General features: G+C 43.8%; 124 protein-coding genes and 4 tRNA genes (2 of these 128 running past the window's edge). 49 read left to right on the top strand and 79 right to left on the bottom strand.

The annotated features are described in order from the left end of the window. From RMO68_RS04805 to nadA, 18 genes are all read right to left on the bottom strand, one after another. Positions 1–411, bottom strand: the 5' portion of a protein-coding gene (locus tag RMO68_RS04805; RefSeq protein ID WP_310439573.1) for a DUF302 domain-containing protein. It extends 489 nt beyond the left edge of the window; 411 of the gene's 900 nt are visible here — the first part of the coding sequence; the start codon lies at positions 409–411; its stop codon lies beyond the left edge, outside the window. A gap of 9 nt (positions 412–420) precedes the next feature. Next, positions 421–855, bottom strand: coding sequence for a DsrE family protein (locus RMO68_RS04800; RefSeq protein ID WP_310439572.1), 435 nt, complete (start codon positions 853–855; stop codon positions 421–423). Between the two features lie 2 nt (positions 856–857). After that, complete coding sequence (locus RMO68_RS04795; protein WP_310439571.1) at positions 858–1,763, bottom strand: MBL fold metallo-hydrolase; 906 nt, start codon at positions 1,761–1,763, stop codon at positions 858–860. Between the two features lie 10 nt (positions 1,764–1,773). Beyond that, positions 1,774–3,267 (bottom strand): OprD family outer membrane porin, encoded by a 1,494-nt coding sequence (locus RMO68_RS04790; protein WP_310439570.1) that lies wholly within the window; start codon positions 3,265–3,267, stop codon positions 1,774–1,776. Positions 3,268–3,305: 38 nt separating this feature from the next. Then, the gene (soxB, locus tag RMO68_RS04785) at positions 3,306–5,072 is read right to left on the bottom strand and encodes a thiosulfohydrolase SoxB (protein WP_310439569.1); all 1,767 of its coding nucleotides are present in this window, start codon (positions 5,070–5,072) and stop codon (positions 3,306–3,308) included. 10 nt (positions 5,073–5,082) lie between these two features. Further along, positions 5,083–5,856, bottom strand: a complete 774-nt coding sequence (gene soxA, locus RMO68_RS04780; protein WP_310439568.1) for a sulfur oxidation c-type cytochrome SoxA — start codon at positions 5,854–5,856, stop codon at positions 5,083–5,085. 3 nt (positions 5,857–5,859) lie between these two features. Next, a complete protein-coding gene (gene soxZ / locus RMO68_RS04775) occupies positions 5,860–6,195 on the bottom strand; it encodes a thiosulfate oxidation carrier complex protein SoxZ (RefSeq protein ID WP_310439567.1) in 336 nt (111 codons plus the stop codon). A 52-nt stretch (positions 6,196–6,247) separates the two neighbouring features. Continuing rightward, entirely contained in the window at positions 6,248–6,718 is a 471-nt protein-coding gene (soxY, locus tag RMO68_RS04770; protein WP_310439566.1) for a thiosulfate oxidation carrier protein SoxY, read from the bottom strand. A 16-nt stretch (positions 6,719–6,734) separates the two neighbouring features. Further along, positions 6,735–7,256: a sulfur oxidation c-type cytochrome SoxX gene (gene soxX, locus RMO68_RS04765; protein WP_310439565.1), complete on the bottom strand. Its 522-nt coding sequence runs from the start codon at positions 7,254–7,256 to the stop codon at positions 6,735–6,737. A 74-nt stretch (positions 7,257–7,330) separates the two neighbouring features. After that, on the bottom strand, positions 7,331–8,497 hold the full coding sequence (locus RMO68_RS04760; RefSeq protein WP_310439564.1) for a HAMP domain-containing sensor histidine kinase: 1,167 nt from the start codon (positions 8,495–8,497) through the stop codon (positions 7,331–7,333). Further along, positions 8,487–9,140, bottom strand: a complete 654-nt coding sequence (locus RMO68_RS04755; RefSeq protein WP_310439563.1) for a response regulator transcription factor — start codon at positions 9,138–9,140, stop codon at positions 8,487–8,489. The genes RMO68_RS04760 and RMO68_RS04755 overlap by 11 nt, the downstream gene beginning before the upstream one ends. Further along, positions 9,137–10,264, bottom strand: coding sequence for a cache domain-containing protein (locus tag RMO68_RS04750; protein ID WP_310439562.1), 1,128 nt, complete (start codon positions 10,262–10,264; stop codon positions 9,137–9,139). The genes RMO68_RS04755 and RMO68_RS04750 overlap by 4 nt, the downstream gene beginning before the upstream one ends. Then, positions 10,264–11,331: a flagellar biosynthesis protein FlhB gene (gene flhB / locus RMO68_RS04745; RefSeq protein ID WP_310439561.1), complete on the bottom strand. Its 1,068-nt coding sequence runs from the start codon at positions 11,329–11,331 to the stop codon at positions 10,264–10,266. The genes RMO68_RS04750 and flhB overlap by 1 nt, the downstream gene beginning before the upstream one ends. Before the next feature lie 3 nt (positions 11,332–11,334). Next, positions 11,335–12,150, bottom strand: coding sequence for a carboxylating nicotinate-nucleotide diphosphorylase (nadC, locus tag RMO68_RS04740; RefSeq protein WP_310439560.1), 816 nt, complete (start codon positions 12,148–12,150; stop codon positions 11,335–11,337). A gap of 39 nt (positions 12,151–12,189) precedes the next feature. Next, positions 12,190–12,603, bottom strand: a complete 414-nt coding sequence (locus RMO68_RS04735; protein ID WP_310439559.1) for a PIN domain-containing protein — start codon at positions 12,601–12,603, stop codon at positions 12,190–12,192. After that, positions 12,593–12,784 (bottom strand): hypothetical protein, encoded by a 192-nt coding sequence (locus RMO68_RS04730; RefSeq protein WP_310439558.1) that lies wholly within the window; start codon positions 12,782–12,784, stop codon positions 12,593–12,595. The genes RMO68_RS04735 and RMO68_RS04730 overlap by 11 nt, the downstream gene beginning before the upstream one ends. 130 nt (positions 12,785–12,914) lie before the next feature. Continuing rightward, entirely contained in the window at positions 12,915–13,526 is a 612-nt protein-coding gene (locus RMO68_RS04725; protein WP_310439557.1) for a hypothetical protein, read from the bottom strand. Positions 13,527–13,554: 28 nt separating this feature from the next. Beyond that, complete coding sequence (gene nadA, locus RMO68_RS04720) at positions 13,555–14,553, bottom strand: quinolinate synthase NadA (protein ID WP_409574820.1); 999 nt, start codon at positions 14,551–14,553, stop codon at positions 13,555–13,557. 85 nt (positions 14,554–14,638) lie between these two features. Between nadA and plsY the strand changes: the two genes are divergently transcribed. The 6 genes from plsY to RMO68_RS04690 all read left to right on the top strand — a co-directional run bounded on the left by plsY (position 14,639) and on the right by RMO68_RS04690 (position 19,407). Then, positions 14,639–15,253, top strand: a complete 615-nt coding sequence (gene plsY / locus RMO68_RS04715; RefSeq protein WP_310439555.1) for a glycerol-3-phosphate 1-O-acyltransferase PlsY — start codon at positions 14,639–14,641, stop codon at positions 15,251–15,253. Then, entirely contained in the window at positions 15,250–15,576 is a 327-nt protein-coding gene (locus tag RMO68_RS04710; protein WP_310439554.1) for a dihydroneopterin aldolase, read from the top strand. The genes plsY and RMO68_RS04710 overlap by 4 nt, the downstream gene beginning before the upstream one ends. 79 nt (positions 15,577–15,655) lie before the next feature. After that, on the top strand, positions 15,656–16,327 hold the full coding sequence (hsrA, locus tag RMO68_RS04705; RefSeq protein WP_294895609.1) for a homeostatic response regulator transcription factor HsrA: 672 nt from the start codon (positions 15,656–15,658) through the stop codon (positions 16,325–16,327). Then, a complete protein-coding gene (locus RMO68_RS04700; protein WP_310439553.1) occupies positions 16,306–17,607 on the top strand; it encodes a HAMP domain-containing sensor histidine kinase in 1,302 nt (433 codons plus the stop codon). Before hsrA ends, RMO68_RS04700 begins: the two co-directional genes overlap by 22 nt. A gap of 81 nt (positions 17,608–17,688) precedes the next feature. Continuing rightward, positions 17,689–17,943: a YfhL family 4Fe-4S dicluster ferredoxin gene (locus RMO68_RS04695; RefSeq protein WP_295055483.1), complete on the top strand. Its 255-nt coding sequence runs from the start codon at positions 17,689–17,691 to the stop codon at positions 17,941–17,943. Continuing rightward, positions 17,944–19,407 (top strand): Ppx/GppA phosphatase family protein, encoded by a 1,464-nt coding sequence (locus RMO68_RS04690; RefSeq protein ID WP_310439552.1) that lies wholly within the window; start codon positions 17,944–17,946, stop codon positions 19,405–19,407. A gap of 56 nt (positions 19,408–19,463) precedes the next feature. On the opposite strand, the gene bamA is transcribed toward RMO68_RS04690, so the two are convergent. Continuing rightward, positions 19,464–21,704: an outer membrane protein assembly factor BamA gene (gene bamA, locus RMO68_RS04685; protein WP_310439551.1), complete on the bottom strand. Its 2,241-nt coding sequence runs from the start codon at positions 21,702–21,704 to the stop codon at positions 19,464–19,466. Positions 21,705–21,819: 115 nt separating this feature from the next. On the opposite strand from bamA, the gene RMO68_RS04680 reads away from it, so the two are divergent. After that, positions 21,820–22,656: a prephenate dehydrogenase gene (locus tag RMO68_RS04680; RefSeq protein ID WP_310439550.1), complete on the top strand. Its 837-nt coding sequence runs from the start codon at positions 21,820–21,822 to the stop codon at positions 22,654–22,656. On the opposite strand, the gene RMO68_RS04675 is transcribed toward RMO68_RS04680, so the two are convergent. The 11 genes from RMO68_RS04675 to RMO68_RS04625 form a co-directional block, all read right to left on the bottom strand. After that, on the bottom strand, positions 22,657–23,805 hold the full coding sequence (locus tag RMO68_RS04675; protein WP_310439549.1) for a tetratricopeptide repeat protein: 1,149 nt from the start codon (positions 23,803–23,805) through the stop codon (positions 22,657–22,659). After that, complete coding sequence (locus RMO68_RS04670; RefSeq protein WP_310439548.1) at positions 23,802–24,536, bottom strand: hypothetical protein; 735 nt, start codon at positions 24,534–24,536, stop codon at positions 23,802–23,804. Before RMO68_RS04670 ends, RMO68_RS04675 begins: the two co-directional genes overlap by 4 nt. Next, a complete protein-coding gene (locus RMO68_RS04665; protein ID WP_310439547.1) occupies positions 24,529–24,924 on the bottom strand; it encodes a hypothetical protein in 396 nt (131 codons plus the stop codon). Before RMO68_RS04665 ends, RMO68_RS04670 begins: the two co-directional genes overlap by 8 nt. Further along, entirely contained in the window at positions 24,921–25,754 is an 834-nt protein-coding gene (locus RMO68_RS04660) for a DUF58 domain-containing protein (protein ID WP_310439545.1), read from the bottom strand. The genes RMO68_RS04665 and RMO68_RS04660 overlap by 4 nt, the downstream gene beginning before the upstream one ends. Beyond that, complete coding sequence (locus tag RMO68_RS04655) at positions 25,754–26,701, bottom strand: MoxR family ATPase (protein ID WP_310439544.1); 948 nt, start codon at positions 26,699–26,701, stop codon at positions 25,754–25,756. The genes RMO68_RS04660 and RMO68_RS04655 overlap by 1 nt, the downstream gene beginning before the upstream one ends. Continuing rightward, positions 26,701–27,813, bottom strand: coding sequence for a hypothetical protein (locus RMO68_RS04650; protein ID WP_310439542.1), 1,113 nt, complete (start codon positions 27,811–27,813; stop codon positions 26,701–26,703). Before RMO68_RS04650 ends, RMO68_RS04655 begins: the two co-directional genes overlap by 1 nt. Then, on the bottom strand, positions 27,794–29,320 hold the full coding sequence (locus tag RMO68_RS04645) for a VWA domain-containing protein (protein ID WP_310439541.1): 1,527 nt from the start codon (positions 29,318–29,320) through the stop codon (positions 27,794–27,796). Before RMO68_RS04645 ends, RMO68_RS04650 begins: the two co-directional genes overlap by 20 nt. Beyond that, complete coding sequence (locus tag RMO68_RS04640) at positions 29,317–30,228, bottom strand: VWA domain-containing protein (protein WP_310439540.1); 912 nt, start codon at positions 30,226–30,228, stop codon at positions 29,317–29,319. Before RMO68_RS04640 ends, RMO68_RS04645 begins: the two co-directional genes overlap by 4 nt. 52 nt (positions 30,229–30,280) lie before the next feature. Continuing rightward, positions 30,281–31,345: an SO_0444 family Cu/Zn efflux transporter gene (locus tag RMO68_RS04635; protein WP_310439539.1), complete on the bottom strand. Its 1,065-nt coding sequence runs from the start codon at positions 31,343–31,345 to the stop codon at positions 30,281–30,283. A gap of 85 nt (positions 31,346–31,430) precedes the next feature. Next, positions 31,431–32,027, bottom strand: coding sequence for a pentapeptide repeat-containing protein (locus tag RMO68_RS04630; protein ID WP_310439538.1), 597 nt, complete (start codon positions 32,025–32,027; stop codon positions 31,431–31,433). Further along, positions 32,024–32,416, bottom strand: a complete 393-nt coding sequence (locus RMO68_RS04625) for a thioredoxin family protein (RefSeq protein WP_310439537.1) — start codon at positions 32,414–32,416, stop codon at positions 32,024–32,026. The genes RMO68_RS04630 and RMO68_RS04625 overlap by 4 nt, the downstream gene beginning before the upstream one ends. Positions 32,417–32,605: 189 nt before the next feature. Here RMO68_RS04625 and RMO68_RS04620 point away from each other — a divergent pair. The 3 genes from RMO68_RS04620 to RMO68_RS04610 all read left to right on the top strand — a co-directional run bounded on the left by RMO68_RS04620 (position 32,606) and on the right by RMO68_RS04610 (position 34,287). Continuing rightward, a tRNA-Lys gene (locus RMO68_RS04620) sits at positions 32,606–32,681 on the top strand. A 20-nt stretch (positions 32,682–32,701) separates the two neighbouring features. After that, positions 32,702–32,776 (top strand) — tRNA-Glu (locus RMO68_RS04615). Between the two features lie 62 nt (positions 32,777–32,838). Further along, the gene (locus tag RMO68_RS04610) at positions 32,839–34,287 is read left to right on the top strand and encodes a sensor domain-containing diguanylate cyclase (protein ID WP_310439536.1); all 1,449 of its coding nucleotides are present in this window, start codon (positions 32,839–32,841) and stop codon (positions 34,285–34,287) included. 98 nt (positions 34,288–34,385) lie between these two features. Here RMO68_RS04610 and RMO68_RS04605 read toward each other — a convergent pair whose 3' ends face one another. Beyond that, a complete protein-coding gene (locus tag RMO68_RS04605; RefSeq protein ID WP_310439535.1) occupies positions 34,386–36,353 on the bottom strand; it encodes an EAL domain-containing protein in 1,968 nt (655 codons plus the stop codon). A 158-nt stretch (positions 36,354–36,511) separates the two neighbouring features. Here RMO68_RS04605 and RMO68_RS04600 point away from each other — a divergent pair, with 158 nt between their 5' ends. The 7 genes from RMO68_RS04600 to RMO68_RS04570 all read left to right on the top strand — a co-directional run bounded on the left by RMO68_RS04600 (position 36,512) and on the right by RMO68_RS04570 (position 40,115). Beyond that, positions 36,512–36,694: a hypothetical protein gene (locus RMO68_RS04600; RefSeq protein ID WP_310439534.1), complete on the top strand. Its 183-nt coding sequence runs from the start codon at positions 36,512–36,514 to the stop codon at positions 36,692–36,694. Positions 36,695–36,737: 43 nt separating this feature from the next. Beyond that, positions 36,738–37,481 carry a polysaccharide deacetylase family protein gene (locus RMO68_RS04595; protein ID WP_310439533.1) on the top strand — a complete coding sequence of 248 codons (744 nt, stop codon included), beginning with the start codon at positions 36,738–36,740 and terminating at the stop codon, positions 37,479–37,481. Between the two features lie 52 nt (positions 37,482–37,533). Next, a complete protein-coding gene (locus tag RMO68_RS04590; RefSeq protein WP_310439532.1) occupies positions 37,534–38,178 on the top strand; it encodes a phosphatase PAP2 family protein in 645 nt (214 codons plus the stop codon). Next, entirely contained in the window at positions 38,175–38,564 is a 390-nt protein-coding gene (locus RMO68_RS04585) for a diacylglycerol kinase (protein ID WP_310439531.1), read from the top strand. The genes RMO68_RS04590 and RMO68_RS04585 overlap by 4 nt, the downstream gene beginning before the upstream one ends. Before the next feature lie 93 nt (positions 38,565–38,657). Then, positions 38,658–38,852 (top strand): DUF2892 domain-containing protein, encoded by a 195-nt coding sequence (locus RMO68_RS04580; protein ID WP_310439530.1) that lies wholly within the window; start codon positions 38,658–38,660, stop codon positions 38,850–38,852. A 46-nt stretch (positions 38,853–38,898) separates the two neighbouring features. Beyond that, a complete protein-coding gene (locus RMO68_RS04575) occupies positions 38,899–39,510 on the top strand; it encodes a Crp/Fnr family transcriptional regulator (RefSeq protein ID WP_310439529.1) in 612 nt (203 codons plus the stop codon). A gap of 47 nt (positions 39,511–39,557) precedes the next feature. Beyond that, the gene (locus tag RMO68_RS04570) at positions 39,558–40,115 is read left to right on the top strand and encodes a manganese efflux pump MntP family protein (RefSeq protein ID WP_310439528.1); all 558 of its coding nucleotides are present in this window, start codon (positions 39,558–39,560) and stop codon (positions 40,113–40,115) included. 3 nt (positions 40,116–40,118) lie between these two features. On the opposite strand, the gene RMO68_RS04565 is transcribed toward RMO68_RS04570, so the two are convergent. Beyond that, complete coding sequence (locus RMO68_RS04565) at positions 40,119–40,481, bottom strand: hypothetical protein (RefSeq protein ID WP_310439527.1); 363 nt, start codon at positions 40,479–40,481, stop codon at positions 40,119–40,121. A gap of 60 nt (positions 40,482–40,541) precedes the next feature. On the opposite strand from RMO68_RS04565, the gene RMO68_RS04560 reads away from it, so the two are divergent. Further along, positions 40,542–40,943: a rhodanese-like domain-containing protein gene (locus RMO68_RS04560; RefSeq protein WP_310439526.1), complete on the top strand. Its 402-nt coding sequence runs from the start codon at positions 40,542–40,544 to the stop codon at positions 40,941–40,943. Here the strand turns inward: RMO68_RS04560 and RMO68_RS04555 are convergent. After that, entirely contained in the window at positions 40,940–41,254 is a 315-nt protein-coding gene (locus RMO68_RS04555; protein WP_310439525.1) for a hypothetical protein, read from the bottom strand. The genes RMO68_RS04560 and RMO68_RS04555 overlap by 4 nt on opposite strands. A 73-nt stretch (positions 41,255–41,327) precedes the next feature. On the opposite strand from RMO68_RS04555, the gene RMO68_RS04550 reads away from it, so the two are divergent. Next, positions 41,328–42,557 (top strand): diguanylate cyclase domain-containing protein, encoded by a 1,230-nt coding sequence (locus RMO68_RS04550; protein ID WP_310439524.1) that lies wholly within the window; start codon positions 41,328–41,330, stop codon positions 42,555–42,557. Between the two features lies 1 nt (position 42,558). Here the strand turns inward: RMO68_RS04550 and RMO68_RS04545 are convergent, their stop codons facing one another. The 4 genes from RMO68_RS04545 to RMO68_RS04530 are packed head-to-tail and all read right to left on the bottom strand — an operon-like array spanning position 42,559 to position 45,517. Beyond that, a complete protein-coding gene (locus RMO68_RS04545; protein WP_310439523.1) occupies positions 42,559–42,897 on the bottom strand; it encodes a translation initiation factor in 339 nt (112 codons plus the stop codon). Further along, complete coding sequence (locus RMO68_RS04540) at positions 42,894–43,100, bottom strand: DUF1653 domain-containing protein (RefSeq protein ID WP_310439522.1); 207 nt, start codon at positions 43,098–43,100, stop codon at positions 42,894–42,896. The genes RMO68_RS04545 and RMO68_RS04540 overlap by 4 nt, the downstream gene beginning before the upstream one ends. Continuing rightward, the gene (locus RMO68_RS04535; protein WP_310439521.1) at positions 43,093–43,926 is read right to left on the bottom strand and encodes a DUF5718 family protein; all 834 of its coding nucleotides are present in this window, start codon (positions 43,924–43,926) and stop codon (positions 43,093–43,095) included. Before RMO68_RS04535 ends, RMO68_RS04540 begins: the two co-directional genes overlap by 8 nt. Then, a complete protein-coding gene (locus RMO68_RS04530; RefSeq protein WP_310439520.1) occupies positions 43,913–45,517 on the bottom strand; it encodes an ATP-binding cassette domain-containing protein in 1,605 nt (534 codons plus the stop codon). The genes RMO68_RS04535 and RMO68_RS04530 overlap by 14 nt, the downstream gene beginning before the upstream one ends. 138 nt (positions 45,518–45,655) lie before the next feature. Between RMO68_RS04530 and RMO68_RS04525 the strand changes: the two genes are divergently transcribed. The 11 genes from RMO68_RS04525 (at position 45,656) to crcB (ending at position 55,652) form a co-directional block, all read left to right on the top strand. Next, positions 45,656–47,770 carry an EAL domain-containing protein gene (locus RMO68_RS04525; RefSeq protein WP_310439519.1) on the top strand — a complete coding sequence of 705 codons (2,115 nt, stop codon included), beginning with the start codon at positions 45,656–45,658 and terminating at the stop codon, positions 47,768–47,770. Positions 47,771–47,819: 49 nt separating this feature from the next. Beyond that, the gene (locus RMO68_RS04520) at positions 47,820–49,745 is read left to right on the top strand and encodes an acetate--CoA ligase family protein (RefSeq protein ID WP_310439518.1); all 1,926 of its coding nucleotides are present in this window, start codon (positions 47,820–47,822) and stop codon (positions 49,743–49,745) included. Positions 49,746–49,872: 127 nt separating this feature from the next. Beyond that, positions 49,873–50,145, top strand: a complete 273-nt coding sequence (locus tag RMO68_RS04515) for an RNA recognition motif domain-containing protein (protein ID WP_015652803.1) — start codon at positions 49,873–49,875, stop codon at positions 50,143–50,145. A 91-nt stretch (positions 50,146–50,236) separates the two neighbouring features. Next, complete coding sequence (locus tag RMO68_RS04510; RefSeq protein ID WP_310439516.1) at positions 50,237–50,440, top strand: RNA-binding S4 domain-containing protein; 204 nt, start codon at positions 50,237–50,239, stop codon at positions 50,438–50,440. Positions 50,441–50,517: 77 nt separating this feature from the next. Next, positions 50,518–51,843: a S41 family peptidase gene (locus RMO68_RS04505; protein WP_310439515.1), complete on the top strand. Its 1,326-nt coding sequence runs from the start codon at positions 50,518–50,520 to the stop codon at positions 51,841–51,843. A 2-nt stretch (positions 51,844–51,845) separates the two neighbouring features. After that, positions 51,846–52,556, top strand: a complete 711-nt coding sequence (gene purC / locus RMO68_RS04500) for a phosphoribosylaminoimidazolesuccinocarboxamide synthase (protein WP_310439514.1) — start codon at positions 51,846–51,848, stop codon at positions 52,554–52,556. A 3-nt stretch (positions 52,557–52,559) separates the two neighbouring features. After that, positions 52,560–52,802 (top strand): phosphoribosylformylglycinamidine synthase subunit PurS, encoded by a 243-nt coding sequence (gene purS, locus RMO68_RS04495; protein ID WP_310439513.1) that lies wholly within the window; start codon positions 52,560–52,562, stop codon positions 52,800–52,802. Beyond that, the gene (gene purQ, locus RMO68_RS04490; RefSeq protein ID WP_310439512.1) at positions 52,799–53,473 is read left to right on the top strand and encodes a phosphoribosylformylglycinamidine synthase subunit PurQ; all 675 of its coding nucleotides are present in this window, start codon (positions 52,799–52,801) and stop codon (positions 53,471–53,473) included. Before purS ends, purQ begins: the two co-directional genes overlap by 4 nt. Continuing rightward, positions 53,470–54,621: a hypothetical protein gene (locus tag RMO68_RS04485; RefSeq protein WP_310439511.1), complete on the top strand. Its 1,152-nt coding sequence runs from the start codon at positions 53,470–53,472 to the stop codon at positions 54,619–54,621. Before purQ ends, RMO68_RS04485 begins: the two co-directional genes overlap by 4 nt. Next, complete coding sequence (locus RMO68_RS04480; protein WP_310439510.1) at positions 54,602–55,297, top strand: lysophospholipid acyltransferase family protein; 696 nt, start codon at positions 54,602–54,604, stop codon at positions 55,295–55,297. The genes RMO68_RS04485 and RMO68_RS04480 overlap by 20 nt, the downstream gene beginning before the upstream one ends. After that, on the top strand, positions 55,266–55,652 hold the full coding sequence (crcB, locus tag RMO68_RS04475; protein WP_310439667.1) for a fluoride efflux transporter CrcB: 387 nt from the start codon (positions 55,266–55,268) through the stop codon (positions 55,650–55,652). Before RMO68_RS04480 ends, crcB begins: the two co-directional genes overlap by 32 nt. On the opposite strand, the gene RMO68_RS04470 is transcribed toward crcB, so the two are convergent. The 6 genes from RMO68_RS04470 to grpE all read right to left on the bottom strand — a co-directional run bounded on the left by RMO68_RS04470 (position 55,644) and on the right by grpE (position 60,655). Further along, on the bottom strand, positions 55,644–56,216 hold the full coding sequence (locus RMO68_RS04470) for an ATP-binding cassette domain-containing protein (RefSeq protein WP_310439509.1): 573 nt from the start codon (positions 56,214–56,216) through the stop codon (positions 55,644–55,646). The genes crcB and RMO68_RS04470 overlap by 9 nt on opposite strands. Further along, positions 56,213–57,445 (bottom strand): glutamate-5-semialdehyde dehydrogenase, encoded by a 1,233-nt coding sequence (locus RMO68_RS04465; protein ID WP_310439508.1) that lies wholly within the window; start codon positions 57,443–57,445, stop codon positions 56,213–56,215. The genes RMO68_RS04470 and RMO68_RS04465 overlap by 4 nt, the downstream gene beginning before the upstream one ends. 10 nt (positions 57,446–57,455) lie before the next feature. After that, a complete protein-coding gene (locus tag RMO68_RS04460; RefSeq protein ID WP_310439507.1) occupies positions 57,456–57,755 on the bottom strand; it encodes a HigA family addiction module antitoxin in 300 nt (99 codons plus the stop codon). Positions 57,756–57,765: 10 nt separating this feature from the next. Beyond that, on the bottom strand, positions 57,766–58,062 hold the full coding sequence (locus RMO68_RS04455) for a type II toxin-antitoxin system RelE/ParE family toxin (protein ID WP_310439506.1): 297 nt from the start codon (positions 58,060–58,062) through the stop codon (positions 57,766–57,768). A 147-nt stretch (positions 58,063–58,209) separates the two neighbouring features. Beyond that, the gene (gene dnaK, locus RMO68_RS04450) at positions 58,210–60,090 is read right to left on the bottom strand and encodes a molecular chaperone DnaK (RefSeq protein WP_310439505.1); all 1,881 of its coding nucleotides are present in this window, start codon (positions 60,088–60,090) and stop codon (positions 58,210–58,212) included. 25 nt (positions 60,091–60,115) lie between these two features. Then, the gene (grpE, locus tag RMO68_RS04445; protein ID WP_310439504.1) at positions 60,116–60,655 is read right to left on the bottom strand and encodes a nucleotide exchange factor GrpE; all 540 of its coding nucleotides are present in this window, start codon (positions 60,653–60,655) and stop codon (positions 60,116–60,118) included. A gap of 169 nt (positions 60,656–60,824) precedes the next feature. On the opposite strand from grpE, the gene RMO68_RS04440 reads away from it, so the two are divergent. From RMO68_RS04440 to RMO68_RS04430, 3 genes are read left to right on the top strand one after another with little or no spacing between them, the layout of a single operon-like run. Next, positions 60,825–62,222: a DASS family sodium-coupled anion symporter gene (locus RMO68_RS04440; RefSeq protein ID WP_310439503.1), complete on the top strand. Its 1,398-nt coding sequence runs from the start codon at positions 60,825–60,827 to the stop codon at positions 62,220–62,222. Next, positions 62,219–63,466, top strand: coding sequence for a hypothetical protein (locus RMO68_RS04435; RefSeq protein WP_310439502.1), 1,248 nt, complete (start codon positions 62,219–62,221; stop codon positions 63,464–63,466). The genes RMO68_RS04440 and RMO68_RS04435 overlap by 4 nt, the downstream gene beginning before the upstream one ends. A 46-nt stretch (positions 63,467–63,512) precedes the next feature. Next, on the top strand, positions 63,513–65,003 hold the full coding sequence (locus RMO68_RS04430) for a SagB/ThcOx family dehydrogenase (RefSeq protein ID WP_310439501.1): 1,491 nt from the start codon (positions 63,513–63,515) through the stop codon (positions 65,001–65,003). On the opposite strand, the gene RMO68_RS04425 is transcribed toward RMO68_RS04430, so the two are convergent. The 6 genes from RMO68_RS04425 to rpmB form a co-directional block, all read right to left on the bottom strand. Further along, the gene (locus RMO68_RS04425; RefSeq protein WP_310439500.1) at positions 65,004–65,579 is read right to left on the bottom strand and encodes a ComF family protein; all 576 of its coding nucleotides are present in this window, start codon (positions 65,577–65,579) and stop codon (positions 65,004–65,006) included. 2 nt (positions 65,580–65,581) lie between these two features. Then, positions 65,582–67,372 (bottom strand): translation elongation factor 4, encoded by a 1,791-nt coding sequence (gene lepA, locus RMO68_RS04420; protein WP_310439499.1) that lies wholly within the window; start codon positions 67,370–67,372, stop codon positions 65,582–65,584. Beyond that, positions 67,372–68,301 (bottom strand): ribose-phosphate pyrophosphokinase, encoded by a 930-nt coding sequence (locus tag RMO68_RS04415; RefSeq protein WP_310439498.1) that lies wholly within the window; start codon positions 68,299–68,301, stop codon positions 67,372–67,374. Before RMO68_RS04415 ends, lepA begins: the two co-directional genes overlap by 1 nt. A gap of 66 nt (positions 68,302–68,367) precedes the next feature. Then, on the bottom strand, positions 68,368–69,555 hold the full coding sequence (gene argJ, locus RMO68_RS04410; RefSeq protein ID WP_310439497.1) for a bifunctional glutamate N-acetyltransferase/amino-acid acetyltransferase ArgJ: 1,188 nt from the start codon (positions 69,553–69,555) through the stop codon (positions 68,368–68,370). Beyond that, positions 69,548–70,684, bottom strand: a complete 1,137-nt coding sequence (locus RMO68_RS04405; protein ID WP_310439496.1) for an NAD-binding protein — start codon at positions 70,682–70,684, stop codon at positions 69,548–69,550. The genes argJ and RMO68_RS04405 overlap by 8 nt, the downstream gene beginning before the upstream one ends. Positions 70,685–70,705: 21 nt before the next feature. After that, positions 70,706–70,894, bottom strand: a complete 189-nt coding sequence (rpmB, locus tag RMO68_RS04400) for a 50S ribosomal protein L28 (RefSeq protein WP_013459236.1) — start codon at positions 70,892–70,894, stop codon at positions 70,706–70,708. A 157-nt stretch (positions 70,895–71,051) separates the two neighbouring features. Between rpmB and RMO68_RS04395 the strand changes: the two genes are divergently transcribed. The 5 genes from RMO68_RS04395 to RMO68_RS04375 all read left to right on the top strand — a co-directional run bounded on the left by RMO68_RS04395 (position 71,052) and on the right by RMO68_RS04375 (position 75,319). Next, positions 71,052–71,861 (top strand): HDOD domain-containing protein, encoded by an 810-nt coding sequence (locus RMO68_RS04395; RefSeq protein WP_310439495.1) that lies wholly within the window; start codon positions 71,052–71,054, stop codon positions 71,859–71,861. Continuing rightward, complete coding sequence (locus RMO68_RS04390; protein ID WP_310439494.1) at positions 71,845–73,239, top strand: chemotaxis protein CheX; 1,395 nt, start codon at positions 71,845–71,847, stop codon at positions 73,237–73,239. Before RMO68_RS04395 ends, RMO68_RS04390 begins: the two co-directional genes overlap by 17 nt. A gap of 66 nt (positions 73,240–73,305) precedes the next feature. Continuing rightward, the gene (rpe, locus tag RMO68_RS04385; protein WP_310439493.1) at positions 73,306–73,947 is read left to right on the top strand and encodes a ribulose-phosphate 3-epimerase; all 642 of its coding nucleotides are present in this window, start codon (positions 73,306–73,308) and stop codon (positions 73,945–73,947) included. After that, positions 73,944–74,531 carry a phosphoribosylanthranilate isomerase gene (locus tag RMO68_RS04380; protein WP_310439492.1) on the top strand — a complete coding sequence of 196 codons (588 nt, stop codon included), beginning with the start codon at positions 73,944–73,946 and terminating at the stop codon, positions 74,529–74,531. Before rpe ends, RMO68_RS04380 begins: the two co-directional genes overlap by 4 nt. Continuing rightward, a complete protein-coding gene (locus tag RMO68_RS04375) occupies positions 74,528–75,319 on the top strand; it encodes a 3'-5' exonuclease (RefSeq protein WP_310439491.1) in 792 nt (263 codons plus the stop codon). The genes RMO68_RS04380 and RMO68_RS04375 overlap by 4 nt, the downstream gene beginning before the upstream one ends. A 10-nt stretch (positions 75,320–75,329) precedes the next feature. Here the strand turns inward: RMO68_RS04375 and accA are convergent, their stop codons facing one another. The 5 genes from accA to gpmI form a co-directional block, all read right to left on the bottom strand. After that, positions 75,330–76,265 (bottom strand): acetyl-CoA carboxylase carboxyl transferase subunit alpha, encoded by a 936-nt coding sequence (gene accA / locus RMO68_RS04370; protein ID WP_310439490.1) that lies wholly within the window; start codon positions 76,263–76,265, stop codon positions 75,330–75,332. Positions 76,266–76,277: 12 nt separating this feature from the next. Continuing rightward, positions 76,278–77,495 carry a beta-ketoacyl-ACP synthase II gene (locus RMO68_RS04365; RefSeq protein ID WP_310439489.1) on the bottom strand — a complete coding sequence of 406 codons (1,218 nt, stop codon included), beginning with the start codon at positions 77,493–77,495 and terminating at the stop codon, positions 76,278–76,280. A gap of 106 nt (positions 77,496–77,601) precedes the next feature. Then, positions 77,602–77,832 carry an acyl carrier protein gene (gene acpP, locus RMO68_RS04360; protein ID WP_013459228.1) on the bottom strand — a complete coding sequence of 77 codons (231 nt, stop codon included), beginning with the start codon at positions 77,830–77,832 and terminating at the stop codon, positions 77,602–77,604. A 71-nt stretch (positions 77,833–77,903) separates the two neighbouring features. Next, the gene (gene fabG, locus RMO68_RS04355; RefSeq protein WP_310439488.1) at positions 77,904–78,647 is read right to left on the bottom strand and encodes a 3-oxoacyl-ACP reductase FabG; all 744 of its coding nucleotides are present in this window, start codon (positions 78,645–78,647) and stop codon (positions 77,904–77,906) included. Between the two features lie 9 nt (positions 78,648–78,656). Continuing rightward, positions 78,657–80,132, bottom strand: a complete 1,476-nt coding sequence (gene gpmI, locus RMO68_RS04350; RefSeq protein ID WP_310439487.1) for a 2,3-bisphosphoglycerate-independent phosphoglycerate mutase — start codon at positions 80,130–80,132, stop codon at positions 78,657–78,659. Between the two features lie 93 nt (positions 80,133–80,225). Here gpmI and mraY point away from each other — a divergent pair, with 93 nt between their 5' ends. The 3 genes from mraY to RMO68_RS04335 all read left to right on the top strand — a co-directional run bounded on the left by mraY (position 80,226) and on the right by RMO68_RS04335 (position 82,632). Then, the gene (gene mraY, locus RMO68_RS04345) at positions 80,226–81,284 is read left to right on the top strand and encodes a phospho-N-acetylmuramoyl-pentapeptide-transferase (protein ID WP_310439486.1); all 1,059 of its coding nucleotides are present in this window, start codon (positions 80,226–80,228) and stop codon (positions 81,282–81,284) included. After that, a complete protein-coding gene (gene murD, locus RMO68_RS04340; protein WP_310439485.1) occupies positions 81,284–82,492 on the top strand; it encodes a UDP-N-acetylmuramoyl-L-alanine--D-glutamate ligase in 1,209 nt (402 codons plus the stop codon). The genes mraY and murD overlap by 1 nt, the downstream gene beginning before the upstream one ends. Before the next feature lie 64 nt (positions 82,493–82,556). After that, a tRNA-Phe gene (locus RMO68_RS04335) sits at positions 82,557–82,632 on the top strand. Between the two features lie 317 nt (positions 82,633–82,949). On the opposite strand, the gene RMO68_RS04330 is transcribed toward RMO68_RS04335, so the two are convergent. Beyond that, positions 82,950–84,104 (bottom strand): sensor domain-containing diguanylate cyclase, encoded by a 1,155-nt coding sequence (locus RMO68_RS04330; protein WP_310439484.1) that lies wholly within the window; start codon positions 84,102–84,104, stop codon positions 82,950–82,952. 308 nt (positions 84,105–84,412) lie between these two features. On the opposite strand from RMO68_RS04330, the gene RMO68_RS04325 reads away from it, so the two are divergent. Next, positions 84,413–84,670 (top strand): hypothetical protein, encoded by a 258-nt coding sequence (locus tag RMO68_RS04325; RefSeq protein WP_310439483.1) that lies wholly within the window; start codon positions 84,413–84,415, stop codon positions 84,668–84,670. A gap of 11 nt (positions 84,671–84,681) precedes the next feature. Here the strand turns inward: RMO68_RS04325 and RMO68_RS04320 are convergent, their stop codons facing one another. Next, positions 84,682–84,903 (bottom strand): hypothetical protein, encoded by a 222-nt coding sequence (locus RMO68_RS04320; RefSeq protein WP_310439482.1) that lies wholly within the window; start codon positions 84,901–84,903, stop codon positions 84,682–84,684. Between the two features lie 29 nt (positions 84,904–84,932). After that, positions 84,933–85,577, bottom strand: a complete 645-nt coding sequence (locus RMO68_RS04315; RefSeq protein WP_310439481.1) for a ParA family protein — start codon at positions 85,575–85,577, stop codon at positions 84,933–84,935. 154 nt (positions 85,578–85,731) lie between these two features. Here RMO68_RS04315 and RMO68_RS04310 point away from each other — a divergent pair, with 154 nt between their 5' ends. Further along, complete coding sequence (locus RMO68_RS04310) at positions 85,732–86,505, top strand: hypothetical protein (protein WP_310439480.1); 774 nt, start codon at positions 85,732–85,734, stop codon at positions 86,503–86,505. On the opposite strand, the gene zupT is transcribed toward RMO68_RS04310, so the two are convergent. Next, a complete protein-coding gene (gene zupT, locus RMO68_RS04305; RefSeq protein WP_310439479.1) occupies positions 86,492–87,325 on the bottom strand; it encodes a zinc transporter ZupT in 834 nt (277 codons plus the stop codon). The genes RMO68_RS04310 and zupT overlap by 14 nt on opposite strands. Before the next feature lie 95 nt (positions 87,326–87,420). Here zupT and RMO68_RS04300 point away from each other — a divergent pair, with 95 nt between their 5' ends. Further along, a complete protein-coding gene (locus RMO68_RS04300) occupies positions 87,421–87,825 on the top strand; it encodes a hypothetical protein (RefSeq protein ID WP_310439478.1) in 405 nt (134 codons plus the stop codon). Positions 87,826–87,834: 9 nt separating this feature from the next. Further along, positions 87,835–88,143 carry a hypothetical protein gene (locus RMO68_RS04295; protein ID WP_310439477.1) on the top strand — a complete coding sequence of 103 codons (309 nt, stop codon included), beginning with the start codon at positions 87,835–87,837 and terminating at the stop codon, positions 88,141–88,143. Between the two features lie 25 nt (positions 88,144–88,168). Here the strand turns inward: RMO68_RS04295 and RMO68_RS04290 are convergent, their stop codons facing one another. Together RMO68_RS04290 and RMO68_RS04285 are read right to left on the bottom strand one after the other, a co-directional pair. Further along, the gene (locus tag RMO68_RS04290) at positions 88,169–89,236 is read right to left on the bottom strand and encodes an AI-2E family transporter (protein ID WP_310439476.1); all 1,068 of its coding nucleotides are present in this window, start codon (positions 89,234–89,236) and stop codon (positions 88,169–88,171) included. A gap of 12 nt (positions 89,237–89,248) precedes the next feature. Next, the gene (locus RMO68_RS04285; protein WP_310439475.1) at positions 89,249–91,012 is read right to left on the bottom strand and encodes an ABC transporter ATP-binding protein; all 1,764 of its coding nucleotides are present in this window, start codon (positions 91,010–91,012) and stop codon (positions 89,249–89,251) included. A gap of 163 nt (positions 91,013–91,175) precedes the next feature. Here RMO68_RS04285 and RMO68_RS04280 point away from each other — a divergent pair, with 163 nt between their 5' ends. Further along, positions 91,176–91,772: a peroxiredoxin gene (locus RMO68_RS04280; RefSeq protein ID WP_310439474.1), complete on the top strand. Its 597-nt coding sequence runs from the start codon at positions 91,176–91,178 to the stop codon at positions 91,770–91,772. A gap of 60 nt (positions 91,773–91,832) precedes the next feature. After that, positions 91,833–92,579, top strand: a complete 747-nt coding sequence (locus tag RMO68_RS04275; RefSeq protein ID WP_310439473.1) for an ABC transporter permease — start codon at positions 91,833–91,835, stop codon at positions 92,577–92,579. 73 nt (positions 92,580–92,652) lie between these two features. Here RMO68_RS04275 and RMO68_RS04270 read toward each other — a convergent pair whose 3' ends face one another. From RMO68_RS04270 to RMO68_RS04255, 4 genes are read right to left on the bottom strand one after another with little or no spacing between them, the layout of a single operon-like run. Next, on the bottom strand, positions 92,653–93,897 hold the full coding sequence (locus RMO68_RS04270) for an ATP-dependent RecD-like DNA helicase (protein WP_310439472.1): 1,245 nt from the start codon (positions 93,895–93,897) through the stop codon (positions 92,653–92,655). Then, positions 93,890–94,966, bottom strand: a complete 1,077-nt coding sequence (locus tag RMO68_RS04265; protein WP_310439471.1) for a VWA-like domain-containing protein — start codon at positions 94,964–94,966, stop codon at positions 93,890–93,892. Before RMO68_RS04265 ends, RMO68_RS04270 begins: the two co-directional genes overlap by 8 nt. Continuing rightward, positions 94,963–95,955 carry an AAA family ATPase gene (locus tag RMO68_RS04260; RefSeq protein WP_310439470.1) on the bottom strand — a complete coding sequence of 331 codons (993 nt, stop codon included), beginning with the start codon at positions 95,953–95,955 and terminating at the stop codon, positions 94,963–94,965. Before RMO68_RS04260 ends, RMO68_RS04265 begins: the two co-directional genes overlap by 4 nt. Continuing rightward, positions 95,955–97,202 (bottom strand): hypothetical protein, encoded by a 1,248-nt coding sequence (locus RMO68_RS04255; RefSeq protein WP_310439469.1) that lies wholly within the window; start codon positions 97,200–97,202, stop codon positions 95,955–95,957. Before RMO68_RS04255 ends, RMO68_RS04260 begins: the two co-directional genes overlap by 1 nt. A gap of 78 nt (positions 97,203–97,280) precedes the next feature. Between RMO68_RS04255 and RMO68_RS04250 the strand changes: the two genes are divergently transcribed. Continuing rightward, positions 97,281–97,541 carry a hypothetical protein gene (locus tag RMO68_RS04250; RefSeq protein WP_310439468.1) on the top strand — a complete coding sequence of 87 codons (261 nt, stop codon included), beginning with the start codon at positions 97,281–97,283 and terminating at the stop codon, positions 97,539–97,541. Here the strand turns inward: RMO68_RS04250 and RMO68_RS04245 are convergent. The 15 genes from RMO68_RS04245 to RMO68_RS04175 all read right to left on the bottom strand — a co-directional run bounded on the left by RMO68_RS04245 (position 97,538) and on the right by RMO68_RS04175 (position 113,027). Continuing rightward, positions 97,538–98,284: an exonuclease domain-containing protein gene (locus tag RMO68_RS04245; protein WP_310439467.1), complete on the bottom strand. Its 747-nt coding sequence runs from the start codon at positions 98,282–98,284 to the stop codon at positions 97,538–97,540. The two genes, RMO68_RS04250 and RMO68_RS04245, sit on opposite strands and share 4 nt — an antisense overlap. Continuing rightward, complete coding sequence (locus tag RMO68_RS04240) at positions 98,284–98,628, bottom strand: hypothetical protein (RefSeq protein WP_310439466.1); 345 nt, start codon at positions 98,626–98,628, stop codon at positions 98,284–98,286. Before RMO68_RS04240 ends, RMO68_RS04245 begins: the two co-directional genes overlap by 1 nt. A 127-nt stretch (positions 98,629–98,755) precedes the next feature. Continuing rightward, positions 98,756–98,840 (bottom strand) — tRNA-Leu (locus RMO68_RS04235). A gap of 52 nt (positions 98,841–98,892) precedes the next feature. After that, positions 98,893–99,270 carry a F0F1 ATP synthase subunit C gene (locus RMO68_RS04230; RefSeq protein WP_015652746.1) on the bottom strand — a complete coding sequence of 126 codons (378 nt, stop codon included), beginning with the start codon at positions 99,268–99,270 and terminating at the stop codon, positions 98,893–98,895. Positions 99,271–99,363: 93 nt separating this feature from the next. Beyond that, on the bottom strand, positions 99,364–101,541 hold the full coding sequence (locus RMO68_RS04225; protein WP_310439465.1) for a polyribonucleotide nucleotidyltransferase: 2,178 nt from the start codon (positions 101,539–101,541) through the stop codon (positions 99,364–99,366). Next, the gene (locus RMO68_RS04220; protein WP_310439464.1) at positions 101,525–102,193 is read right to left on the bottom strand and encodes a phosphoribosyltransferase family protein; all 669 of its coding nucleotides are present in this window, start codon (positions 102,191–102,193) and stop codon (positions 101,525–101,527) included. Before RMO68_RS04220 ends, RMO68_RS04225 begins: the two co-directional genes overlap by 17 nt. A gap of 8 nt (positions 102,194–102,201) precedes the next feature. Further along, positions 102,202–103,602 carry an MlaD family protein gene (locus RMO68_RS04215; RefSeq protein WP_310439463.1) on the bottom strand — a complete coding sequence of 467 codons (1,401 nt, stop codon included), beginning with the start codon at positions 103,600–103,602 and terminating at the stop codon, positions 102,202–102,204. Positions 103,603–103,614: 12 nt separating this feature from the next. Next, positions 103,615–105,750 (bottom strand): LPS assembly protein LptD, encoded by a 2,136-nt coding sequence (locus RMO68_RS04210; RefSeq protein ID WP_310439462.1) that lies wholly within the window; start codon positions 105,748–105,750, stop codon positions 103,615–103,617. After that, complete coding sequence (locus RMO68_RS04205; RefSeq protein ID WP_310439461.1) at positions 105,743–106,192, bottom strand: RDD family protein; 450 nt, start codon at positions 106,190–106,192, stop codon at positions 105,743–105,745. Before RMO68_RS04205 ends, RMO68_RS04210 begins: the two co-directional genes overlap by 8 nt. Beyond that, positions 106,192–107,460, bottom strand: a complete 1,269-nt coding sequence (purD, locus tag RMO68_RS04200) for a phosphoribosylamine--glycine ligase (RefSeq protein WP_310439460.1) — start codon at positions 107,458–107,460, stop codon at positions 106,192–106,194. Before purD ends, RMO68_RS04205 begins: the two co-directional genes overlap by 1 nt. Before the next feature lie 384 nt (positions 107,461–107,844). After that, positions 107,845–108,486, bottom strand: coding sequence for a uroporphyrinogen-III synthase (locus RMO68_RS04195; RefSeq protein ID WP_310439459.1), 642 nt, complete (start codon positions 108,484–108,486; stop codon positions 107,845–107,847). 10 nt (positions 108,487–108,496) lie between these two features. Next, positions 108,497–110,041: a glutamine-hydrolyzing GMP synthase gene (gene guaA / locus RMO68_RS04190; protein ID WP_310439458.1), complete on the bottom strand. Its 1,545-nt coding sequence runs from the start codon at positions 110,039–110,041 to the stop codon at positions 108,497–108,499. Positions 110,042–110,135: 94 nt separating this feature from the next. Beyond that, positions 110,136–111,464 carry a sodium:proton antiporter NhaD gene (gene nhaD, locus RMO68_RS04185; RefSeq protein WP_310439457.1) on the bottom strand — a complete coding sequence of 443 codons (1,329 nt, stop codon included), beginning with the start codon at positions 111,462–111,464 and terminating at the stop codon, positions 110,136–110,138. Then, positions 111,461–112,912, bottom strand: a complete 1,452-nt coding sequence (gene nadB / locus RMO68_RS04180; RefSeq protein WP_310439456.1) for an L-aspartate oxidase — start codon at positions 112,910–112,912, stop codon at positions 111,461–111,463. Before nadB ends, nhaD begins: the two co-directional genes overlap by 4 nt. After that, positions 112,902–113,027, bottom strand: a complete 126-nt coding sequence (locus RMO68_RS04175) for a hypothetical protein (protein WP_310439455.1) — start codon at positions 113,025–113,027, stop codon at positions 112,902–112,904. Before RMO68_RS04175 ends, nadB begins: the two co-directional genes overlap by 11 nt. Before the next feature lie 69 nt (positions 113,028–113,096). Between RMO68_RS04175 and uvrC the strand changes: the two genes are divergently transcribed. After that, positions 113,097–114,256: the 5' portion of an excinuclease ABC subunit UvrC gene (uvrC, locus tag RMO68_RS04170; RefSeq protein WP_310439454.1), read on the top strand. Its footprint extends 649 nt past the window's final position; the window shows 1,160 of its 1,809 coding nt (coding positions 1–1,160); it begins with the start codon at positions 113,097–113,099; its stop codon lies beyond the right edge, outside the window.

The raw sequence follows: 114,256 nt of genomic DNA, 5'->3' as shown, positions 1-114,256 counted from the left end.
TTCTTTTTCAATTAATGCAAATTCAGGGGCCTTAAAACCGGCAATTTTTGCCATAGCTTCTGCACTCAAGATAGAGACATGAAACTCTTTTTCCCCGCTTCGTTGGTAAATACCAAACCCCATCGGAACAAATATTCCTCCGTCGGGATGAGTTTTAACTAAACTTTCTGAGAGATTTTTATGGAATGCCGTCAAAAGATTAAATTGTGCAAAGTCACTTTGTCCGAACTGAATTTTAAACGGACCGTTCATTTCGCTGTTCGCCGAGATAACAAATCCATTAGCCTCAAGCGCTTTTTCGATGACAGCGGCATTTATTTTGCCATCTGCATTGGGAACGCTAAATAGGTGAAGATCACCGCCGAAAAGGGATAAAAATCCCGCTAACATAGTAATAAAAAGAATTTTCATCATGAACTCCTAAGGTTGTATGTAAAATGCGCCCTCGGTGGCGCGTTCGATCACTTCGGCAATCCCGGCCGAAACAATCTCGACATCTTCAATCAGCTGATCGGGAGAAATCTTTTTTGTCTCCATGGTATTGCCGCAGGCGACAAATTCGACACCGTATTGTTGCAGTGCACGTACTCGCACCGCAATCTCTTTTTCACTTTTAAGCAATGTACGGATGCCGTGATAATACGCAACAATCCGCAAATGGATCTTTTCAGGTCCATAAAATTTGAGGACATTATTAGCCGTACTGAGACCGTGATGGATTGATTCATTATCACCCAAACTAATCCCCATTACCACTTCACGCGGTTTATCGATTGAAGGGATCGGTTCAGCAAAACGGACATCAGCAAAAAGTAGCGTAGAGAACAAAGCCCCTACTATAATGAGGTATTTCATGATTATTCCCACTCCAATACTCGATAAGATGACTCAACATTATGACGATGAGTACCTTCATAAAGTTTATACTTTTTAAACTTATCCATACTCACTTTTTTAATCGTTTCATCAATACCCAATCCGTCTGCAATTGCGGCACGGATTTCGTTACGCATCTGCGTAAAATATTCTCTCGTCATTTGTGCCGCATCTTTATCGGTACGATTACCATGACCGCCGACAACATGAGCCGCTCCCAATTTATCCAAATCCTCTAGTGCTGAAAGCCATCCGTTAATATCCCCTCCTCTGACGGAAGGGAGTCGATCGTTAAAAACCAGATCGGCCGCTATTAGCACTTTAGATTTCGGAAGATAAACAACCATATCTTTTGCCGTATGGGCTTTATGCTTAGCAATTTTAAGCTCTAGTTTTTGATTACCGACGGTAAGTATCGTATCGCTACTAATCATCTCGGTAGGAAGTGTCGGTACCGTTTTAGCGTACGCTTCGGGAGAAATATAAGTTTGCATTCGGGTAGGTATGCTCATATCGGCATTAACCTTGAAATCATCCGTTGCCAATACTTTAATTCCCTGCTCGGTAAAATAGTTATTCCCCAACCAATGATCATCATGAATATGGGTATTTATAACAAGTTTAACGGGGAGAGATTTAATCTTTTTCATCGCGTTATAAGCAGATTCGGCATATGCATACGAGGGACCGGTGTCAACGACCACGTACCCCTCCTCTGCATCGATGTAACAGCTGTTAACGATGTTGCCGTTGTTGGTTTTATCCATGATCTCGGGTTTTCCAAAAAAACAGTGAACGTCCGAGGTGACACGCACCGGTTTAAGGGCGTAATCGTACGCACTCAAACTCGTGATCGTAAAGAATAAAGTTCCCAACAACAGTTTCATCGCTCACACCTTAGAAGAGGTAGTTAATTTCGAAACGGTATTCGTTGTATGAGTTGTTATCAACTGTTCCTTGAACTGTTGCACTCGTATAAGCTGGATCAGCATCAACCGTTGCGAAACGGAATTTAAACTCTGTATTTGGCAATGCTTTAAACGTTTGCCAAACATCTACGTGGAAAATATCACGATCGGTAAATGTTGATGTAAATGCTTTTGAATCATCAAAATTCATATTTTCATAATCAGCTGCTACTTTTAGCCCCGAAATCATACCCGCTTTTCCAAAATCATAAACCGCTTTTACTGCCCAGTTTTTGGTGTTCGCGATCCAGTCGACTTGCGCCATTGAACGGGTATATCCACCTGTCGGGAATCCGCGCCATGGAGCGATAATATCGGCATCATCAGAAATCTTCGAGTATCCGGCTGAGAGTTCTAATGGTCCATTAGCCGCAACCAAACGTGCCATAATAATACTACCGTCTACATTATCACCAGCCGTATACCCTCTTGAAGCAGCATTTGCAGCTGTTACAGTACCTGCCAAAGATGCACCACCGATTTTACCGGCACCGTCATCCATTTGACGAAGATAGCGGATACCCGGAGTCAATGTCCATGCATCACCGAGTTTAATTTTATAGTTGGCTTCCGCAATCGCTGTATTGAAAAAGCCGTTTAATCCTACATACTCTCCATTGAGTTTCAAATTAGGTACCGAGGTATTTTGAACGGTCAGTAAAATCATCTCTGGATCAACATCTCCGGCTCCGCGTGAACGAATATTTGCAGCAGTTAGTCCTTTATGAGCACCTGAATCATCATTGGCTGAATATTTTGCAAATTCAATGAGACTGTGAAATGTTTGGTGGTCACGCAGTTTTTGAGACATAATATAACCGGCACGAATAGAAGTATTTGGAATATCTTTATTTTCGATAACGGCCGCTTCAAACGTATTAGGAATCATTTTCGTGTCATTCGTTGCAAGCATCATACTGTCGATGCCCTGTCGCCCTACTTTAATATTTGATTTGCCGTTTTTATATTCCAAATAGGCTTCGGCAAAATTACCCATAGCCCCTTCAGTACCATCGGAACGTGTATGATAAGTATCTTTACCCGCTTTACCGTAGTTGGTTATCCCCGTTCCCAAGGTATTATCGTTATGCATTGGAACCGTTCCATAAAACCCTGCCGTTGCACCAAAACCATGGAAATAACCGGTTTTATACACTAAACTACCACCGACACCCCACATGTTATTGTCTTGAACAGCAGAACTTTCATTGTCCCAGTCCCACCAGAACATATTCGAGCGGAGACGTCCGTAAACTTCACCCTCGGTAAACATTTCACCGATAGAGTTTACTGCACCCGGTACTTTGGTATATTCTACTTGATAATTACCTTTAACCGTACGATCTTCTGATTTAAGCGCATGCGCTGACGTAGCTAACAAACATGTAGCCGCAGCTACAATACTGAGATTGACTAATTTCATTCCTAACTCCTTAAGTTTAATCGATTTACACGAGGGGCTTAGCACCCGCGTGCACCTTTTTTCGGGCATCCGCAATCATAATCCATCAGTTTAACATTGCTGTTTCCGCTGATATTGACATTTTTCTGACGACGAATATACGCCGCAGTCACATCGTATACTGGACGTGTCAAAGAATCTTTTAGATTGCTCCCCGCATTTTGCAGATTGCCGCCCCATGAAGAGACTTTGTATACCTTGGTATCGTTTAGAGGTTTCCCCCCGATCATAATATTCGTAATCCGTTTTCCACTCACAGCACCGACACGGATTTCGTATGTTACTCCGCCCAAGCGGCTCATATCGCCCCCTTGTTGATAAAGCGGGTTAGCGTTAAAGACGTTATCCGCAATATCTTCAAGCAACGTACGGATATGAAGACCCGTCAGTTCAAACGTATACACATTCGGATAGGTGATCGCCGTCATATCGTAGACATCGTCCATCGTGATTTTGTCACCACCGAGAACCGTAGTTCCCCAGCGGTATCCCGGAGTAAACGAGATGTCCGAATCCATCGCATCGATAATCGAATCGTTGATCAGCTGATCGAACGTCGAATGGAACGTGTCCCGTTTAAACAACGTCGATTTGGTAATCCCCAATACTTCGGAGAGTTCCGAATCGTACGGTGAATACAACTCTTTGACCAACGCTTCACCTTCAGGATCAGCCGGAATCAAGTTGGACGCAACCGGAATTAGTTTGTACTCATACCCTTTGACCTTATGGTTTTGGATGTCGATATCCAAACGTCCTACGTATTTGCCGTGGCTTCCCGCGATTACGATGACCGTACCGTTAATAACGGTCGGCTGCGGAGAAGGATCATGCGTATGACCGCTTAGGATAAAGTCAATACCTTTAACCTGACGGGCAACCTCTTGGTCAACACTGAAACCGTCATGCGATAGCACGACAACACAGTCCACTTTTTCCTCTTTACGCAGTTTATCAACATACGTTTGGAGAGTATCGAGACGTAATCCGAAACTCCACCCTTGAGTAAACTCTTTCGGATTTGCGGTAGAGGTAAACGGAAACGATTGGCCGATAATACCGATCTTCGCACCGCCGCGTTCCATAATGGTATACGGTTCAAAAATAAGCTCTTCGAAATCATCGGCGAATGAATCATCACCGATAATATTTTGTGAGACAAATTTTGCGTTAAGCATTTCGATCAGCTCTTTGACCCGTTTTTTACCGTAAGTAAATTCCCAGTGACCGACCATAACGTCAACACCGAGATAATTTTGCGCTTTGACAATCGCTTCACCGCCGGTTTTGAGCGCAACACCCGTCCCTTGCCATGTATCTCCTGAGTCGAGGAGCATCACATTATCCGCCCCGCGCTCTTTTTTGATATGGTTGATGAGGGTTTTCATGTGTGAAATTCCCCCCATTTTTCCAAATTTGTGCGCTAAGGCATCAAAATTCATGAACGTATCGAAATAAGCATCGAGCGTTTTGCCCTTCATTCCATAATGTTTTAAAAACGATTCACCGCATAAAAATCCCGGAGTCCCGGTGAGATTCGGCGCTGAGATCAGTGTCGACGGCTCTCGCCAGTAAAGCGGTTTGATATGAGCATGCATGTCACAAATATGCAATAGTGTCACATTTCCGCGAGCTTTAAAAGAATAGATATCTTTTAATCCCACTTCATCGATCCGTTTAGGAGTCGATGCGGCAGAGGCTACCGAGGGTAATCCGATCCCAAGTGCAGCCGCGATATGGAAAAAATCTCTTCGTGATAAATCCATAATTCAGTCCTTAACGTTTCACGCTAGGGACACTGATCGCATTCCCTTTGGTTTTATTCGTCACATATACTTCCAATGCAACGATCTCTTTCGAGCCGAGTGGAATCTCTGCAAGTAACGCATTTTTCATACATTGTTGCATACGCTTATCCAACGTTACCATTTGACTTTGGGTCATACGGTATGCCGGCCATGTTCCCGCCGCCGCTGTCTCTTTAGCCCCTAAATCAGGAAGCGGTTGCATACGTAGACGTTGACCGACGATATCCATACTGTGACAATTGTTACAGGATAGTCCGCGACCGCCGCGACGCTCTTCAAATACCTCTTGTCCGAGTTTCATCATCTCTGCCATGTGTTTGTTTGCTTTGACATCAATATTGGTTTTTTGTCCGTTTGCGATTGATTTGACGTACGCAGACATCTTAACCATCTCTTTGCTCTCAAGCTTTGGAACCGGTTTTTCACTAGCTGCCGCCGCCATTTGAATGGTTTGCGCCAAAGTAACTACTTTTTTCGCCGGTTCTACGTAGCGAGGAAAACCTGCAATGTATTTTGGAAGATCTTTCTCTTTAACCCCTAGCATTTTGGCATACCCCGCGGTTCCGATAAGCGCACCGAAGAGTTGTTCCCCTTCAGAGACTTCCATCTCTGCCGGATTGTTATCAAGAAGCTCAGCATACATTGCTTTATCCGCATCCGACATACTGAGTTTTTCTTCTGCAAAAGCTGAATTCAAAAGTGCCAAACACACCAATGCAGCCGTAATTGATAATGATCGCATGGTTTATCCTTTTGGAGTAATTTGTGTCGTACTCTCGACGCTTTGCCCTTTGTTATCTTTGGCAATTACTTTTAGGGTTCCAGCACCCGGTACTTTAAAGCTAATACTCATAAGAGGATTAACGGAAAGTGATTCCCAAATGACCATTTTTGTCACCAATGTGTCGTTGAACATAAATTTGACTTCATCGATATATTCTGCCGGAATCAATGCTCCGGTATCTTTGTTTTTACGCATCCCTGTTTCCATCGGGTGCATCGCCATAAAATCGATTTTAACGATATCGCCTGCTGCGTATGTTTTCGGTTTAATTTTAATCAGTGTTTTCATCTCTGCCATGGGTTATCCTTTATCTTTTTCTTTCAATACGTTTTGTGATGATGATTTAAAATCAACCACATCCGCCGATGGTTACTTTAACGTTCTGTTTAGCGCTAAGGAATGATCCGTCACTCATTTCAGCAATCGCAACCACATCCTGAGTTCCGCCGAGTTTTACACGGGTACCGAAAAATGCCTCACCGTTAGCCGGTGTCAAATAGATATTGGCACAACGTACGTTTCCGTTTTTAGACGCAAGAATATGGATCGCTTTTACGTAATCTTTACTGTTCATCGGGCTATCTACCGTTACTTTAACCGGTACAACCGCACCGTTTTCAGCGATTTCAGGAGCTTCCATTTTTACTTTTGCGGATGGTGTCAATGCTTTACCGCCCGTAATCGCCGCTACTGCCGTCTCATAATTCATCTCATTCGGGCCGCCTGCTTTTTTCTCTTCCGCGGCACTGGCAACATGTGGCAATGCAATCGCACATGCCGCAGCCGCTCCAAAACCTTTTAAAAATGATCTTCTTTCCATTTATTACTCCTTGTATTTATTTTTTGACTGCTGTGATATACGATACCAAATCGCACACTTCACGCTCATTCATAAGACCGTTGGCCAAATTAACCGTCATCGCTGATTTTGGATTGTCCAATCGCGGATCTGCTATTTTTTGATACATAAATTGAGCATTACGAACGCCGCTATCCATATAAAGTTCTTTGTATTTGGTCAAATCCGGTCCGATATTACCGTACCCTTTTGCCCCCTCGATATTGTGACAGGCGACACAGTTACCCATTTGTTTCTCTTTTCCGTTAGGAAGAAGTCGCGTCAACCCCTCAGGCGGATTCTCTTTTGCATCTTTACCGTTTAGGTTATGGAAGATATAGCTTCCACGAGCAATTGCTTTAGGGTCATTACTGACACAACCTTCGGGCATCGTATACGCTTTCGCAGCAGGCAGGGCATCTTTTTTCAAAATTGCCGTCGCATCCGGGGTTTCAATCACCTGCGATAAATCGGCTGCACTTAAAAAAGTAGCAAGTCCGAGCATAATCACTTTTCGCATTGGCTCTCCTATTTCTGTATTTCACTGAACATTGTAGGCGAGGAATGTAAAATTTATGTAAAAAAAATAAAAAATTATCCGTTATTGTAAATAGGAGGAGAAAAAGTATACGAAAAGGTACTTCCTTTACCGTACGTAGAATCGATAGAGAGCTCGATACCTGCTTTGTCGATAATCGTTTTTACGATATTAAGACCTATTCCAAAGCCCCCTTTATCACGATTTTCACGATAATAGCGCTCAAAAATGCGATTAACGTCTTCAATCCCTACTCCGTTATCTCGGAAATGCAGAGTGCATCGGTCTGCATACTTTTCTAAAATCACTTCGATCTCTCCCCCCTCATGGGAGTATTTGATCGCATTGGAGAGATTGTTATCGATAATGCGTTGCAGCTGTGTCGGATTAAAAGTGATACTCACATTCTCATCGATTCGGGGGATAAGGGTAATATTTTTTAATGCGGCTACTTCATAAAAATAATCGATCCGCTCTTGCAAATACAGACTAAAATCAATCATCTCATATTCGAAGGACAACCGCTCATTTTTAATCAAATAATCCATATCGTTGTACAACGTTGCCAGCGTTTTGGTTGCCGCTTTAATTCGCTGAAGATATTTGTTTGTAGGGTTGGAGCGATTATAAAGATCGATATTAACATTTATAATAGAAAGAGGGGTATTGATCTCATGCATCGAATCTTTAATAAATTGATCCAACCGTTTATTCATTCTCTGAAACGGTAGCGCAAAACGATCTAAAAAGAAAAGGGAGAGGACAAAAATCAGTGCCGTTATCGCAAGAAGAATGATAATAACATCCTGATAAATCCGTGCGTACGATATTTCTCCCCCTACAACCAAGTAAGAAGCACCGAAATAGCGCTCTTCAGGAAGAGCAACTACTAAATACGCATACGAATCTTGGATATGATACCCTGTTTTTTGCACTTTGAGCGGTAGCTCAATGACACTAAAGAGAGGTTCAAAATACTTATCATACAACCCCGATTCAAACGAGCGGAATCGCGGATAATCAAAAGCTTGTTTCTCTTTGGGATCAAACTCTTCCATGGCCCGAATAATCAAATGCGATTGTCGTTTGAGTTTAAATTCGTACTGTATTTCATAAACGTATTTCATGTAAGTGACATACAGGTACGTCGGTAATAATAACAATACCGCAACCAGCATCGTATAAAAAAACGCATTTTTAAGAGCGTAGCGATTATCGTTCAATGATGTATCCCAATCCGCGTCGATTTTGGATGATCTCTATGGGGAGTTTTTTACGAAGATTATTGATCTGTACCCGTATATTGGCGGGATCGACGTACTCACCCCAAATCTCATCTTGGAACATCTCGACCGATACCACTTGATTGGTATGTTTTAACAAAACGGTGAAAATCTCTTTTTCCGTTTTGCTCAAAGTGATATTATGATCGTTATGCATTAACGTAAAATTTTCGGTATCGTAAATAAGTCCTTCTCCAAAATCGATCCGATTCTCCCCCTCATGATAGAAACTTTTTAATGCCTGCATGATCCGTACCTGCAGTTCGGTCAGATCAAAAGGTTTACGGATATAATCACAACACCCTGATTTATACCCCTCTTGCAAATCCGTAATATTGACCATCGAGGTGAGAAAAATAGCCGGTGTCTTATTCCCCTCTTTACGCAACGTGCGAAGCAAATCGAACCCGTTCATCCCCGGAACATTCACATCTAAGAGGTAAAGATCAAAGTGGGTCTCATAAATCGCATCAAACGCCCGTTCTCCGTTACTAAAACCGACCACTTCCAGCCCAAGTTCTTCTAAAAATTCGGTAATGCTGACACGCAGCATGTATTCGTCTTCGAGCAACAATACTTTCATCGAATCTCCCCCTTAATCTCTTTGGTTACTTTGTAATCGAGCATAATCCCTATCAATTCTTCTTTGGAATATTCATTCAGACGTTCACGTGCTTCTTGCAAATAGAGTTCCCTATCTTCAGGAGGTACCGTATCTTTAAGATACAACAGCTCTTTATCGTACACACTTTGGAACTGTGCGTTGTCTAACGATTTTTTCACCATCACATCATAAAGTTCATTTCTAGAGAGATGAATCAAAAAGGATATGTCCTCTTCATCCGAATGGGCATACGTACTAATCTGCTTCGGTGAAAGTGAAAAAATAAAAGCCCCGATGTTTTCCCCTTCACCGTTTTTCATCGGCTCATAAAACAAATAACGCCCTCCGCTAAAAATAACTCGAGTCGTTTTCAATGTTTTAAAATCGATCCCCTCTAAAAGTTTTAAATCGCTTTGGGTATATTTTGGATTGGCTAAAATATACTCTTTTCCGATTGCAGGGTTTTCTTGCATAAATACTGCCGTTTCATAAAATCGTTCATCCATTAAAATGTATAAATCAATCCCCAACCGATCAAAATACTCTTGGGTCGATTCGAAAAACGAGACCACTTCTACAAATCCGATCATCTTTTCGCTGTGATAGACCGGAACCGTTGCTTTAATCCCGATTTTTCGCCCTACTTCGATAGCGGATCGGGGGTTTTTATGGGTTTGAAAATAGAGAAGATCGGGGCGGTGAAAATCCAGAGGCATCCCTGCATAGGAGTTATCCCAGCTCCGTGCAAAAATAACATAATCGGCGGTTATAATCTGCGAGCGTATCAACGAGTCGGTATGCAGTTTAATCGACTCCATCACTTCGGAAAGGATCTCGAATCCTTTATCTTCATCTTCTTGCTCCAGTGCATCGCTAAGAGAGGTGTTTTGCCCTAGTATCAGGGCATAACGCAATGCCGTCGAACGCTCTTTTTCAAGTTGATTATTAAGTGCTAACGAGAGTTGATCGCTGAGGCGTTCGAGTGTTTGTGAAGTTACCTTTTGTTCTAAATACAACATGATGCCGCCAAGTACGACCATAATGAGGAAAAATATTCCGGCAATCGTTTTCTTATCGGAAAAAAAGTTCAGCCAGCGATCCATTACCGACCCCCTTTTTGTTTCTTGCCCATTTTATAAACATACGCCAATACTTCCGCAACGGCGGCAAACAACATATCGGGTATCGGACGATCCACTTCGACCTCTTTATACAGTGAGCGGGCAAGAGGAGGATTTTGGACGATATGGATACCGTTTTCACGTCCTATTTTTTTAATCTGGATGGCCATATTATCTACCCCCTTTGCCACCACAACCGGAGCATTATGTTTTGTTTCATCGTACACAATGGCTACCGCATAGTGGGTAGGGTTAGTAATAATAACATCGGCGGTCGGAACCGCAGACATCATCCGCTTCTTGGCCGCCTGCATCTGAATCTGACGAATTTTGGCTTTAATATGAGGATCTCCCTCCATATTTTTCATCTCGTCTTTAATTTCTTGTATCGACATTTTAAGTTTTTCAAAATAGTTTTTCCGAACTAAAAAAAGATCGACGATAGCATAGAGAAAAATGATGATCAGCATCACCGAAGCCAACACGATCGCTTTATCTCTCAACCACCCCATTTGATCTTCGAGATTGAACAATGCCACCGTCGGAAGTTCTTCTACGTAATACCAAAAGTAGAGGAACCCTATCCCCAATGCCGTCAGTGATTTAAAGGTGATTTTCACCGATTCCAGTGCTTTTTGGAGGGTAAAAAGATTCGCAAATCCTTTAATCGGATCGAGCTTTGAAAAATTGGGGGTTAGCGGTTTGGTCGTAAAATTAAATCCGATCTGACCTACGGTACCCAACACTCCCGCAACCGCAACAATAATCGAGATGGGAATCGCCATAATGAGGAACTCCCTCATTGTCACCACCGCCATATCGAACATCAGCTCTCGATCCAGCGGCTGATTCATAAGAGAAAAATAGTACCGTGAAAGGGTGAGCATCCGATCCGCGATAAACGTAAACATCATAATCAGCGCCAAAATGGCAACTAAAAGAACCACTACCCCGACAATATCCTGACTTTTGGGGACATTCCCTTCAGCACGCGCATCTTCGATCTTCTTGGCGGTGGGTTCTTCGGTCTTTTCTTGATCGTCAGCCACTTATTAATCCATTTTCATTGACATATCGATCCAATTAGCCTGATGGATGAGTGAGCCGGTGCTAATCGCGTCCACTCCGGTTTGGGCATAACGCTCGATGGATTCAAGGGTGATGTTGCCGCTTGCTTCGAGTAATACGCTACTGTGGTGTGCCCATTTGTATTCAACCACTTCCCGCAGCTGCTCGACGGACATATTATCGCACATCACGATATCGGCACCCACTTCCATAGCATGCTTCGCCATCTCTATCGTCTCCGCTTCAATCTCTATCTTCGCGGTAAACGGTATTTTTGCCCGTGCCTCTTCCATAAAAAGCTCTAGATTTGGAATCGTTTTGAGATGGGTATCTTTGAGCATCAATGCATCATCCAGCCCCATCCGATGATTCGTTGCCCCGCCGATACGGGTCGCGTATTTCTCGAAATTGCGCAGCAGCGGGCGGGTTTTTCGGGTATCGAGGAGTTTCGTCCCATACGGAGCGATGAGATCGACATATTTGCGGGTCAGTGTCGCGATAGAACTCGCATGAAGGAGCATATTAAGAAGCGTCCGCTCAATCCGAAGGAGTGTGTGTGAATCGCCGCTTAGCTCCATCAACACCTCCCCTTTCGCAAACGTCTCGCCGTCATGTTTGTGCCATATGATCGTAAACTTTTCGATATCCGCCAATACGCTCAAATATGCTTCACCGGCTACAACCCCGTCACTTTTCGCGATGATCTTCGCACTGGCACTCACCGCATCGGAAACCCGCGCATACAAATCCCCGCGCCCTACATCTTCGGCTAATACTTCACGGATAAATTGTTCGATCATAGAGTTACCTTTTAGCATTTTTATCATATCAGCGATATATTAGTTGAATGGATTGATGATTTTCAAATTTCCGTCTATCAGCATTTCGTGTTGCATATCTTCGCTGTAAACGACTGTACAGTTATTTTCTAACGCTGTAGCTACAATCAAAGCATCATAATATTGAAACTGATATCTATCTTTGAGTTTGAGTGCTTTAATTTGAGTCGTGAGATCAAAATCAACAATCGGGAGAACATTATCGATTTCCAGTAAAACATTTTCTACTTGGTCTGACCCTAGTTTAAATTTTTTGAGAAGAATATTGCTAAGCTCATTGATGACTTGTTTTGAGATTATTACATTATCTTCGAAACTATCGAGCAGCTGCAATGCTATGGATTGTTTTTTTGGCTCATCTTCCGAATACGCATAGATCAGGATATTAGTATCCAAAAAGGCTTTATCGTGCATTTGCCTCTTCTCTATCAAACCGATAGCCCTTTGTTTTAATCGAAATAGAGTTTAGCTTTTTAGGCTTTGATTTAGTAGTGCTTTCTACGGTCAATTTCACATCATTCTTTGGCAGGTTGTTTAAGAAAAACATCACTTTATCAAAAACTGTATCATTGACTTCGAGTTTGAGTGTATGCATCTGATCCCTCCTATGTTGTAATTGAGTAAATTATATCCCAAAACTCATAAAGAGATTCACAATAAGGAAGAAGCTTATCTCAAAAGTGAAGATTGAATATATAAGGCCTATTTCTATAGCACATCACTATTTATTCATCTTTTCCGATTGTCAATTTACGGGTATTATCTTCAAGCATTTTGACTCTTCGGGCTTTACGAGCACTTGTAGCTTGTTCAGGCAATAACAAATTTTCATTTGTACTATATTTACAATACCATGATGCTGAAGGTCGCGTAGTTCTGTTCTCATCCCCTTTTAATGCGTCATCAGCGCCTTGTAAATAAATAAGCGGTAGTTCCTTACGCATCTTATAAAGTTCAGGAAAAGATTGCTCTAAAATAAGATTCCATGGGATTCGTGTAGGAGTAGCACACTCTGAAGCATCTAAAAAAGCATATGTTCTTGCTTTTGCATATATCTTCACAGCATCTTCTTTATTATCATCGATACTTCGATATGCAAGGATATATAATAATGGCACATATCCTAATTTCTCTTTTTCATGCAACCATTTCATATCAGTACTACGATTGAAGAATGAAGGAAATTTATGAAACTTTTCAGGTGCTAATGTTATTAAGAGCTGATCATATTTTTGTTCTGATAGCAAAGCGTCCAATTCTCCGATGCGTGTATCATTTGCATATGAGAAAATGCTCGTCAATAACAAAATCCCTATAGTTTTAAAAAACAATTTCATTAATACTCCTTTTAAAATCTCAACAAATTTAGAGTGCCATCATCCTCTCCAACGCAATTTTCGCCCAATACGCCGTATCCTCATCCACTTCGATCTCATTGATTGGGTTGCCATCTTCAATCGATTTAAGGACATTATACAAATCTTCCAATGTCGTTTCATTCATCGTCGGACATTCAGGTTTTGTTGACGAAAGAATATAGGTATTAGACGGGCGGAGGCGGTTGACCATATTAAACTCCGTCCCTACCGCCACCTTTTGCTCAGAGGGGAGTTCCATGATATATTTGATAAGTTGAGAAGTCGATCCGACGAAATCGGCACGATCACAGATGGCTGGATCACACTCAGGGTGAACCGCGATCAAAATCCCCGGATATTTATTGCGGTAAAATTCGATGTCATCGACACTGAAAAGCTGATGAACGGAGCAAAATCCGTCATAGCAGATGATGTCGGCTTCTTTGGGATCGGTTCCGTCTCCGAGTACACACGATTTCAACCCCATCATATTGGCGATATTTTGCCCCAAACAGCGATCAGGGACGAAAAGGATCTTTTTCCCTTCGGTAAGAGCTTTCGTAATAATCATTTTGGCATTGGAACTGGTACAGACCATCCCCCCCATTTTTCCGACGCGCGCTTTAACATCCGCATTGGAATTGATGTAGGTGATCGGGAGGATATCCTCACTTTTGATCCCTGCATCTTCGAGTTTTTGGATCGATTGGTCATAATAAAGCCCATCAATCATTCGTGCCATCGCACAGCATGCCACTTTCGGCATCACGACCCGTTTGTGGGGGCTGAGGATTTTGACACTCTGCCCCATAAATCCGACACCGCAAAAGACAACGAACTCTTTATCATCCGCCATGGTGCGTTTAGCGAGTTCGAGCGAATCACCCGTAATATCCCCCATCTCAAACACTTCATCGCGCTGATAAAAGTGCGCTACGACCGTGACGCTGAGGCGATTTTTTAGATCAATAATTTTTTGTTTTAACTCTTCTGCGCTACTGTTCAAAACCATTCCTTACTCTCATTAGGATGTTATTATATCTTTTGAAATATAATACCATCCAAAATTTACCAACAAAGAGCCACCTATTATGGATTTTTTATTTAACCTCAATGTTCAGTTTTATCTAATCGCCTATCTCCTCGGCGGTATCCCTTTCGGATTGATTTTGGCAAAAGTGTTTGCAGGGGTCAATATCACCGATTCAGGCTCGGGAAGTATCGGGGCCACCAATGTACTGCGCGTTGTCAAAGAGACAAATCCCAAGCTTGCTAAAAAGCTCGGTGCCGCAACCCTTGCTCTGGATGCGCTCAAAGGGATTATTGTTGTCCTCGCCGCTAAATATTTTGAACTGAGTGACTCGGTTCAATGGATGGTTGCCGTCCTCGCCGTTATCGGACACTGTTTTAGTCCTTATATGTGGTTTGAGGGGGGTAAAGGGGTTGCAACGGGAATGGGTGTAATGGCCGTTATGCTCCCGATCCCTACCGCTATCGCCCTTATCGTGTGGGGAGTTGCGGCAAAAACGATCCGTATCTCGTCACTCTCTTCGATGCTCGGCTTACTTGCCCTTGTTGTCGCTTCGTTTGTCCTTTATCCTACAATGTTCCACGCTCCGGTACTTTTCATCGCCTTTATCCTCTTTTACAAGCATATCCCTAACTTTATCCGCCTTTTCAAAGGGGAAGAGAAACGGGTCGCATGATCGTTCTTATCGAGAATCTCACTTTTGAGACTGTTATCGGGATTCTTGATTTTGAGCGCACTCTCCCTCAGAGGGTTCAAATCGACTGTACTATTAACTATTCTTATGCAGCCAATCTTTTCATTAATTATGCTGACGTAGCCCGAATGATTGAAGATACAATGAAAACTGAAAAGTTTGAATTGATCGAAACGGCACTGGAAGTCCTCGGCGTTACACTCAAACAACATTTCCCCCTTATTGAAACCCTTTTGCTTACCATCCGCAAACCGGATATCCTTCCAAATTGCACCGTCGGTGTTCAAAAAAGTTTCATTTTTTAAAAAAAATTGAAAAAAAGTTTAAAAAATTCTAAAACTATGGTATCATTTCGGCAAAATTTCCGTTAGATGAGGAATCTGAATGCGTATTCTGATCATTGAAGATGAAGTAACCCTCAATAAAACCCTTGCAGAAGGGCTCAAAGAATTTGGTTACCAAAGCGATGTCGTCGAAACCCTAAAAGACGGCGAGTATTATCTCGATATTCGTAACTATGACCTGATTTTGATGGATTGGATGCTACCTGACGGTAACAGCGTCGATATCATCCCTGACATCAAAAGCAACACCCCTAAAACTGTAGTTGTTGTCCTCTCAGCACGTGATGACAATGAGAGCGAAATTGAAGCACTTAAAGCAGGTGCGGATGATTATATCCGTAAACCGTTTGACTTTGATGTTCTTGTCGCTCGTATTGAGGCACGTTTACGTTTCGGCGGTAGTAATATCATCGAAATTGATGATTTGACGATTAATCCTGAAGAGGAAAAAATCATTTATAAAGAAAAAGAGATCGAACTCAAAGGTAAACCTTTTGAAGTATTGACTCACCTTGCACGTCACCGTGACCAAATCGTCTCTAAAGAGCAATTGCTCGATGCAATCTGGGAAGAGCCTGAACTCGTTACTCCGAACGTTATCGAGGTTGCGATCAACCAAATTCGCCAAAAAATGGATAAACCGCTCGGTATCACTACCATCGAAACCGTGCGCCGCCGAGGGTACCGTTTTTGTTTTCCAAAAGAAGCATAAGACGACGCTTTCTCTTTCAACTCATTGTCGCTTCGGCGGCATTGGTTATCCTTTTCTCCTCTTTTTTATATCTCTTTATCAAACAATCTATTTACGATGAAAAACAAGCCGAACTGATCGGTTACGCTGAAAATATCTCCTCGTATAAATCTCTTTTATCGGCACAACAAAATAATACCGAAACCCTTATGGGACTTAACGTAGAACTAATCAACCTTACTCCGAATGAAGAACATCTCGATTTTTATGAGACGCTTCACAAAGATAAAACAACAACCCTTACCCTCATCTATCCGTTTGACTTTGAACGCTCCTCCTATTTGAAAGTGAGCCGTGACATCACGACGACCAAACGTCTATTGACCAAAATCCTAAACTCTATTTTTATTATTAATGCGGTCGGATTTGTCGTGATTATTCTTTATGCTATCGCTTTTTCAAAAATGTTGATTGCGCCGATCACGGCACTCTCACGCAGACTAGCCAACATGAATGAACATTTGATCCGTCCTATTAAAGTTGAACAGCTCCCCGATGAATTCGAGCCTCTCGGTGAAACCCTCAATCGTCTGATCGCTCGGATACAAAATTTCGTCAAATACCAAAAAGAGCTTTTTATCGGAGCCGCTCATGAGCTTAAAACGCCTCTCGCCGTGATCAAGCTCAAAAATCAAGTAACCCTCATCAAAAAACGGAGCCCCGAAGAGTACATTGAAGCGATCCGAATCACCAATCAAAGTGTCGATGAGATGAATAAAATCGTTGCGGATATCCTTAATATCGGTCGTCAAGAGGGGGCACAGCTCGAAATTCCAATCCAAACCGATGTGATTCAAATCCTCAAAAAATGGGAAGGAGATTTTAAACTTTTGGCCAATAGCGAAAACAAAAACCTTGTCACCCATTTTGTTCCGGATGCCTTTAGTGCCGTGTTACAAGTGACCCTCCTCAATCAAATACTGCAAAACTTTTTGCAAAATGCATTAAAATTTACCCCTGAGGGGAAAACGATACTGTTTCAAAGCTATCTCAATAATATAGGGATTGTCATTGAAGTGATCGATGAGGGGTGTGGTATCGATGAGAGTGTCGATCTGTTTGCACCGTTTAAGCGACAAGGGAACAAATCAGGGGTAGGGTTAGGTCTCTTTCTGGCCAAAAGTGCCGCTGAAGCGATCGGAGCGATCATTACACTCACGAATCGAGAAGATGGGATTGACGGTTCGTGTGCCCGTCTTATCCTCCCCTCAAAACTGTGTTGTATCCTCCCGCAGCGATAAGTTTTGAGAGTTTAAAACTCCTCAAAGGTTCCTTTCGCTATAAATCGCGCAATAACCAATAAAAAAACCGAGGTTTACCCTATGCCATTACTAATAGTCGATGAATGTATCGCATGCGACGCATGCCGTGAAGAATGCCCGATGGATGCTATTGAAGAGGGCGATCCAATTTATATCATCGATCCGGACCGTTGTACCGAATGTGTAGGAACCTATGATGAACCTGCTTGTATTGCCGTTTGTCCGGTCGATTGTATTATTCCGGATAAAGATAATGTGGAAACGATGCAAGAACTTCTTTATAAGCACAAACAACTCATAGAGGAAGAGGAGTAAATGGCGAAATGTACCGCCGTTATCGACATCGGAAGTAATTCCATTCGCCTCGCGGTATTTCAAAAAACCAGCCGTTTTGCTTTTCATATTCTTCATGAGGCTAAAAGTTCCGTTCGCCTAAGCGAAAATGCCTACAAAAACAATGGATTTCTTCAACCTGAAGCGATGGAGCGTACCGCTCTGGCTCTCGGAGAGTTTTTATCGATAGCCCGATCTTTCGGCGCTCGAAAGATTTTATGTGTTGCCACCTCCGCTCTTCGTGATGCCCCGAATGCCTCTATTTTTCTCTCCCGTATCCGTCGCAACCACGATCTCTCTATAAAAGTAATCAGTGGTGAGCGGGAAGCCTATTTAGGAGGTATGGCGTGTGCCAATCTTCTTCCTCAGATTCCAGAAGCCGTTACTGTCGATGTAGGGGGAGGCTCAAGCGAATTCACCCTCCTTCGTGACGGTAAAGTCGAACAACTTTTTTCCCTCAATATCGGAACGGTTCGGATCAAAGAACTTTTTTTTGATACGGATAATATTGCAGGTGCCATTGAGTACATTGATGAAGCGCTCAAACAACTCCCCCGTTTTGATACAACGACCCTGATAGGGATCGGAGGAACCTTCCGTGCTATAACCCGTGCCTTGATGAAAAAAGAGGAATACCCACTTAAAAAACTGCACGCTTATACGACGGATGAAACCTTATTTTTACGCTTCACCGATCAGATACAAGACTCTACCCCTAAAAAACTCCGTTCCCTTTTTATCAAACCGGACCGTTTTGATACGATTAAACCCGGTTCACTGATTTTGGAGCGTATTGTCCGCTATACAAAAAGTAAAACACTCATATGCAGCGGTGTCGGCGTACGCGAAGGGGTATTTTTGAGTGATCTGCTTCGCAATTCGGGTGATCGGTTCCCCGCAAACTATAATCCAAGCGTCCGCTATCTCCTTGATACCTACGGTTTGCACAGTACTCACGCCCAGCAATGCGCCCATTTAAGTAAACGTCTGTTCGAACTGCTTCATGTTTCTCTTGGAATAAGCCCTGAACATCACCGTGAGCTTAGTATAGCCGCAAAACTTCTCTCAATAGGGGTAGACGTCCGTTACTATGCTTATCAACGTCACAGCCACTACCTAGCGATGAATACACTTGATTATGCACTAAATCATTCGCAGATCGCGTTGATCTCTCATCTTCTGCTCTTCAAAAAAGGGCATACTTCCTCGTCTTTGGTTCCCAAAGAGGGCTACGGCACCCTCTTGCCCGACAACTCTACCCTCGATGCACTCAGTGCCCTTCTGTGGCTCTCTCATATCCTCTTAGCCTCACGCATCGATGCCTCAGAAGTATCCCTACGTATAGAAGAGGGAAAATTACTTGTTAGCGGAAAACATCTCTATTTGGCACGCGAACAGCTCAAAAATATCATTTTGCCAAAAAATCTGATTGTGGTGTTTGATTAAGTAAATGCAGTGTTAGCGTTGCCTATCGGGGCTTAGCTCCGATGGCGTTTTAGAATCTAAAATCTTTGTCCGATTGTAAACTCGAAGTGAGTAACATCATCTCCCGGTTTGTCGCCGATAGGATTTGAGAATACAAGCTGTAACGGCCCGACCGGACTGAACCACTCGAGAGCTATCCCATATCCTCCACGCTTAATTTCACTCAAACTCTCTTCTCCGATCATACCGTAATCGACAAACGCCGTAGCGCGCATACGTGCCTCAGGGACAAGCGGAGCACTGAATTCCAATGAGTTAGAGAACGTTTGCGTTCCTCCGATTTTATACGGTTCACCGGTCGATACGTCAATCCCGTTTGTTGGAGAGATTGAATATCCCTGATAGCCACGAACCGATCCGATTCCCCCCATATAGAATTTTTCACCTAACGGTAAATAGCCTGTCTCTTCGGCATAATTAAAGCGGGCTTTATAGCGCAAAATCAGGTCAAAATCGGTCAGTTTTTGGAGCCCTTGGTAGGCACCGAAAGTAGTACGGCTTTTAATGAAATCGGCTTCGCCTCCGACTCCCGCTTTTTCAATACTTTGTGAAAAAGTAACCCCTTCACGCGGCACATAATAATCATCGGTATTATCAAAGGTAACCGACGTAATTACTGAACTCTTTGCATAGCTTTCATATGAACGAGGATCAAGAGTCGACGTTGTCGTATCTACATCGCTGTAATCATTTTTAGAATAGTTATACCCCATATATCCGCTCCAATAGCGGTTAAACCGGTGTCCTACCCCTACGCTCATTCCGGTTGAAGAGGTGGTATAGCTGTCGTATTCCGTTGAACTGTCATAGATCGAGAAATTACCGCTAAAGTCACTGTCATTAAGGCGAGGATTTGAGATATTGAAGGAGTAGTTACTGGTACGTTGTGAACGCTCTAAATTTAACCCGACATTGATCCCTGAACCGAAAATATTACGATCACTGATCGCAACGCTCACCAAAATACCGCCGAAGCTTCCGTATCCGCCCCCGAGTTGAATATTCCCCGTAGGTGCCTCTTTGGCTTGGACGATAAGGTCCATCGACTCATCGTCAATCCGCTTCTCTTCGATCGTGTTGCTCTCGAAATATCCAGTTCGTCCCAATGCGTTGCGTGAATCTTTGAGATCGCTCAAGCTGTATAAATCACCCGGAGCCAAGAATAATTCACGTCGGATAACACGGTCTAGCGTACGGTTATTTCCGGAAATGATAACATTTCGGATCCGTACTTTTTTACCCGGAGTAATACGGTAGACGACATCGACACTCTTCGTCTCTTTATCTTTGCGCAAATCAGGCTGTACTTGGACGTATGCGTATCCCAAATCGGCGATTTTGGTTTTAATACGGTCTGCATCTTCGCGGAATGTTTTAATATTGAACGGTTTATTTTTTTCTAGCGCGATAACCTCAAGAAGCTCTTTATCGTCAATAACTTGGGTATCTTGAAATACCAAGATATCGGATACGCGATAGACATCCCCCTCAAAAATACTGTAGCTCATTTGTGCTTCGTAACGATCAAAATCGACCGCCACAAACGGCTCATCCACTTTTGCATCGAGATGACCGTGCTGCATATAAAAATCTCGGATACGAAGCGGATCGTATTGTAATTCGGCAACTTTCATCTTACCGTCATTACGTCCCCACATCCATCCCATGAATTGCTCTTCTTTATTCGCAATCATGCTATCAAATTCATCACTGTCAAGAACACTCACTCCCGCATAGGTGAGTTTTTTAATGATAATCTCTTCGCCCTCATTAACAATAAACGTTACATGCATACTTCCGTTATCGAGTTTTTCACTATCAATCTCAACAACCGAATCGATTTTACCGTCCGTGCTTAACGCATCTACGATCCGCTTTTTAGCGCTCTCAAGTCTTTTTTCATCGTAAAGGCTCCCTTTATCGATCTGTAAAAGTGTTTTTTGAGCCTCTTCATCGTTCTCTTTGTACCCTTTGAGCTCAATTTTAGAGATAATCGGCTTCTCTTTGAAGTGAAAAGTCACTTTTCCTTCATTTTCGTCTGCCCATACATCTTCGAAATAACCTTGATCAAAGAAGTTTTTGATCGTTTTATCAACCGCTGCCGAATCCAAAGGTTCGCCGATTTTAACCTCATTAAGCCGCTTTGCTACGGTCTCGGAAATATGGATCATTCCATCATACTGAATCGATTGGACGTTTTGCGTAGATGCGTGTACCAATGCACTCGCGACTATCAATGAGAGGGTAATTGTTTTCAAGCCAAAGTTTCCATTGCGTTAAAATAGTCTCCCATTCTATCACTCTAACGATTAATAGTTCTGTAAATTAAACTTAAAAGGGTTAAAATAGTACCATTAGAGTCAAAGGGGTGTCATGAAAATCGGTATTGTGGGGTTAGGATTAATGGGAGGTTCGATGGCGCTTGCCCTCAAGCACCGCTCCTTCATCTCCTCTATTATCGGATGTGATCACAACGAAGAACATCAAATGATCGCTCTGCAACGGGGACTTGTCGAATCTTTTATGAGCTTTGAAGAGCTTAAAACGCATTGTGATGTAATCTTTTTAGCGGTCCCCGTAGACGGTGTTATCGATTTTCTCCAAAAATCGACCGATTTGGTCGGAAGTGATAAAACGCTAATCGATTTGGGGAGCACGAAAGCCCTTATCGTCGATGCGATCCCCGCCGTTATCCGCAAAAATGTCGTCGCCGCTCATCCTATGACGGGTACGGAGCAGTTTGGCCCCGGTGCCGCTTTAGAGGGGTTATACGCGGAGAAGGTAGTCGTACTGTGTGATCTGGAACACAGCGGTGATACGCAACGCGATACGGCTCTGCGGATTTTCCAAGCGATCGGTATGCAAATACGCACTATGGGAGCAGCCCAACATGACCGCCATGCCGCATTTATCAGCCATATGCCCCACGTTATCTCGTATGCGCTTGCCAACACCGTGCTAGCCCAAGAGGAGAAAGAGAATATTCTCACCCTTGCCGCAGGGGGATTTCGCTCCATGAGCCGTTTGGCTAAAAGTTCTCCCGTTATGTGGGAAGATATTTTTCGCCAAAACCGTGAAAATGTCCTCGAAGCGGTCGAACTTTTTGAAGTAGAGTTGCACGCCCTCAAAACGGCATTGCAAAATAAAGATTATTCTGAATTGCGCCGTGAAATGAAAGGTGCCAACAAACTCTACGATATTTTCAAATAATCACCCTTCAAATAATCTCGTCACCCTCGGTAAACGCTTCATCGGAATTGGAGTATTAGGAAGTGGTGAGCGGGCTTTGCTTCCACCCTTATCCTCATCTACTTTTCTCGATTGTGTTATTTTGATTTTGGCAATACTTTTTTGCAGATTATGACGGGTTCGTTCTTTTAAAATCGGATCGGTTGTGTAAACCCGCTCATACCAATAGCGTGCTCGTTCATAACGGCCGCTCATATAAAGAGCATTGGCTCGGTTATAACGTACTTCGGGAGAATCGTGTTGCAACTGATATCGAGTATAGAGGCGTTCGCTCTTTTCATACTCTCCACGCGCATACGTTGCTTTTGCCTCCGAGAGTTCCCTGAAATCTAAAAGTCCCGCATTACCGGACGTGGGATCGAGACTGAATAGCAATAACAAAGTGCTAACACTCACACTGCGCCGTTTACTCATGGAGGAGAGGGCAAATAAGATTAAAAGCATCGCCACGCCCAAAGGATAAAAAAAGAGGGGAATATGCACTTGTTTTTGATTTGTCTCTCGCAAGTGCAAAAGTTTTTCATGCACGTTCACTACATCTGCTGAAGAAGAAACCGTGATGAAATTCTCACTTTTCAAGGCGGTTGAAGTGACAACGATTTTCAAATCCGCTTGACTCTGAAGCAGTTTTTCTTCCAAAATACTTTTATTCGAAAGTTTCGCAGAAGGTGCAAGGTGTTTAATCAATTCGGCCAAGATCCCTCCATCATTACTGCGTGGCACGATGCGATAGAGATGATCATCAAACGCTATCAGCTCGATTCTCTCTCCCAATAAAGTGTAGAGGGTTGAGAGGGCATGAGCGTGTGTTTGTTCAAAATTATCTTCCCCCAGGTCAATGGCTACGATGATATGGAGTTGTTTTCCTTTGATCGGTGTCGAATCAATAATCACAGGTTGCGCCATCGCGATGATCAGCAGTATCGCCGCAGCAAGAAACAGTGTGTTACGCGGCTTTAACCCCATCGTCGTCTCCGGAGCACGCAGCTTTAAGAGTACCTCTTCATCCAACCAACGATTTCTAAGCGGCTTTTGGGTGAGCCAAAAATAAAAAAGCGCTAAAGTCGGAGCTAACAGCCAAAGTAAAAATTCCGGATGCAAGAAACTCATGCCAGACCCTTTTGATTGCGCCCGTAAAGGTAAAGTAGCATCGCCAAAAAACCGATAAAGAGAGGGTAAACATAGTAATAGACAAAATATTTTTGCACCGCTATTATTCCAAACGGAGGGTGAGAACGGTTACTCACCTCTACCCACTCTTCATTCGGTTCGATGACACTAACCTCTACCCCTACCGGCAAAGAGCGAACTAATTTTTTCGGCTCTTCCGAGAGGATAATGGCCCATCCTCTCGCTTCAGGAGTTGTGTAAAAAAAACGTTCTATCTCTTTTGTCACCTTCTGTTCAGAGTGCTCAAACGTCAGTTGCGAGAGAATTTGATGCAGTGCCTCGCGGTCATCGCTTAAAGGGATCATAACAGGTGAAGCGGTAGGAATGTAAAGGGCAAATCGATCATTCCTCCGTGCCTTAATAAACGATTGAACATCCGCAATCATTTCAGGGCTAATCGATTTCGGATCAAGTACAAAAAGAATATCGTACCCCGACACTTCTTCTTTGACCTCCCGAACCGGAGACATCAGTGCTACGATAAAAAAGGAGATCATCGCCCATTTAGCGATCCACATCCAAAAAGGTGCTTTACTCTCGTCTGTTCCAAACATCATGGTTCGGGGAAAATAGATCGGGTTACTGCGAAGCGGACAGAGTGCCTCACATGCAAGAAAGAAAAAGAGGATAAATCCGAGTTTTGGAAACTGGAAATAGATCCCCTCAAACATCTATGATCTCGATATAGAGACGGTAATACCCCAACGTCTCCTCGTCGATCATCTCCACCTTCGGAGCGTATTTATAGGGAGCCAAACGCTCGAAGAGGTTATGATATGCCTTTTCTGTACGTTCGTTATCGGAGGCGAACACACGTCCGAGCTCACTGATAGTGTACGCGGCACGTTTGGGATCAGAGAAATCGACGGATGAGAGTGCACTAAAACGCTCTTTTCGCAAATTTACACGACGTTTTCGGATCTGCTTGAGGAGTGCCAAAATAAGCGCCAAGCTCAAAGCAACCGCTATGAGAACCACCGCGATAAAATAGTAGAGTGAATAATCGTGTATCTCAACCAACGGAGCGATGTCATTGATCGGTATATTAGAATCTCTCATACTCTCCCCTCAAAAAGACGGCGTAACGTGACGATCGCATTCGCGTCCGTATAAAGCTTCGTTGCTCTCACACCTGCTGAACGAAATGACTCGAACAGTTCGATGTCATGAGCCCTCACCCGTTCACGGTAACGTTTGATACTCCGTTCATTAAAATCCCCCTCCAATACGGCACCACTTTCAGGATCGATGAGGGCACTAAATCCCATCACCGCAGGATTCTCTTCGGCACGGTCGCGCACGACGATGGCAACCACTTCGTGCTTTCGAGCGAGGAGTCTCAAATCGGGAATCTCGAAAAAATCCCCGATCAACACGATCAGGGAACGACGCTTCGTCCGTCGATAAAGTTCTTTGATACAATGGGCTAAATTAACACGGTGATGCAGTATCTCCACATCCAAAACGCTTTGTGTCGCCTGCTGTACCGAAAAGCGCTTTTTCGCGGGACGAATCTCGTTTCGGAGGGTTTCGGAGTAATTGGCATGAGCGAAAACATCGCCGTTTGCCACCGCAGAGTATCCGATCAATGCCACCGCTTCGGCGACAGACTCGATCTTAAACTTCTGTGATCCGAAATGAAGCCCCCCGCCGAGCAGTGCGACGGTGAGGACATTAAGCTCCCTCTCCTCCCGAAACACTTTGACGAACGGTTTTCCCATCTTTGCCGTCACGTTCCAGTCAATATGGCGAGTATCATCGCCGCTGACGTATTCGCGCAGTTCGATGAAATCATACCCCTCCCCCCGAAACATCGAGGGGTTATTTCCGATCCGATCCCCGATAATCTGGCGACGGGCTTTGATAAGAATCTGACGAGAGTTATTCATTACGGTACAGGGACAACTTTAACGATCTTCTCAATCAGCTCGTCCACATTAATCCCCTCTGCTTCCGCTTCATACGAGAGGACGAGACGGTGACGCATCAGCTCTTTGATAACCTGCGCGATGTCACTCGGTGTGACAAACTCCCGACCGCGCAAAAACGCTACCGCACGGGAGGCTTTAAACATATCGATACTCACACGGGGAGATGCCCCGAACTGCAAGAACCCTTTGATCTCACCCAACCCAAAAGCTTGGGGATCACGTGTCGCGCTAACGAGGCTGATCATGTATCTCTCCACCTCTTCGTCGATATGGATTGCTTTGACTCTCTCTTTGAGTGCGATCAATCGATCCGCATCGATCACCGCATTGATCGTTTCTCCTAGAGCCGAGCCGACACGCCGTGCGATGGAGAGTTCCTCTTCGGGGGTGTTGTAACCGACGTTGATTTTGAGCATAAAACGGTCTAATTGCGCTTCAGGGAGCGGATAAACCCCCTCGTTCTCGATCGGATTCTGCGTCGCCATAACGAGAAACGGCGGAGAAAGTTTAAAACTCTCATCCCCCAGTGTCACCTGTCGCTCCGCCATCACTTCCAGAAGTGCCGACTGTACTTTGGCAGGGGCGCGGTTGATCTCATCGGCGAGGAGGAGATTGGTAAAAATCGGCCCTTTTTTGATCTTGAATCCGTTATTCTGAGGATCGTAGACCTCAGCACCCAAAATGTCACTCGGGAGTAAATCAGGGGTAAATTGCACCCGTTTAAATCCGAGTCCCAACGATTCTGAGAGGGCTTTTACCGTTGTCGTCTTCGCCAGTCCCGGAATCCCCTCAATCAGGATATGCCCGTCACACAGCAATCCGATCAACAACCCGTCGATCATTTTTTCCTGTCCGACAACGACTTTGGCTACTTCTGAACGTATTTGATTAATTATTTCTAGCATCATCTTACCTTTTTATCTGTTGAGAGTTTATCGAGTTTCTTTTTAGCTTCACTTAATCCGATCTCCCCTCTTTCGAGCATGTCGATCACTTCATCGTAACGCTTGTCTCCGGTTAGGGCGAGAAGCATCACTAATTCTTTGGATGTTTTGGCATCATCGTAAAATTGCTTTGCCTTTCTTCGTGGACGAAGCTTCCACATCCGTCGTACCGCTTCACCCAAAATTACCCCTATCAAGATCAATGCTCCATAAAGAGTATAACGGGCTATATTACTCCAGTCACTAAGTTGGGGAGGATCTAGGAGATTAGACCGCTCAAAACCTGATGCTACGTCTATCGCGACCGCATTGCTTTGAAGCCGTTTGATTGTCTGACTCTGCGTATCAAATACATCTATCGTAATTTTCGGAATCACATAACTTTTATCACTCACCAGAGCAAATTCTTGACGTATCTCCCCGCTAAACCCCGCCGTATCTGGAGAGATATTGCGCATCGGTTCTTCGGCGAAAATATTCACTCCGCTGATATTCAGCTCATAAGGGACGTACTGATCGAGATTTCCCGTCCCTCGGAGAAAGAGGCTCATATGGACAGGTTCATGGGCAATAACACTTCGCTTGTCAATTTTTACTTCCAGCTCTATCTCTCCACTCAGTGCGGCTAAATTCTCTTTAGCGTGAATACGTACTTTCGGCAAAGGTACTTTTTCATCATCAAAATCGTACTTTTTTACATTATCCCGTCCAATCGATGCATTCTCAATCGACGCAAAGGTCGTATGGCGAACCAGTGCTTCCAATGAGACCTCAATACTCCCCGCTTTGACAGGGGTAATCAGAACATCGAACGTCTGTACCCGTTTTCCCTCCACAATCCGATCGCGCTGAGTAAGGATAGAGACTTTAAAACGCTCATTTCCCACAGGTTTGAAATCTATCGTATAATCGGCTGCATTGGTTGAAAAAGTACACTCATACCGCACGACACCGCTTTGGTTGACATAGAGGCTTTTCGGTGCTTCTAGAAGACGCCACTGATACGTAGTTCCCCAAAGATTTAAAGCCGTTAGGAGGATTAAGAGTAGCACCTTACCAAGGCTTTGTTTCATGGACACTCCTTTGATTTATCAATTCGTATTGGCGAGAGCTGAGGGAGGCTTTCCCCTGTGATGTTGAAAAACGGGGATCAGCCTGTGCCTTTTTACCCGCATCTCCCGCACCGGAGGAGGCAATATCACTTTGCATATTCGATCCTCCCCCCTCTTTACCTTTTTTTCCTTCACCTGTCGGCTTATTCTCATCGGATGAAAATTTATCGTTTTTTTCCTTACGGATATTAAGTGTTTTTTGTTCCTGCACTCCCGTAATCGCCCGAAGATTCTGATCGGCTTCGCGGCTGTAGTGTAACGTGAGCGATTTGAGCAGTGATTGACGCGCGTTTTCAAATTCACTCAGACGAATCTGCGCGTTTCCGAGGTTATAAAAAACCTTCGATTTAAACATCGGATCATTCGTACGGATGGAACGATACAATCCCAACGCCTCCTGATATTTTCCTCCTTTGTAGAGAGCGTTAGCACGATTGAATTTTCCTTGAGGTGTGTCTATCTCCGAGTACCACTGTGCTGAACGTTCATAATTTCTCCGCTCGTAATCATACTTCCCCGCCGCCATATAAGGATAATCCACTACTGTGCTGTTTGCATTCATCCCGATCAATGCGAGTAAGAAAAGCAACCGTTTAGCAAATTTTTCCCCTATCGTCGTGTAGGCGGCACTGAAGAGAATCAATGCTATAACAAGCGGGAAGTAAAAAAGTTCCTGATACCGCGTCACCGTTGTAGAACCCGCAAAATCTTCGCTCCTCTCCCGCTCGATCCACTCTAACACACTCGTCGCATCGGCTCCGTCGATCACTTTCCCCCCGCTTTGCTCTGCGACAATGTTGATCGCATCGTTACGTGAACTCACTACGATATGACCATCCTCATCTTTGAGCGATCCGTTATCGGATGGGAGAGTGCTCCCTTGCGTTGAAGCGAGCATAACAATACACACTCTTAGTCCGTTATCCTCCGCATATTCCGCCTCCTTGACATACGAGAGTTCGTCCCCTCCATCGGTGAACAAAACGACAAGCGGACGCTTGGCATGAGACATTTTACGTGAGAGTTCCAGCGCACTTATCACCTCTGTCCCTTTAGTGATAATCTGCGATTCATCAAGCGAACCGAAGAGATGGGTGAGGAGTTCCGTATCTTTGGTGAGCGGTGAGAGGATAATCGCGCTTGTCGTATGGGCGAGCACTCCGAAACGATCTTTTTTATCACTCTCTACGATTTGGTTCAACATCCTCTTCGCCGCATCCAAACGTGTCGGTGCCATATCGGTTGCCCTCATCGAGTAAGAGACATCGACCGCTAAAATCACGTCACTTCCCGCCTCTTCAACGCTAATCGGTTTTTCGGAGATGACCGGACGGGCAAGTGCAAAGATTAAAAAGAAAACGCTCCCTATCAACCAAATTTGCGTATCCCATCCGTAGCGACGCGCGCCCCAAAGATAGAGAGGGATCAATAACAGAGCTGTAAGCCACAGAGGGGAAAGAAGCATCATAATTTCACCCTTCTACGCCAGATCAGTAAAAGAGTAATTATCAACGCTCCCACTACGGCATACTGGTAATAGTGCTCAAAAAAGGTGTGCTGCGCACTTTTGATACGGGATCTCTCCAGCGTATCGATTTGATCGTATACCTCACGCAACTCTTTCTCATTCGCCGCCGTAAAATACCTCCCACCTCCATCACGTGCCATCTGAGCTAAGAGTTTGCTATCAAACTCCCCCTTTTCGCCGATCCCGATGGTATAGAGTTTTACCCCCGCTTTGTGCGCCATAGCCACCGCCTCTTTGGGGGAGATTGCACCGCTGTTGTGCTCCCCGTCGGTAAGGAGGATAATCACTTTACTCTTAGCTTTGGAACCTTTCAATGCCCGAACGGCCTGAGCCACCCCTTCGCCGATTGCGGTGTTCTGCCCTGCCATTCCGTGACTCAAATAGCTGATCATCTCGGAAATAATCTCTTTTTCATAGGTCACCGGAGTCGCGATAAAAGCAAAATCCCCGAACACCACCACCCCTACGTTATCTTCGCGCCGTTTCATTACAAAATCACTTGCGATTTTCTGCACAACCTCAAACCGTGTGACACGGCTCTCATCGCTCGAAAACCCCGAAGCGTTCATCGACCCGCTGGCATCGAGAGAGAGGATGATATCGATTCCGTTACGGTTGCGTGGATCAGAATAATCGATCACAACAGGGGTCGCCAATGCCCCCACCATCAGTGTTACCGCGAGTGCTTTGAGAAGCCACTCGATATTACGCCATTTTCCCGGATTACCGAAAAATTGCAGATGGGGAAAATACCGTTTTTGGGGGATAATTTTACAGCGGTACAGGCAATAGAGAATAGGAGGAAGAAGTAAAAATGCCCATAGTGTTTCAAATGACCAGATATTCATATGGGAGATTATACCTTTTCGTCCGTAAAATCTCTTGGTCTATTATAAAAATTTATCCGCAGCACGACCCGCCGTTACACTTTGTATCCTCTTTTTTAAACCATCCGCGTATCAAATGCCATCCGATTAATCCCAGCATCAGCACCGCTGCAGCTTCTTGAAACAACCCGTGATGTTCATCCATATCCATACTCATATCCACGGCTAGAGTATCAAATCCGAAATCGATTAATCCCCCGAACAGTATACTTCCGATCACAATGGTCGAGAGATAGATTACTAAAGCGCGCATTCCCAACATCGATTTTACGACTCCCATCGTCACAGTGTTCGTCGCAGGGCCTGCACTCAAAAAGATAAATGCCGCACCCGGAGAGACCCCTGCTACAATAAGTGCCGCCGCAATCGGAAGCGAAGCGGTCGCACACACGTACATCGGTGCCGCGATACCCACTGCGATCAAATACCCCAACAATCGATTCTCATTAAAAAGCTCATGAAGATTACTCGGAATAGCGGCACTGATCACCGCTCCGATCAGCAATCCCAAAAAAAGAGGCTTACTGAAACTCCCCAGTAACGTAATAAACCCGTATTCAAAAACACTCAAAAGTGAAAACGGTTTTTTCACCTCAGGCTCACTCGATACTAGTATTTTAGGGGGATTATTCGGAGCAACCGCGCTGAAAGCAAACGCTTGTTTCGGGATTTCTTTCGGCTCAAACCAATTCATAAGTATTCCCGCTACGATCGCTATAACGACTGAACTTATGACACGGTAGAGGGTAAATGCCCATCCGAACATTCCAAATGTTGCCAATATTGAATCAACCCCTGTTATGGGAGTCGAGATCAAAAAAGAGAGGGTAGCCCCTTTGGATGCGCCGTTGCGTCGAAGTGATGCGGCAAAAGGGATAACACTGCAAGAACATAACGGCAAAGGGGTTCCAAACAATGCCGCTTTGTACACCGACCCTTGAGTATCGGAACCCAAATGTTTTCGAATCCATTCCTCACGAATCAACTGATGCAGCACCCCCGCCGCCAAAAGACCGAAGAGAATATAGATCCCCATATCGACACTCAGTTCCCAAAACGCATTCCCTAACGCATCCATAACATATCCATTAATTCAAATTTTATAATAATGATACGCATTTTTTTAAATAAGCGGTTTATACTTTAAAAGTTAACTCATAAATTCAGCGGCACGTCACATTGACATCGAAAATAGCTTCCTCTTTTTTGGCGTGGGCGCATTGCGTTTTTCTCATTACGACATCATTAAAGCGAGTTTCCCACAATAACGTATTTTTCATTTTTGCCGTACTCAAATCGTTACGGATAAACTTAGATCCTCCGAGTTCGGAACCCCGAAAGTCTGTTTTAGAGAGAATGGCATCGGTGAAATCAGCTTTCCACACCTTGGCATCGCGTATATCGGCACGGCTGAGATCGCTTCCGTTAAAATGAACCCCTTTGAAATTAGCTCCTTTGGCATGAAGTCCGCGTAAATCGCTGCGTTCCATCGAAGCTTTCCAGAAAACTGCCCCTTCCGCCTTCGCACCGCGCAGATTGCAAGCATTAAAATCCGCCAATTCAAATACACTTCCGCGTAGATCCGCTTTGCTCAGATCACTGCCGTGAAAATCACCGCCGCTAAAATCCATCTTACTCAGGTTCGCACCTCGCAAATCACATCCGATACACTCTTTCTCTTCCAATGCTTTTTTTAGTTGTGTCGTATCGTAAGCATTTAGAGTCACTCCGAAAATAATCGCTAATAAAAGAACTTTCATTTGATCCCTCGGATACGGCGTAACTCATTCAAAAACGGTTGGGGGCGCTTGCTCCCTATAATTGTCTCTTTTTTGTTACCGGCTTTGTCGATAAAAAACATCGTCGGAATCCCAAAATAATCATATCCGTCAGGGAGTTTGCTCTTATGAACATTTTTTTCAATTACGATGAAATTTCGGCTCATATATGCTTCTACCGCTTTATCGTGAAATACTTTTTGTTTCATATAGGCACATTCGGGACAATCGTCCGTCGTATAGATCATTAAAACCAATTTATTCTCTTTCCCCATATCCGCTACCGCATTTTTAAACTGCTCATCCATTTGGATGGTTCCTCCCAAAAGATTCAAAACAACCAGACAACTTACAAAAAATACTTTTATCATTACACTTCCTCTCTACTTAATAGAGCTATTTTATCATTTTTTCTAACCCATTTAGCTCCAAAAAGTGTACTTATCACTTCTTAAGATACTAAACATCCCCTCTTTATTCATATCCTATTGACAAAAAAGGACATAACCGCTATAATTCCCGTCCATAAATTGTGCTGGAACAGTTTATAGTTATTTCATGTCTCGTTAGCTCAGCCGGTAGAGCATCTCACTTTTAATGAGGGGGCCGATGGTTCGAATCCATCACGAGACACCACTTTTCAAGCCGCTTTATGTGGCCCCATCATCTAATGGTTAGGATTCCAGATTTTCATTCTGGCCATACGAGTTCGAATCTCGTTGGGGTCACCACTTCATTTTTCAAAAATCATGTTAAACTTCCCATAATTTTAATACCGTCTTAAAGAGACCTCATGAGAATAAAAAATAATTTTTACATTGTCATAACCATCTCCGTATTAATGATCGCCCTCTCGATCAGTATTTCACTTATTAATTTCATGGTTTCTCTCCGCTCCACCGAAACCGATCTCAAAACCCGTTCCCTCCCGCTGACGGTGGACAACATCTACACCGAAATCCAAAAACACGTTATAGAGCCCAATCTTGTCGCGTCGATGATGGCGCACGATACGTTTCTTAAAGATTGGCTTATCAATGATGAACAAAATCGAGAAAAAATCACCCGTTATCTCGAAGCGATCAAAAATAAATACGGTATGTTCGTCGCTTTTTTGGTTTCTGAAAAAACCCAAAGCTATTACACCCAAAACGGTTTTCTTGAACATCTCAGCAGTTCAAAACCTAATAATGCATGGTATTTTAATTTCAAAAAAGTGCAGGGGGATAATGAAATCAATCTCGATTTCAATAACAATCTAGATAATTCCCTGATCATGTTTATCAACCATAAAATTTACGACAACGATTACCATTTAGTCGGAGCCACCGGAATCGGTTTGAAAATTTCCTACATCAACGATATGCTCAAACGGTTTCGACAAGAGTACAGTTTCACGGTAATGTTTGTTAACGAAGAGGGTCAAATCATTTTATCCGAACGGACTGAGAGGAAAATCCAAAACCTTTCCGATACTCCGGAACTAAAAAATCTGAGTGATCAGATCATCGTCAAAGACTCAAAAATTCTCGAATACCAAAAGAACGGTGAAAACTATCTACTCAAGACCAAATATATCCCCGAACTCGATCTGTACCTCATCGTAGAGGCAAAACTGGATGATTTTACGAAAAACGTACATCGAACGTTTTACCTAAATCTCGCCGCTTCATTGCTGGTTACCGTCATTATCACATTTATCATCCTTCTTATGATCCGAGGGTACAATAAAAAGCTCGAATTTATGGCGCGTAACGATACTCTTACCGGATTGATGAACCGAAATGCCTTCAATGATGCCTTCAATGAGTTTCTCCACCTTTCCAAACGAAACGGCGATCCGCTAAGTCTTATCTTTTTTGATATTGATAATTTTAAAACCATTAACGATACGCTTGGCCATCAGGCGGGAGACAACGTACTCATCCGTATTGCCGAACTCCTTAAAATCCGTCTTCGCCGCACCGATATCGTCGGTCGTTGGGGTGGTGAAGAATTTATTATCGGATTGATTGATACCGATCAGGAAAATGCTGAAACGATTGCTGAAATATTACGCAAAGCGTTCGAAGAAGATACCCGTCTTATCCATCTTTCCCCCTCGCCTGTAACCGCAAGCTTCGGTATTGTCACTGCCCGTACCGGTGATACGATAGAGACCCTTCTGACGAGAGCCGATTCGGCACTCTACCGTGCAAAAGCAATGGGGAAAAATCGGATAGAAACAGCGATTGAGCATTAAATATCAAAGAGTAATTGAATGAAACCATTGATTGGACTAAAGGACAAGTGAACCAAGGGGCAAATTACGTGAAAGAGAAAACGGAATAGATTCCTCTTTCACTTCTGAGAAATAGTCTCTGAAGGCTCTCCGAAGTAATAACCCTGTGAAAAATCAACATCCAACTCTTTCACTTTTTCGCAAACATTTTTAGAGTGAACGAATTCTGCGACCGTCTTAATATTCATGCTTTTTGCAAAATTGACAATTGATTTAGTAATGATTTGAGAGTTTTGATCATTGTCAATATTTTTAATCATTGATCCGTCTATCTTGATGTAATCAACCTTGAGTTTCATCAGATATTCAAAGTTTGAATACCCTGTTCCGAAATCATCGATAGAAATTTTTACACCATACTTTTTGACACTCTCAATAAATTCTAGAACTTGATCAAAATTCTCAATTCCCTCAGATTCTATAATCTCAAAGACTATTTTTTTCCCAATGGAAGACTCTTCGAGTTTGCTAAAAATAAAATGATGGATCTCTTTGTTTAAAATATCTTCTACTGAAATATTAATAGATACAAGATAAGGTAAATACTCAAACCTTTTAAACGTTTTATCGATAATGATTTTTGTAAGCTGATGATAAAGCTTATTCTTTTTTGCAAGTTCCAAGAAATGAATAGGAGCTATCAGTCCTCCTTGATCATCTACCATACGCATAAGCGCCTCATATTTAACGATTTGTTCTGTTTTTGTATCGACTATAGGTTGAAAAACCGGTATGATTTTATCTTCTTCGATCGCTTTTTTAAGTCGCTTCGTCCACTCAAAATTTTTCTCATATTCTTTTGCCATCGCCATGGAGTCATCGTAAATCAGAAAATGTTTTTTGCTTTTCTTTGCCAGTTTAAGTGCGATATCGGCATTCATCAACAGCTGATCATTTCCATACGATATTCCTATCGTCACACTTAGATTGACCTCACTTTTATTATCAATATTAAAACTTTTTTGTCCAATCTTTTCACTGAGATAGGAGGCAAAAATCTTAAACTCGTTTAAATCCATCTCTTGACTACACACATGGGCAAATTCATCTGAATGAAGTCGATATATCCCCTCTTCTTGATGCACCAGCTCTTTTAAATAGAGGGCAAATTCTTTTAAAATAGTATCGCCTGCTTGATCACCGTATAAATCGTTTATCTCTTGGAACGCATCGATGTTAATAATCATCAAAAAGAGCACTTTTTTCTCTTCAAGCTTTTCTGTCAGCTTTCGCCGATTTTCCAAACCGGTTAGACTATCAAAATAAAACTGGTGTTCTATCGAGTCAAGCATGCTATTGAAAATATCTTTTATCGAATCTATCTCTTCAATATTATCGTTCACTTCCACCCGTTTTTTTATATCTTGTGATGCCGTAATGTTTTTAATGACATTCGAAAAGTTTTTAATCGGTTTAATCAAATATTGATTCAATTCTATAAAAATCGCAACAAAGACAACAAAAGAAAAAATTACGATAAAAATAATAAAAAAGTTGATCATTTCAGTAAGTGAAATTTTTAAATCGTCTATCGGATACGAAACATCAATCACCCCTAATACATCACCTACCTGTGCATTGGTATGACATCTTAAACAGTTACTTTTAGCAATTACAGGAAAATAGTATTCGATAAATTTAGAATCTGCAATATTTAATACTTCCTCTCCCCTAATAGCTTTTGCAATATCTTGATTTGATTCTCTGGCTAACCTGTCTTTTTCTATTTCACCAAAAAGTCCTGCGACAACCTCACTTCGATAAACATTAACTTTCATACGCTCATCAACACCATTAAGCCGACTAATAATCTCGTGTAAATCATCTTTATTCCAACCTCTCTGCATCGCAGAGTAGAGTGCTTCAAAAACAAGCATACTTGTTTTTCTGGCATCCACATGAGCAAGATTCGATATCGCCTCTCTTTTCATGTACTCACCATAAAAATAGGCGGCGCTAAGGGTCAAAAACATGGTAATAAAAATAATTTTTGCCGCAATTTTTGTGTAGCTTGTTTTTTGTGACATATTTGCCTACCTAATAAATACTCTAAAAAATCTATCTTATCGAACAGGGTGTGAAATGAATATTAAAAACTTCGAGTTTACCTCGTTATGTAACTTTTGTTACGGTAAAATTGCTTTTTTAACCCTACAATACGGAATATTAGTTTCAAGGATTCTCGATGTGCCTTATACTCACCCTTGCCTTTATCGTTGCCGCTTTTTCTTTTTTTACTCAAGGGCTCATCCCTCATGCCATTATGAGTGCAATAATCGCCGCCATCTCTCTCTTTTTCTTTATACGCAAACTCATCACAAACGGGCGATGTATTTTCGGAAAAGATCGAGATTGTAACAAACCCTAAGAGTGCTACGCTACAATTTCCTCTTTTACCCAAGGTGTTTTCTATGCAAAAAAATCTCTTCTCTTTACTACTCTTTTTTAGTTTAACCCTTGCGGCCGATGAACCTACACAATGGGGTGAAAACGTCACCGGAGTGGTGACAACGTTTAACTCCTCTAAAAAAGAGATTGCCCTCACTTTCGATGCATGCGGAGGAAGTTTTCGCAGTTCCCAGTATGATGCCGAACTAATTGCCTATCTCATCGAAAATCGTATCTCGGCTACCCTCTTTATCAACTCACGTTGGATCCACAGTAACCCTGAAATTTTTAAAGAACTAGCCGCCAATCCACTGTTTGAAATCGCTAACCACGGCACTGCGCACCGCCCCCTCTCAGTCAACGGTAAAAGTATTTATAACATTCAAGGAACCCGTTCGAGAGAAGAAGTATTAGAAGAGATTAACGCCAATGCGCTTCTTATCGAAAAACTGACAGGTAAACGCCCTCTCTTTTTCCGCTCCGGCACTGCCTACTATGATGAACAAGCGGTTGCGATTGCTCGACAAAACGGAGTAGAGATCGGAGGCTTCAGTGTTTTAGGGGATGCGGGGGCAACCTTTAGTGCCGATAAAGTAGCCTATCAGCTCACTAATGCCAAAAGCGGTGACATTATCCTCCTCCACATGAACCACCCTGAAAGCGGTACCCGTGAAGGGGTTAGGGAAGCGGTTGAAAAACTCAAAATCGACGGGTTTAGCTTCATCCGCCTCAGTGACGTTAAAAATCGCCTCAACCCACTCCCTTGATTGCCTCTCCTATGGTACAATGATCTCAATAACATCGGTAGGGAGGTAAATTATGTCTTCAAATCTCCGTTTTTTTTGGACAGATACGGGGATCTACTCCGCACTGGTTTTCCTAGTTGCTTTAAGTATAGTGGTTCTCCTATCCCAACATCTCCGTCATACCTATATCATCCACCTTGATCAGATGGTTCTTTCATGGTTCCACTCGATTCAAAACTCCTCTCTTAATCACTTTTTCTCTACCGTTACCTGGATGGGATCACTGTGGATTCTTCTCCCCCTTTATCTCATTCTCACGATACTTATTTCCCCTCATATTCAACATTTTGAAAAAATCGTAGGGATCACGTTTTGGGGAACGGTGGGAACCGTCTATTTTCTCAAATACGAATTGGAGCGCACACGTCCCCACTTTTTCGGACCGATCGACGAACTTCCGATCGACCCCTCTTTTCCCAGTGCCCACACGGCACAAATCACAGCATTCAGTTTAGGAATTTTGCTTGCTTTGCTAGGAACTCAGACCCTTTATAAAAACATCACCGCATCGGTTTTAGTGTTTATGGTCTTAGCGGTCGCGTTCTCTCGTATGTACCTTCAAGTCCATTTCCCCACCGATGTGGTTGCGGGATTTCTCGTCGCATTGATGTGGGCAATCATCGCTTTTTGGGTTGTTAAATTAGGAGTTTTGGGATGAAAAATAAATTTTTAGAGACAGGCGAACACGGCTACCATCCGCTTCGGAAGTTCAGAATCATCCTCTCCGGCCTCCGTTTTGCCGTTTTACACGATTTTAGCGTTTTGTATAAAATCATCATCTCCGTTTTGATCCTCATACCCGTAATGATCTACAAAGAGTGGGTAGATGCTTCGCTCATTATTCTCGCCACAGGGGTGATGATCTCCGCAGAAGTCTTTAATACCGCAATCGAAGCAATATGTGATTTTATGGAGACCCGCTACAACGAAAAAATCAAGATTATCAAAGACATCGCTGCCGCCGCCGCAGGGATTACAATTTTTACCTGGATCGCTGTTTTAACGATTGAACTGATTAAAGTCCTTCCTCATGTCACCGGTTAAAATCGTGTGTAACTAAGGTTACAGACACCCCCCTATTCATTGCGTTACAATGCTCCTACAAATTTAGGGATTTATCCCGACCAAGGAGTTTACATGTCATGTAACGCAGGAAAAATCGATCGTGCACTTAGAATTATTGCAGGTGTCGCACTTATTATATGGGCGATTATGAGCGGTAATATTTTCGGTTATGCCGGAATTATCTTAGTTCTGACCGGAGCAATAGGTTTTTGCCCGTTTTATCCTCTTTTGGGAATCAATACCGGATGCAAAACTAAAAACGACTAACCCTATCGCTCATGCTATAATGCCTCAAGAACAATGAGGCATTATTATGGAACTTACTCAATTTACTTTTTTCTCCCATCTCTCTCCAGAACTTCAACAATTTGTCCTTACCCACGCACACCCCATTACCGTACCTAAAAACACTATTTTATTTTATCAGGGTGATGTATGCAAAGATATCCTCTTTTTAACCGAAGGAAATGTCCGTCTCTACATCCAAGGTGACGGTATTGAAGAGATTACCCTCTATACTTTAAAGCCCTTGGAGCAATGTGTCGTCAATACGGCCAGTCTCGTCTCCCAAAATGTCGCCATCGGAACCGCCATCACGGAAGGTGATATCAAAGGCTATCTGCTAGACCACGAATCTATCCTTTCTCTAATGGCACAAAGTCCTGAATATCTCAGTTTTATGTTTTCCCTCTTTACCGTACGTCTCGCATCTCTCGCAACCTTAGTCGAAGATATCAAGTTCAAACGTCTCGATGTACGTTTACTGGAATGGTTAACCCATCAAGAAGAGCACCGCATTGAAATGACCCATGAGCAAATCGCGATTCAGCTAGGAACATCACGCGTCGTTATCAGCCGTCTTCTGAAAGATTTGGAACATAAAGGGAAAGTACGCCTTGAACGCGGTGCGATTGAACGGCTATAAATCAGCTCGCTTCGATATAATTCCATACTTATTTTTTAGGACGCATTATGAATGAAACGCTTCTTATCCTTGCCGTAGCCTTGGCAATGGACTCCGTTGCCGTCTCCATCGCTATCGGCTCAAAATACAAAGATTTATTCCTCTCTAAAGTATTCTTTAGCGCTGCAGTTTTTGGCTTTTTTCAAGGAGCTATGCCGCTCGCGGGATACTTTATCGGAATCAGCTTTGCCGAATATGTTCAATCCTTCGATCACTGGATCGCGTTTCTCCTCCTCGTGGGGCTTGGGGGGAAAATGCTTTATGAAGCGTATAAAAATGAATTTGATGAAGAGGTCACCGACCTCTCAACCAAAACACTCATCACACTCGGTATTGCTACGAGTATCGACGCAATGGCGATCGGGGTAACCTTCGCCTTCTTACAAACCGATATCTATACTGCGGCAGGGGTAATCGCATTGGTAACGTTTGTTTTGTGTGTCGCCGCGGTGTATGTGGGGAAGAAGCTGGGATCATTACTGGAGAGCAAAGCAGAGATGCTCGGCGGGCTAATTCTTATCGGGTTAGGCTTTAAAATCTTATTAGAGCATACGGGAGTGATTTAATTATTACCAGCCATCCGTTGCATGGTTATCATGCTTTGATTTTTTATAGCGGCGGGCATTGACCCGCTTTTCCAACTGATTTTGGGCGTAAAAAAGCTCTTCTTTTATCGTTTCGATATCACTCTCACTTGCTCTGAAATCGAGAATCTTCTGACCTAACGCTTCGAGTTCCATGTATTCGTCTTTGTAGAGTTTTACCGCTTCATTTTTTTCCAAAAAGCGGAAATTCATATCCACCTTCTGATTATACTGCTCTTTTGTGGGATGATCGCTCTTCGCCAAATAGGAGAGTATCCCGCTGATAAACCGTCCCAACAGCCGAATATACCGAAGCCGTTTTGAATTTTCTTCTTTAGATACGCTCATAAACCCTCACGTTAGTAATTCATCGATACAATGTCGCCATTATACCTCGTAGGAGCCAATATGCGCTTAGCCTTTTTATCTCTTTTACTCACCCTCACAACCCTTAGTGCCGATTATATACGACAACCAATCGATCAAAAAATAATCGACAGCAAAATTAAAATCATCGATATACGCACACCTTTAGAATGGAAAACGACAGGTCTAGTCAAAGGCTCTATCCCGATTATGTTCTTCGATGAAAAAGGAAACTATAATGCAGAAGTGTTTGTAGGAGAGCTGAATAAAGTCGTCAAAAAAGGGGAAAAATTCGCCCTGATCTGTAACAGCGGAAATCGTACCCAAGTCGTCGGTAATTTTTTAGGGAAACAGCTTGGGTATAACGTCATCGATTTGCAAGGGGGCATTCAATATGCCATCAGCAAAAAAATGCCTCTCGAACCGTATAAACCGAAACCTTAACGGAGAAATTCGAGTAAATCGATATACTCTTTTTCAATAACCCCGAGATTTTCAAGCATACGCATCTCATCGACACCGGGGTTATCACTCAAAAACTCTCTACGCCATTGAATGTTATCTTGTAACTCCGTGAGTCCGGTAGAGAGGTATTCAATCATCGTATCGATATCGGCACCCCGAATAACCCCTTCTGTATCCGCTTTGTAAAATAACAGCGCATAATCACCCGTTTCGTGAGAAAAACGGAAATCTTCAGCAATATTATGAATGATTGTTTTGATCCGCTCATCTTTAATGAGTCGTTTTGCCATCATCTACCTCCCGTTTAAAGTGCCTTATTGTAATCCCTTTTGGTATAGGAGTTGCTTAGTTAAACTATCCAGCATGGAAAGATTAATCAAAATTGTGAAATCACTTAAACTCAAAACTAAACTTGTTTACTTGTTGTTACTCGTAGGATTTGGGCTTGTCGTAGTGGGGTTAATCGGTTACGTTAATATTCAAAATATCAAACGGAACATGGATACCCTCTATTTCGGTTCCTTGCTTCCCCTTAGCGAACTAAACTCTATTACCTCTACTTACCATAATGATCTTGCCTCTTCGGTTTACCAATGGAGCAATCAACTGCTTAGTGATGAACAAGCATCAGAAAATATCGTACGAGGGCTAGAACGTATCAACACCCTATGGAGTTCCTACCTCTCTCATCACAAACGTCCTGAAGAGATGGCGTATGTCAACTATACCGAAGCCCAGATTCAAACGATCGGAAACTATTTTACTCAAGTACGCTCTTTGATCAACGATCCGGATCATTCACATCCGCTCTCTCTGATGTCTATGGATGAAAATATCCAATCTATCCACAGCACCCTGCAACAACTTATTGCCTATGAAAATGACGTAGCCAAATACGAGCATACGATACTCTTGGCGCAGTATGAAAATGCCCTAATGCAACTTATCCTCTTTTTAGGGGTTATTTTAGTGTTGGTCATGGGGTTGGCTTGGATGATTTTCGCCCGTATCGAAGTTCAGCAGCAACAGCTCATTGCCTCCAGTGAAACTCTTAAACACCTTAACCTCAAACTTGAACAAGCCTCATATACCGATTCTCTCACGGCATTGTTTAATCGCCGCTATTTTAATATTGTGTATGAGCGCGAGTTCAAACGCTCCTTACGTGCCAACAAACCTTTTATTTTTATGATGCTTGATATCGATTTTTTTAAACAATACAACGATACTTACGGCCACCTGCAAGGTGATGCCGCCCTTCAAGCCGTCGCCAAAGTGCTTAAAGCGACCCTTCAACGTCCGGGTGATTACCCGTTTCGTCTAGGGGGAGAAGAGTTTGGGATTATTCTTACCGATACCGATTGTAAAACAGCTCAGATTATTGGGGAAAAAGTACGTGAGGGGATTGAAAACCTAAAAATAGAGCATAAAGGGTCTAAAATTTTACCGATTCTCAGTATCTCTATCGGGGGAATATGTGTCACCCCTACCGTTAACATGAATGAAGATGCCCTCATCCATGCGGCGGATACAAACCTGTATGCGGCTAAAGAGCGAGGACGCAATCAAGTAATGTTCAGTAATCAATTATAAATTATTTCGAGTTTTTGAATGCAAAGCCGAGTCTTTCGAGGTTGACGCGTACTTTTGGTGCGATATCGCCTTGAAACTCCATCCATCCCTCTTTATACGCCCCACCGCATGCGAGTGACTTCTTGAGCGAGGAGAGCGTTTTTTGGGCATCATCTTCGCTCAGGCTAAATGGGCCGACGAGAGTGACCGCTTTCCCGCGACGTTTCTCTTTTTGAAAGACGAGGCGGTGCGCAGAGGGTTCAAGGAGTGTCAACGTTGTTGCACTTTTTTCCTCTTCCATACTCCACCCCTCGCCCCAAGAAGCTCCTAAGTCGAGGATGAGTTTTGTACCGCGGCTCATTGCACCTCTCCGCAATATTCGAACCGTTTTACCCCGTTTGGGAGAATTTCAACAAACATTTTCAAGGGGCGAACCCATAATCCCCGCTCACCGTAGAGAGGACGATACACGACAAGACTCTCGGAGGTTTCGGAGTGTTTCGCCACCCCGATCACTTCATAATGCTTCCCCTTATAATGACGATAGAGGCCACTTTTAACCACGCACAACCTTCTGAATGAGGGCACTGATTCCATCGCCTTCCAAAGCACCGCGATTCGCCATTGAGAGGATCGGATTCATACAGTATTTGTTGTTGTCATACACGACTACGATCACCTCATCCCCCTCCCTCAAAAAATTTGTCTCGCCAAAATGGGTATAGCGGGTTGCTCCGATGCTGATGATGGCTTGCTTAGGATACCCTGCATCTTTAAGATAGCTTCCGATCGGTTCCAGCGGACCGAAATCAACCTGTGTATTGATTTGATTTTTGAGCCAGTCGATCAGTTTTCCATGGAAATAGCTATAGCCGCTAAGCTCAACATCTTCTCCGTAGCGCATCAACATCCCATCACGCCGTAAGAACGAAGCGATGCGATACGTATCCATCACGCCGTCCTTTTTGAAAGTATCAATGGGAATCAGAGTCGATGCCAATCCTTTAGTATCCCTGCCCCAATTTTTTTTGTGGCTTATTTTAGCCGCACCCTCTTTGCGGAGGGAACAATCATTATACGCACCGAAAAATTTTGGGGTAATCTCGGTTACATTCCCCTCTGCGTCATATTCAAAATCGCAAATCAACGCAACTTCGGGTTCAGGCTGAACATTGCACGCTTCATGGGGGAGAATAATCGTATCAGAGCTAATCGGATAGAGTCCGAGTTGCCCTTCGCGCTCGGGAATATAAAAAGGGAATATCCCTTTTGGTCCGTTGGGATCCTCGGTTAGAACATCTTTAAAATCGGTGCTTTCACCGGCTTGCTCAAGGTGGAGAGCGAAATTGCCCGCAACCCCTAATCCGACGTAATTTTTATAAACTTCCACTTGCTTTGGCCTCGGCAAACTCTTCGTACGTCCCTTTGAAATCAATGTAGCTTCCATCAAGATGCAATTCGATGACACGCCCTGCAAACGCATCGAGAAGCTCACGGTCATGACTCACGCAGATAACGTTCCCGTCAAACTCATACAATGCTTCACCGAGTGCCACGATCGCTTCGAGATCAAGGTGATTGGTAGGTTCATCGAGTACGAGGAAATTTCCCCCCTCAAGCATCATCTTCGAGAGCATCATACGGTGTTTTTCACCCCCGCTGATCTTCTCAACACTTTTCTCTTGCTGTTCACCGTTAAAAAGCATACGCCCTAGACAGTTACGAATCTCTGAGATTTCACGTTTCGGATCAAATGCACGGAGCCAATCATAAAGAGTCCCGTCTCCTTTGATGCGGTCGGTTGTGTCTTGCGGGAAGTAGCTCGGCTCAATCGTTGCTCCCCATTTGACGCTTCCGCTGGTTGGTTTGATCTCTTCCATAATGATTTTACATAAAGTTGTTTTACCCGCACCGTTGGCACCGATTATCGCGATTTTTTCGCCCGGAGCAATTTTAAGCTCGATGTTGTGTAAAACATTCAAATCATCATAACTGTGAGAAACATTGACCACTTCAAGGGCTTCGTCTCCCATTTGACGTTTTGCTTTAAACACGATACTCGGATCACGTCTGCTTGAGGGCTTGATATCTTCAATCGTGAGTTTATCCAACTGTTTCTGACGTGAAGTCGCTTGTTTTGCTTTTGACGCATTTGCCGAGAATCGACGAACAAACGCTTCAAGTTGCTCTTTCTCTTTTACTTTTTTATCTCGATCAAGCTGTGCTTGATTCGCCATAACGGTTGAAGCGAGATACCAATCATCATAGGTTCCGGTAAATTCACGGATTTTTTGGAAATCGACGTCGAGGATATTGGTAACAACGGCATTGATAAAGTGACGGTCATGCGAAATGATAACCAATGTCCCCTCATGACGCTGCAGCTCACGCTCTAACCATCCGATCGTATCGATATCGAGGTTATTGGTAGGCTCATCGAGAAACAAAACATCCGGTTTCGGGTAAAGAACCTGCGCCAACAAGACTTTAAACTTCTCCGATGAAGGGAGGCTCGACATCAAATCGTTATGATGCTCAGCCGCAATCCCGACATTTTCCAAGATTTTTGCGATTTGAACGTCATATTCATAGGTCGGATCTTCTTCAACACAAATCATTTCCAAATCAGCCAAACGGTTGTTTACCGCTTCATCTTCAAAATCTCCCGTTGTGTACAAATGCTCTTTCTCTTTGATAGCATCGTACAAACGCTTGTTTCCCCATAATACGGCATCCGCGATGGTGAAGTCTTCGAACGCAAACTGATTTTGTCCCAAAATACCTACTTTGAGACCCGGTTCGATGGAGATATCCCCTTCGTATTCTTTGATCTCACCGCTAAGGATTTTCAAAAAAGTTGTTTTTCCGGCGCCGTTCGCACCGATAAGACCATAGCGTTTATTGCGGTCAAGTTTGAGGTTAATACCCTCAAATAAAACTCGGCTTCCAAAACGCATTGTTAATTTTGTGACTTGTACCATACTGAAACTCTTTACATAAAAATTACGCGATTATATCCAAATTCAAATTATCCCTTCCTAATGTATTTTAAGAAGCAAGTTTTAAACTATAACAAATTAAAATACTTCAATCACAATTTAATCACTTTTTAGGACTCAATGCAAACCGAAGCACCCATTTATGATGTATTAAACTACCTGCCGGATGGGATCATAATGGTCGATGAGCGTGGCGTTATTCTATTTGCCAATGAGGCTTTTTCCGAGATGGTCGGATATGAAAGCGACATTCTTTTAGGGCTGAATATGCTCAGTCTTTTAGCCAATATCGATGTGTTCCAAGAATGTATCGCGAAAGTGATGCGAGAGGGGAAATCCCTCAATGCCGAAACCGATTTTCTCCACCGTGACGGACATATTGTCCAAAGTATCAAAAGCGTGAGAATGATACGGCATAACGAACACATCCGTTTTTTTGTCAATGTCCGAAATCTCACGGAAACATACCTTCTCAATAAAGAACTTCGTGATTCAAAGGAGTTGATAGAACTTCAAGCACATGAACTCTCCGTATTGCTTAATTCGAAAAATCAAGAGATTGAAGAGATCCTCAGCAGCCTTGATGAAGTCATCTGGTATATCGATAGCCAGACTCTTTCATTGCGCTATGTTAACAATGCCGTTGAAGAGATTTTCGGATTTTCCAAAGAGATGTTTTTAAGCGATACTGCCCTTTGGCAACAACAAATACATCCCGATGATCGCGCTTTGGTTCAAATGTTTTTTGAGACGCTGCGACCGGGACAATCCCAAGCTATCCGATTTCGTATCTTCCATCATGGGGGTGAAATGAGATGGCTTAACAGCCGTATCCACCATCATCCGAAACTTAACCTTTTCATCGGAATAACCAGTGATATCACCGCTCCCAAAGCGCAAAGTGAAGAGATTGCATTTTTAGCCTATCACGATCCACTCACGTTGCTCCCTAATCGCGCAAAACTTAAACTTCAGCTAGAAAACCGTTTCGAATACTCTGCGGCCGCCCCTTTTGCCCTTTTGTTTTTGGATCTGGATAATTTCAAACACATTAACGATACGATGGGACATAAAATCGGCGATAAAATACTTATTGAAGTGAGTCAACGGTTCCGAAACGCCCTAGGAATATATGATTTTTGCGCCCGTTTCGGAGGGGACGAATTTGTCATTTTACTTCAAGATGCGGATAAATCAAGTGTTGATGCCATGTCAAAACGTTTAATCCAGACCTTTAAAGAGCCGTTTACGATCAATGAAACCGATTTTTTCCTCTCATCTTCTATCGGAATCGTCTTATACCCCCATGACGCTACAAGCGGAGAGGATTTAATCAAACACGCCGATACCGCCATGTACGAAGCCAAAAATCAGGGGAAAAACCGATTTGTCTATTATGATGCATCCATGCAGCAGACGCTCAATGATTTTTTACGGATTGAAACATTGATACGTGAGGGGCTGTCGCAGAACTATTTCGAGCTCTACTTTCAACCCCTTATTGACAGCAAAACACTCCGGATGGAAGGGTACGAAGCACTCATGCGGCTTCCCCATCCAAAAGAAGGTTTTATTCCGCCCGATCTCTTTATCCCTGTTGCTGAGAGCAATGGAGATATCCATCATCTAGGTAAAGAGGTTCTCTCGCAAGCATGCGATTTCATTGACACCATACGTCAGCTACGGGATGAACCGTTTTTTGTGGCAATCAATGTTTCGGCAAAACAGCTTCACCAAACTCATTTTGCCCATGAACTGCTTACCTATTTGGAGGAACGTGGAATTTCTCCCTCCTTTTTAAAAGTCGAGGTGACCGAAAGTACCGTTATGGAAAATATTCACGCTGTCAGTCGGCAACTTGCTGAGCTAAAATCGGGAGGGATACGTATCTCCTTAGATGATTTCGGTACCGGTTACTCTTCTTTCGCCTACTTGGCCCAACTTCCGATTGATACCCTGAAAATTGACAAATCCTTTATTTTGTCTTTATTTAAAGAAAATTCCAATCGTCATATCGTAGAAGCGATCTCTAATCTTGCCCATGCCTTGGGAATGAATGTTACGGCTGAGGGAGTTGAAGAAGCTGAGCATTATGATTTTTTAATCGAAAATGAAATTGATACCTTGCAAGGATATCATCTCTGCCGCCCTCTCCCGCGAGGAGAAATTCTCCAAAAATTACAAGATGAAGCCCCCTACTTTACACCGGCTCCCTCGTTAGGTTATACTATCTAAATGGATGCCTTTTAAAATGGCATAATCCTCATTTATTTAGGAATTACCGATGGTTGAGTCCGAACTTTTCTCCCTTTTATCACACTCAGGATTCCAAATTCCTCCGTTTCGCCGTTTTGCACTTGAGGAACCTATATCTCTCGATTTTTATCCCGTTGCACTCAAAATAGAATCTCCTAAAATTGTCCATAAAAGTGATGTAGGAGGAGTAGCTATCTCCTTGAGCAATACCGATGAGGCGGAAGCGGCACGGACTCGAATACTAAAGCGTATTGCGGAACACACGATTACTTTGGATTCAAACGATGGCTTTATTGCGACCGCGATGATACAGGGTGAAGAGCTGTTTGCCGGGGTTGTCGATGATCCGATTTTCGGCCAAATCATCCTTTTCGGCAAAGGGGGAGTATTACTCGAACTTTACCGTGATGTCTGTTATATCGATATACACGCCGATGCAACTGAAATCCTCCGCGCAGTGCACACCACCAAAATCAGCAAACTGTTTGAAGGTTTTCGGGGTACAAAACCGATGATGGATCAAATCGTAGGTTTTATCCAAACTCTTCAACGCTTTATAAAAGAACATCCGACGATTCGTGAATGCGATCTCAACCCTGTTATCTTCAACGCAAACGGTTTGCATGTCGTTGATGCAAGAATCGAGTATCATACACTCACTTCCGATACTCCCCCTACGCAACGTCTCCGTAGCAATTTTTTTGATAACCGTCACGTCGCCGTCATCGGCGCTTCCAATGATCCCACTAAAGTGGGATACGCCATTGCCCATAATGCCCTCACTTTTAACGGTAAACTCTCTTTAGTAAACGCTAAAGGGGGTACTTTTGAAGGGCATCGCCTTTATTGTTCTCTTACAGAGATAGAGGATTCGATCGATACCGCTGTCATCACCATCCCCTCTTGCCATGTTATTGAGATAATCGAAACCTTAATCCCTAAAGGGGTTAAAAATATCATCATTGTCTCGGCGGGCTTTAAAGAGATCGGAGATACCCGAAGCGAAAAACGGCTAAGCGAGTTGGCGCAACAGCATAATCTTAATATCATCGGACCGAATTGTCTGGGCTACTACGAATCCACCCAAAGCCTTAATCTCACTTTCGGTTCATCTGATATCAAAAAAGGCTCACTTGCGCTTATCGCCCAATCGGGAGCCGTTCTCTCCTCCCTTATGGATAAAGCAACCCAAGAGGGGATCGGATTTTCCCATATCCTCTCCGCGGGAAATATGGCCGATATGGGTTTCGCCGATATCATCACGATGCTCTCCGCTGATCCGCAGTGTGAAGCAATCTCCCTCTATGCCGAGGGGATACAAGAGGGGAAAGCATTTTTAGAATCTCTCAGGTCTTGCCCGAAACCGATTCGTGTTTATAAAGCGGGAAAATCACCGCAAGCTCGAAAAGCGGCCTTTTCCCATACGGGAAATCTCAGCGGTGACTATCCGATGTTTCGAGGTCTCTTAGAGAGTGTCGGCGTTAAAATGGTCGATTCTATAGAAGCACTCCTGTACGCCCGAAATTTTGAGAATATCGCCGTTATCACCAATGCCGGAGGGCCGGGAACCATTATCACCGATGTCATTATTGAAAGAGGATCGAAGCTTTACACCCTGAATGAAGACGATCTTAAAGCGCTTGATGCCATTCTCCCTTCCAACTGGTCACGGAACAACCCTATCGATATCATCGGCGATGCTCGAAGTGAACGATTTGAAACGGCACTGAGATGTGTCGATGCGATGGAGGGAGTCGATTTAATCTATCTTTTAATTACCCCTCAGATGATGACCGATACACTGGAGATTGTCCGCCTTTTAGAGCAGCCTTGGAGTAAACCGGTTTTTCCTATCCTTTTAGGAGGAGCTATGATGAGCGAAGCACTCCTTTTCTTACGTTCTCATTCTAAGCCGTGTTTTACCACTTTACATGAGGCTGGAGCCTTTTTGTAAAGTTTTTACATGGTGTTTTGACTAATCGTAAATATACAATTATTCTTAACATTCTCATAAGATTGTAATTGCTAGAATGTGTTAAGGATTATGCTGGTTATAGTTCGATTTTTTCACGGAGTACAATGTGACACAAATTTATGTCGGGAATATTCCCTACGGCAAAGACGAGAACGATCTTAAAGATCTTTTCGGACAATACGGTGAAGTTAGTTCAGTTAAATTCGTAAACGATAAAGAAACAGGCCGTTTTCGCGGTTTCGGTTTCGTTGAAATGGCGAACCAAGACGAAGCTAATAAAGCGATCACTGCTCTTGAAGGTAACGATTTCGGCGGACGTACACTTCGTGTTAACGAAGCTCGTCCACGTGCTCCACGCCCTCCACGCGACCGCTGGTAATCACATCCATGAGGCCCTAACGGGCTTTCATGCCACTTATTTTTATTCTTCTCATCGCCTACTTAGCCTAATTTTTATTTAAAGAAATATCATGACCTATACCCTAACCGAACCCTATATCGAACTCCATAAACTGATTAAACTCTTAGATCTTGTCGATACCGGCGGACAAGCCAAAATGTTAATCGAAAACGCTCATGTTTACCGTAACGGTGAAATCGAAACACGCAAACGGGCCAAAATCACAAAAGGGGAGACAATCACCATCGGTGATGTCATAATTCAAGTGATCTAATTCCATTGTTATTTAATGGAGTTTTCACTATAATTCCCCATCTTATATAACGGCTCTACACGAGGTTCGGAAAACGTATGAAAAACACAAAAATGATGGTTGTCGGTTTTGTCAGTGCTGTAGCGGTGAGTGTTGCCCTCTCCACATCGTTGTTAGCCAAAAGCGATACTGCCGCTGCCCCTGCCGAAGCCTCTGTAGAAGCATCACGCCTCCAATCTTTAGCTAAATTTACTAAAGTATTGGGGATCGTTGAACAATACAATGTTGACGGTCTGAGTATCGATCAACTGATCGACAAATCACTTCAAGGGATGCTCTCTAACCTTGATGCCCACTCCACGTACATGGACAAAAAAAGCTACGATAATCTTAAAACCCAAACCGACGGTGAATTCGGCGGATTAGGGATAACGGTCGGAATGCGTGATAATGCCCTCACCGTTATTGCCCCGATTGAAGGGACACCTGCAGATAAAGCGGGCGTTAAAGCGGGCGATATCATCCTTAAAATCAATGACAAATCAACCCTCAGTATGACCATTGACGATGCCGTTAGCTTAATGCGCGGAACCCCTAAAACACCTATCGATATCACCATTGTACGCAAAGGAACCGCCGATCCGATCAAATTCCATATTATCCGCGATATTATCACCGTTGAATCGGTCTATACCCGCACAATCAGCGGAAATATTCTCTACATTCGGGTTACCAGCTTTGATAAAAAAGTAGCTGCAGATGTTAAAAAAGCGATTAAAAAACATGCCGCTAAAAGCAAAGGAATTATCCTTGATTTACGCAATAATCCGGGAGGATTACTGGATCAAGCGGTTGAACTCACCGATTTGTTTGTAAACGAAGGAGTTATCGTATCCCAAAAAGGGCGTAATAAAGCCGACGATGTCACCTACAGCGCAACCAAAAGCGCTACCATTTGCGATCTTCCTCTCGTTGTTTTAGTGAACGAAGGCTCTGCCAGTGCATCTGAGATTGTCAGCGGTGCCCTTCAAGATCTCAAACGTGCCGTCATCGTCGGAGAAAAAACTTTCGGCAAAGGTTCTGTTCAAGTGGTAATGCCGATAACGGAAACCGAAGGTATCAAACTTACCGTTGCACGCTACTATCTTCCAAGCGGACGAACAATTCAAGCCGTAGGGGTTGCTCCGGATATTGAAGTGATCGCCGGTGAAATTAAACATCACGATAAATCGTTCAACATCAAAGAGGCGGATCTCAAAAAACATCTTGAATCCGAACTCGAAAAAAATGACGGAATGGTTGACGTTACCGAAGTCAATGCTACCAATAAAACCGTTATTACCCCTGAACAAATGAACAAAGACATCCAACTCAAAGAGGGTGTCGATATTATTAAAGCTCTAATTATAGTCAAAGGAAAATAATCATGGAAAAACGCGATCTCATCTACGAAGGAAAGGCTAAACGCCTCTTTAACACTGACGATGCCAATCTTGTCATTGCAGAGTTTAAGGATGATTTGACCGCATTCAACGGAGCCAAAAAAGATAATGAATCGGGTAAAGGGGCTCTCAATAACAAGATCTCTACCGAATTGTTTAAAATGCTCGCTTCTCGCGGGGTAGAGTCCCATTTTGTTGAAATGCTGGATGATACCCACATGCTTTGTAAAAAAGTGGACATTATCCTCATCGAAGTGATTGTTCGCAACATTGCAACCGGAAGTCTCAGTAAAAACCTCGGTATCACCGATGGAACCGTTCTTCCGTTTACCTTAGTCGAGTTTGACTATAAAAATGATGCTTTGGGTGATCCGAAACTCAACGATCAACACTGTTTGATCCTAAACCTTGTCAAAAATGAAGCCGAACTCGATCAGCTTCGTGCTATGGCCCGTGAAGTCAATAATATTTTACGTCCTTACTTCCATGAAAAAGGGCTAAATCTGGTCGATTTCAAACTCGAATTCGGTCGTGATGAAAACGGTAAAATTATCCTCGCCGATGAGATCAGCCCTGACAATTGCCGCTTTTGGGATTTAGAAACGGGTGAGAAAATGGATAAAGACCGTTTTCGTCAAGGGCTAGGCGGACTCAAAGTCGCCTATGAAGAAGTATTAAACAGAATATTGGGGTAATAGATGAAAGCAATTGTAAATGTATTTTTGAAAAACGGAGTTCTCGACTCTCAAGGAAAAGCCGTCCTCCATGCACTTAGCGGACATGGTTTTGGTACAGTGCGGGATGTACGTGTCGGAAAACAGATTATTATAGAGATGGATGAATCCGATACGGCCGCGGCAAAAGAGAAAGTAGCCCATATGTGTGAAGAGCTTTTGGCGAATACGGTTATTGAAGATTACGAGATCGAGATCCAAGCATGAAAGTAGGCATTGTTCAGTTTCCCGGAACTAACTGTGAGTACGATACCCAGCATGCATTCGCAGCATTAGGGTGTGAGACGCAAATCCTATGGCACAAAGAAGATCTAATTCCTGAGGGGACAGATCTCGTTGTGGTAGCGGGTGGATTCAGCTACGGTGACTATTTACGCAGCGGTGCCATCGCAAAAATGTCTCCGATTATGAAAGCGCTTAAAATCTACGCCGATAACGGCGGAAAAGTTCTAGGAATTTGTAACGGATTTCAAGTATTAACCGAAACAGGACTTCTTCCCGGCGCCCTCAAACGTAACGAAGGGCTCCATTTTATCTCGCGTCACCATCATCTAAAAGTGCTCAATAACGATAACGACTTCCTCCGCCATTGTGCAGTTGATCAAGTGGTTAATATCCCTATCGCACACCATGACGGTAACTTTTACATTGATGAAAACGGCTTGAGCGAGCTGTATGCTAACCATCAAGTCCTTTTAAAATATACAGACAGCACCGGTATGATTGATAATCCTAACGGTTCTGTTGACTCAATTGCGGGAATCTGCAATAAAACAAAAAATGTATTCGGTCTTATGCCGCACCCTGAGCGGGCAATGGAAGCACTGCTTGGTTCTAAAGATGGGAAGCAGATGCTCGAAGGGTTTATAAACGCTTGAAAACACTGGCATTTTTATTTCTCCTTTTAACACAGATTGTTTTCGCTGAGCCTTCAGTTCTAACCGATCCTGTGCCTGCAGCCGCCGATACGACATCAGATACAGTAACTAGCCCTTCATCAGATATCGATACTCTTTTTTCCGGTGTATCAACGGCGGGATTAACACTGCAGTTTAGCGATCTTCCGACACCCCCCTATGTCGGTGAAATCATTGCCGTCACGGTTAAACTTACCCCGACAGACGTTGCTTCGGGAAATATTGAATATACCCTCCAAAATGAAGAGGGGATACGTATTTTTAGCGATACCCCTCGTCGAAATGTAAAAGATGACGGAGTGTATGACACATTCTATTTTTTAGTCCAATCTCCCTCAATCCGTCTCCCCGATATTTCTGCAACACTTACATCAAACGGAACTACCTCCGAAACATTGATCGGGACTCCTCTCACGGCAACAACATTGAGCCCTCCATCAGGCTTTGCCAATGTACTCGCAGATAAGTTTGAAGTCATTGATTACAAAACTACCCCGTACAATAATGAGAGTAATGTCGTTATTTTCACCGTAAAAGCATCCCGCTGTAATATCAGTGATTTTTCGATCCCTAATGCAATAAAACAAGGGTTTGAATCGAAGCTATCCAATGTCGGTGAATCGCAAATGACCTATTATGTGATCATTCCGAACACCGAAGAGAGTCTCAACTTTTCAATTTTCAATCTTAAAAAACAGCGTTATGAAACATTATCTATCCCTATTGTTGTAGATGATGACACCGTTTCTACGGGACAAAGCGATCTCTCTCCGACGGATGCACGCCATACCGAACTCAAAGTCAGTGCCGCTGCCGTTGTTGTCCTCATGCTTTTCGGACTCTTTTACTGGAGACGGGAAAAATGGTATTTATACCTTTCGGCTGCTCCGATGTTTTACATCGTTTATGCACTGCTTCCTAACCAAAATATATGCGTAAAAAAAGATGCACCCGTTTATTTGCTCCCGATTAAAAACGGGACCATTTTTGAAATGACCCTGGAAGAGGAACATTTGGAAGCGGAAAAAGAGGTAGGTGACTTTATTAAAGTACATCTCGATGATAATAAAGTCGGATGGGTAAACAAACGTGATCTTTGCACGAATTAAATGGCTTTATGCCGTAATCGTCATCTTCAGCGGGATGACGCTTATGATAGTCACTTTTTATCTTCTCCCAAAGCCGTACGCCGTTAAATTTTCGGCATGGTTTATCCGTCTTCTCGTCTTTGTTCCCGTACGCATCAAAGGCTCTCCCGATCCTGATGTGCAAATGTATCTCATCAATCACCAAAGCGATATTGATATCGGTATTATGGAAACGATTACCTCCAAAGATTTAGCATGGGTAGCTAAAAAAGAGCTTTTCAAAGTACCGTTTTTCGGTCTTGTTGTCCGTCTTCCTAAGGACATTGCATTGGAACGTGAAAGCAAAACTGCTCTCGTCAAACTGATCAAAGATTGTAAAGAGCGCCTTGATCTAGGGCGTGTCATTACGATTTTTCCCGAAGGAACCCGTACCGAGAGCGGCAAAATGAAGCCGTTTAAAGCAGGGGCCAAAATGGTTGCGGACAAATATACGCTCAAGGTTCAACCGGTTGTATTAATCGCCACCGCATGGCATTTCAGCAACAAACGCAAAGTGTTTAACCCCGGAACCATTACGGCAATCTATCTCGATTCCTTTATCGCCGATAAAAGTAATCCTGAATGGCTTAATGAGACCCATACCCACATGCAAAAGGTTTATGATGATGAGCTGGCAAACCATCCTCGCTATCGGTAGCGGTGCCTTTTTAGGTGCGATACTTCGTGCCTATATGAACGGTGTTGTCAATCATCACTTCCCCCACTCACTCCCGTTTGGAACACTCTCGGTTAATCTGCTGGGGAGTTTTATTATCGGTGCCCTCTTCGCCTATTTCAGTTACACGACACTTTTTAGCATTCAAATGAAGTCATTTCTCACTACCGGCTTTTTAGGGGGACTTACCACTTACTCTACTTTTGCGATGGAAACCTTTTTATTACTCAGCGGCGGTCATCTCTTAATGGCGATTGCCAATATGGCTCTCAATACTTTTGGAACGGTTTTAATGGTCGCTTCGGGATATTATCTCTTCAAAAATACTCTATCCTAATGTGATAATTTCATCGGCACACCATCGTGCCAAATCACCATCATGCGTGATAAGTAAAACACCCATTCTCTCACTGTGTTGTACGATTAGTTTCATAATATCGAGTTGATTCAGATTATCGAGTGCCGAAGTGGGCTCATCCAGCAATAAAAGTTTCGGCTTCATTAACATTGCCCGTAATATAGAACATCGTTGTAACTGCCCGCCGGAGAGTTTATGGGGAAGGGTATCCAAAAGAGACTCATCTAATCCCATCTGTTCTAACAATGCTCCAGCCCCTTCCATCGACGTTACTTCCACAATTTGTTTGCGTACCGTATAGGTAGGATGAAACGAGCTGTAAGGGTCTTGAAATACTTGGGATAGGGATAAGGATTGAATCGATCCCAAAGAGGGTTTACGGTATCCTAAAATGAGTTCAAATAGGGTTGATTTTCCGACACCGCTGGGGCCGACAATCGCTTTGATCTCCCCTTCGTTGAGTGATAAGGAAAAATCATTGAATAATAATATATCTTTTGTATATCCAAAAGATATATTATTGATATTTAAAACAGACTTCAACGAATCTGTCCTTTACCGTATACTTTGTATTTGTAGGTCGTTAATCCCTCAACCCCCATCGGTCCGCGTGCATGAAGTTTATTAGTACTGATCCCCACTTCGGCGCCGAATCCGAATGCCCCGCCATCGGTAAAACGGGTAGAAGCGTTGACATACACTGCCGCCGCATCAATGGCATCCATAAACCGCTCAGAGGCCGTGATGTTTTCGGTAATGATCGCTTCGGAGTGCCCTGAGCCGAAACGGACGATATGACTGATCGCCCCATCGACTCCGTCAACGATACGGATATTGAGGATGTTTGCCAAATACTCCGTATCAAAATCTTCCTCAGTTGCAGGTATTACAGTGATAATTTCACGGGTCTGATCACACCCTTTAAGCTCTGTATGGGCACGATCAAACACCTCTTTTAGCATTGGAAGGATATGTCGCGCAATCGGCTCGTCCACTAACAATGTCTCCATAGAGTTACATACACCCGGACGCTGAACTTTGGCATTGAGGGCAATGGCTATCGCATTCTCAATGTTAGCATCTTTATCAATATAGGTGTGGCAAAGTCCTTTATCATGTTTGACAACAGGGACACTCGAGTTTTGACTCACAAATCGGATTAATGCTTCTCCCCCGCGCGGAACGATCAAGTCAACGTAGCGATCCATTTTAATGAGTTTCGCTACCCCCTCCCGCGTCGCATCCGGTAAAAGGGCAATCAACTCTCTAGGAAGATTATTGCGCAGTAGCACTTGCTGTAAGACATCGGCAATGATCTTGTTAGAATGTTCAGCCTCTTTTCCCCCTTTGAGGACACACCCGTTAGAGCTTTTAAAACAGAGTGCTGCCGTGTCGGAGGTGACGTTCGGGCGGGATTCGTATATGATCCCGATTACCCCGATTGGGATACTCACTTTCTCGATTTTTAGCCCCGCTTCGGTGACCCATCCCTCGATCACTTTTCCGATCGGATCTTTGAGTGCGGCGATCTCTTCTATCGCAACCGCCATCGACTCAATACGTTTTTCATCGAGTAATAGTCGCTCTTTCATTGACGGAGCTATATCGTTTTCATCTGCACTGCGCATGTCGAGGGCATTGGCTTCGATTATGTTCATCGTGTTGGCACGGAGAGCTTCAGCCATTTCGCGGAGGATTCGGTTACGCTCGTTTCCGCTCATTGTCGCCAAAATACGACTGGCAGATTTTGCTTTTTCTAAAAAATGTTCCATTCGTTTTCCTTTATGATGCCAGAGGCTGAATCATAGCAATTTCTTTGGCTTCGGACTGCATAGATCGGTATAAATCCCATCTCGTTTGGAGATTTAGCCAAAAATCAGCCGACATCCCAAAATACTTTGCCAGACGCAATGCCGTTGCGGGGGTAATACCACGCTTTTGATTAATGATTTCATTGACACGCTGATAAGGGACATGAATCGCATCAGCTAATGTTTTTTGAGAAATCCCCATCGGTTCTAAAAATTCGCACAAGAGCATTTCACCCGGATGGGTGGGTGCTCTATGAGTTGGGATGTTCATTGTTTACTCCTTATGAGTGATAATCAGTTATTTCTACATTGTCCGCACCCGATTCACTCCATCTAAAACAGATGCGATATTGATCGTTAATACGGATACTCATTTGATCGTCTCTATTTTCACGCAGTTTTTCGAGCCGATTTCCGGGGGGAACTTTTAACTCTTCGAGAGCTATCACCGAATCGAGTTGATCGAGTTTTCGAGATGCACTTTTCCATAACTCCATCGGAAGAGCTTTACGAGCTTGTTTGCTCTCTATCCCGTTAAATATATCCGATGTTGCCCGATCTGCAAAAGAAATTATCATGTAAAAATTATAGCATGGTATCCGTGATTTTATGCTTTGTATAACGTGAAGAAAAAAGAAATGAATTAAGAGTGGAAAGATAGATTCCCGCTTTCACGGGAATGACAGAGAAGTTACCCTTCGCCTAGCTCAGGGCGAACGGGGAGATTACTCGATTTCAGCGTCGATGACGTCGTCATCTTTTTTCGCGCTTGATGAAGCAGCGGCTTCGCCGCCTTCATTTTGTTTGTACATTTGCTCTGCCATTTTGTGACTCGCATCTGCCAATTTTTTGGTAGCCGTTTCAATCTCTTCTTTGGTAGCATCGGTATTTTTCAACACTGCTTTCAATTCTTCAAGAGCTGACTCGATCGCCGCTTTTTCAGTTGCATCGATTTTGTCTTCCATCTCTTTGAGAGATTTTTCCGTTTGGCTCGCAAGTGCGTCGGCTTGGTTGCGAAGATCTACGATCTCTTTACGTGCCGCATCTTCAGCTTTGTGAGCTTCTGCGTCTTGAACCATTTTGTTAATCTCTTCTTCACTAAGTCCTGAACTTCCGGAAATCGTGATCGATTGAGATTTACCGGTTCCTTTATCCGTCGAGCTAACCGTCAAGATACCGTTGGCATCGATGTCAAATGTTACCTCGATTTGAGGTACACCGCGTGGTGCGGCAGGGATACCGGTAAGCTCGAACAATCCGAGAGATTTGTTATCGCGGGCGAACTCACGCTCACCTTGACCTACAGAAATGCTAACGGCTGGTTGATTATCTTCCGCAGTCGAGAACACTTGTGATTTTTTAACTGGGATTGTGGTCCCTTTTTCGATGATTTTGGTCATTACACCGCCAAGCGTTTCGATCCCGAGTGACAATGGGGTAACATCGAGAAGAAGTACGTCTTTAACGTCTCCGCGAAGAACTCCACCTTGGATAGCGGCACCTGCTGCTACAACCTCATCCGGATTTACCCCTTTGTTAAGAGTTTTTCCGCCGAATTCATCGGATACCATTTTTTGTGCGATCGGAAGACGCGTTGATCCCCCAACCATGATAACTTCGTTGATTTCCTTGTTGCTAAGGCCTGCATCTTTCATTGCCGTTTTGATATGGCTAATCGTCTCTTTAACGAGAGTATCGATCATCCCCTCGAATTTCGCGCGGGTCAATTTCACAACTAAGTGTTTAGGACCTGATGCATCTGCGGTGATAAATGGAAGATTGATCTCTGTTTCTTCTGCTGAAGAGAGCTCTTTTTTCGCATTTTCAGCCGCGTCTTTGAGACGTTGAAGCGCCATTTTGTCCGCTTTGAGATCGATACCGTGATCGGATTTGAACTCGTTTGCGAGGAAGTCTACGATTTTATTATCGAAGTCATCCCCACCGAGGAACGCATTACCGTCGGTTGAGAGAACCTCGAAAGTCCCCTCGCTGATTTCGAGAACCGTAACGTCGAATGTTCCGCCCCCTAGATCGTAAACGAGAACTTTTTCATCCCCTTTTGAATCCAAACCGTACGCCAATGCTGACGCCGTCGGCTCATTGATGATACGTAGGACGTTCAACCCTGCAATCGTTCCCGCCTCTTTCGTCGCTTTACGCTGTGCATCATTGAAGTACGCAGGAACGGTAATAACCGCATCGGTTACCGATTGACCCAAGTATGACTCTGCATCCGCTTTGAGTTTTGAGAGGATTTTAGCCGAGATTTCTTGTGGCGTGTAGATTTTACCCGCTACGTCAACCGCAGCCATACCGTTTTTATCAACGATTTTATAGGTAACTTTGTCATGTGCCTCTTTAGCTTTCTCTTCGTTCATCATGAGACCCATGATACGTTTAACCGAATAGATCGTTTTATCCGGATTTGTAATCGCCTGACGTTTTGCAGGATCACCGACGAGGATTTCACCTTTGTCAGTAAACGCTACAACCGATGGCGTTGTATTTTTTCCCTCTTTGTTCGGGATGATTTTCGCTTCGCCGCCTTCATAGACAGCAACACATGAGTTTGTTGTTCCTAAATCGATACCAATAACTTTTGACATAATATTCTCCTGTTTTAAATTTTAATTAGTTTGCAATAACGACCATTGCATCACGCAATGTTCGCTCTTTGTATCGAAACCCTTTTTGAAAAGTGTTTACGATGGCTCCGCTTTCATGATCCGGAGAGTCCACGCGCTGTACCGCATTGTGAATATCAGGATTGAAAGGTTCAGATTCATCCACTGCCGTTACACCGTGTTTTTCAAGAACGCCTAGGAGCTGTTTCATCGTGAGTTCAACACCCTCTTTGAGTTTCTCCAACAATACTGCCGGTTCCGCTTCACTTCCCGTCGCGCTAATCGCCATCGAAAGGGAATCGACTACCGGAATCAAATCTTTGGCGAATTTTTCATTTGCATACTCAAGCGCTTGATATTTCTCACGCTCAAGACGTTTTTTGATATTATCAAAATCGGCATGTACGCGAGCATACTTGTCTTTCAACGATGCGAGTTCGGCCGTAATAGTTTCTAATTCATTCATGCTCTCAGCAACACTTTCTTCACCCTCGTTAAGGGCAACTTGTTCTTCACTGATTTGCTCTTCATTGACTGTATTTGACATGATTTCTAAAGACTCCTTTGTTGAAATCTAGTGTTATTATAATGCATTGAGTCACCTGTTGTCAAGAGGTATATGAATTTTTTTATGCAAAATAGTTGAGTCTATTTATATCAACTATAAACGGTGGGCTAAGATGCTATAATAACCCTATCTAATAAAAGGGGGATTGGTGGAGATCAAACGGTATATTTCTGTAGGGTCGTTGGTACTCTTTGCTACCTTCGTATGGTTTACTCCCCCTCCACTTGCTATCAATCTTACAACATGGCACCTATTTACCATTTTTATCACAACAATCGTTGCGATTCTCTTTAATATTCTCCCTATCATTGCCGCCGCGATCATTGCCCTCGCAATCAGCGTCTTAAGCGGTGTCATTGAACCATCACACGCGTATGCAGGCTTTTCGGAGAGTTTTATCCTCCTGATCGTTGCCGCGTTTTTAGTTTCTCATGCCGTCCATAAATCGGGACTGGGAAAACGGTTATCACTGCACATGATCCGCCGCTTCGGCCATTCCACATTAGGGCTTGGGTACAGCGTTATCGCGACCGATATTCTCATCGCCCCTGCGTTTCCGAGCAATACCGCCCGAAGCGGTGTCCTCTACCCCATCGTTTATGGACTTGCGCATGATTGCGGTTCTAAGGTGGGAGACAATACCCATCGCAGAGCGGGGAGTTATCTCATGATGACCTCGATGGCGGGACTTACCATCTCCTCGGGACTTTGGCTCACGGCGATGGCGGTCAATCCTGTCGGTGTTGGAATTGCGGAGAAGATGGGAATCCATATCACGTTTGGTAGCTGGCTTTTATATGCGATTGTCCCAACCCTCATCGCCTTTGCCCTTATCCCGTGGATGCTCTATCGTATTTATCCCCCCGAGATGAAAGAGACCCCCGATGCTCCTCAGAAAGCCGTTATTGCCTTGGAACATATGGGGCGTATCAGCCGCAATGAATGGATCACCGCAGGGGTATTTGTCTCCATGCTCACCCTTTGGGCACTATCGGGGCTATTCCCTATCGATAAGGCGGCGGTTGCATTCGGTGGACTGGGGATTTTGATGGCAACTAAAGTATTTGGAATTGAGGATTTCCGAAGCCAAGGAGAAGCGCTGAGCACTCTTATTTGGTTTGCTATTCTCTTCGGTCTCTCTACCCAGCTCGCCGAGCAAGGATTTATGAATGCCGTTGCCGAGCACTTTACCCAATACCTTATCGGGCTTTCATGGATGTGGGTCTATTTCTCGCTCATTTTAGTCTATGTCTTGATCCATTATCTTTTCGTTTCACAAAGTGCCCATCTCTTAGCTCTGTTCGGTATCTTCCTCGCGATAGGGGTTCAAGCGGGAGTACCGGGAGAGTTGATGGCGATGATGCTGTTGTTTGCGACTAATTTCAACGCTACGATTACGCCGCAGGGCTCTTCGTGTAATGCGATCTATCTCAGTTCAGGCTACATCACTGCCCGTGATATCTATATCTACGGCGGTGCGGTGACACTGTTGACCTTTCTCATCTTTATGATCATCGGCACGCCGTGGATATTGGCACTCCTATGAAACGGGTCCGTAACTTTCATCGAACCTTACCGGGTAGATTACTCCTCTCGCTCCTCGGTATTGTATTCGTCATCGCGTTAATACTGTTTACTCCGGTGGGGAACCGTATGATGACTCCTGTAGTCAACCTATCACTCACCTCAGCACTCTCCACCCCGATCACAGTACAGGAATTCACCCTCACCCCTAATCGTTTTCGCCTCCTTTTCCAAGACGACCGTGGAAATACTTTCTCTACCCAAGGGGGATTTTCACTTCTGACATTGCGAATGTATGCCCACTATCGATTGGAGTGTTTCCAAACTGGTGGTCTCAATCCGATATCCACTCCTTTAAAAATGGAAGGTTCTCTAAATGGGGGGATTTCATCCTTTCTGATTCAAGGCAATGCAACTATTTGGGGAGGAGAGTTGTTGTATAAAACAGAGCTTCATCGCTTTCAGCTCGCGTCTGTAGATCTTAAAATAAATGCCATTGAGTATGAAGCTCTACTGCATTTTCTTGAATATCCTTCCGATACCGATACGACCCTTACCGGTGAAGTTTCACTTCACGGGTTTGATCGCCGTGATGTTGAGGGGGATATTTCATTAACGACGCAAACACACCGTCTCACCTCGACACCTCTCGATGAAGAGAACAATACTTCATTTGATTTCAAATCACTTTTAGCCGATAATGAGGGGGTAATTAAAGCATTTCACGTTAATGTACTCATGAATGCTTCATTAGCACATGCCGGTATTTTAGAACCGTTTATCGGTTACCCTCTCAGTACTCCATTAGAGCTTAATGCTACCCTCAAAGGGGACAAAAGCTTCCTACGCTTCAAAGCACGTACGTCCGTAGCCAAAAGTGATACCTCAATGACACTCGAAATTTTGGAGTTAGAACCTTCTCGACTTCTTCTGGATTTGAGACATGCCGATGTAGAACAAACCTTCGCCCTCTTTTCTCTCCCGGCACCCATAAAAGGGAGAGTCGACGGATCAGGTGAATTCAATACGACTAACGGAGAACTTGAGCTAATCTTGATGCAGGCCGTTACCATCCCGTCCGTCTTACGCAAAGAGTATCAAATCACTCAGCCGCTTATCCATTTTAATGCGGATATCACCGCTACGGCAAATCTGAAAGGGGTTCATTATCGTGCCGCTTTTAAATCAGATTTGAATCGTCTCGAAATCGACAATACGACTACCCATGATCAAATGCTTCGAGAACTTTTAAAGAGTCTTCGCTAAGTGAAATATAAAGGGGGGATTTACCCCTTTTAATTACAATCTCTCCATGAATACTATTACTGCCGTTCTCGACTATCATGATCGAACCAAGCATCGCCCCCATCGTTATGCACAGAGTCTAGGGTATATGGATTGGGCTACCCAGCCTAATCCCTATCGCCGTTACGAAGGTGCTCCGCTTATTCCTCTAACCCACACGGAGGTAACACCCCCGTATCATCTCCTGTTTCAAAACGATGGTTTACCTTCTGCTCCGCTGTGTTTGGAATCCCTCTCACAGCTGTTACGCTATTCACTCGGACTTGCCGCTATCAAAAGTCACGGCGGTTCATCATGGGCACTGCGCTGTAATGCCAGTAGCGGCAATCTCCAACCCACAGAGTGCTATATTATTGCCCCAGCTATCCTAGGGATTAGTGAGCACCCTACCCTCTCGCACTATGCACCGCGTGAACACGCTTTGGAGTTACTTCATACCTATGAGAAACCTATACCGAAAGACGGATTTACTATCGCTCTAAGCTCAATTCTATGGCGAGAAGCATGGAAATACGGTGAACGGTGCTATCGATACTGCCAACTTGATGCGGGGCATGCCTATGGTGCGATCAAAATCGCGTGTACCATGTTAGGGTGGAGATGTGAGATACAAAGTATCGATACCAAAGAGATCGCACACGCTTTCGGTCTCGATCAGTATGAGCGATTTCATCCGGTAGAGAGAGAATCGCCCGATTTGCTCATTCGTATCGGAAATGCTTCCTCCCTCCCCTCACTTCCGCCACTCCCATACCCTGCCAATCTCCTCAGCCCATCCCACCATGATTGGCCTATTTTGTCGGTAATCGATGAAGCGACCCAAGGAATTTATCCCTTAACAAAGCCGCTAAGCGCCCCTCGAAGCATTCCCTCACCCTCTAAAAATGCCTCAGAGGTTATCCTAAAACGGCGCAGTGCCCAAATGATGGATGGTAGTGGAATCACACAGGAGGCATTTCGTACCGTGCTGGATAGTTCACGGTTTTGTGCTGAAGCTTCGGATGTTCATTTCATACTATTTATTCACCGAGTCGAAAGACTGGAGAAAGGGCTCTATGCCTTTGTCCGAAAGAGAGATGATCTAGAAAAGCTCAAAAATGCTATGGATCAAACCTTCATTTGGGAAGATTGTAAAGATGGGCTCTACTGTTTGCAAAAAGGGGATTATCGCGGCGCGGCGCAAATGATCTCGTGCAACCAAGAGATTGCCAAAGAGGGGGCATTTAGTTTTGGAATGCTGTGTGATTTTTCATCGTCTCTCGAACGTAACGGCACTATCGGATATAAAAACCTTTACCATCAATGCGGGATGATCGGACAAATGCTCTACCTTGAAGCCACTTCACTCAATCTGAGCGCAACAGGAATAGGGTGTTTTTTAGATGATGAGTTTCATGCACTGCTGGGGCTGAGAGACCAGCGCTTTCAATCCCTCTACCATTTTACGATCGGACGGGCTATCGTCGATACACGTATTACAACCTTACCGCCGTATTGACTACTTATTCTCCGCATCGGTAAGGGTCAAGCAGAGAATAACCTTTTTTCCTTTCGCATGAAGCATCTCAGTGGCTTCACTCAATGTCGTCCCCGTCGTGACAATGTCATCAACCAAAATCACTTCTTTTTCCCAAAACGGCTGATAATAAAACCGACGTGGATTCATCAATCTCTCTTCAACACTTTTCCCCGCGTATTTATGGTGATTCGTAGCTCTTAATTTTCCATAATAGGGGGTTATATTAGGTGATGTAAGTGCTTTATTCAGCACTGCGGTGTGAGAATAGCCACTGGTAGCATGATCGTCGATACCGAGTGAGGCGACACGGTTTTCATACTGCCACTCTTTTGCAAATACCCCGAATGCACGCTTCGCTAAAATGGTATAGATGTAGTATCCCACATCGGTGTGTTTGGTCAGTAACAGCGGTTCGATATCGTTGTAAGGGAAAAAGGAGTAAACAGGGATAGAACCCATAATTTTGCGTTTATGAAGTTGGGGAATTAGCAGAGAGTCTTGACACGAGGAGCAGATATGTGAGAAGCTAAGCCGCTCGCACATCATACAGCGCATGACTAGTCCATTTTGAGGACGGACATAAATGCTTCTTGGGGAAGTTGAACCTTCCCGATTGCTTTCATCCGCTTTTTACCCTCTTTTTGTTTGTCGAGCAGTTTACGTTTACGGGAGATATCCCCGCCGTAACATTTGGCGGTAACATTTTTACCCATCGATTTGACCGTTTCACGGGCGATAACACGATTTCCGATACTCGCTTGGATCGCCACTTCGAAAAGCTGACGCGGAACGATCTCTTTCATGTTCGTAACCAACGCACGACCGCGTGTATCGGCAGAGGTTCGAGGAACGATAACGCTGAGGGCATCGACGACATCCCCCGCAACACGGACATCGAGTTTGACCAAATCTCCTTGACGGAATTCGATAGGATCGTAATCGAAACTCGCATACCCTTTAGAGGTTGATTTGAGTTTATCGTAAAAATCGACGACGATTTCGTTCATCGGCATAACATAGATAAGCATGACTCGTGTTTCGTTGAGATACTCCATCTTCTCTTGCATACCCCGTTTATTAGTCAAAAGGGTAATCACATTCCCCAAATAATCGGTCGGAACGATCACTGTTGCACGAACGTACGGCTCTTCGATTTTCTCAATCGTTTGCGGCTCAGGAAGTTCACTCGGATTTTGGACTTCAATCATCGTTCCATCGGTCTTATAGACTTTATAGATAACCGAAGGAGCGGTAGCGATGAGATCGAGATTAAATTCCCGTTCCAACCGCTCTTTGACTACTTCCATGTGAAGCATCCCCAAAAATCCGACACGGAACCCAAAGCCTAGAGCAACGGAGGTTTCCGGCTCATAACTAAGGCTACTGTCGTTGAGTTTGAGTTTATCGAGGGCATCGCGCACCGATTCAAACTCGTCGGTATCGATCGGATAGAGTCCTGCAAATACAAACGGTTTTGCGGGAGCGTATTCACCCACCGGTTCAAGCGTCGGATTTCGTGCATCGGTAATCGTATCGCCGACACGGATAGAGCCAACCTCTTTAACACCCAATATAACAATCCCGATCTCTCCGGCTTTGATAGCTTGTGTTTTTTGACGACGCAGCGGATGAGGATACATCAGCTCCAACACTTGATGATTTTCATCATTGTGCATCAGTTTAATCATCTGACCCATCTTGATCTCACCGTCGAATACACGTACGAGTGCCATAGCCCCTTGATACGCATCAAACCATGAATCATAAATTATCGCTTTGGTTGTCGCAGCTGGGTCACCCGCAGGTGCTGGGATACGATCGACGATAGCATCGATAAGCGTACGAATACCCACACCCGTTTTCGCTGAGATCATAATTGCATCGGTCGCATCGATCCCGATAGTGGTTTCGATCTCTTCGGCAACCCGTTCAGGCTCTGCGGCGGGAAGATCGATTTTATTGATTACGGGAATAAGGGTGAGATTATTTTCCATCGCCATATAGACGTTTGCGATGGTTTGCGCTTCAACCCCTTGTGCCGCATCAACGATCAAAAGTGCCCCGTCACTGGAAGCCAATGATTTGGAAACTTCATAGCTGAAATCAACGTGACCCGGAGTGTCAATCAGATTGAGGATGTAGTGTTTACCGTCTTTGACGTAATCGAGACGAACGCTTTGGGCTTTGATCGTAATCCCCCGCTCTTGCTCGATGTCCATCGTATCCATCATTTGTTTAGAGAGTTCACGATCGCTAACTGCTCCGCACTCTTGGATAATACGATCGGCTAACGTACTTTTACCGTGGTCGATGTGGGCGATGATTGAAAAGTTGCGAATATTATCCATTAGCTAAACAAACTGTTGACACTTTCATTATGATAAACGCGACGAATCACTTCAGCAAACAGTGGGGCAACGCTCAATACTTTGATTTTATCGCTTTGACCGCTCAATACCAGCGTATTTGAAATCACCAATTCATCGAGTTCGCCGTTATTAAGGTTTTCGTATGCTTTTCCGCTAAGTACGCCGTGTGTGGCACACGCCATAACCGATGTAGCACCCCGTTTTTTCAATGCGGCGGCCGCTTTCACCATTGTACCTGCCGTATCGACCATATCATCGATCATAATGATGTCTTTACCGGCAACGTCACCGATGATGTTCATCACTTCGCTTTCGTTCGCTTTTTCACGACGTTTATCGACGATAACCATATCAAGACCCAATTTTTCGGCAAAATAGCGGGCACGCGCTACCCCGCCGATGTCCGGAGAAGCGATAACAGGATTCGGAAGGTTTTTAGAACGAATATACTCTTCAAAAATAATCGCACCGTAAAGATTGTCAACAGGAATATCAAAAAATCCTTGGATTTGCCCCGCATGTAAATCGATCGTCACAACACGGTCAATTCCCGCTGTTTCAAACATATCGGCAACCAGTTTAGCGGTAATAGGGACACGGGGAGCCGCTTTACGATCTTGTCGTGCGTATCCGAAATAGGGGACGACTGCCGTAATGGAGTTCGCTGATGAGCGGCGAAGGGCATCGGTCATAATCAGTAATTCCATCAAATTATCATTCGATGGGGCACCGGTAGATTGGATGATAAAAACATCGCGTCCGCGAACACTCTCCGAGATTTGAACGTTAATCTCTCCGTCACTAAAACGTTTTACTGAAGCTTTGGAGAGGGGAACATCGAGGGTTCTGCACACTTCCGCCGCAAACTCGGTACACGCTGAACCGCTGAAAATTTTATATCCGCGCATTAAGTTATCCTGTTGCCGTTAAATTATCGCGATTATAGCAACCTATCACTTTAGTAACGGTTAAAACTACGTGCGATAATCCGCATTTATTTTGACATATTCATGCCCCAAATCACATCCGTAAGCGGTAAATTCACCGTCTTGCAGCCCGATATCGCAATGGATCGTAAAGGCACTTTTTTGCATAACGCGCGCGGCGAGAGGCTCAAGTTTTTCATCGAAGAGCAACTCCCCTTTTTTGTAAACGCATACCTCATCAAACCAGATACTCAAGAAGGCTTCATCACACATAATACCGCTCGCGCCTACGGTAGAAGCGATACGCCCCCAGTTGGGATCTTGACCGAAAAGTGCCGTTTTGACAAGGAGTGAATTGCTGAGCGCTTTCGCCGCAATCTCCGCCTCTTTGTGGTTGATCGCACCCGTAACTTTGTAGGTTACCAGCTTTGTAGCTCCCTCGCCGTCACGTACCATCTCCTTGGCCAAAAAGAGCATAATGGATTCGAGTGCTTCTTTGAACGCTTCCGGATGAAATACGCCGCTCTCACCGTTTGTCATCACTAAAACCGTATCATTGGTCGACGTGTCTCCATCGACACTCGCGGCATTAAACGTCGTATGAACACACTCATCGAGGATACTTTGCATCGTGCTTTTGTCCACTGCCGCATCGGTCGTAATAAAGCACAGCATGGTTGCCATCGCCGGATTAATCATCCCGGCACCTTTAGCCATTGCACCGATGCGAAACGATTGTCCGTTATCCAAAACAACTTCATACGCGATCCGTTTTGAGAAAGTATCGGTTGTCATAATCGCTTCAGAAGCGTTAACCCCCTCGCGACGTGTAAGATCGAAATTCATCGCCCCTTCGATAATTTTCGCTTTCGGAAGACGTACTCCGATAACACCCGTAGAACTCATTACAGGGTTTTGAATCTGAGGAAATTTCTTTTGCACCGCCGTCAAAACATCATCAATATCATCAATCCCCGCACGGCCTGTCATTGCATTGGCATTTCTGGCATTGATTAGGACGAAATTTCCTTCAAATTCCCCTTGAGCGCGAAAATGGCGTATCGGTGCCGCCGTCATTTTATTGGTCGTAAATACCGAAGCGATCGCACACAATTTGTCAGAGTAGATAAAAGCGAGATCTTTGGCCCCCTCTTTTTTCAATCCGATGTGAATACCGTCCGCAAAGAACCCCTTTGCCGCGCACACACCACCCTCAATAGCGTTTAGTTTATACATATTTGAGTTCCTCCGGTTTTTCGTGTTTTTTAACCAATGTTTTTGTAAATAAAATCCCTTTTTGAGTCCCGATAACAAGCAGCTTACATTCGCTCATAACCAAAACATCCCCTTTAGGCATCGGCATCAATTTTCCGTCTTTTTTCGTAATTCCGATAACCGATACATTGGCTATATCACGCAAATGGGTCTCTTTTAACTTTTTAAGAACCATCCAGCTCGTTTTAGGGACAAATATCTCTTCCATATCAAGCGGAGTATCACTTTTATACAAAAATTGCTCGAGTAAATTCTCCATATCGGGACGCGCCGCCATCGCCGTAATGCGCTGTGCCGTCAGTTTTGTCGGAGAAACGACGGTATCGGCACCCAATTTTTTGAGTTTATCGATATCGTTGACATCTTCTGCCGCACTGATAACATAATAAGCGTTAGGGATACGATGTTCTTTTTCAAACAACCGTACCGAGGCGATCAATGCAATATTATCCGCCATTGAGCTTGACAAGGTAATAAGTCCCTTTGCAGAACTTAGATGGGCTTTGAGCATCGCCTCTTCGGTATGGGGTTCAGCTTGAATATAATAAGGATATTGGTATTGTTTGGCCAACGCTTCCATATCTGCTCGGGGGTCGATGACCACAAACGGAATATGGTTTGCACGTAACTGTTTCGTCACCTGCACCGCATATTCGTTATGATAACAAATGACGAAATGTTTTTTAAGTCGGGCAATTCGATACAACATTTTTCGTTCCTTCAATATTCGTTTGAGTTCCCCCCGATTGATCACATCGACGATAATCCCCAAAGCCAGAGTAAATACCGCAAATCCAAAAATAATCAGAGTGATAGTAAACAGTTTCCCCAGAGGGGTGAATTCTCCCTCTCCCAAAGAGCCGAATCCGACGGTTGTAAACGTATAGCCTGTTTGAAAGAGTGCATTGATAAGAGTGTGGCCTTCGATATACATGTAACCGAGAGTTCCAAAAATCATACATAGCTGGATAAGGATAAGGGGGGTTCTAAAAGGGAGAAACTGAGCATATAACTCAGCATCTAAAGTGATGTCAGGCTTGGGAGAAGGCTCCCAATTGAGAAATTTCTGTAACTTTTGAATCAGATTCAACGTAGACCCTTCAGGGGACGTTTACGAATCTTTTTTCAACGTGCGAAGTTCAGAAGCAGCGATTTTAAGTTTTTTGGTAGTACCGTCTTCAAGCGTTACGCGAACAGTACGAAGGTTTGGTAAAAAACGACGCTTAGTTCTATTTTTCGCGTGAGAAACATTGTTCCCGCTCATTGGGCCTTTACCGCTAATAGCACATTTTCTTGCCATTTTGAGGCTCCTTGCGTAAATTTTAGTTGCGAATTTTATCGCAATGAACCCAAAGTTTACCTTAAGTAATGGTTTAACGTATATAAAGGCTCCTTTAATCAATTGACCATTACAATTAGCACACTTTAAAAATAATTATGATTGGATGCTGTGACACGTGGTTACCCAAGAACGAATTTTGCTTTACATCCAAAATATACCGCCCGCTCCCACCGTTGTCAAGCAAACACTTGATTATGTCCGAATCGGTGATTTAACCAAAGCAGCCAAATGTGCCGAAGAAGATCCTGCCCTTCGCCTTTACCTCAGAACATTGGTCAACCGTCCTATTTACGGTTTTCGTAATGAAATTAGCGACTTACCTCAAATTTTCAGTATTCTTGGGATTTCTACGGCGCAACAAATTTTATACAACTATTTACTCACCCTTTTAGCCCCAAAAGAGTGGGCTCTCTTTCACCTCAGTTCCCAAGCATTTTACGATTTGCAAGCCTCCCTAAGCCGTAAATGGGCAAAAATACTTACCCATTTAAATCTTCTCAATCCTGAGACCGAAAGCGCTATTACCCTTCTGCCTGCCAGCATCATTGTCTGTGATGCGCTTTTTGGGGAGTGCAAAAATGAAGTAGAGCAATTACGAAGCGTTAAGGCTTTGGATTACAATACCATCCTTTTTCGATTGAGTAAACGCTCATTATTTGATATGTGTACCGAAATTGCGCAAAAATGGGAGCTTTCTCCTGCAATTGCCCGCATTGTCCACGCATCTTCCGGCTTGGATCAAAATATCGATCCTAAAGATAGAATCTTAGCGCAGTGGATGCACCTGCTCCTTTTTTATGAATTGAGCCAAAGTACCTATGTGGGTGCAGGACTCAATGAGTTTATTGAGTTTCAAATTGAGTTTGTTCAGGATATATACGAATCTTTTATGCAGGTGGTGGAGTACGATGAGACCAACGGTTAAAGGGCGTATTGCCGTTTTCCACCCGCAAGGATTTTTGGATGGAAACAATGCACCCTCTTTTTTAACTATCGATGATATAAAAGCAACCGAAGCACTCAATATCGATATGCTTTTAGTCTCATTAAAAAAAGTTATTTTTTTCAATAAGAACGGCTTGGATGTTTTTATTCGCCTCTTACTCAATATTCGCAGTCATAAGCATGTCTCGGTCGGACTGTGCGATTACGACTCCGCAAAATTTAAAACCATCAATACATTTTATGGTAGCAACCTCAACTTTTCCCTTTTCCGGACAGAAAAAATCGCTGAGCTTTTTGTCCCAAGCAATAAAAACGATTCCCGAACCGTTCTCCTTTATAACGAAGAACCGTCTCAACGCTCGGCTATGGCGATTGAACTTTTTGATTACGGGCATAATCCCGTAATCGCCCAGAGTAAAAAAGAGTTCGAAGAAAAAAAACAAAGTCCCGATCTTTATTACGCCATTATTGAAGATACCTACTTAGGATTATTCGGTCAAAAAATTGCAACCCGTGTCACCGGCAATGCGATCATTTATACTATTGCCAATTTTTTAGATGCCGAAATCGGTAATACGTTTAACATTGCCTACCATAACAATTCTCTGAATGTCGGATTTCGCCTATTTATCTTTGACGCATATAAAGTCGTCTCGATGAATGTCCATGCCCTTAATTTCTTTACCAAACTGGCATCTTCGGCAGCAGAGTATAACGCTTCCATCTGCTTTGTCGGACTAACCTTTGAAAAAACTCCTATAACATTCAAACACGATCTTGAAGATGCCGGTATCATGTTTTTTGATCAGATGGAAGACATCCTAAAAAACAAAGAGTTACTGCAAGAACTCGGAGGGAGCAGCGCTGCCTCTTCGAAACAAGTCCGAAGCCTAACAAAAGCACTAATCAATGAACTTCCCGGATTTATTGATGCTACCGTTTCAACTATCGCCATGATGACAAATGCACAAGCGATCAAAGAGTCCATGAAAATTCAACCGCTTGAAATTCATAATACGGCAGATCAATACGCCAGTTCCATCGGATTTTACGGTGATTTGGACGGAATGATTATCCTCGTTTTTCCAAAGGATATCGCAAAAAAAGCGTGCGAGCTCCTTATCGGCGAAGGGATTGAGGATGAAGAATCGATCCTCGATTCATTGGCAGAGTTTGTCAATATTATCGGAGGACGAGCAAAAGCCCTGCTCGGAGAGAAAAAAAATCGTGTCGATATTACCCTACCACGTACCTATATGGATGTCAATTCACTAATGGAAATGGCTCAAAACAAAAAAGGGGTTCAGGTAGACCTTAGTTTTGAGGGAAGTCACTTTATATTCTTTTTGACACGATAGAGTTATCAAAGCTAGCTGCAAACCTTTTTCGCTAAAATAACAGAAATATTACTCAAGGTGTACACCATGCTCGTTGCCCCCAGTGTCCTCTCTGCCGATTTCGGTAATTTAGCGCGTGATGTCCGTGCCATTTGCGACGCGGGGTGTGATTTGGTACACGTTGATGTAATGGATGGCCATTTTGTCCCCAACCTTACCATCGGGCCGGTTGTCGTCAGTGCTATCGCACGCGCGGCTACCAAACCCCTTGATATCCATTTAATGGTTCAAAACAACACTTTTTTTGTTGATCTCTTCGCCCCGTTAAAACCCGAATACATCTCTTTTCATATTGAAGAAGAAAAAAATCCTCATCGTCTTATCCAGCATATCCGTTCACTCGGGATTAAACCTGCCATTGTTTTAAATCCCCATACTCCTGCGGAAGCTATTGAATATCTGTTGGGTGATTTAGATATGGTACTGGTGATGTCTGTCAATCCCGGATTCGGCGGGCAAAAATTTATCCCGACTGTTATTGATAAAATCTGCCGCCTTAAAACGCTTCGAGATCGTATTAACCCACAATGCCTCATTGAAATCGACGGAGGGATCGGAAGCTCTAATATTCAAAAACTTAAAGAAGCCGGTGTTGATATCTGCGTCGCCGGAAGCTATGTTTTCGGAGCCGAGGATTATAAAACTGCGATTGACAGCTTAAAAGTATGAGAGTCAAGATCTGCGGAATCACCAATTTAGACGATGCGCTTTATGCCATCCATGCCGGAGCCGATGCGCTTGGATTTGTTTTTTATCCGGAATCCCCTCGCTATATTTCTCCCGAAAACGCTCATAAAATTATCGAAAAGCTCCCCCCGTTTGTTGAGAAAGTAGCCCTCTTTGTAAATGAAGCTCCCGATTTTATCCGTAGAACCTGCCTCCAGAGCGGATGCACTTTGGCACAAATCCATTTTGATGTAAGTGATGATTTTTTTGCTCAGGTTAATTTTCCGACTCTGCGTGTGATCCGTGCCCAAAAGCGTGAAGATATCCTTGATTATTCCGATGAATATCGTCTTATTGATGCGTATTGCGAAGCTTTCGGCGGCAGCGGAAAACGGCTTAATATCGAATGGTTTAAAGGGATAGACTGCTCAAAAATTATTCTAGCAGGCGGGCTTACTCCTGAAAATGTCGCTCCCTTAAGCGAGTACGGTTTTTATGCGGTCGATGTTAGCAGCGGGGTTGAAGCCTCTTATGGAAAAAAAGATTCTTCCCTTGTTAGTGCTTTTATCACAAAGGCAAAGGCGTGAAGCTGTTTGATCCTAAAATTCTCGCCCGTCTTACAAAAAACGGTGTTCCCAAAGAAGAGTTTGAAACCTCTTTAGGAAGTGAGCATGAACTCAATTTAGAACTTCTCAAAGCTCAAGGGATGAATATTATTTTAGACCGTGGATACTATCGATTTCAAACGGCTCTCACTTCGGTTGCCGACACTCTTTTTTGTATCGTAGATGTTGAATCCAACGGTTCTAAACCATCCCATCACCAAATCATTGAAATCGGTGCGGTGAAGCTCCAAAACGGAAAAATTCTAGATACCTATGAAAGCTTAGTCTACTGCAGTGATATCTCCGATCAAATCCAGGAAATTACAGGAATAAAGACGGAGCAAACCCTAAAAGCACCCGCATTAAGCAAAGTAATGCGTGAATTTCGCCTCTTTTTGGGGGATGCGGTATTTGTTGGGCACGATGCCAAATTTGATTATAATTTCGTCTCGGCAATGATGGAGCGTGTAGGTCTGCAACGGTTATTAAACCGCTCTTTGTGTACGATAGATTTGGCTGAGCGGACTTTCGAATCTGAACGTTACGGATTAGCATACCTGAACGAACAACTTGAGCTCTATCGTGATGCAACACATCACCGTGCCCTCTCCGATGCCATGACAACTACAAAACTCCTCAAGCGAACCCTCGCCATCCTTCCCGATTCGATTCATACAACCGAAGAACTGATAGCTTTTTCAAAAGAGGCAAAAAAAATGAAACGTTTAAAACCGGAGAAAAAAGAGAAGGCGGAAAAGGTGGAAGAATAAGGGGAAACCCTTATTCGGAAAACTGTCCTACACCGACAAGACGTGCGTAGCGTTTTTCGAGACGTTCTGCGTCGCTCAAAGCTTTGAGTTCCGTAACTTTAGCTAAAAAGTAGTTTTTAAGCGCGTTAACAGCCCCTTCTTTATCACGGTGAGCACCGATAAGCGGTTCATCCACAATATCATCGATCAAATCAAGCTCTTTAAGATCGGCAGAGGTGATTTTTAGTGCTTTCGTAGCCGCTTCAACTTTCGTAGGATCATTCCACAAAATAGCCGAACATCCCTCAGGAGAGATAACACTGAATACGGAGTAGCGCATCATAGCAAGACGATCGGCAACACCGATTGCCAATGCTCCACCGCTTCCCCCTTCACCGATAACGACGGATACCGTGATCGTATTAAGATTAGAAAGCTCTAATAAATTACGAGCAATCGCTTCACTCTGGTTGCGCTCTTCGGCTCCCAGACCCGGATAAGCACCCGGAGTGTCGATCAGCATCAAAAGGGGAATATTGAACTTTTCCGCCATTTTCGCCGCACGAAGTGCCTTGCGATACCCTTCCGGATGAGGCATACCAAAGTTACGCTTGAGCTTATTTTTGGTTCCGCGCCCTTTTTGCTCACCGATAACCATGACACGCTCATCGCCGATTGTCCCCATATAACAGATAATAGAGAGGTCATCACGGAAATGGCGATCCCCGTGAATCTCATATTTTTTATCCAACAAAAGATTGATGTAATCAAGAGCATAGGGACGATCTTGATGACGTGCTAACTGAAGCTCTTGATACGGAGAGAGATTGGCATAGGTTTTTTGAACTTCTTTGTCCAAATCCTGCTTCAAAATCTCTACGGCGTGATGATCATAACGCACTTCTGCCGCAATGATCTCCTCTTGTATTTGACGAATATTTTGTTCAAAATCTAAATAGGTAGCCAACGGCTTGCCCTCTTATATTTTTTTGAAAATGACAACACCGTTAGTGCCGCCAAATCCGAATGAGTTAGACATAACGATATTAAGCTCCGCTTTTCGAGCTACGTTAGGGACAATATCCAAATCACAGTTTTCATCCGGATTCACATAGTTAATGGTCGGAGGGATGATACCATCACGCATTGCCATAATACTGATAACCGCTTCAATTCCGCCTGCAGCCCCGAGACAATGGCCTGTTTGTCCTTTTGTTGAGCTGACCGGAGGACAATTCTCTTTGGAGCCGAATGCAATTTTAAGTGCTGCCGTCTCATTTTTATCATTGGTAGGAGTGCTCGTCCCGTGCGCATTGACGTAATCCACTTTTGGATTGCCTGCCATTTTAAGTGCTGCTTTCATTGCGCGAAGCGGACCTTCAAGACTCGGTGTCGTAATGTGATTCGCGTCACCGCTTTCACCGAAACCGATCACTTCTGCATAAATACGGGCTCCGCGCGCCACAGCTGCATCATACTCTTCAAGAACCAATGCCGCAGCTCCCTCACCCATTACAAAGCCGTCACGTTCTGCATCAAACGGACGTGATGCGTGTTTGGGATCATCATTACGCGTAGAGAGTGCTTTCATCGAAGCAAATCCGCCGATACCTACACCCGTGATCGCTGATTCTGCCGCAACTACGAGCATTTGATCCGCACCGCCGATCATAATCGTTTTTGCCGCTTCACTCACCGCATGAGTACCCGCCGCACATGCGGTTACTGCAGAGAGATTCGGTCCTTGCAAGCCGTGATCGATCGTAATAAATCCGCCGAGCATGTTTACCAAGGCACCCGGGATAAAGAACGGAGAGATACGACGCGGCCCTTTAGTCTCAAGGATAATTGAATTTTTCTCAATCGAAGGGAGTCCTCCGATACCTGATGCGGCATCAATACCGAAGCGCTCTTTATCAAAATCTTCAGGAAAATTAGCATCGGCCATCGCTTCTTGTGCCGCTTTAATACCCAGTTGGATAAATCGGTCCGCTTTTTTAACCTCTTTAGGGTCCATAACGCTCTCAGGATCGAAATTTTTCACCTCACCGGCAATTTGCGCACTTTGTGCCGAAGCATCGAAAATCGTGATCATGTCGATCCCGCATTCACCTTCACAAATCGCTTTGAATGAGCTCTCTTTGTCATGACCAAGCGCATTGATCATTCCCATTCCGGTTACTACTACTCTTTTCACATTCTCTCCTGATGGTGGATGGTCTGAAACTTTGGCTCCGTTAAGCCAATATTTTAGACCATAATATTAAGTTTGCTTTACCGAGGAAAAACCTCGATAATCGTTTTTAGTTTTTGCTTTCGATGTAGTTGATAACATCTTGAACAGTTTGGATTTTTTCCGCTTCGTCATCAGGGATTTCGATATCGAATTTCTCTTCAAGAGCCATTACTAATTCTACAACGTCAAGGCTGTCAGCGCCGAGATCTTCTACGAATTTAGAATTCTCTTTAACTTCGTCCGGGTTAACGCTGAGTTGCTCAACCACTACTTCTTTAATATCTTCCAAAAGTGCCATAATAGCTCCTGTTCCTATGAATAAAATCGCAAAATTATAGCATATTTAACTTAAGAGGGGAAGTTTCCCCCTTACATAAACATCCCGCCGTTAACTTTGAGGGTCTCACCGGTAATGTAACTTGCATGATCGCTGAGTAAAAATGCCGTCGCTTCTGCCACTTCACTCGGATTTCCAAAGCGGCCCATCGGTATTTTAGAGGTGAAAGTAGCTTTAATCTCTTCGCTAAGGACATCGGTCATATCGGTAGCAATGAAGCCCGGTGTCACAGTGTTGTAACGGATACCGCTTGATGCAGCCTCTTGCGCGAAACTTTTTGTCATTGCGATAACTCCACCTTTGGAGGCCGCATAGTTGGTTTGTCCTGCATTGCCTGTTTCACCGACAATCGAAGCGATATTTACAATGGCACCGAATTTTTGTTTGCGCATCACTTTAAAAGATTCACGGCATCCCACAAATGCAGAGAGGAGATTAGCATGAATGACTGCCATAAAATCATCACTTTTCATCCGCATTGCAAGGCCGTCTTTCGTTATCCCCGCATTGTTAACAAGATAAGAAAGTTCCCCGTCCGCATCGACAATCGTTTTGATCGCATCCACAAATGCCGCTTCATCGGCAACATCAAACCCGATAACTGCCGCTTGTCCACCCGCTGATTCAATCTCAGCTTTAACCGCGTCTGCCGCTGCCGCACCGCTGCGGTAGTTAATCCATACTTTCAAGCCATAGCCTGCCAATACTTTTGCCACTTCCGCTCCGATTCCTCGGCTTGAACCTGTTACCAATACATTTTTACCTGTGAATTTCATCATTATCCTTTATATAAGTGGTGTGTCCATCTCGGACGGAATTTCAAGCCCCATCAGTTTTAGAACTGTCGGTGCAACATTATTCAGAGCTCCCGTATGAACTTGATTCACACCCTCTGCCATCACAAAGCACCATACTTTTCCGACCGTATGGTTCGTTAAAACGTTACCCCCATCATCCCGCATCTCTTCGCAGTTGCCGTGATCGGAGGTGATGACAAGAGAATACTCGTTACGTTTAGCCGCTTCGACGATCCGTCCTAACTCATTATCGACCGCTTCGACCGCGCGGACTGCCGCTTCAAAATTGCCGGTATGTCCTACCATATCCCCGTTGGCAAAATTGACAACGACAAAATCATACCCCTCGTCCATCGCTTTGAGAACCGCGTCACCCACTTCGGGAGCCGACATTTGCGGCTGCATGTCATAGGTCTTGACTTGCGGGCTGGGGATTAATACTCGTGTCTCATTTTCATACGGCTCTTCGATCCCGCCGTTAAAGAAAAAGGTAACGTGAGCGTATTTCTCCGTCTCCGCCGTATGAAGCTGGCGAAGCCCCGCTTTAGAGATAACTTCCGCCAAAGTATTTACAGGGGCATCTTTCGGAAAAAGTACCGGATAAGGGAAGTTTTTATCGTATTGTGTCATCGTCGCCAAATGAGTCGGAACAAATTCTCTTTCAAAACCTTTAAAGGAGGGATCACCGATGGCCGTTGTAAGCTCACGCATACGGTCACTTCGAAAATTAAGGGTCAAAACCGCATCCCCCTCTTTAAATCCTTCATATCCGTAAAACGCACTCGGGGTTATAAATTCATCACTCTCTCCGGCGGCATAAGCGTTTTCGATGTAATCGGCAGCGCTTTGCTCACTTTTTGGAATAGCGTTCACGATAGCGTCATACCCGCTCTTGACACGATCCCAACGGTTATCACGATCCATACTAAAAAAACGTCCTCCGATGGAGCCGATTTTTACATTCGGATAGCCGTGTGCATTCACCGTATGCAAAAAGAGTTTCGCCGAGGTAGGGGCAACATCCCGTCCGTCGGTGATGAGATGGAGCCATACCTCTTTTCCCGCTTCGGCGGCTATCTCTGCCACCCCTATAATATGATCGATATGCGAATGAACTCCGCCGTCACTCATCAGCGCAATCAGGTGAAGCCGCTTACTAGTTTTGAGAAGTGAAGAGAAGATAGTGTTCTGCACAAACGTCCCCTCTTCGAGAGCAAGAGAAATTTTGACCAGATCCTGATACAATACCCGACCACTTCCGATACTCATATGTCCCACTTCGGAATTGCCCATTTGTCCCTCAGGAAGACCGACACTCAAACCGAAAGTATCGATCAAAGCATGAGGAACTTCACTAAATAAGTGATCGTAGGTCGGCTTTGAAGCCGTGTGAAAAGCATTAAAATCACGTTTCGGCGAGTATCCGATGCCGTCTGTGATGACCAAAACGGTTTTTTTACTCAAATTGGCTCCTTCGATTAATCAAACTTTGGGGGGATTATATTAAAATGTCACTTTTGCATTGCTTTTGAAATTTAATCATAAAGAGTTAATAGAATGTTATATTGGTTTCACCAGACCCTCGGAATTAATCTATTTCAGTACATCACCCTTCGTGCCGGAGCCGCTTTTTTTATCGGAATGCTCCTTACCCTCTTTTTAATGCCGCGATTTATCGCATGGGCTCAACGCTCCGCCCGCGTTCAACCGATTAATGAATACGTCAGTGCCCATCAGGGCAAAGCCAAAACTCCGACAATGGGGGGAATCGTTTTTATCGCCTCCACCGTGATCGCTTCGCTCCTGACGGTAAACGTGATGAACCCGTTTGCCATCGGCGGCCTTCTTACCCTTGTGTTTTACGCTTATATCGGCTTTACTGACGACTGGGGTAAGATTCGCGGCGCTAATAATCTCGCAGGACTGACTGCACGTGCGAAACTCGCACTCCAAATTGTATTCGGTATTGCCATCGGATTATTTTTAATCTATTTCGCCAAACTCGAAACCGGGTTTTATCTCCCTTTTATTAAATCAAGCCTTTTTGATATGGGAGGATGGAGCGTCGCATTCTGGGTATTTGTCATTATCGCTACCTCTAATGCCGTCAATCTTACCGACGGACTCGACGGTCTGGCAACGGTTCCTTCCATATTTGCCCTACTCTCTCTCAGTGTAATCGTTTATGTTGTGGGGAATGCCGCCTTATCTCATTATCTTTTGATGCCGAAGATCCCTGCGGGGGAAGTGGTGATTATCGCTGCGGCATTGATGGGTTCACTGCTTGGATTTTTATGGTTCAATTGCCATCCGGCACAGGTTTTTATGGGGGACAGCGGTTCACTCACCATTGGAGCGTTTATCGCTTATATGGCGATTATCGGGAAAAGTGAGATCCTCCTCATCCTCATCGGTTTGATTTTCGTGATCGAAACCGTCTCGGTTATCTTACAAGTCGGAAGTTACAAACTCCGTAAAAAACGGGTCTTTTTAATGGCACCGATCCACCACCATTTTGAGATGAAACAGTGGGCAGAGAACAAAATCATCGTCCGTTTTTGGATCATCTCCCTCTTATCCAATATTTTTGCACTTATCACGTTAAAGATTCGCTAATGAAAAATCAAAACATTGCCTGCTTCGGGTACGGAAAAACCACTCGTGCCATCGCCAAACATTTCGGTCCTTGTACCTTTTTCGATGATAAATTTACCGAATCTTCGATTGATGAAGAGGGAAATATTCTCAAACCGATCCATGAATTCGACACCACACTCTTTACCCATGAAATTCCTTCACCCGGATTTCCGCCGTCACATTCACTGATTCAAAGTGCACAGCACCTTATCAGCGAGTACGATTTCTTCGCTCCGAAAATGCCTTTTTCGATTTGGATCAGCGGAACGAACGGTAAAACAACCACAACCCAAATGGTGGAACATCTCCTTAGCGACAAAGGTGCTATCAGCGGCGGAAACATCGGAACTCCCCTTGCCGAAATGTCAAGCGAAGCTCCTATTTGGATTTTAGAGACCAGTTCGTTTAGTATGCACTACAACACCGTAGCCTCTCCTAACATCTACGCGCTTCTTCCCGTCACTCCCGATCATGTGAGCTGGCATGGAAGTATGCAAGCGTATTACGATGCGAAGCTTAAACCGCTATCGATGATGAGAGAGGGGGAAGCGATCCTTCTGCCGAAGATGTTTGCCGATGCTCCGACAAACGGATTTAAAATCATCTACGAAGATGAAAAAGATCTCGCCCAGTATTTTGGATTTGATGCTTCAAAAATAAAATTCAAAGGGGCTTTTTTGATGGATGCCATGATCGCGATGGGAATTGACAAAATTCTCTATGACCGATGCGATTATGACCGTATCAATGCGTTTGTCCTCGATCCTCACCGTCAAGAAGAGTTCCGTGACGGTCGCGATCGTCTCTGGGTCAATGACTCCAAAGCGACCAACATAGATGCGACACTGGCTGCTTTGCGTACTTATGCTGATTATCCGATCCATTTGGTTCTTGGAGGAGACGATAAAGGAGTAGAGCTTGAGGAGCTTTTTACCCCCCTAAAACGTTACGAAATAAGTGTATATGCTATCGGTGCCAATGCACTGCGTCTTGAAGCGTTGTGCAAACAATACGCTATCCCTTGTGTTCTCTGCCATACGCTCGATGTTGCGGTAGAGCAAATCAGTAAAAAACACAACCGTCACAGTATCGCAATGCTCTCCCCTGCAGCGGCGAGTTTGGATCAATTTACCTCATATGCACAGCGAGGAAACCTTTTTAAAGAGCTTGCAAAAGCGACAAAATAGTCGTTCTCTCCTCTTTAAGCTTGTTTTTAAGCTTGTGAGGCTATAATTTCACCCTCACAAACGTGGCCAATTAGCTCAGTCGGTAGAGCAAATGACTGAAAATCATTGTGTCCTTGGTTCGATTCCGAGATTGGCCACCACCACTTTTAAAAACTCCAAAAACAATAGCAATTACTCAAAGTGAATAGCCTCAAGTAAATTCAATCTGCCTTGATAAATTTATGTTTATTGTGCATAATGAAGTGCATAAAAGCTACATACAAGTAGGCAAATAAATTCCACCACCACCATTGAAACAAGGTAGCCCACTCTACTTCGTAATAGCCGAGAATCTTAAAGATACAGAAATAAATTATGACCCAAAATAATACCGCATGTAGCATCATCCAGTAATTTAACCAATGCAACCTCAAAATTTCTCCTCTGAATAAAGGGTGGAATTATAACGAAGTTGCTCTCAATTACTTATCCCGTTTGCGTGCATCTCGATTCTGTTTCTGCCGTTCTTTTTCGCTTCGTACATAGCACTGTCCGCTTTTTCAAAAAGCGTTTTCTTATCATCATCCTCACCAAGCTGAGCAATACCGAAACTCAATGTGATCTCTTTTTCGACATAGCTAAACATATGCGCTTGGACAAGCTTTCTCAAATTTTCGGCCAAATTATGTGCGCCGACGATTTCTGTCGAAGGGGTCAAAATAACAAACTCTTCTCCCCCCCATCGTGCAAAAACATCTCCGTTTTTAATATGATCGGCGATTAAACCTACCAACTCTTTCAAGATAATATCCCCTGCTTGATGTCCATAGGTATCGTTTATCAGTTTAAAATGGTCAACGTCAAAAATGATCAAACTAAGCGGAAGATTATTTTGTTTCGCATTGGCGATTTCGATGCTAAAGATATCTTCAAAGTTTTCCCGATTATTGATCCCCGTGAGATTATCTTTAAACGCTTTTTGCTCTAACGTATTAGTCATAGAATAAAGTTCGTCTACTTTGCTTTTCATCGCTTTATTGATGTTTCTAAGCTGTTGTTTTGTCTCTTCCAGCTCGGTAATATCATGTCGGATCGCGATGTACTCTACTACGTCGCCATCCACATCCAAAATCGGTATGACAGTAGTATCAACGATATACTGCCCCCCGTCTTTTTTCATGTTTGTTACCACACCGTTCCAGCTTTTTTTCGCCTTGATGGTGTCCCACAGGTCTTTAAACGCTTCTCTTGGCATATCGGGGTGTCGAATAATGTTATGCGGTTTCCCTATGAGTTCGTCTCGTGTGTATCCCGATATCTCACAAAACTTGTCATTCACGTAGGTGATTACCCCTTTCGGGTTTGTTTTTGAGACGATATTACTTAAATCTACCGCTTTTTTATATTCGGTCAAAAGGTTTGAATTTTCACTTTTATAGTTCTGATTGCTTTTGGTAAGAATTTCAAAATTATTTGCTAAATCATTTCCCATCTCCAGAGTGAGAGAGTCGATTTCGCTTTGCAGAGCAAAGGAGAGATTCCCGTTTTCAAAAATAATCTCCTCGATCGCATTTTTGAGTTTTGTAATAAGGGTGAAAAGATCGGCGACCGTCACATTATAGTTATTTAACAATTGTAAAAAGTCTAATTTTACTTGGCATTCCGACACGGTGGCACGCCATTCTATGACACTGATATAACAATCGCAAAATTGATAAAAAAGGTGAGTGTTTTTTTCAATTACTGGTAAAGAGTGTCTATGCAAAACATTTTGTACTTCACTTTTATTCATCCATCTTTTGATAATTTCATTTCTGTTAATACGCAAAAAATAGGAAAACTCTTCACTATTTATAATTTTAATCATATATTCTCACCTTTTTTACCTTCTCAGTCCCTAAGAAATGTTGTATTATAGCGTCATTCAACTATAGGGTAGTTATGAAGAGTGTTTGTTTTTTATTCATTATTGCAGCCGGCTTGTGTGCAGAGACTGCAGAAAAAAAATGGATCCCTATTCAGCCGATTGAGCTAAATGAAAAGAAAAAAATCGATAGCAATGTTTCTACGTCGCAATCTGAGCATAAACTCATCCGAAACGTTAAGATTTTTCAGCAGCTACTCGACAAAAGCAGAGATGACTTACCGACGAAAGCGACTAAAAGTTGGTACTCCCTTGATACCGTGGATAACGATTAGTTTATAGACTATTAAATCAAACCATCCCGCTGCATCCGCTCTTGAAGTGCGATAAGAATATAAGCGCTTACCGTCCCTCCGTGAAATTCACGGATTTTATCTTCCCATCCGGTCGGAATTGTAATAAGCTTTTTTTTCTTCTCTTTTTCACTTTTTATTTTCACCTCTCGTTCACTCATTGCGGCGGAACTTTTCACTTTTTCAATATTTTGCAAAAAACTTTTTTTGATCATTTTATATCCTTTATATATATTTTAAATATTTATTTTATATTTAAGATGGATTTTACTTCCGTAAATAACTCATCCATCTCTTGATCGGCACGGCTGAAAACTCGGTACTCTTTGATACTCTTCCCCTCACCGACTGAATGGGCAATATCTACACGCTGGCGCAGAATTGAGACCATTAGCTCAAAATGCTCCGACATACAGATAAAATCAACCAGCTCACCAAACCGCTTCATCGCAGGATTAATGTTATTGAAAAGAACATGGGTTTTTAGTGTTTCGCCTTGTATGATTGAGAGACTTTTGAGTATCTCTTCGTATTTTTGTAACCCCATCAAATCAAAAGGCTTATCACTCACAGGGGTGATAAGCAAGTCCGATGCAATAATAGCAACACGATTAAAAGCACTGTCAAACCCTCCCGAATCTATTACGGTGAGAACGTCGTCGGAATCTTCTGCCGCGTATTGTGCCAACTCTTCGGGAGTGTCAAAATATATCATCGGTATCGGAGTAAGCCCGTGCTCATGCCGTAGCGCATTGCTCACCGTCAGAGAACGCTGCGTATCGAGATCCACAATACGCGTATCGATAATTTTGGAGAAATTTACGGCAAGATTCCATGCTATCGTGGATTTACCGACTCCCCCTTTTTGGTGCGAGAGTGTAAGGATCATTTGATATCCCTTCAATATAAATAGAATATATAAAGTATATATTTTAAGCGCTTAAAAAAAGATGTTACTCGTGTGTGAATCCTTCTTCCATAGAGAGGATTAATATAAAATATTTTATAATATGCATTAATTACTTATATGAATAGAAAATATTATGGACACACTTAGATTACAACCGATTGTTGAACAACTACTCAGCACTCAAAGCTATCGCAGAACCTTTAGTTTTGAGTTTGAAGGGGAAAAGCTGTGGATTAAGCAGCCTGAAATCGGTGAGGCCAATATATGGCATACGCTAGCTCTCCTCTTATCTAAGTTATTGAAAAACAATTTTTTTAAACCGACGGTCGTGACCGATCCGAAAGCATCCTTAGCCTATGAATCAAAAAAACTTATTTTTCTAAAGACTCAAGGGGTTGATGTTCCCGAAGTGATCCTTGTCCATGAAAATTATCTGGTTTTAAAAGACGGAGGAGTTCCGCTGAGCTCACTGCTCAATCAAGAAGAGACTACTTTTGATGAGAAAATTGAAATCTGCAACAAACTCTCTGCAGCACTTGCGCAGATGCATAACAAAGGTCTCTATCACTCTCGTCCGGCATTGCGTGATATTACCTACAAAGAGGGGAAAATCTATTTTATGGATTTTGAAGAGAATTTAGAATCAACCCTTACCTCTCAAGAAGCGATTATTCGAGACGGATTTATATTTGTTCACGCCCTCTATCGTAAACTCCATTCACCTGAACTGATCGCTATCACACTGGAGAACTATCATCGCTCACTCCGTCCTGATTTGTGGGATCATTTAGTGAGTGAGGGAAGCCGCTATCGTCTAACCTATCTGCTGATCCGATCGATGAAACGTTTTTTAGGGAAAGACGGAATTGCCATTTATCAAACGCTTCATTATTTCAGACAATTTTAAAAAGCAGCAAACTTAACGCCATTACCCCCATCCCACCGACAATTCCCGCAATCGCCGTATGGGCATTGCCGTACACCCGTGAGGAGGGGAGCAGTTCATCAAGAGAAATATAGATCATTATTCCCGCTACGATTCCAAAAGTAATCCCTAGGGTTAGGTCTCCCATCAACGGCATCAATAAAAAGAACCCCAAAGCCGCTCCGATGGGTTCGGCTAATCCTGAACCGAAGGCAAACCAAAATGCCCGCTTTCGCTCACCGGTCGCATGATAAATCGGCAAGGATACCGCCATCCCTTCGGGTATATTATGAATGGCTACCGCAAGGGCGATTCCAAGCCCAAGTGTGAGAGAATCCAATGCCGACACAAACGTAGCAAAACCTTCCGGAAAATTGTGTATTGCTATCGCCAAAGCGGTAAAAACTCCGGTACGGTGAAGCATCATTTTTTGTTTTGATTCTCTGTGTTCGGTTTTTAACGGGGCTAAAGCCTGATCGGATTTGAGTTCATGCGGATTCACATCTTCGGGAACCAAACGGTCGATTCCAAATGCCAATGCAATCCCTGAAAAAAAACAGATCAACATCAACGCTTCGGCGCTACTATCACTAAATTGAAGGGCAAAAGAGGCTTTTGATTTAACCAAAATCTCGGCAAACGAAATATAGATCATCACCCCTGCCGAGAATCCCAGTCCGATAGAGAGTAGCCGCGTATTATCACTTTTGGAAAAAAAGGCGAGTGCCGCCCCTATTCCCGTCGATAAACCGGCAAATAATGTGAGTCCGAAAGCAATAAGAACCGTTTCCAAAGAGTACATTGTGTCGCACCTTCTCTCTTTTGTTAGTGTAATGATATTACCCTATATTTTAAAAAGAAAGGTATAATAGTTTATTCACGCCGGAGGTCAAATCGATGAATGAAACAGAGTTACTCACTCTTTTTGTCGGCATTATCGCCCTTTGCATGGTGATCATTACAGCGGTGATTATTTTCATCGGAACCTACTCGATTAAAACCATGCAAAAGACGCAAGAATTTATTGCCCATGTACAAAATGAGCTTAGTTTTCTTTCGACCAAAGCAGCATTAACCCTCCATGAGGTCAATGAGCTTCTCTCTCAACTCAGAGTGGAGTCCAAGGTACTGAGCGATAAATCAAAACTCTCCTTGCATGAATTACATGATTTGATCTCGTTTCTCCATGACGAGACCAAAACACTTGCACTTAAAGCTTCAAACGGCATTGCCAAAGTGACCATCGGCTCACTCGCTATCGGAGCGATTTCGCAATTTTTCAAGAAAAAAAATAACCCTTAGGAGAAACATATGAACCAAGACAACACACTCAGCTTTATCGTAGGTGCCGCACTCGGCGGAATTGCAGGATACTACCTCTATAAACATCAAGATCAAATCGTCGATAAAATTCACGAGCTTGAAGGCAATCTCAATATTGATCATAATAGTTTGATTGAAAAAGCAAAAAGTAAACTCGACACGTTAACTCAAAATGTTCAATCGACAATTGAACGCTATACTCACGGTAGCGAGCCTAAAACAACCGATGAAATCACCGCCATCATGACCGAGCTTGCCCGCTTACGCGAGGAAGTAAAAGCGCTTAGCGCGCAATAAAGAAGGAGGCTCCTTCTTTTTTCCCTTATGGGTAAAACTTCCGATTGGTTTTACGAAGCATCCGAAGCGTTGTCAGCGTAAACGCTACAATCGCCGGACCGATAATAAATCCCCAAAAGCCGAATGTTGCCAAACCGCCTACAATAGCAAAGAAAATCATAAATTCATTAATACGGCTTTTCCCGTCACTTAATTTCCGATTGACAAAATTCAAAATCACCAATTTAACAATATTATCGATAAAAAATGCCATCATTGCCCACGAATAGAAGGCAATAATCAAAGCATTCATAATGTTTCCCTCAAAATACTCGTGCAATGCAACCGGAATCCAGACCAAAGCGGTACCGACAACAGGGATAATCGCCGAGACACCGGTCATAAATCCAAGCAAAAAGGGGTTGTATCCTTCAAAAAAAGCGATAAAAATTCCAAATGCAAATCCCTGTGCGATCATCACACCGCCCAGTGTGTAAAACACCACCGCCGTCGTCGTCATCATATCACTAAAAAATCCCCGTTTTAATGTTCGAGAAAGGGGGATGATGGGGAGTAGAAAAAGTTTAAGACTCCGCCCATACCACGTCAAGAAAAAGAAAAAGATAACAATCATCACCATCTCGGTAAGCATCGCCATAAACGTTTGAACTCCGCTTCCCAACCATGCGGCGAGGGTAGCAATAATCTCATCTTTATGCGCTTTGCCCAATAAAATCAAATTTTCCAAAGGCTCTTTTAGCCATCCCAAGAACGTGGGGAGATAGGAGCTGAGGGTATCGATCTTATCTCCCAGCGCACGAATAATCGCCATCACATTCGAAGGCTGATCAAACAAATAAAATAAAAACATTGCAATAGGGACAAATAGGAGCAAAGAGAGACTTAACGTTACAATTCCCGCCGCTATGAGAGATGCCATATTCCGTAAGCGCTCATAGCGGCAGATTTTAATTTCCACATAATGGTAAAGCGGAGAGATAACGATAGCCAATAAAAAAGCGATGAAAAAACTTTTTAAAAAAGGTAAAAAGAGCCATACGGTAAGCCCTAGGGCTGAAAAGATCATAAAGCGGACAAATAATTTATTTTCCATAATAGTTCCTTATTAATGCTGATGATGAACGAAGCTTTTAAAGCTCCCCTCTTGCTCTTCCAATGCTTCACGTGTCCCCTCTTCCAATATAGTACCATTTTCAAGTACATAAATATAATCGGCCTTGGTAATCGTACTCAAACGATGGGCAATAATAATGACTGTTTTTTCTCTCAAAAACTCTTTCAGTGCTTCGAATAATGCACTCTCTGTATGCACATCCAAAGCCGAAGTAGATTCATCAAAAATGACCACCTTTGGGTCAGCTAATACCATCCGTGCGATACTAAGACGCTGGCGCTGACCTCCGGAGAGACGAATTCCGAATTTACCAATCTGTGTTTCAAGTCCCTGCGGCAATGACCGAACAAACTCAAAAAGCTGTGCGATGCGTAACGCTTCCCATATCTTATCCTCACCTATCTCATCACCCATCGTGAGATTAAACCGAAGCGACTCATTAAACATCAGAGGCTGTTGCAATACCACAAAGACTTTGTCACGTATCTGTGAAAAGCCGATTTTTTCCACACTGACCCCATTGTAGAGAATATCCCCGGACGTAGGGGGATAAAACCCAACCAACAATTGAGAAAGGGTGCTTTTACCGCTGCCGCTTGCCCCGATGATCGCTACCGTGCTTCCGGAGCGGATATGAATATTTAACCCTTTTAGAACCGCCTCATTCGCACCGTAGCTAAACACTAAATCGCGTGTCTGGATAGAGAGGGCAGATGCCTCATCCAATACGACTGAGGGCTGCGAAGATTTCGGTTCGGTGGGAAGCAAAAGGAGCTCATTCAGCCTAGAGAGGGCATTTTTGGCATTGGCAAAGCTGTACTGCATCGAGAGTAAATCCTGTACCGGAGTCATCATAAACCATAAATAGCCGAATATCCCGAACATCAGTCCGATAGAGAGATCGGAATACAGAACCATCACCAGTCCGAGTGCTCTAAAAATCTCAAATCCGCTCAAAAAAAGGGTATACGAGTAGCGTTCTCCCCTTAATGCCTTGATTCCGTATTCACTGGCACTCTGACGCAATCTCTGTGATTGGCTGATCGCACTCGCGATAAATCGCTCCTCTTTGTTACTCGCACGAATTTGACCGAAGAGATCACACATCTGCGTGAGGTTATCAGAAAGCTCGCCGATGGTTCTATTTTGCTCTTTCTTGAGCTTTCCGACACTTCCCGAAATTTTACGGGTCACAATCATAATAAGGGGCTGAAAAATAATAATGAGAAGTCCAAAAAGCGGGTTAATCCAAATCAATACTCCCGCTACACCAATAAGGGTTGCGACCGAGACGATCAGTTTTGAGAGGGCGCTTCCTAAAAACTGCTCAATCGTATCAATATCGGTGATAAGATGGGTAATAACCTTACCGCTTCCCAAACGTTCGTATTCGGACATCGAAACTACTTTCAAATGCTCCAATGCTCTCACACGAACACTAAAGCTGAGTTCTTGAGAAAGGGTGATAAAAAATTTCTGAGAAGCGACACTGAGGATAAAAAATAGAAAACGTAAAAAGATCGTCACGGCTAACACGATTCCGATGTAAAGAAGCGGCTCATGCAGGGTACTAAAGGTATCGATCATTTCACTGATCGTTCCCCCTTTTTTAAGAAGAACCTCATCCACCATTAAAGGGATCAGTAAAGGGATAGGAATGGAGATGAGGGTAGCAAGAATGGCGATGATATTCCCTAAAATAAGAGAGCGCTTGTATCGGAGCATCAGTGAAAATAGCATTTTAAAGGTAAGCATAACAGTGATTATATCCAAAGCAAATCCAAGTATATATAATGGCTATTCTAAATAATAAAAATTATCCTTTAGGATTTTAAGTTAACTTTTTGCATCTCAGTTGAATTAATCTTTGTGTGTTACAATTTCCCCATATTACTCGAAAACCATACAAGGAAATACCATGCTCGTTACAAAAAAAGCTCCTGATTTTACCGCTACAACCGTTCTTGGAAACAACCAAATCGTTGACAACTTCAACTTATACGAAAACCTCGGTGAAAAAGGTGCTGTACTTTTTTTCTACCCGTTAGACTTTACATTTGTATGCCCATCTGAGCTTATCGCGTTTGATCACCGTCTTGATGCGTTCACAGAACGTGGAATCAACGTAATCGGTGTATCCGTTGACTCACAATTCAGCCACTTTGCATGGAAAAATACTCCGGTAAACCAAGGTGGTATCGGGCAAGTTCGTTACCCACTCGTAGCTGATTTGAATAAACAAATTTCACGTGATTACGACGTACTTTTCGGTGAGTCGGTTGCTCTTCGCGGTTCATTTTTGATCGACAAAGACGGAACCGTTCGTCACGCGGTTATCAACGACCTTCCGCTTGGACGTAACATCGATGAGATGCTTCGTATGATCGATGCAATGTTGTTCACGAACGAGCACGGTGAAGTTTGTCCAGCAGGTTGGGCAAAAGGTGACGCCGGTATGAAAGCGAGCACTGAGGGTGTTGCTGAGTATCTTGCCGCTCACTCTGATAGCCTTTAATCTCTCCTTTTCCCCTTTCGGGGAAGCCACTTTTAATACAAAACTCCCTATTCTTCTTTTATGCAATACTCTTTTTTAGCCTCATATCTTCTCATAATCTTTGCTCTATGGTATTCACGCCGTGAAAACTTCGGTCTCGAAAAAACGATTCTGACGAACTCCATTTTGGCTATGGTGCAATTGGGACTCCTTGGTTATGCCCTCGTTTATCTCTTTAAAATTGAGCACCCCTCGTTACTATTTTTCGTCCTATTGGGGATGGTAACATTCGGTGCCTACACTGCTCGAAAACGTACACCTTTAGGAGAGGATAGTTTTAAGATCGCTTTTTTTACCCTTGGGGCATCATCAGGGATTGTTTTTTTATCGATGATGGCATTCGGGGTGATTCACATGGTTCCCCATGAGATGATCCCTATCGGAGGGATGATCATCGGCAATGCCCTCAACGTCTATACCCAAAGCACCGAACGGTTCCGTGCAGAGGTTAAAAATACGATAGAAATTATCGAGGGGATGGTGGCGCTCGGGGCACCTCTTAAAGAGGCACTGCGCTTTGCCTCTAAAGCCTCCGTCAAAGCCTCGATGATCCCGACGCTCAATATGCTCCAGACAGTCGGGATTATCCATATCCCAGGGATCACCACAGGAATGCTCCTCGCGGGAGCCGATCCGCTGAGCGCTATCTCGTATCAGCTTGCCGTTATGTATATGATGGTCGCGGTGGCATTACTCTCAGCCGTATTTAGCACGATGTTCTCGTACCGTGTTATCATCGGCTCAGCGTTTAGTAATATAAAAAACTAGAATTAATAAGCGCACAAGTGCGCGTGGGCTTTCCGACGAGGAAAACTCAACGTTGGCGTAGCTAATCGGGGTTTTACTCCGATAGCGTATCCAAAAATCTAATGGCTTTCGGGTGAACGAAACAGAGTTTTTCCCACCCACGATTAGGACGAATCAGCGTAACACGATGGGCGGATACGGAGCGTGAGAGTGCGACGTAAAACTGTGAGGGTGCAAAGATTTCATTCGTCTCGATGACGTAGTCCGCCAAAGACATTCCCTGTGATTTATGAATTGTAATGGCAAATGCGAGGGTGATCGGAAACTGGCTGAGGGTGATAAGTTTTTCTTCATTAGCCGTCTTCCCCTTCTCCACCCATCTGGTTTTAGTGGTATCGACACGCTCCACTTTGACACTCACCCCATCGGATTTTTTTACCCATACACAATCCTCTTCGATAGAGGTGATTCGCCCTCGCTCGCCATTATAGTAATTCCATGCATTTCGGGTAAAGAGGATCGGTGCACCCACTTTCAGTGCTAGAATCGGCTCGATACGGCTCTCAACCATAAATCGATCCACGTCACGCTCCTGCATCTTTTTATCATGAAGAGTGACATAGGTCGTAAGTTCTATTATCTCACCGTTTAGATGCTCCAACTGCGCGCGATTATGGTTTTGAGCACTGATATTTTTTCCGTACAAAAGGGTCATGGTCGATTTGTCTTCATTTAGCGGACGCACCAATGATTCTAACGCCCCTACCGCCTCTTCATCAATACGGGCATGACGTACTTTTTCCAAAAGGTTCAAAAAGTCCGCTTCATGCGTACGGTATGACCCCTCCAAATGAAGTGTTTTAAATCCAAGCCGTTCCCAACTGGGAGATTCAAAGGCAAAGTAGATCGGCTCATTTCCTCTAACAACAGGAGGAAGCTGTAAAAAGTCCCCTACCACGATAACCCGACCGCTAAATTCGGTTTGAAGAAGCCGAAGGCAGATCATATCGAGCAACGGTGCACCCACCATCGAAATCTCATCGATAACGATGATCTGCATCGTCCTGATCAGTTTAACGATCTTTTTGGAGGGTTCGAGTTTACCGTTGCGCTCTAATTCTTCCTGAGAGTTGGCGATCCCAAGATCAAAAAAACTGTGAAGGGTCTGCCCCCCGATCAACGTCGCCGCCATCCCCGTCGAGGCGAGACGAGCCACTGATTTTCCTTTTTGCAGTGCATCTTCTATTAGAGCCAGTGTTAATGTTGTTTTCCCTGCACCTGCACCGCCGGTGATAAAGAGGCTCGAATGCTCCAAAATTTTTAGTGCATTTTCAATCATTCTCATCCTTTAATACTATTACCCGCCCAAACGGAACATCTATAATGTTAGGGGCAATCCAAAGCACGTCATACGGCGGCTCGTACAGAGGGAATTTTCCCTCCAAATCGGTGAAATAGAGCAAGAGTTTCGGACGATATACCCACGACTCAATCAGCTCGAATACGGGTCTAAAGTCTGTCCCCGCTCCCCCGCTGAGGGTATAGGTGATGCTCTCTCCCCTCTCAAATCTCTCATAGGAGCGTATTTTATCATCACAGACCATCAGATCGATCGTATAAGAGCCGAATAACTCCGTGATCGATTCTACCTCGGCAATAAATTGTGTCAATAGCACCTCATCGACCGATCCCGAACTGTCAATCGCAATAGCCAGCTCCAAATGTCGAGAATGGACGCCCGGTAGATAGAATCCATCATAAAGGAGCTTTTTACTCGGAGGGATGAGTGTGTAGTCACTCACATAATACCCGCCGATTTCCTCACGCAGTTCACTACGCCAATCGATGAGAGACTTTTTGTTCGACTGGATCAGACGGTGGATCGCTTCGCTGAGGGGGTCTGATTTATCCAATGCCTCCGCTGAGCGCTTCTCACGCTGTGCACGAGAGAGCTTTTCATCTAGCCCATCGTCGTCTCGCCCTTCGTCACCGTCTCGGTCGTTTTGTTCCTGATCTAAAAATTCAAGCGAGAGTTCATGATAGATCTCTTCCGCACTCAGATTACCGAACCGTTTATCATAGGTAATAGCAGGAGGTGGGGTAAAACCGCTCTCGATCAGTAACGTATTAATTGCATAGTCACATGCCATATTCCACAGCCATGGGCTCCGATTTCCCCGACGAGCGGTATGCGAGAGCGCCTCATGCAGTGCAGCGTTGCACAGAGCAAACATCTGCTCACCCTCACTCAGAGGCTCCATATACCCCTCACGATACTCAAACTTCCCCTCACGGGTCGTAAAACTCTCGATATTATCGTTTACGACACTCTCCATACCGCTGGCAATCGTGCCGAAAAACGGATAATCGAGGAGTAATTTGGCTTTAAGGGGAGAAAAATCGATCATAGCAGATACGCGTAGGCCTCAACCCATTCGCCAAACGCGTCCAGATGCTCCATCGCCACCCCCTGACGCTGTAGGTCTTGGACGATGAGGACGGCAAACTCGTTTTTGAGTTTCAAGCTATAGCGCAACACGTGCGAAAGGGCTTCTTCATTTGGATCGGACAAAAGACGTGATACAAGGAGATTAGAGAGGGCATAAAGGGTGGAGAGTTCACTCGGTGCTTCGCTCTCAACTCCTCGTAAAATTGCCTCAATATCGGGAAGCTTATCCATGATTTTGCAATACCCTAAAAAATCGACGGCGGCATCTTCCCCAACCGCACCTGAAATCGCTTCTAGTAGTAGATCTCTGGATAATGGGCTTTGAAGAATCCTATGAACGGCTTCCCAACTGCGCGGTGTCGCAAAACTCCGCTCGTTTTTGAGTGGATCGAATCCGAACAGTGCACTGTTTTTAAATCCGATATACGCGATTAAGCGAGGATCAATACGCGACTTTACCGCCCACATTCTCCAATCCTCACTGCTCACCTCCATCTCGATGTGAACAAATCGATTTGCCAGAGGTGAGGGGAGACGATAGACCACGCCGCGATCTCCCTCACGGTTTCCTGCAGCAACAATCGCCCACCCCTCAGGGAGGGTGTATTCTCCCACTTTGCGATCCAAAATCAACTGATACGCCGAAGCTTGCACCGCAGGAGCAGCCGCATTAAGCTCATCGAGAAAAAGTATTCCCTTCCCCTCACGCGGCAAAAACGATGGCGGTGCCCAGAGTGCCGTATGGGAATCCTTCTCATAAAACGGAATTCCCTTAAGATCGGTGGGATCAAGCAATGAGAGGCGTAAATCAATACACTCCAAATTTTTCTCACGCGCAATTTGTTTTATGATAGAGGATTTTCCAATCCCAGGTGCTCCCCACAAAAACGTCGGTATTTGTGATTCTATTAACGCTTCTATCGTCGTTTTCGCGTATGAGCTGCGCATTAAAGCCATCCTATATTATGAGTTTGTATGTGTTTTCCAAAAGTCGGGTTTGTTTTAACCAAACGTTCAAACCGTTGATCGAGAGAGAGCTGATACAATATCTCAACCGGTGTAGCGGTATTACGAGCTAAAGCAGATAACACTTCGGACTCACCGCTGGCGTAGAGGATCTCCAGCTTATCGGATGAGAGCGAAGGGTTAGAGGCCAACTCCGCTTTCAATCTCCCGCTCTCAAAAAACTGATTTAAAAGGCTAGATTCCGCAACGCGGTTCGTAACCAATGCTTTCAGTACCTCTTCATCAGCTAAAGTACTCAAACGATCCTGCATCACTATCGTAAGGGTTGGATTAGTTGCTAAATAGCGGGCATATCCTCCGATTAGCCTATCAAACCGCTCATCACTCAGGAAAACATTTCCCGCAATGAGCTGGGGATAAGATTTTTCCAATGTATCTGCACCTTTATCTGAAAGCGTCTTGTTAAGAGAGAGAACTCTATTCACCGCCTCGTTTTCGAGTGAAAGTAGCTCCGCTTCCAAGCTCAAAGGCTCACGATGCGCTAGTAATTCGGCACGTGTGTTTATTAATTGAGCTAAGATTCTCTTATCCGTATCACTATGCAGAGCCATAGCATCCAGTACCCCTATGAGAGAGCGGTCTGTCGGATTTTTTAACTCTTTGACAATAGGGGCGAGTTCCGCAATCGCATTTATAAGGTCTCTATTTCCATAACGTTCAATCAAATGTGCCATACCGCTCATCGCATACTGAACGTTATGATTACGATCCAAATCGACATAAAATCGCCCGATAATAGCGGCGGTTACATCTCGATTGGTATCATTATCAAACAACCCTTCCCCCTGCCAATCATATAGCTTTAGTAATTTAAAAAAAAGCTCATCCGTAATATATGGATTTTGTAGAAAATTAACAAGACGTTCCTGATTACGGGAGAGCTTGAGACTCATTAATAGCCTATCGGGTTCGATACTTTGGCACAGCCACTTTTCTACCCCTTCCAAAGAGACTATAGGTATCTTTTGCATCTCATAAAGACGTAGAGATTCTCCCTCTTCATAGGGATTCATCATTCGTCCCTCGATAATAAGAGCAACCCCCTCCCTATAACTGTCAATACGCTCAATTTTATGAAGTTTAAGAAGGGTATCAAACTCTACGAGATTCAACGCGCGGGTTTTCCCCAACAATAATATCGATTGACCGCAAAGCTTTTCATAGTTCATAACGCGCATTATAAACCATCAGGCTAAAAAAATGACGCAACGCTATAATGTCATTAACAGTTTAAAAGGATTTTAACAATGGAAGAACTTTACGAGGGAATTGCTGCGTATGATGCAGGAGATTTCACCAAAGCCCATGAGATTCTCTACCCATTAGCCGCCTACAAACGCGATCCTGAAGCACAATTTCACATGGGGATGATCTATTTTTACGGTGAAGGGGTTGAGAAAGATATCGATAAAGCGATGGAGTGGTGGAAAAAAGCGATGCGTCACGGTCATGTTGATGCGGCGTATCGCCTAAGCGAAATCGCCACATCGACAAAAACAACGTTTTAGGAATTTCCTAAAACTCTTCCGATACTGTAACGCATATCTTCATCGAGACTCTCCATATTTCCAAGCATCCACGATAAATACCCTTTATCCGTCTCAGCTATCTCCGTAAGTGTTTTCCCTTTGTATTTGCCAAACTTCAAAGGACGGGTATAAAAAACGGGGGTTTGGGTCAGTTCAACCATTTTATCAATCGGGTTTACCCCCTCATATCGCTCTTGCAATCGTTTGCGAAGCTCTGTAAGAAAGAGCTTTAGAACCAGTACATCACCAATCGCATCGTGTGCTTTTACCACAATACCGAGGGCATCCGCTTCCGATTGTTCAATTTTATACAATCCTAAAGCGTACCGAAAATACTGTAACCGATGTGACTCTTCATCATCGAATAAATGGCGTGCGCATCGAAGTGTATCAATAAGACGCATATGCGATGTAAAATTTTCTTTAGAGAGCATTCCAAGATCAAACGGTGCGTTATGAATAATAAGAATATTCTCAGGAGTATTGAGTTCACAAAGTGTCTGAAAAGCTGGAGTTTCTACACATTTGGGTTTTCCCTCAATCATTTCAGGGGTAATTCCGTGCACTTCCATCGCACCGTATCCGATCGGAACATCGCTACTGCACATATCATTATAGACATCAACGTTTTTTCCATCCAAGACGATGTATCCCAGTTGAATAATGCGATCCGTATCTCCCGCACCTGTTGTCTCGGTATCGAGTAAAACGTACTTAGCCATTAATACTGATTATCTTCGTCTTCAAGGTCAAACTCATCGTAATCGTCTTCATCTTCATCGTCTTCATCATCATAAAGATCATCATCTCCCTCATTTTCACGCATAGAGGTAAGTTCCGTATAAAGTTGTTCCGCCTCTTCTTCATCTATTTGTCCACTATTTAACTCTGTTAAAAGTTCTTTGTATTCATCACGAAGCGCTTGCATATCTTCAAGCTGTACTCTCTCTTCCGTTGTCGCATCTTTTTGTGAAGCTATGGATTCGAAAATATCATCAATATGCTCTTCTACATCGGGAATGAGTTCATTTTGAATTAAATGTTTAAGTTGTGTAATATAGGCCATTTTTAATCCTTTTGACTTGTGATTTGCATATCTTATTATACTTCATAAATGTGACAAAATTACAACAGGAAAGAAGATGTTTGTGAAGAAAAGGTTGGATTTTTATGTAATTGAAGAAAAAAATGGATGGTGCGGACGGGGGGATTTGAACCCCCACACACGTAATGCGCTACCACCTCAAGGTAGTGTGTCTACCGTTCCACCACGTCCGCGTAAAGAATAAAAAGCGATCAGCCGAAGCTGACCGGAGAGAAAGGTCAAACCTTACGCAGCCAAATATGGGTTAGCGTAAAGAGCGATAAGAGCGATAACAAGTGTATAAATAACTTGTGCTTCGATCATAGCAAGAGCGATGAACATAGTAGTCATCAATTTTCCGCCAAGACCTGGGTTACGAGCTGTACCAGCGATAGTTGCAGCAGCAGTGCTACCCATACCGATTGCTCCACCAAGTGCAGCCAAACCAAGACCAACACCCGCAGCGATCATAGAGTACGCTTTCAATGTTTGGTTTGCAACGTCTGCAGATGCAGCCGCAGCAGCAGGTGCCGCTTCAACAGCAGCTTCAACAACCGCTACCGCTTCTTCAGCACCGAATACTGAAGCAACAAGAGCGAGCATAAGAAAAAGAACTTTTTTCATGAGTAATCTCCGTATTTAAATCAAAGTCTGTTCGGATATGTGTCCCTACTTATCACTTTGTGGGTGGAAGTATAGTGAGGATGAGCTAAAAAATTACTTAGCTCGACCTAATCCGATCTTGTTGCCTTTGAACTCAACGATCTCTACCATCAGTTCATCCCCCTCGCTTACTACATCGCTCACACGGCTGATATGACCATCGGAGAGTTTAGAGATATGGATCAGTCCGTCAATCCCCCCCGGAAGTTCGATAAATGCCCCGAAATCAACGATTTTTTTTACTTTCCCTTTAACGATGTCACCCACTTTATATTCCACTTTTTCCACCGGAGTGGCACCGCTCACGATCCCCTCAATATGATCGCGTGCCCCGCGTAATCCGTCACGGTTTTTACCGGTCAGTTTAACCGATCCTTTTTTCTTATCGATATCTATCGTAACATCAAAACGCTCGATAATATCCCGAATCGTTTTACCCGCTTGCCCGATGATATCTCCGATAAAACTCGGATCAATATGAAAAAGATCGGTGCTCGGCAACGTCCCCTCATTCAATTCGATTTTATCCTCGCTGCTAAGCATGATGTCAATAATATGAGCCCGTGCTTCGGCAGCCTGATAGAGAGCCTCTTTGAGAACGTCTAAATGGATACCGCCGAGTTTGATATCCATCTGCATTGCGGTTATACCGGCTTTTGATCCCGCTACTTTAAAATCCAAGTCACCGTCATGGTCTTCAAGCCCCATAATATCGGTCAAAATTGCATGACGATTCCCCTCTTGGACCATTCCCATCGCAACACCGGCAATCGGATCTGCCATCTCTATATCTCCGGCTCGAAGCGCCATATATCCGCCGCATACCGTTGCCATTGAAGAGGAACCGTTAGACTCCAATATTTCGGAAACAAGACGAATGGTTTGACCGTTTCGTACACATGCACCTTCCAATGCCCGTTTAGCAAGATTACCATGACCCAATTCGCGGCGGCGCGGCGCTCCGATCGGTGATGGCTCTCCGACACTGAATCCCGGAAAGTTATAGTGAACCATAAATGCTTCATTTTGAGTTCCGCTGTCGGTGAGGTTTTCAAACATCTGCGCATCTTTCATTCCGCCCAACGTCAAAATAACCAATGCCTGAGTTTGGCCTCGTGTGAAAAGTGCCGATGCATGCGCACTCGGTAATACGTTCGTCTCAATACGAATCGGTCGTACTTCAGTCAAAGTACGACCGTCAGCGCGTACTTTTTCATCTAAGATTTGGGAGCGTACCATTGAACGTTTCACACTCTCAATCGCTTTTTTCAATTCGTGTTCATTCCATTGCGGCTTTTCGACCATAATCGCTTTACGGATGGTACGAAGTGCCGTGCTTCGCTCCGTTTTTGCCATTTGGTTAATCCCTTGTTTGAGATCTTCGGTATGGTTCGCACGGACATATTCCATCATCTCGCCGTTCATTTCACTGATCACAAATTGAAGTTCAAATGGTTCTGATGCAAATGGTTTAAACGCAGCCTCATACGCACTGTTTGATTCGAACAAAGCTTCTTGAGCCGATGCAAGAACGCGGATAAGCTCATCTTCATGCATTGCATTCGATGCACGTACAGAGATACTCGGAACACTCATTGCCGACTCCACCATCGGATCAATCATCCCGATATCAACCACTTCGATCTCATCGCTTCCAAGTGTTTGCATCTCGATCATCAACATATCGTCTTTGCTTCCCGCTAAATACAAATCAAGGGTACTTTGTTCAAGTTGACTTCGGGTCGGATTGAAAACAATCTCTCCGTCGATTTTAGCGACACGAACGGCACTGACTGAATTAAAAATATCAATGTCCGATACGTAAAGTGCCGCTGATGCGGCATTGAGTGCCAAAACTTGCAAGTCCGCTTCTTTGTCCGCACTTAGTACCATTACGGTAATTTGAATCGGATTGGCAAATCCTTTCGGAAATAGCGGACGAAGCGATCGATCGACGATCCGCGAAGTGAGTGTTTCAAAATCACTCGGCTTAGTTTCTCTTTTAATAAACCCTCCCGGAAACTTTCCGGCAGCGTAACTTTTCTCAATGTATTGTACGGTTAAGGGTAAAAAATCCTCATCCACAAAATCGGTCTCATCAACAACGACTGTTGCTAAAATTACGGTATCCCCGCATTTGAGCCACGCCGCTCCGTTAGCTTGTGCCGCTACTTGATTAAAAGCATACGCTTCAGTTTTATTCTTTAATGCTAATTCAACGTTGTAATTCATCTCTTCTCTCCAAAATAGTCTCTATCGTTTCTTCATCTACCGTCTCGAACTCGTGGTAATAATACCCCGTGTCGATATAGTCGTCAATCTCTTGGAGGCAAAATATGCCGTCCACTATAGGATCCAGTGCTTCTACAACACTGGAGGGCATAATCGGTGCTGCAATATAGACCGCTTTTGCTTTTTGGGCAAATGCCGTTTTAACGGCACACATCAGTTTTAGCCCTGTTTCGCTCCCCTCGTCGATGAGAAGTATATTTTTCCCCTTCATCGATTTAAAATGTTCTCCCTTTCGGTATTGATAAATAGCACTAAGAATTTTCTCCTCGTGTTTACGGGTAGCCTCTCCATAAATGTAATCGACTTGGATATCAAACGCATCGACAAGTGCTTGATGAATGACAATCTCTTCGGTCTCACTCACACGCGCCAATTCACATTCAGGATTTTGGGGAGCGGTTATCCCTGCCGAAAAAATAAAGTCTACCGGTAATTTAAGACGTTTATTGATCTCTTGTGCGATCACAAGTCCCCCGGAAGAGACGGCAATGAGATTCCAAGACTCACTCTTCATCTGATCTAGCGGAAGAAGTTCTTTAAGCTGTAGGGCAGCATCTAAACGATCTTTAAATAAGTAGCGTTGCGGTCTCATCTACTCACCTAACGTGCCATCGATGCGGTACCCGTCAAATATTTAAGATCATTATCGATAAATCTAAGACCTAACCCCATGAAAATATTTTGCGATTCTGGATTAAGAAAATTATCCCATCCGCCATAGAGTTCAAGATGTTTGAGCATTTGGTAACGTACCTGTGCCTTAAGGTGCGCACGTGTTCCGCGAATATCATTTACCGCATTAAAATCGAACGCTTCTGCGCTGAATTTCAACCGATCATGATTCATAAAATAATCGACCCCGACCCCACCGGTCGATTCGATCGCCCCAAATCGCAATAACGTATTATCAAACCGTTTTCCGTATTGGAGAGAATAATAGGTTTCTCCCTTGATATTTTTGCCCGGAGGATTGGTATCGTATTGGGAATAATCATCGGTACTGACCAAATCAAACATATAATAGGTCTCAGGATTCGGAAGATAATTAACACCTAAATAAACTTTACCGTATCCGTCTCGTACCATATAGTCCGTATGCATGGCCACTTGTAATTCGCTGGTGGTAAAGTTACTCAACATCGAATCGACTTTTCCGAATGCCTCTTCACCGCTTTTGAAAAATGCACCTGCCGATTCAAGTGCCGTTTTAAGCGAAGATCGATTTTCAGCCAATATATCACTCACATTATCTTCAATATTGACAAATTTATCGACTGCTTCGGGAAGTTTATGCTCAAGCGAACCGCTGATATTATCCATTCGCGTCGTCAGAGAATTAATCCGCGCCATAATTGCCGGAAGGTCTTTATTGACCGTGTCGGCCGTTTGACTAAACCCAGCACTCATTGCTCTAAAATTGGAAATTGCGGCATGGAGATCTTCTCGGTTTTCGACAATGACCCCATCAAGATTAACTCCGACATTTCGAAATGAAATAATCATCTCTTGAATTGCGGCTCTATGCTCCTCATCTAAAGTAGAACGAAAATCTTTCAATAACAACTCTAACTCTTTGGCAGCCGCATTTACCGAGTCGCTAGTCTGATCAAACGATGCATAGCGTTTGGATTGAGAAAGGGATTCGCCGTTTTGCAAAAATGCAGTTGCATCTCCTACCACGATGTTAATTACTTTTGAACCCAATAGCGATTCTTGTGCAACAATAACGGATGAATCATTTGGAATTTTGACACCGTTATCGATCATCAAGGTCAATTTTACCCGCTTGCCCTCAATCGCTATCTCTTCAACATCTCCGATGGTTACCCCGTTCATTAAAACATGGGTATGTTTTTCAATCCCTGAAGCGTCTTCAATATAGGCTTGGATTAAATACCCTTCATTACCCCATTTTCCCAACGATGTTACCTGTGTTGAGAGAAATAATAAAGCACCTAAAGCCATCACGACGAAGAGACCGATTTTTGCTTCCAGTTTCATACACTACCCTCTTTATTTGGTCAGTTTATAATTAAACTCAGACCCGCCGATAGGTTTGAGGATAATAGTAATAAAAATATAAGAATCATTCACAGAATCACTCACATTCGCATTGGTTAGAATAGGACGTCGATTTTGAACGTATCGAATCCCAAAATCAAGACATCGTTGCGAATACAAAATTCCGATTTCGCTACGCTTTAGCAAATCTTCACGATAATCATACGCCAAAAGACCGAATACCCGATAGTGGCTATTATACTGATAGGCTGCATCCGCCGTCCAATACGATGCATATTTCGGAGTACTATTACGTAACTCATCCGTATAATAGTGACTCACACTTGCCGTTACGATATCATCATTATAGCGCAGTGTATTTTGTTCTTTAGTGATGCGATCACGATCATGATTGTAAGCAGTTTGATTGTAATAGGAAATCGCTTCTGTAATCTCCCATTCCAGCTCATTTTGCAGTTCACCGTAATAACTTCGTTGATCATCATACTCAAAATTTTGAGACAAACGATCCACTAGGAACTGATTGCCATTTTGAAAAAGATAGTTGTTAACCCCAAGTGAGAGGGTATCACTCGGTGCGGAGAGGGTGTAAAATTCACACGGATAACCGGCATAGGTACCTGTAATGTCACATGAATCTTTGTAGGTTTCATAATAACCGTCATAATAACGGCTCCCTGCCGAAGTATAACTGGCGAATGGATTAATGACATGCGTTGTACTTTCGTAAGATTTGACAAGGGTAGTGCCGACACTCAAGGTATGATCCAATTGGGCATACTTTCCTTGTTCGTAAACACTTCCCGTTTCATTAGCACGCTCGTTTGCGTAAAATCCAATTACTTTGGAAGAGGCATTAAGCGTATAACTAACATCGATATAATCATCAAACAGCGCAGTTTGAAGGGTTAAGGGGAGATTAAAATTCCCCTCTACCGCCCTTTTTCCGTTTGGTCTGTAAAAATGGGTAGCTGTTACATCACCGTTAAAAAGTAGATAATCATTGAATAACGTTTCCAAATAGCGATGATAATGGAGGGTAGGAAGGGTTTGAAGGGTGTTGTCATTACTCACTTGGTCTAAATATTGGTAATGTTTGAAATAGGCACCAAGATAATTATCTTCACTACTGTAATAGGTATTAATACGAGACATCACTTGATTGTCCGTTATATTTTGCGTTTGATCACTCTGTTGCAAATTGAGGTAATCAACATCGTTCATCCATGAACCTTCAACGTAAAGCCCAGACTCACCTTCTAAAGTTACTCCGAACCATTCACGAAGTGGATCACGATGACGGTAATGAACGTCATATCCATAATGTTTTTGATTTGCCAAATCGTATTCTTGGGCATACTCTATCTTCTCTTTAAAGTACCCTAATCGAATCGATCCTTCCGATGATTTTGTATCAACAAAGCGAAAATCGGTATAAATACCGGAACCTCTGTCGGTACGAATTTGGGGACGAAGCTCTGCATCCCACCAGTTATGTGGCGCGAAGTAAATCGGTTGCTGATAATAGAACCCTTCCGAACTCGACCATCCGAAAGAGGGGATCAATAATCCGCTTCGGCGTGTTCGATCGGTCGGGTAGCCAAAATAAGGGAGATAAAATACAGGAACGTCTCCCACTTCTAAACGTGCGTTATAAAGATTGACCCACATACTTTCAGTATCATAATCGGCGCTTGAGAAACGGATTTTCCACAAAGGATCGGTCGAATCACACCCAGATACCGCCCCGCTGGACAAATCAATCTCGTTTTGACACCCTTGTGCTTCGGATGTACTCATCCATAACCCTGAAGACTGATCGACAGCATAATAGGGAGTTGAATAACGGGTATCTTCCAGAAGATTTATTTTCGAATAATCACTGATCGCATGGTACTGTCCTGCTTTAAAAAGATTAACCGATCCTTTAGCTTCTATAATGCTACCGTTACGATCATACACCAGTTCATCGGCACTCAGTATTTGATCTTGATACAATGCAACCGGATTACCGGTTGCCGTTGCAATCGTTTCATTTGTATCAATATTCGTTCCATACAATTCAACCTGTTCTTCTCCTAAGAGGAGTGTCGAAGCGATCAAACTGATCCAACAAACTTTACGCATTGATCACCAAGGTCTTTCCGGTTCGATCATGCCAGCTCCGTCGGTAAGGATCAAGCATCGCCCAGATAAATCCAAGATAAAAAAGAATCTCACTCACCACCCGAAAAACACTGCGATTAAAAGCACTTAAAAAACTGGGATTAGAGAGCGTTGAGAGCTCAATAATACGAATTTTCATAATAATTTTTCCGATACTCGCACCGTATTGCATCGTAAAAAAAGTATGGTAAATAATCTTAATCGCCATATATTCCAATAAAAAGCTGTTGGTAACCGCAATCATCTCTTCCAAGGTATTAGCGTTGCTAATCGAATCCCATAAAATAGCAATCATAATTATGGACAAAAGAAGTTCATCAATACCGAAAGCCGCCGCTCTTTGACGAATAGACGCAAGAACTACATGCTCACGCTGAAAAAGTGAATCAAGGCGTTCATCCATTAGCGAAGAGCCTGATACGCGATGTCACCACGAAGTTTTTTGCCCGCAAAGTGAACTTGTCCGCAAAGCATATAGGCACGATCCCGCGCCTCTTTGATACTCTCCCCCACACCGACGCACACGAGAACCCGTCCGCCTGTAGCGTACAGTTTTCCCTCTTCTTCCTCTACGCCCGCATAGGCGATATGGGTATTTCGAACAATATCCTCATGATGAATCTCATCGACGATGATTTCGGCAGGCTCCGAGTTGTCATACGGATAATTTCGGCTTGCCATCACGACACCGACGGCATATTTATCGTGAAACTCAACCTTCAATGTATCGAGTTGCTTGGTGGCGGCTTTATAAAAAAGTTCACTGGCAGGTGTTTTCAAAAGCGGCATCAAAATCTCGCACTCAGGATCACCGAAACGGACATTGAACTCTAACGTAATCGGCTCGCCGTTAACAATCATAAGACCGATAAAGAGAACCCCCTCAAACGGTGCCCCCTCTTCTTGCATCCCTTTGAGAGTCGGACGGACGATTCGATCTTTTACTTTTTCGTAAATCACATCATCCACCAAAGGGGTCGGAGCATACGCCCCCATCCCTCCGGTATTCGGGCCTTCATCATTGTCTAAGAGGCGTTTATGATCTTGCGCCGCAGGGAGGAGGATAAAATCTTTTCCGTCACACAAGGCGAACATTGAAAGTTCATACCCGTCTAAAAACTCTTCGACAACGACCCGTTTACCAGCATCACCGAACGATTTTCCGCTGAGCATCTCAGAGACGGCAACTTTTGCCTCTTCATAGCTCATCGCGATAATAACACCCTTACCCGCACATAATCCATCCGCTTTCACAACAATCGGGAGAGGAAGAGAGTCGATAAAAGTAAAGGCATCACCGATGTGATCGGTCTCTATATAGCGTGCGGTTGGAATATTATATTTTGCCAAAAAGTTTTTCATGTAAACTTTTGATCCTTCGAGCTGTGCTGCAGCTTTGGAAGGACCAAAAATCACCAACCCTTTAGCTTTAAACACATCAACAACACCATCAGTGAGCGGCCCCTCCGGCCCTACAATCGTTAAGTCAATCTTATTATCGAGGGCAAACTGGGCCAATGCTTCGTAATCTTTAATTGTAACGTTCGTCCCAAGCATCGGGGTCGCGCCGTTTCCGGGAGCGAAAAAAAGCTCACTTACCGCTGAGTCTTGTTTTAGAACTCGCCCGATTGAAAATTCTCGTCCACCGCTGCCGATTACCATTACTCGCATACATCACCTTAAAAAAATTTAATTATCTTAGCTGAAACTCGTAAACGTTTCTCAAATAAGACAAATATAACTCTGCTTCGTCAGAAGCTAGCTTTAGTAGCCCAAGCGGCTAGCGTAGATGGAGGGATTTTATTCCTCTATCGTCTCAATAAATCCCGGGCGGGCGTTTCGCAGTAGCTTTGGTTCTTCAAAGCTGTAATTGTGCCACAACGAGCGTCTCTTCCGGCGGCAATCTCTCGTGCGTAAGCACTCAAACGAGACCACCGACACACCGAAACGTCTACGATTATGACGAAGTGTATATGTAGAACCCTCATAATGCGATTACTCGCTGCGCCCAGAGTTAATAATTATAACCCTAAAATCTTAAAAGGGTGATGAATTTTACCCTTCTGAAGCGATTTGACGTGCCAAATCAACAGCAGCTTCCACACTCGTGCTAGAACTAAGATGAGAAGCCACATCTGAGGGAAGAGCGTTTTGAGTCGTTGTACCGATAACCACCACGCTATGGGTCGACAGTATCGGATGGTTTTGGATAAAACATCGGATAGTTGATGGTGAGGTAAAGATAAGTATCCCCTCTGAGGAAATAGTCATTTTCGCTGTTTCTTCACTGCATGTTGTTTCATAAACTATCACTTCATCAATCTCATGCCCCTCTTCACGTGCCGCTTCAACCCAATCGCTTGCAATGACTTTTGGACGGAGATAAAGCCATTTTCCATCACGTTTTTTTCCCTTCAAAACACTCGTAATCGATTTTCCATACCCATCCCCCACTTCGACATCAACCGCTCCAACCTCTCTTGCTACTACAGCCGTGCTTTCCGATACACAAATACATTTCAGTTTATTCCAATCAAGAGAATAATTTTCTAATGCCAAAATGGCCTGTTTCGAGGTAAGAATAATCCCCTCATAGTGGGTGAAATCGATAGGGGGATTTAAAAAAGAGATAGTGAGGATAGGGATGTGAATAACTCCCTCATAGGGAGTTTTTGAGATGAGATAGATGGGGCGCACAGGGAGCGCTTTATTCCCACTCGATCGTTGCGGGCGGTTTAGAACTGATGTCGTACACAACGCGGTTGATCCCGTCAACTTCATTGATGATACGACGACTGATACGCTCTAACAACGTATGAGGAAGATGAGCAAACGTTGCCGTCATACCATCTACCGCTTCGACGACGCGAACACATACCGTGTTGTCATAGGTACGGTTATCCCCCATAACACCAACCGATTTAACATTGAGAAGTACCGCAAACGCCTGCCACGTTTTCGTGTAATATCCGCTTACTTTGAGCTCATCGAGCAAAATTGCATCGGCTTCACGGAGAAGATTCAAATCCGCTTTATTCACTTCACCCATTATACGGATACCCAAGCCCGGCCCTGGGAACGGATGGCGGTTTACCAATGAATCAGGAAGCCCTAGCTCAAGTCCAAGTTTACGCACTTCGTCTTTGAACAAATCACGTAGAGGTTCAATCAACTCGAAATCCATCCAATCCGGCAATCCTCCAACATTATGATGGCTTTTAATCGTAACAGAGGGGCCATTGACCGAAACCGATTCGATAACGTCAGGGTACAATGTCCCCTGCGCCAAGAACTTAATCCCGTCATGTTTTTTTGCTTCTTGCTCAAATACTTCGATAAAGGTATGCCCGATGATTTTACGTTTTGTTTCCGGGTCAGTTACTCCGGCAAGCTTACCGAGAAAATTTTCCGAAGCATCCGCAACGACGAGTGGCACTTTGAGGTGTACTTTAAAAATATTCTCAACCGATTCACGTTCCCCTTTACGAAGCAACCCGTTATCGACAAATACAGGGATAAGTTGATCCCCGATCGCTTCGTACAAGAGTGCCGCAACAACTGAAGAATCGACTCCGCCGCTGAGGGCACAAAGAACTTTCCCCTCACCCACTTGAGCACGGATTTTAACGATCTGTTCTTTGAGAAAATGTCCCATGTCCCATTTGTCCGTGATACCGCAAATTTTGCGCGCAAAATTACGGAGCATCAAATACCCCTCTTCAGAGTGGTTAACCTCAGGATGGTACTGCATCGCGTAGACCATTTTTGCTTCATTCGCAATCGCCGCATACGGAGAGTTCGGTGAATAGGCGATAGGGACAAAACCCTCCGGCAATACGTCCACTTTATCGGAGTGGCTCATCCACACTGCACGTTCATCTTCACACCCCTCAAAAAGGACCGAGTGTTGGGTCATATCGATCGTGAGTTCTGCTTTACCGTATTCGTGATGATCGCTTCGGATGACACTCCCGCCAAAATCGACCGCAATACGCTGCATACCGTAACAAATCCCCAAAACGGGAATTCCGAGTGTATACACCCCTTGGTCTACTTCGTACGCGTCTTTGTTATAAACCGATGAAGGTCCGCCGCTGAGGATAATCCCTTTTGGATTTTTTGCTTTGATAGCATCGATTTTAGTGTGATACGGTAGTACCTCACAATAAACTTTATCTTCGCGTAGACGGCGAGCGATCAACTGCGTATACTGTGAGCCGAAATCAAGGACGATAATATTGACATCTTTCAAAGGAGAGCCTTTAAGTGGAGATATTCGGGAGGGATTGAGTACCCTTTGCGTTAATGAAAGGGTACCTAAAAGTAGTTTAATTTTGAATATAGACTTAATAAATGCCTAAAACTATGAACTGAACATACCAAACAGCGACAGAAACAATATATCCGACCAATACTGTCCACGCCAATTTAATATGGGAAGCAAAGGTATAGATCCCATGCATTTTGCCCATAACGCCAACACCTGCAGCACTTCCGAAACTAATCAGTGATCCTCCGATACCTGCCGTCATCGTTACCAACATCCATTGCGCATGATCGATTGCAGGATTTGCTTTCAAAACAGCCGACATCACCGGAACATTATCCACAATGGCGGAGAGGAATCCTACTCCGATATTAACGACAGTCGGATCAAACATCTCATACAATTTCGCGGCGTACGTCAAAAACCCCATAAAATGAAGCGCACCGACCGCCGCCAAGATACCGAAGAAAAAGAGGAGCGTATTGTTCTCCACCTTACTCATCGCTTGAAAAATACTGACATCCACATTATGTTTTGTTTTAAGGAAATACATGTACAGCTGTAAAATTGCCAAACCGAACAACATCCCCCACATTGGCGGCAAATGAAGCACTTGTTTTCCGGCAACCGCAAGGGCAATCGTCAAGGCACCGAATGCAATAATGACCTTTCCCCCTTTGAGGATTTCAATTTTTGCCGCCGCTTCGGGGTCTCCGTCTTTATTCGGGTCAATATCAGGAACATAACGAACCAACAATGCCGCGGTAATGAGCCAACCGATAAAAGCTGCAGGGAACAGATAAAGAAAATCCGTGAACGCCCCTTTTTCTGCAGCCCACACCATCAATGTCGTGATATCTCCAAACGGACTCCAAGCACCGCCCGCATTTGCCGCTACTACAACATTAATGGCACCGGGCACCAAAAATTCTTTTGTTTTATTGTCGATTGTTAACAATACCGTCGACAGAATCAATGCCGTCGTAAGATTATCGGCGACCGGAGAGATAAAAAAGGCCAAAGCTCCGGTAATCCAAAAAAGTTCGCGATAGCTGTACCCTTTTGCAATCAGTTTAGCACGTAAAGCCGTAAATACCCCACGCTCTATAAGCGCCTCGATATAGGTCATAGCCACAAATAAGAAAAAGAAAATCTCCGCAATTTCTAATATAAGATGATCGACTTCATGCTCAAACGGAGTTAAATCTGCTCCGATACTGACGTAATACAAACCGATCAGTACAAACATGAACGTTCCGGTGAACAATGCCGGCTTGGCTTTATCGATATTGTATTTTTCTTCTGCCGCGATAAAATAGTATCCCACCACAAACATGGCGAGGAGTAGCCATCCGAATGGAGTGCCTACAAAATTAATCGCCGCTTGTTCTGCGACTGCTGTTGTCATTTTTTGATTCCTTGTGTTATAAAATGGACACCGATCGATTCGGAGCGTTTTTGGGCCGATACAATAATACTGCGTGCCGTAAGCAAACGTAAGCGTAATAATCTTCCGACTTCACCCAAGAGCATTTGCGCTATTGCCTCATACGCTTTTTGCAAACCTTCGGGAGTACGGACAATTGAAACATTGTCCCACATAATACGGCGAAGTTGATCCTTTTTCTCTTTATCCCCTTCTAACTCCAACGGCTCATTACTGATCTTAAAATTTTCGCTGCACCCGTGTTCTGAGTGATCCAAGATAGATTCAGCTACTTTTTTAGAAAAAACCAACCCTTCCAACAATGAATTACTGGCTAATCGATTCGCTCCGTGTACACCTGTTGAGGCCGATTCTCCGGCAGCATAAAGTCCTTTTACATGGGGAATGGATCCATTAACATCTGTTTTGATCCCTCCTACGGCATAGTGAAATGCTGGGGAGATGGGAACCCGTTCTTTGGGAAGATGAAATCCCAAATCATTAAGTGATTTGTAAATATTCGGAAAACGTTCTTTAAAATACTCACTCTCAAAATCTTCACATGAGAGATAAACCTGTTTTCCGCTGCGCTGTTTATAATCGAAAATGGCTCGACTGACGATGTCACGCGGAGCTAGTTCACCGCGCGGATCATATTCGAACAAAAAGCGATATCCGTTTTCATCAACAACATGCGCCCCCTCCCCTCTGAGTGCTTCAGAGAGGAGTTGTTTACGCGCCCAATTGTTGGCAACAAAAACCGTTGGGTGAAACTGCATCATCTCCATTGATTCGAGCTCAATCCCTTTTTCAATACAAATCCCGTGAATCTCTCCGCTGATCGTTGACGCATTCGTATGATATTCATAGAGTGATCCTACTCCGCCGCTGGCAATGACCACATTATCCGCCAAAATGATCTTCCGATTTCCCCGTGTAACTGTTTCTACTCCACAACATCGGCCCTCTTCGATTAAGAGATCAACCACCGTCGTATCGCTCAGCATCGGATGCGGATTTTGATTCAATAAAAAGAAATGCAAATGCCTTCCTGTCGCATCGCCTCCGGCATGAAGGATACGACTTCGCGAATGAGCCGCCTCTTTGGTATAGAGTAAATTTCCCTCTTCATCCGTATCAAAAACAAATCCGCGACGAATCAAATCACGGATTACCCCCTGCGAACTTTCACTCATCAGCTGAACCGCGTCTGTATTACACATCCCGGCACCCGCGTCAAGGGTATCTTCGACATGAGAAGCAATGTCTTCATCGTTATACGCGGTCGTCACACCGCCTTGTGCATAATAGGTATTGCACTCCCACGGGTTCGATTTATTAATGACTAAAACCTTCAGTTCTTTCGGTAAAGCGATCGCCGTATAAAGCCCGGCTACCCCTGAACCGATAATAACCACATCATAGCGCAACGGAAGAATCCTTGGCCACCGCCGGTTTTTCATAATAAGGAGGAGCTTTATAACCGCATCCGTTTAAAAATAATAGTATGGCGACAATGACGCTAAATGCAGATATTTTTGACATTGTTCCCCCTTTTTCTTTAATGACAGATGTTATAATAGCTTCAATAAATTATTCATTAAGAGTTCACCGATGATAAACCAAATTCGCAGTCTCCCTCATCAAGCGGGGATCTATCAGTATTTGGATGAAAAAGGGAGAATCCTCTATATTGGCAAAGCCAAAAACCTCTCCAAACGGGTTAAAAGCTACTTTTTACTCACCCCCTCCCTTTCTCCGAAAACATCTCTTTCACTGCGTATACAAAAAATGCTTTCCGAGACCGTGTCCCTCCACTACATCATCGTGGAAAATGAGCATGATGCCCTCATTTTAGAAAACTCTCTTATCAAACAGCTCAAACCAAAATACAATATTCTTCTGCGTGATGATAAAACTTATCCTTATTTGTACGTTGATCTTGAAGAACCCTACCCCCGTTTCGAACTCACGCGTAAAATTATAAAAGGGAAAAAAGTCCGCTATTTCGGCCCTTTTTCAGTGGGTGCGCGAGATATTCTCGATTCACTGTATGAGCTTTTGAAATTGGTCCAAAAAAAGAGCTGTCTAAAAGGGAAAAAAGGGTGCCTTTTTTATCAGATGGAGCAGTGCCTCGCCCCATGCGAATTCCCCGTTCCACGCGATAGCTACCTACCTATGGTGATGCAGGGGATCGAGTGGATACAGAATAAACGACGTCTGATTAAGCAGCTCGAGGCCAAAATGGAGTTCTATTCCGAATCGCTCCGATTTGAAGAGGCGCTCGTATTGCGAGATCGAATTGAACGAATTTCCAAAAGTGAAATAGCCTCCCAAATTGATATGGCGTCCACCGAAAACTATGACGTCTTTGCTATCGCACTCAGTGAGACACGCGGCTGTATTCTCCGTCTCTTTATCCGCGAGGGGAAAGTCGCTTCTTCAACCCATGACTTTATCCCCATTACCCCTTACTTTTCACGTGATGAAGCGTATGAGCGGACTTTAATAGGATTTTACGGAAATGAAAAACCCCCCATCATCGCCCCTATTTTAACCGCCCACCCTTTTGAATCCAGCGATTGGGTTCATGAGCACCTAAGCCAGCTCTTCGGTAAAAAAGCACAGCTTGAAATACCGCAGCGCGGAGGTAAAAAAGAACTTATCGATCTGGCATTAACCAATGCGCAGGAGCTGCTAAGAACACCTCAACCGAGCAAAGAGATATTCTTGGCACAGCTCCAAGAGCTGTTTGCCCTCGATTCTCTTCCTCA

Origin of the sequence: Sulfuricurvum sp., assembly GCF_031427015.1 — a bacterium.
In the GTDB taxonomy this organism is placed as follows: domain Bacteria; phylum Campylobacterota; class Campylobacteria; order Campylobacterales; family Sulfurimonadaceae; genus Sulfuricurvum.
Note: the sequence above shows the minus strand (reverse complement) of the source record. Positions and strands in the feature narration are given on the sequence as shown.

Excerpts from the sequence above, each read along its gene's own strand:
- RMO68_RS04800 (WP_310439572.1), bottom strand. The coding sequence starts at position 855 with ATGAAATACCTCATTATAGTAGGGGCTTTGTTCTCTACGCTACTTTTT.
- RMO68_RS04795 (WP_310439571.1), bottom strand. The coding sequence starts at position 1,763 with ATGAAACTGTTGTTGGGAACTTTATTCTTTACGATCACGAGTTTGAGT.
- RMO68_RS04790 (WP_310439570.1), bottom strand. The coding sequence starts at position 3,267 with ATGAAATTAGTCAATCTCAGTATTGTAGCTGCGGCTACATGTTTGTTA.
- soxB (WP_310439569.1), bottom strand. The coding sequence starts at position 5,072 with ATGGATTTATCACGAAGAGATTTTTTCCATATCGCGGCTGCACTTGGG.
- soxA (WP_310439568.1), bottom strand. The coding sequence starts at position 5,856 with ATGCGATCATTATCAATTACGGCTGCATTGGTGTGTTTGGCACTTTTG.
- soxZ (WP_310439567.1), bottom strand. The coding sequence starts at position 6,195 with ATGGCAGAGATGAAAACACTGATTAAAATTAAACCGAAAACATACGCA.
- soxY (WP_310439566.1), bottom strand. The coding sequence starts at position 6,718 with ATGGAAAGAAGATCATTTTTAAAAGGTTTTGGAGCGGCTGCGGCATGT.
- soxX (WP_310439565.1), bottom strand. The coding sequence starts at position 7,256 with ATGCGAAAAGTGATTATGCTCGGACTTGCTACTTTTTTAAGTGCAGCC.
- RMO68_RS04755 (WP_310439563.1), bottom strand. The coding sequence starts at position 9,140 with ATGAAAGTATTGTTGCTCGAAGACGAATACATGCTGCGTGTCAGCATT.
- RMO68_RS04750 (WP_310439562.1), bottom strand. The coding sequence starts at position 10,264 with ATGGATCGCTGGCTGAACTTTTTTTCCGATAAGAAAACGATTGCCGGA.
- nadC (WP_310439560.1), bottom strand. The coding sequence starts at position 12,150 with ATGATCGAACAATTTATCCGTGAAGTATTAGCCGAAGATGTAGGGCGC.
- RMO68_RS04735 (WP_310439559.1), bottom strand. The coding sequence starts at position 12,603 with ATGCACGATAAAGCCTTTTTGGATACTAATATCCTGATCTATGCGTAT.
- RMO68_RS04730 (WP_310439558.1), bottom strand. The coding sequence starts at position 12,784 with ATGCATACACTCAAACTCGAAGTCAATGATACAGTTTTTGATAAAGTG.
- RMO68_RS04725 (WP_310439557.1), bottom strand. The coding sequence starts at position 13,526 with ATGAAATTGTTTTTTAAAACTATAGGGATTTTGTTATTGACGAGCATT.
- plsY (WP_310439555.1), top strand. The coding sequence starts at position 14,639 with ATGGATTTTTTATTTAACCTCAATGTTCAGTTTTATCTAATCGCCTAT.
- RMO68_RS04710 (WP_310439554.1), top strand. The coding sequence starts at position 15,250 with ATGATCGTTCTTATCGAGAATCTCACTTTTGAGACTGTTATCGGGATT.
- hsrA (WP_294895609.1), top strand. The coding sequence starts at position 15,656 with ATGCGTATTCTGATCATTGAAGATGAAGTAACCCTCAATAAAACCCTT.
- RMO68_RS04695 (WP_295055483.1), top strand. The coding sequence starts at position 17,689 with ATGCCATTACTAATAGTCGATGAATGTATCGCATGCGACGCATGCCGT.
- RMO68_RS04690 (WP_310439552.1), top strand. The coding sequence starts at position 17,944 with ATGGCGAAATGTACCGCCGTTATCGACATCGGAAGTAATTCCATTCGC.
- RMO68_RS04680 (WP_310439550.1), top strand. The coding sequence starts at position 21,820 with ATGAAAATCGGTATTGTGGGGTTAGGATTAATGGGAGGTTCGATGGCG.
- RMO68_RS04675 (WP_310439549.1), bottom strand. The coding sequence starts at position 23,805 with ATGAGTTTCTTGCATCCGGAATTTTTACTTTGGCTGTTAGCTCCGACT.
- RMO68_RS04670 (WP_310439548.1), bottom strand. The coding sequence starts at position 24,536 with ATGTTTGAGGGGATCTATTTCCAGTTTCCAAAACTCGGATTTATCCTC.
- RMO68_RS04665 (WP_310439547.1), bottom strand. The coding sequence starts at position 24,924 with ATGAGAGATTCTAATATACCGATCAATGACATCGCTCCGTTGGTTGAG.
- RMO68_RS04660 (WP_310439545.1), bottom strand. The coding sequence starts at position 25,754 with ATGAATAACTCTCGTCAGATTCTTATCAAAGCCCGTCGCCAGATTATC.
- RMO68_RS04655 (WP_310439544.1), bottom strand. The coding sequence starts at position 26,701 with ATGCTAGAAATAATTAATCAAATACGTTCAGAAGTAGCCAAAGTCGTT.
- RMO68_RS04650 (WP_310439542.1), bottom strand. The coding sequence starts at position 27,813 with ATGAAACAAAGCCTTGGTAAGGTGCTACTCTTAATCCTCCTAACGGCT.
- RMO68_RS04645 (WP_310439541.1), bottom strand. The coding sequence starts at position 29,320 with ATGATGCTTCTTTCCCCTCTGTGGCTTACAGCTCTGTTATTGATCCCT.
- RMO68_RS04640 (WP_310439540.1), bottom strand. The coding sequence starts at position 30,228 with ATGAATATCTGGTCATTTGAAACACTATGGGCATTTTTACTTCTTCCT.
- RMO68_RS04635 (WP_310439539.1), bottom strand. The coding sequence starts at position 31,345 with ATGGATGCGTTAGGGAATGCGTTTTGGGAACTGAGTGTCGATATGGGG.
- RMO68_RS04630 (WP_310439538.1), bottom strand. The coding sequence starts at position 32,027 with ATGAAAGTTCTTTTATTAGCGATTATTTTCGGAGTGACTCTAAATGCT.
- RMO68_RS04625 (WP_310439537.1), bottom strand. The coding sequence starts at position 32,416 with ATGATAAAAGTATTTTTTGTAAGTTGTCTGGTTGTTTTGAATCTTTTG.
- RMO68_RS04610 (WP_310439536.1), top strand. The coding sequence starts at position 32,839 with ATGAGAATAAAAAATAATTTTTACATTGTCATAACCATCTCCGTATTA.
- RMO68_RS04605 (WP_310439535.1), bottom strand. The coding sequence starts at position 36,353 with ATGTCACAAAAAACAAGCTACACAAAAATTGCGGCAAAAATTATTTTT.
- RMO68_RS04600 (WP_310439534.1), top strand. The coding sequence starts at position 36,512 with ATGTGCCTTATACTCACCCTTGCCTTTATCGTTGCCGCTTTTTCTTTT.
- RMO68_RS04595 (WP_310439533.1), top strand. The coding sequence starts at position 36,738 with ATGCAAAAAAATCTCTTCTCTTTACTACTCTTTTTTAGTTTAACCCTT.
- RMO68_RS04590 (WP_310439532.1), top strand. The coding sequence starts at position 37,534 with ATGTCTTCAAATCTCCGTTTTTTTTGGACAGATACGGGGATCTACTCC.
- RMO68_RS04585 (WP_310439531.1), top strand. The coding sequence starts at position 38,175 with ATGAAAAATAAATTTTTAGAGACAGGCGAACACGGCTACCATCCGCTT.
- RMO68_RS04580 (WP_310439530.1), top strand. The coding sequence starts at position 38,658 with ATGTCATGTAACGCAGGAAAAATCGATCGTGCACTTAGAATTATTGCA.
- RMO68_RS04575 (WP_310439529.1), top strand. The coding sequence starts at position 38,899 with ATGGAACTTACTCAATTTACTTTTTTCTCCCATCTCTCTCCAGAACTT.
- RMO68_RS04570 (WP_310439528.1), top strand. The coding sequence starts at position 39,558 with ATGAATGAAACGCTTCTTATCCTTGCCGTAGCCTTGGCAATGGACTCC.
- RMO68_RS04565 (WP_310439527.1), bottom strand. The coding sequence starts at position 40,481 with ATGAGCGTATCTAAAGAAGAAAATTCAAAACGGCTTCGGTATATTCGG.
- RMO68_RS04560 (WP_310439526.1), top strand. The coding sequence starts at position 40,542 with ATGCGCTTAGCCTTTTTATCTCTTTTACTCACCCTCACAACCCTTAGT.
- RMO68_RS04555 (WP_310439525.1), bottom strand. The coding sequence starts at position 41,254 with ATGGCAAAACGACTCATTAAAGATGAGCGGATCAAAACAATCATTCAT.
- RMO68_RS04550 (WP_310439524.1), top strand. The coding sequence starts at position 41,328 with ATGGAAAGATTAATCAAAATTGTGAAATCACTTAAACTCAAAACTAAA.
- RMO68_RS04545 (WP_310439523.1), bottom strand. The coding sequence starts at position 42,897 with ATGAGCCGCGGTACAAAACTCATCCTCGACTTAGGAGCTTCTTGGGGC.
- RMO68_RS04530 (WP_310439520.1), bottom strand. The coding sequence starts at position 45,517 with ATGGTACAAGTCACAAAATTAACAATGCGTTTTGGAAGCCGAGTTTTA.
- RMO68_RS04525 (WP_310439519.1), top strand. The coding sequence starts at position 45,656 with ATGCAAACCGAAGCACCCATTTATGATGTATTAAACTACCTGCCGGAT.
- RMO68_RS04520 (WP_310439518.1), top strand. The coding sequence starts at position 47,820 with ATGGTTGAGTCCGAACTTTTCTCCCTTTTATCACACTCAGGATTCCAA.
- RMO68_RS04510 (WP_310439516.1), top strand. The coding sequence starts at position 50,237 with ATGACCTATACCCTAACCGAACCCTATATCGAACTCCATAAACTGATT.
- RMO68_RS04505 (WP_310439515.1), top strand. The coding sequence starts at position 50,518 with ATGAAAAACACAAAAATGATGGTTGTCGGTTTTGTCAGTGCTGTAGCG.
- purC (WP_310439514.1), top strand. The coding sequence starts at position 51,846 with ATGGAAAAACGCGATCTCATCTACGAAGGAAAGGCTAAACGCCTCTTT.
- purS (WP_310439513.1), top strand. The coding sequence starts at position 52,560 with ATGAAAGCAATTGTAAATGTATTTTTGAAAAACGGAGTTCTCGACTCT.
- purQ (WP_310439512.1), top strand. The coding sequence starts at position 52,799 with ATGAAAGTAGGCATTGTTCAGTTTCCCGGAACTAACTGTGAGTACGAT.
- crcB (WP_310439667.1), top strand. The coding sequence starts at position 55,266 with ATGAGCTGGCAAACCATCCTCGCTATCGGTAGCGGTGCCTTTTTAGGT.
- RMO68_RS04465 (WP_310439508.1), bottom strand. The coding sequence starts at position 57,445 with ATGGAACATTTTTTAGAAAAAGCAAAATCTGCCAGTCGTATTTTGGCG.
- RMO68_RS04460 (WP_310439507.1), bottom strand. The coding sequence starts at position 57,755 with ATGAACATCCCAACTCATAGAGCACCCACCCATCCGGGTGAAATGCTC.
- RMO68_RS04455 (WP_310439506.1), bottom strand. The coding sequence starts at position 58,062 with ATGATAATTTCTTTTGCAGATCGGGCAACATCGGATATATTTAACGGG.
- dnaK (WP_310439505.1), bottom strand. The coding sequence starts at position 60,090 with ATGTCAAAAGTTATTGGTATCGATTTAGGAACAACAAACTCATGTGTT.
- grpE (WP_310439504.1), bottom strand. The coding sequence starts at position 60,655 with ATGTCAAATACAGTCAATGAAGAGCAAATCAGTGAAGAACAAGTTGCC.
- RMO68_RS04435 (WP_310439502.1), top strand. The coding sequence starts at position 62,219 with ATGAAACGGGTCCGTAACTTTCATCGAACCTTACCGGGTAGATTACTC.
- RMO68_RS04430 (WP_310439501.1), top strand. The coding sequence starts at position 63,513 with ATGAATACTATTACTGCCGTTCTCGACTATCATGATCGAACCAAGCAT.
- RMO68_RS04425 (WP_310439500.1), bottom strand. The coding sequence starts at position 65,579 with ATGCGCTGTATGATGTGCGAGCGGCTTAGCTTCTCACATATCTGCTCC.
- lepA (WP_310439499.1), bottom strand. The coding sequence starts at position 67,372 with ATGGATAATATTCGCAACTTTTCAATCATCGCCCACATCGACCACGGT.
- RMO68_RS04415 (WP_310439498.1), bottom strand. The coding sequence starts at position 68,301 with ATGCGCGGATATAAAATTTTCAGCGGTTCAGCGTGTACCGAGTTTGCG.
- argJ (WP_310439497.1), bottom strand. The coding sequence starts at position 69,555 with ATGTATAAACTAAACGCTATTGAGGGTGGTGTGTGCGCGGCAAAGGGG.
- rpmB (WP_013459236.1), bottom strand. The coding sequence starts at position 70,894 with ATGGCAAGAAAATGTGCTATTAGCGGTAAAGGCCCAATGAGCGGGAAC.
- RMO68_RS04390 (WP_310439494.1), top strand. The coding sequence starts at position 71,845 with ATGAGACCAACGGTTAAAGGGCGTATTGCCGTTTTCCACCCGCAAGGA.
- rpe (WP_310439493.1), top strand. The coding sequence starts at position 73,306 with ATGCTCGTTGCCCCCAGTGTCCTCTCTGCCGATTTCGGTAATTTAGCG.
- RMO68_RS04380 (WP_310439492.1), top strand. The coding sequence starts at position 73,944 with ATGAGAGTCAAGATCTGCGGAATCACCAATTTAGACGATGCGCTTTAT.
- acpP (WP_013459228.1), bottom strand. The coding sequence starts at position 77,832 with ATGGCACTTTTGGAAGATATTAAAGAAGTAGTGGTTGAGCAACTCAGC.
- fabG (WP_310439488.1), bottom strand. The coding sequence starts at position 78,647 with ATGAAATTCACAGGTAAAAATGTATTGGTAACAGGTTCAAGCCGAGGA.
- mraY (WP_310439486.1), top strand. The coding sequence starts at position 80,226 with ATGTTATATTGGTTTCACCAGACCCTCGGAATTAATCTATTTCAGTAC.
- murD (WP_310439485.1), top strand. The coding sequence starts at position 81,284 with ATGAAAAATCAAAACATTGCCTGCTTCGGGTACGGAAAAACCACTCGT.
- RMO68_RS04325 (WP_310439483.1), top strand. The coding sequence starts at position 84,413 with ATGAAGAGTGTTTGTTTTTTATTCATTATTGCAGCCGGCTTGTGTGCA.
- RMO68_RS04320 (WP_310439482.1), bottom strand. The coding sequence starts at position 84,903 with ATGATCAAAAAAAGTTTTTTGCAAAATATTGAAAAAGTGAAAAGTTCC.
- RMO68_RS04315 (WP_310439481.1), bottom strand. The coding sequence starts at position 85,577 with ATGATCCTTACACTCTCGCACCAAAAAGGGGGAGTCGGTAAATCCACG.
- RMO68_RS04310 (WP_310439480.1), top strand. The coding sequence starts at position 85,732 with ATGGACACACTTAGATTACAACCGATTGTTGAACAACTACTCAGCACT.
- zupT (WP_310439479.1), bottom strand. The coding sequence starts at position 87,325 with ATGTACTCTTTGGAAACGGTTCTTATTGCTTTCGGACTCACATTATTT.
- RMO68_RS04300 (WP_310439478.1), top strand. The coding sequence starts at position 87,421 with ATGAATGAAACAGAGTTACTCACTCTTTTTGTCGGCATTATCGCCCTT.
- RMO68_RS04295 (WP_310439477.1), top strand. The coding sequence starts at position 87,835 with ATGAACCAAGACAACACACTCAGCTTTATCGTAGGTGCCGCACTCGGC.
- RMO68_RS04290 (WP_310439476.1), bottom strand. The coding sequence starts at position 89,236 with ATGGAAAATAAATTATTTGTCCGCTTTATGATCTTTTCAGCCCTAGGG.
- RMO68_RS04285 (WP_310439475.1), bottom strand. The coding sequence starts at position 91,012 with ATGCTTACCTTTAAAATGCTATTTTCACTGATGCTCCGATACAAGCGC.
- RMO68_RS04280 (WP_310439474.1), top strand. The coding sequence starts at position 91,176 with ATGCTCGTTACAAAAAAAGCTCCTGATTTTACCGCTACAACCGTTCTT.
- RMO68_RS04275 (WP_310439473.1), top strand. The coding sequence starts at position 91,833 with ATGCAATACTCTTTTTTAGCCTCATATCTTCTCATAATCTTTGCTCTA.
- RMO68_RS04270 (WP_310439472.1), bottom strand. The coding sequence starts at position 93,897 with ATGATTGAAAATGCACTAAAAATTTTGGAGCATTCGAGCCTCTTTATC.
- RMO68_RS04265 (WP_310439471.1), bottom strand. The coding sequence starts at position 94,966 with ATGATCGATTTTTCTCCCCTTAAAGCCAAATTACTCCTCGATTATCCG.
- RMO68_RS04260 (WP_310439470.1), bottom strand. The coding sequence starts at position 95,955 with ATGCGCAGCTCATACGCGAAAACGACGATAGAAGCGTTAATAGAATCA.
- RMO68_RS04255 (WP_310439469.1), bottom strand. The coding sequence starts at position 97,202 with ATGAACTATGAAAAGCTTTGCGGTCAATCGATATTATTGTTGGGGAAA.
- RMO68_RS04250 (WP_310439468.1), top strand. The coding sequence starts at position 97,281 with ATGGAAGAACTTTACGAGGGAATTGCTGCGTATGATGCAGGAGATTTC.
- RMO68_RS04245 (WP_310439467.1), bottom strand. The coding sequence starts at position 98,284 with ATGGCTAAGTACGTTTTACTCGATACCGAGACAACAGGTGCGGGAGAT.
- RMO68_RS04240 (WP_310439466.1), bottom strand. The coding sequence starts at position 98,628 with ATGGCCTATATTACACAACTTAAACATTTAATTCAAAATGAACTCATT.
- RMO68_RS04230 (WP_015652746.1), bottom strand. The coding sequence starts at position 99,270 with ATGAAAAAAGTTCTTTTTCTTATGCTCGCTCTTGTTGCTTCAGTATTC.
- RMO68_RS04225 (WP_310439465.1), bottom strand. The coding sequence starts at position 101,541 with ATGAATTACAACGTTGAATTAGCATTAAAGAATAAAACTGAAGCGTAT.
- RMO68_RS04220 (WP_310439464.1), bottom strand. The coding sequence starts at position 102,193 with ATGAGACCGCAACGCTACTTATTTAAAGATCGTTTAGATGCTGCCCTA.
- RMO68_RS04215 (WP_310439463.1), bottom strand. The coding sequence starts at position 103,602 with ATGAAACTGGAAGCAAAAATCGGTCTCTTCGTCGTGATGGCTTTAGGT.
- RMO68_RS04210 (WP_310439462.1), bottom strand. The coding sequence starts at position 105,750 with ATGCGTAAAGTTTGTTGGATCAGTTTGATCGCTTCGACACTCCTCTTA.
- RMO68_RS04205 (WP_310439461.1), bottom strand. The coding sequence starts at position 106,192 with ATGGATGAACGCCTTGATTCACTTTTTCAGCGTGAGCATGTAGTTCTT.
- purD (WP_310439460.1), bottom strand. The coding sequence starts at position 107,460 with ATGCGAGTAATGGTAATCGGCAGCGGTGGACGAGAATTTTCAATCGGG.
- nhaD (WP_310439457.1), bottom strand. The coding sequence starts at position 111,464 with ATGACAACAGCAGTCGCAGAACAAGCGGCGATTAATTTTGTAGGCACT.
- RMO68_RS04175 (WP_310439455.1), bottom strand. The coding sequence starts at position 113,027 with ATGTCAAAAATATCTGCATTTAGCGTCATTGTCGCCATACTATTATTT.